This is a genomic window from Streptomyces sp. NPDC034084 (assembly GCF_055575535.1).
In genome coordinates this window covers 118636-233546 of record NZ_JBVISK010000001.1, presented here as the reverse complement: position 1 = coordinate 233546, position 114911 = coordinate 118636, and the positions used below count along the sequence as shown (strand labels likewise).

Here is a 114911-nt window from a genome sequence, read left to right as displayed (position 1 = left end):
GGAGATCTGCGCCGGCTACAGCCAGGGCGGGGTCGACACCTGCCAGGGCGACTCCGGCGGCCCCATGTTCCGCAAGGACAACGCCGGAGCCTGGGTCCAGGTCGGCATCGTGAGCTGGGGCGAGGGCTGCGCGCGCGCCGGCTACCCCGGTGTCTACACGGAGGTCTCGACCTTCGCCGCCGCCATCAAGTCCGCCGCCGCCACGCTGTAGCGGCCCGGTGAACGGGTGCCCCGGAGCGGCCTCGGCTCCGGGGCACCTTCACGTCCGCACCGGCTCCAGCTCCACCGAGGACGGCCCCCCGCCCTCCAGCTCCAGGACCCACACCTCGTTCGGGCCCTCCCGCAGCACCGGGCCCGGCACGAACAGCGCGTCCTGCGGGCCGGCCGACCAGTAGCGGCCCAGGCAGAATCCGTTCACCCACACGAAGCCCCGGGTCGCGCCCGGCAGCCGCAGCCGGGCGTCCCCGGCCCCGGCCACGGCAAGGACCCCCCGGTACAGGCCCGGAGCTTCCGTGACCGGGCCGAAGGGCACCTGGGCGACCGCCTCCGCCCCGAAGGCGTCGAGCCGCAGCCCCCTGGCCCGTACGCCGTGTAGATACTGCCGCTCGTGCCGTACGCCTCCGGTGATTCCCTTCGGCTCCGCGAGCCGCGGCCCGTAGTTGACCCGCCCCAGCGACTCCACCCACAGGTCCACGAGCGCGGGACCCGCCACCGGATCGGGAAGGACGGCGTCCTCCCCGTCCAGCACCCCCGCCGGCCGCCCGTCGACGTACACCACCGCCCGGTCCCGCAGCCCCGTCACCCCCAGCGGGTACGGCTGCCGGGGACCCGGCACCGCCACCCGGTAGCGCACCAGACCCCGGTCCACCCCCAGCTCCTCGAAGGCGGGCGGCACCGGCGTCACCGTCTCCTCGCCGCCGAGCACCTCCAGGACCCCGTCCAGCGGCGCCCAGCCGTCGAACGCCCCCGAGACCGGCGCCCCCAGCCGGGCCGGCGGCTCCGGCACCTCCGGCAGCGGCCCCTCCGCGTACTCCGCCAGCACCGCGCGGAAGGCCCGGTACTTCTCCGTCGGCCGCCCCGCCTCGTCCACCGGCGCGTCGTAGTCGTACGAGGTCACCGTCGCCCGCAGCGGACCGTCGTGCAGCGCACCCTCCCGGTTCGCGCCGGCCCAGCCCCCGAAGTTCGTCCCGCCGTGCGCCATGTACACATTGACCGAGGCCCCGCACTCCAGGATCTCCCGCAGCGCACCCGCCGCGTCCGCCGCGTCCCGTACGGAGTGCTCCGTGCCCCAGTGGTCGAACCAGCCGCACCAGAACTCCATGCACATCAGCGGACCCGACGGCCGGTGCCGGCGCAGCGTCGCGAAACCCTCCCGGGCCCCCGAGCCGAAGTTCGCCGTCGCGAGCACCCCCGGCACCGAGCCGCCCGTCAGCATGTGGTCCTCGGGCCCGTCCGAGGTGAACAGCGGCACGCTCACCCCGCACCCCCGCAGCAGCTCGGCCAGCCACTCCAGATACGCCAGGTCGCTCCCGTAACTCCCGTACTCGTTCTCCACCTGCACCAGGAGCACCGGACCGCCCCGGTCGACCTGCCGCTCCACCACCTGCGGCAGAAGCCGCCGGAACCAGGCCTCCACCGGCGCCAGGAACCCCGGGTCGAGGCTCCGCACCCGCCGCCCCAGGGGACCGGTCAACCAGTGCGGAAGCCCGCCGTTCTCCCACTCGGCGCAGATGTACGGACCCGGGCGCACGATCGCCCGCAACCCGGCCCGCTCCACCGCGTCCAGGAACCGCCCGAGCGCCTCCACGTCCGCGTACCGGCCGGGCTCCGGCTCGTGCAGGTTCCACGGGACGTACGTCTCGACACAGTTGAGCCCCATCGCCCGCAGCATCCCGAGCCGGTGCTCCCAGTGCCCCTCGTGCACCCGGAAGTAGTGCAGCGCCCCCGACAGGAGGCGCACCGGCCGCCCGTCGAGCAGAAAGTCCTCGTCACCCACAGCGAACGTGCTCATGGCCTCACCCTCGCCCTCTGGCGGCGGGGCGGTCCATGGACAAAGATCGTCGCAGTTTGGACGTAACGGAGGGGCCGGCGATGTACCACACCTGGATGCGCTACTTCACGCCCGGCCCCGTCCACCACCGCCTCGGCCTCGTCTGCCTCGGCGTCGGACTCCAGCACGGCACCCTGCCCACCGTCGGCCCGCGCACCCTCGACCACCACGTCGCCGTCGTCGTCTCCGCCGGCGGCGGCTGGTACCGCGGCGCCGACGGCCGCCGCGCCACCGTCACCGCCCCCGCGCTGCTGTGGCTCACCCCCGGCGTCCCCCACCACTACGCCGCCGACCCCGGCACCGGCTGGGACGAGGCCTTCGTCGACTTCTCCGGGCCCGCCACCGCCACCTACACCGAGCTCGGCTACATCGAGCCCGACCGGCCCGTAGTCCCCCTCTCCGACGCCGCCCCCGCCCGCGCCGCCATCAGCCGGATCGCCCGCGCCGCCCGCCCCGGCAACCCCCTCCTGGAGGTCGAGACCGGAGCCGCCGTCCACGAGCTGCTCGTCGCCCTCCGCCGGGCCCGCGCCGACACCAACGCCGAGGGCGACCCCGTCCTCGCCGCCCTCGCCCGCGACGCCTTCCAGCCGCTCTCCGTCGCCGAACACGCCGCCCGGCACGGCATGACCCCCGCCGAGTTGCGCACCGCCGTCCGCCGCGCCGCCGGGTGCAGCCCCAAGGACTACCTGCTCACCGTCCGCCTCGGCCGCGCCAAGGAGCTCCTCGCCGCCACCGAGCTGCCCGTCGCCGCCGTCGCCCGCCGCGTCGGCTACGACGACCCGGCCTACTTCTCCCGGCTCTTCACCCGCCGGGTCGGCACCGCGCCCATCCGCTTCCGCGAGCAGCAGGGGCGGTCCGTGCACGGCGGCTGGAGCAACCGCGTTCCGGATCCCGAACACCCGCCGACGATCCTCCCCAGATCCGTCTAAGCTCGCAGATCATGAGCGACACCAGCGACATCGACCCGACCGTCACCGCCGAGCTGACCCGGCTGCGCGAAAGCATCGACAACATCGACGCCGCGGTCGTGCACATGCTCGCCGAGCGCTTCAAGTGCACCCAGCAGGTCGGCGTCCTCAAGGCCGAGCACCAGCTCCCGCCCGCCGACCCCGCCCGCGAGGCCCGCCAGATCGCCCGGCTGCGTGAACTCGCCGAGAGCGCGAAACTGGACCCGGCCTTCGCGGAGAAGCTCCTCAACTTCATCATCGCCGAGGTCATCCGGCACCACGAGACGATCGCGGACGGAGCACGCTGATGGGCCGCGTCACGGTCTTCACCCTCGGAGGGACCATCTCCGCGCGAGGCGGTGACGCCGCCCGTATGACCGGCCAGGAGGTCCTCGCCGGGCTCGGCGCCCCCGAGGACGTCGTCCTGCGGGACTTCCGCCGCGTCCCCAGCTCCACCCTCTCCTTCGAGGACCTCGCGGCCCTCGCCGACGAGGTGCGGGCGGCCGTCGCCGGCGGATCCGGCGTGGTCGTCGTCCAGGGCACCGACACCCTGGAGGAGACCGCCTTCCTCCTCGACCTGCTCTGCACCACCGAGCAGCCGATCGCCGTCACCGGCGCCATGCGCCGCCCCGACCTGCCCGGCGCCGACGGCCCCGCCAACCTCGCCGCCGCGCTCGCCGTCGCCACCGACCCCGCCTGCCGGAACCTCGGCGTCCTCGTCGTCCTCGCCGACGAGATCCACGCCGCCCGCCACACCCGCAAGACCCACACCACCTCGGTCGCCACCTTCGCCTCACCCGGCGCGGGACCGATCGGCACCGTCGTCGAGGGCGAACCGAGGATCCTGCTCCGCCCCGCCGTCCCCGCCGCGCTCTGCCCGCTCAAGCTCGACCCCTCCGTACGCGTCGCCCTCGTGACCCTCTCCCTCGGCGACCGCGGCGAACTCCTCGACGCCGTCGACGACCGCTTCCAGGGCCTCGTGGTCGCCGCCTTCGGCGGCGGGCACGCCCCCGCCCCGCTCGTCGAACCCCTCGCCGCACTCGCCCGCCGCATCCCGGTCGTCCTCGCCTCCCGCACCGGCGGCGGCGCGACCCTCACGGACACCTACCGCAGCCCCGGCTCCGAGCACGACCTGCTGCACCACGGACTGATCCCCGCCGGCCCGCTCGACCCCGCGAAAGCCCGGATCCTGCTCCACACCCTGATCTCCAGCGGCGCCGCGGGACCCGCCGGCTACGACCGGCCCCGCATCACCGCCGCCTTCGCCCACCTGAACGGCTCCGGCCTGGCCTGAGGTCCCTCCACCGACAGGTCCGTACACCCCCTGCCCCGGAACGGAGCGATCGGGCAGCATAGGGCCCATGTCCGTACTGACGCGCGACGAAGCGCAGACCCGTGCCCAGCTCCTCGACGTCCACCACTACCGCGTGGACCTCGACCTCACCACCGGCGACGAGACCTTCGAGTCACAGAGCCTCATCCGCTTCACGGCCCGCGCCGCGGGGGACACCTTCGTCGAGCTCAAGCCCGAGACGCTCCACTCCGCCGTCCTCGACGACAAGCCGCTCGACGTCACCACCCTCGACGGCAACCGGCTCCCGCTCCGCCTCACCGAGGGCGAGCACACCCTGCGCGTCGCCACCACCATGCGGTACTCCCGCACCGGCGAGGGCATGCACCGCTTCACGGACCCCACGGACGGCGAGTCGTACGTCTACACCCAGCTGTTCATGGAGGACGTCCAGCGCGTCTTCGCCGCCTTCGACCAGCCCGACCTGAAGGCCGTCTTCGAACTGGGCGTCAAGGCCCCCGAGGGCTGGACCGTCCTCTCCAACGGCATCACCGAGCAGCAGCCCGACGGCCGCTGGCAGGCCGCCCCCACCCCCCTGCTCTCCACCTACTTCGTCTGCGTCGCCGCCGGCCCCTGGCACACCATCCGCACCGAGCACGCCGGCCTGCCCTTCGGCATCCACTGCCGGCGCTCCCTCGCCGCCCACCTCGACGCCGACGCCGACGAGATCCTCGCCGTCACCAAGGCCTGCTACGACCGCTACCACGAGAAGTTCGACGAGCCCTACCCCTTCGACTCGTACGACCAGGCCTTCGTCCCCGAGTTCAACGCCGGCGCCATGGAGAACCCCGGGCTCGTCACCTTCCGCGACGAGTTCGTCTTCCGCTCCGCCGTCACCGTCACCGAGCGACAGACCCGCGCCATGGTCATCGCCCACGAGATGGCCCACATGTGGTTCGGCGACCTCGTCACCCTGCGCTGGTGGGACGACATCTGGCTGAACGAGTCCTTCGCCGAGTACATGGGCTTCCAGACCGTCAACGAGGCGTGCTCCGACCTCTTCCCCGACACCTGGATCGACTTCGGCGTCACCCGCAAGGCCTGGGGGTACGAGGCGGACCAGCGCCCCTCCACCCACCCCGTCGCCCCCGACCCGGAAGCCGTCCCCGACACCGCCTCCGCCCTCCTCAACTTCGACGGCATCTCCTACGCCAAGGGCGCCTCCGCCCTGCGCCAGCTCGTCGCCTGGCTCGGCGAGAAGGACTTCCTCGCCGGCATCAACATCCACTTCAAGCGCCACAAGTTCGGCAACGCCACCCTCGCCGACTTCATCGACAACCTCGCCGCCGCCACCGACCGCGACGTCCACGCCTGGGCCGAACAGTGGCTCCGCACCACCGGCGTCGACACCCTGACGCCCCGCCTCGAAGGCGAGGGCACCCGGTGGCGGCTCCACGTCGACCGCGACGGCAGCCGCCCCCACCGCATCCAGGCAGGCATCTACGACCGGCACCCCGACGGCGAACTCACCCTCCGCGAGCGCCGCGACCTCGACGTCCCGCAGAAGACGCCCGCCGAACTGAGCGGCCCGCACCCCGCCCTCGTCGTCCTCAACGAAGGCGACCTCACCTACGCCAAGCTCCGCTTCGACGAGGTCTCCGAGGAATCCCTCCTGCGCGGCCTCTCCCGCATCCCCGACCCGCTCACCCGCGCCGTCATCTGGAACGCCCTGCGCGACATGGTCCGCGACGGAGACCTCACCCCCGCCGACTACCTGGAGATCGCCCGCGCGCACCTGACCGAGGAGACCGAACTCGCCCTGGTCCAGGGAGTCCTCGGCTTCGCCCGCACCCAGGTCGCCGACCGGTACATCACCGAGGAGGAGCGCCCGGCCGCCCTCGCCGTCCTCGGCGAGATCGCCCGCGCCCTGCTGCGCCGCACCGAGGACGGAGAGGCACCCGGACTGCGCCTCACCGCCGTCCGCGCCTGCATCGACAGCGCCACCACGCCCGACAAGATCGCCTCCTGGCTCGAGGAGGGCACCGTCCACGGCGGTCCGGAGCTCGACCCCGAGCTGCGCTGGCGGATCCTCGCCCGCCTCGCCGTCCTCGGCGCCACCGACGAGACCGTGATCGCCGCCGAGCTGGAACGGGACCCGAGCGCCACCGGCCAGGAGGGCGCGGCCCGCTGCCGGGCCGCCCTCCCGACCCTCGACGCGAAGGCCGAGGCGTGGTCGGCCCTCTTCGACTCCGACGACCTCTCCAACTACCTCTTCACCGCCACCGCCCAGGGCTTCTGGCAACCCGAACAGGCCGATCTGGTACGGGAGTACGTGCCGCGCTTCTACGAGGCGGCCGTCGCGCTCGGCGACCGCCGGGGCCCCGCGATGGCCGAGGCCGCCGGCCGCTACGCCTTCCCGGTGTACGCGATCGACGCGGAGTCGCTCGCCCTGGGCGAGTCCCACCTCACGGACGACGAGATGATCCCGGCCCTGCACCGCAAACTCGTCGACCAACTGGACGACCTCCGCAGGGCCCTGGCGGTCCGGAGCGCCTGACGGCTACCGGCGCCGCCCCCCGCGACCCTGCCCGTCTCTCACGACTCGGGGTCGCGGGGGCGGGGCAGGCGGACGGCGATGGCGAGGGTGTCGTCCTGGTGGAGGACGCCGGTGAGCATGTCGCGGGCGATGGCGGCGGGAATCTGATCCGTGGGCCGCCCTCGGTGACGGCGAGCGGACTGGACCAGGCGCTTCTCACCCTCGTAGCTGTCCCTGCGGCTCTCCGTCAGGCCGTCGGTGTAGAGGACGAGCAGGTCTTCGGGACGAAGCGTCGCCCCGACGACGCCTTCGCTGCCGGGCAGGGGGTAGCCGATGCCGCGGCCGCGGGCTTCGAGGTAGCCGGCGGTGCCGTCGGCGCGCACGAGGAGCGCCGGTGGGTGGCTTCCGTTCGCGAGGACGACCTCGCCGGTCGAGGGGTTCACCCGCGTCAGGAGAAGCGTCGCCATGACGCTGTGGTCCAGGGGCGCGAGGATGTGGTCGGTGCGCGCGACGATGCTGCCGACGGGGTGCCCTTCGAGAGCGAGGGTGCGCACCGCGTGCGTGACGGTCAGCGCGGTGCGGGTGCTGGCGACCCCGTGGCCGAGGGCGTCGACGATGGTGATGTGGATGGTTCCGTCGGGGAGCGCGAACCAGTCGTAGAGGTCTCCTCCGGTGGGGTCGTCGTCACCGGCGGGGGCGTAGTGCACGGCCATCTCGAGGCCGTCGACGTGGAGGGGGCGGGGCCGCAGGGCGTCCTCCAGGGCGCGCAGGGTGCGGCCGTGGGCTCGGCGCAGTTCCTCGTCCCGCTCTTCGAGCTGTACGTAGAGGGCCAGGACGCCGCTGTTGGTCTCGGCCAGCTCGTGCTTGAGTTTGCGGTGCTCCGCGGCGAGGCTGTCGGTCGTGGCGAGCGCGGCGCGCAGTTCCTCCTCGGCGAGGACGAGGTCGCCGGGCACGGGGAGCGGGCCACGCGGGGACGCGGGGACGCGAGGGGTGGGCACGCGCCAGAGCATGCGGTTGTCGGTGGTGATCTCGGGCGGCAGCGGAAGCCGGGTCGCCGCCACCGAGGCGACCGGATCCAGTCGGGGCAGGCGAAGGGCGACGGTCAGCCGGCCGCTGCCGCCGACGTCCGCCGGCTCGTGGGCGGCGGTCAGGGTGACGAGCCGTCCGGCGCTCAGCGAGGGGGCGGCCGCTTCGCTCAGGGCGAGCACCAGGCGGGCCCTGTCGACCGCGGGCAACCGGTGCGCGAGCGCGACGCTTCGTACGGTGCGCCGCAGAGCGGCCAGGGTGTGGAAGGTGCCGCTGGTCATGTGACTCCCGGGGAGGCGCCGAAGACCAGGACCGTGGCGTCGTCCCGGCTTCGGCGCCGGGTGTGGGCCAGTGAGGCCGCGAGCAGGGTGGGGGGCAGGCTCAGGTGGGCGGGGGAGGGCGCGTGCGTCCACCGGTGGTCGATGCCGTCGGTGTACAGGGCCACGGTGGCGTCGGGGGAGAGCTCGAAGGACCGGCTCCTGGGCGGGGGATGGTGGTAGCCGACGATGCCGGCCTGGCCGGTGAGCTGCTGGTGGACTCCCCGGGGCGAGAGGACCGCGGCGCGGATGTTGCCGACGCAGCAGTACTCGGCGAGTCCGGATCCGGTCCTGAGGGCCGCGGCGGCGGCGCCTCTGGTGTGCCTCAGCGCCTTGTGGAGGGCGCTGACGATGTCGGGGAGCGGCGCGTCGGGGCAGGAGTGGAAGGTGCGCAGGGCGCGCTGGGTGGCCGCTGCCGCGTCCGGCCCGTGCCCCAGTCCGTCGACCACCAGCGCGGTCCACGCGTCACCGTGGCGGGCGATCGTGTAGCCGTCGCCGCAGAGGGACTGGCCGTCGGCGGGCAGGCACAGGGCGCCGATGCCGAGGGCCGGTTCCGTGCTCCCGGGAAGTCTGAGGCGGGCGTGCGCGAGGGTGCCGTGCCGGGGGTCCGATCGGATGCCGAAGTCGCTGGCGATGCGGCGTACCGCTCCCAGACCGGCTCCCAGCGTCTTGGTGGTGCTGTAGCCGTCGGTGAGGCTGAGGCCGATGTCGCCGATGCCGGGGCCGTGGTCCACCGCGATGACGTCCAGGCCGGTTCCCAGCGGGGCCGGCTGCAGGAAGACCGCCCCGTTGTGCGCGTGCTTGCTGATGTTGCTGGCGAGTTCGCTGGCGAGGACGGCCGCCTGATCGGGTTGCGCCCCGGGCATCCGGAGGTGCCGGGCGAGGGCGCGGGCCTGGTCGGAAGCCGTCTGGACGGCGCTGTGGTGGTCGATGCGGACGTGGAGCGTCCCTGGACGGCTGCTGTCGTTCACGGCCGGGTGTTCCAGCGCAGCGCGGTCACGGTCGTGCCCTGGCCCGGGACGGTGTGGACGTGGAACTCGTCCATGAGGCGGCGGGCCCCGCCCAGCCCGTGGCCCAGGCCGGCGCCCGTGGTGAAACCGTCGAGGAACGCGGTCTCGAGGTCCGCGATGCCGGGCCCCTGGTCCGCGACGGAGAACTTCAGCCCCTGCCGCCCCGCCTGGTGGACCGTCTCGATGGTGAGAGTGCCGCCGCCGCCGTGGACGTACGCGTTGCGCGCGATCTCACTGGCGGCCGTCACGATACGTGTCTGGTCCACCAGCCCGAAGCCGGCGCGCACGGTGGCCTCGCGTACGGCGTGGCGGGCGGCGAGCAGGTCCTCCTCGGCGCGGATCTCGCGCGTCACTCTCCCGCCGTCGCCGTCGCGGGCGGTGGACGCGCGGGGGGAGACGAGGCGTGCCGGAGGGGACTCACCGTAGAGCGACATCGAGTGCCCCCTTTGGGGGATACGGGGCTTGTCGCCATCCGAGTGCGATCATGCCTTGCTCCGCGTTCAGGGTGGTTTCCACACCGGAAAGACGCAGACCGAGTTCTACCAGCGTGATGGCCACGGCCGGGCGCATGCCGGCCACCACGACGCGCGCGCCCAGGAGCCGGGCCGTCGTGGCCAGTTCCATCAGGGTGCGCGCCACGAACGAGTCGACGAGCTGGAGGCGTGAGACGTCGATGAGGACGCCTCGCGCGCGGTCGGCGACGATGCGTTCGGTGAGTTCTTCGGTGAAGGCGACGGCGCTCTTGTCGTCGAGCTCGTCGAGCAGGCCGGTGACCAGGACGTCGCCCAGTCGAAGGATCGGCACACCTCCGTTGGGGGCGCCGGTCACAGGGCGGCCGCGTAGGGGGGCCGGGGCGTCGGCCGGTTGATCATGGGGATGGCCGCGGCGAGGGCGTCGGCGAGCGTCGCGCGGGTCAGGATGGCGGAGAGGTCGATGCCGAGCTGGGCGATGATCTGCGCGATCGGTGGCCGGATGCCGCTGATCACGCAGTCCGCGCCCATGAGCCGGACGGCGTTGACCGTCTGCATCAGATGGTGCGCGACAGCGGTGTCCACGGTCGGCACACCGGTGATGTCGATGATCGCCACCTGCGCCTCGTCCCGCTGGATCGCTTCCAGCAGGTTCTCCATGACGACCTGGGTCCGCGCCGTGTCGAGCGTTCCGATCAGGGGGACGGCCAGCACCCGGTCCCAGAGGCGGACCACCGGAGTGGAGGTCTCCAGGAGCTGTCTGCTCTGACGCCGGATGATCTCCTCGCGGCCCTCCACATACGTCGAGAAGGACAAGGCCCCCGCCGCGTCGAGAAGCCTGTTGATCAACAGCGCGGCCTGGAACAGGACGGTGCCCTCGCGGGTCTCCTGCTGCACCGCTTCGAGCAGCGCCTCTTTCAGGGACAGGACGGCCAGCGCGGTGGACGTCGGGTCCGCTCCGCCCCGCGCACGACGCAGGGAGAGGTCGGTGACCGCCTGCCGCAGCCCGGGATGCGCGCTGACGACGCGCTCCGCCGGCTGGTCGCTCTCGAGCGCGGAACGCAGCGCCTCGACGAGCAGGTCGGCCTCCTCACGCAGCTCGCCCTCGGTGATGCCGGTTCCCAGGACCGCTCGTTCCAACTGCAGTTGAACCCATCGGTCGGCCACGTCCTCGCTCCGCGCACGCAGAGCCTCACCTACTCGGAGCCGGGCCTCATGCTCTGGGGTGGTCATCGCTATCCGCCTCCGCAATTGTTGTTGCGTGACAAATGTTAGCGGAGTGGCGGTGCGAGGGGAAAGGCTGCCAGGTGCCGGGGGGTGTGGCGGCACTGCGCGGACCGAGACGCCCCCTTCCCCTTAACGGATGTCAAGGAGCCCGGGTCACCCCCCGCCTCGCGGCCGGCTGGGGACCCGGGGCGTGCCCGCCGCGAGGGTGTGGGCGGCGCGCGGCGACCGTCCGACCCCGAGCGGGAGCCGAACGGCACGGAGGTCCAGTAACCTTGCCGCACGGCAATACTTGCCATCGGACAAGTGCTGCCCAATGGACGGTCCACACTCTCCGCAGGACACACCCGCAGACAGGCCCGGACGGCTGGAAGGCAGGAATACCGTGATCCGGTCGACGCGCCCGGCCGAACAGCCGATCAGGCCGATTCCACAGCTTCGCCCCGCGGCTCCTCGCTCGGCGGACTGGCGTCCCCGACGACCCGGCTGAAACCGGCCATCCCCTTCGTGAGAGCGGCCCGCTCCTCAACCGTCATACCGGTGATGACCTCGAGAAGCACCTGCTCACGACGCGCCCGAAGGTCCCGCAGGTAGCTTTCGCCCCGGCTCGACAAGCGCAGCTCGAGCTCGCGGCGACTGGCGGAACTGAGGGACCGGTTGATGAACCCCAGGGCGTGCAGGCGGTCACACATCCGGCTCACCGACGACGGCGTCGAGCTGAGCGCCTCTCCCAACGTGCGCAGATTGATCCCGTGATGCCGGTCCAACGCGTACAGCACCCGAAGCTGCGACGGCGACACCGGGGCCGTCGGCGTCATGTCCCGGCCCTGGCTCCAGAGCACTTCCAACAGCTCGATGACCTCGCGCGTCGCCTGCGCGGCAGCATCCCGATCGTGGCCCGGCGAAGGTTGGGAATGCATGCCCCCAACTGTGACACTTCGCAATGGTCCTGTCAGTCGCTGAGGCATGAGAGACCATCCGCTCCTTTTCCCGCAAATTCCGAACAGGTGGTAATCGAACGGTGGACAGATTCACGGCGGTGGAACGCGCCCTCCGCAGAGCCGCGCCTCACGCCCTCCTCGAAGCGGTGCGGGACGCCCTCACCACCCACTACGCCGCCGAATCCGTCGACCTGCTCATGGCCGACTACGCGATGACCATACTGCAACCCGTCAGCGGCCTCCCCTACACCGCCGAACCGATCCCCGTCCACACCAGCGCGCCCGGCAGAGCCTTCGGCGCCCAGGAACCCCACGTCCAGGCCGACAGCGGCACCGACCGCGTCACCGCGCACCTCCCCGTCAGCGTCCGAGGCGACCGCATCGGCATCCTCAGCGTCCGGCTCCCCGCGGACTCCTACGACCCGGACACCGCCCGCGAACTGCAGGACGTCGCGGAAGTACTGGCCTACGCGATCGTCGTCGCCGAACGGGACACCGACCTCTACCTCCAAGCCCGCCGCGCGGACCGCCTCACCCTCGCCGCCGAGATGCAGTGGCAACTCCTGCCCGGCCGTTCCTGCTCCCGCCCCGAATACGAACTCGGCGCCCAGCTCGAACCGGCTTACGCCATCTACGGCGACAACTTCGACTGGTCGACCTCCGCCGACCACCTCACCCTCACCGTGACCAACGGCATGGGCGAAGGCATCGAGGCCGCCCTGCTCACCAACCTCGCCATCAACGCCCTCCGCAACGCCCGCCGCGCCGGCCTGTCACTCACGGACCAGGTATGCCTGGCCGACCAGGCGGTCTACGGCCACTATCACGGCGCGGTCCACCTCTCCGTACTCCACCTGCGGTTCGACCTGGACACCGGGGAAACGGAGATCATCGACGCCGGCTCTCCCCGGATGTGGCGTCTCAGGCAGGGCAAGGCAGAACCCATCGCACTCGAAGCGCAGCTTCCCCTGGGCATGTTCGAGGACACCATCTACACCGCGCAGCGCTTCCGGGTGGAACCCGGAGACCGACTGCTCTTCGTGAGCGACGGCGTCTACAACGTGGCCTCCCCCGCGGGAGAGCGCTACAGCGAGCGCGCCCTGATCCGCGCCATGGCCAACACCCGTCTCCTCCCGCCGTCACAGGTCCCCCGCGCCGTACTGCAGGAACTCTCCGGCCATCGCGGCCCCATCGACGCCGACGACGACGCCATGGTGGTGTGCCTCGACTGGCACGGCCGCCCCTGACGGCCGTCCGGACGATCCCCGCCCCGGCGAGCGCCGGCGGGGCCGCCCGAGACGGCACGGCAGGCGGCCCACGTCCCCCGTTCGGGTCACAACCCCCGACTCCCCGGACAGCCCCCACCACCACCCGCCACCCTGTCGTCCATGCGTGCCGCACCCCCACCCCTCGCCGGAGGCACCCCCGGCCCCGACGCCCTCCGCCCCCTCCTCGACACCACCCTCGACGCCCTGCGCACCGGTACGCGGGAACGAGGCGGACCCCTCCCGGCCGGGGGCCCGAAGGCCGTGGCCCGCAGGCTGCGGAACACCCTCGGCACCACCCTCCCGCACCAGGGCACCGGCCCCCACGAAGCCCTCGCGACGATCGTCCACGCCCTCGCCGCCGGCGCCGCCGACCCCGCCCACCCCCTCTGCGCCGCCCACCTCCACACCCCGCCCCTCGCACTCGCCGCCGCCGCCGACCTGGCCGCCTCCGCGCTGAACCCGTCCATGGACTCCTGGGACCAGGCACCCGCGGCCTCCGCCCTGGAAGCCCAGGTCACGGCCGCCCTCGCCGCCGAGGTCTTCCCCCACGCGACCGCCCCCGACGCGCTCGTCACCACCGGCGGCACCGAGTCCAACCAGCTCGCCCTCCTCCTCGCCCGCGAACGGCACGGCACCCTCCGGACCGTCGTCGGGGCCAACGCCCACCACTCCTTCCGCCGCGCCGCCTGGCTCCTCGGCCTGCCCCAGCCCCTCACCGTCCCCACCCCCAGCGGCACCCTGGACCCCGCCGCCCTCGCCGCGGTCCTGGCGCGCACCGAAGGACCCGTCCTCGTCGCCGCCACCGCGGGCACCACCGACGAGGGCCTCATCGACCCGCTCCCCGCCCTCGCCGACGTCTGCGCCACCCACGGCGCCGAGCTCCACGTCGACGCCGCGTACGGCGGTCCCCTCCTCTTCAGCCCCACCCACCGCCGACTCCTCGACGGCCTCGACCGGGCCCGTACCGTCACCGTCGACCTGCACAAACTCGGCTGGCAGCCGGCCGCCGCCGGACTCCTCGCCGTACGCGACACCGCCGACCTCACCGCCCTCGGCCACACCGCCGACTACCTCAACGCCGACGACGACACCGAAGCCGGCCTCCCCGACCTCCTCGGCCGCTCCCTGCGCACCACCCGCCGCCCCGACGTCCTCAAGACCGCCGTCACCCTCCGCGCGCTCGGCCGCACCGGCCTCGGCGCACTCGTCGACGGCTGCATGGACCTCGCCCAGGAGTTCGCCGACCTGGTGGAGAAGGACCCCGGCCTCGAACTGCGCGCCAGGCCCACCCTCACCACCGTCCTCTTCCGGCCGGCCGCCACCACCGACCACACCGTCGCGGCGATCCGCCGCACCCTCCTCGTCGACGGCAGCGCCGTCCTCGGCCGAGCCTCGGCCGACGGCCGCCTCTGGCTCAAGGCCACCCTCCTCAACCCCCACGCCACCCCCGGCGACCTGGCCCGGATCCTCACCCTCGTGGAAGGCGACACGCACCGATGACCGGCAGCACCCAGCAGGACCCCGACCGACCCCACGACCTGGTGGGCGTCGGCATCGGCCCCTTCAACCTCTCGCTCGCCGCCCTCGCCGACGGTCTCCCCGGCGGACTCGCCGCCACCTTCTACGAACAGCAGCCGGCCTTCCACTGGCACCCCGGCCTCCTCCTCGACGGCGCCACCCTCCAGGTCCCCTTCCTGGCAGACCTGGTGACCCTCGCCGACCCCGCCAGCCCCTGGACCTTCCTCAACTACCTGAAGAACCGCGAGCGCCTCTTCCCCTTCTACTTCGCCGAAAAGTTCCACATCCAGCGCGCCGAGTACGACGCCTACTGCCGCTGGGTCAGCGAGCGCCTCCCCGGCCTCCACTTCGGCCACCAGGTCGACTCCGTCCGCTGGAACCCCGAACGGCAGCTGTTCGAGGTCGACTTCACCCAGGTCGACCCCGAGGGAGAGGCCGAAGCCCTCGGCCGCGCCTACACCCGGAACGTCGTCCTCGGCGTCGGCACCGAACCGTACGTCCCCGAACCGCTCCGGCCACTCACCGACGCCCCCGGCGTCCCCGTGATCCACTCCGCCGACTATCTGACCCACCGCGAGACACTCCTGCACGCCGGACACGTCACCGTCATCGGCTCCGGCCAGTCCGGCGCCGAGATCTTCCTCGACCTGCTCCGCGCCCGCCCCGCCGGAGCCGAGAAGATCCACTGGCTGGCCCGCACCGAGGCCTTCGCCCCCATGGAGTACTCCAAACTCGGCCTGGAGCACTTCACCCCCGACTACACCCGCTACTTCCACGCCCTGCCCGAGCCCGTACGCGGCGAACTCCTGCCCCGCCAGTGGCAACTGCACAAAGGCATCGACACCGACACCATCGCCGCCATCCACGACGAGCTCTACCGCCGCACCCTGCACGGCGGCTGGCCCGACGCCGTCCTCACCCCCGGCGTCCGGGTCCGCACCGCCGGCCGCCTCGCCACCACCCAGGTCGAACTGCACCTCGAACACATCCAGCAGTCCACCCGCTCCCGGCTCACCACCGACGCCGTCATCCTGGCGACCGGCTACCGGGAACGCCCGGTGGACCGGATGCTCGCCGGACTCGACCCGTACCTGCGCCACGACTCCACCGGCCGGCCCCGCATCGACGAGCGGTACCGCCTGGTCCTCGACCCCTCCGTCACCGGCTCGGTGTACGTCCAGAACGCCGAGCGCCACACCCACGGCGTCGGCGCCCCCGACCTGGGCCTCGCGGCCTGGCGCAGCGCCACCATCCTCAACTCCGTCACCGGCAAGGAGCCGTACCCCCTCCCGCGCCGCACCGCCTTCACCAGCTTCGGCCTGGAGACGCGAGAGGCGCCGGCCATCCCGTCCCAGGACCGGAAGCTGACGCCTCTCGTGCAGCAGTAGAAGCTAGAAGACGGGCACACCGTCCCGGGTCAGCTTCCAGTCCACCGACGCGAACAGGCCCGGGTCGACCGTCCCCTTCGCCTTCACCCACTGGATGATGGTGTTGCGGATCTCGTCCGAGTTCGCCCACAACTGCTGAGCGCCCGCGACGTGCGGGAACGCGCCGCCACCGCTCGCCCGGTAGTTGTTCACCGCGAGAACGAACTTCGCCGCCGGGTCGAGCGGCCTGCCCTCGAAGGCGAGGTTCACGATCCGCGATCCGACCGGCTTCGCGATGTCGATCTCGTACGTCAGACCCGACACGGCGTCGTAGTTGTAGTCCGGCGTGCCGTCCGCGTTCGTCAGCTTCGCCGTGTCGACGGGCGCGCCCGCCGGAGTCCGCACGTAGTACTTCGCCGAGTACTCCAGGTAGTCCTTCAGCTGGGCACCCGTCAGCAGACGCGCCTCCAGGGTGTTCTCGAAGGGGTAGAGACCGGCCGCGTCCTTGATGCTGATCTCACCGGCCGGGATCCGGGCCGTCCGCGAGAAGCAGGAGGCCTGCGAGATCACCGGCAACCCGGCGTACGCGCCACCCGCCAGGGCCGCCTTCACCGTCTCGGCCTGAACGACGTTGATCAGGTCGATGATCGGCTCGTCCTTCCACGGCGCGTCCGCCGTGGTCATGGCCGCCGTGGACGTGCCGATGACCTGGTTGACGTACGCGACGACCTTCTTGTGCTCGTCCGCGAGCAGCCCGGTGATCTCCGGGTCCTCGGCGACCGTGTTGGAGTTGAGGACCTGCGCGCCGACCTTCTCGACGACCCAGCGGCCCTTCTCCCACACCAGGTCGAAGTCGAACAGGGTCAGGCGCTGGCCCCACTTCAGCGGCTCGGACAGGACGACGTCCTTGCCCGTCTCCTTGTTCGTGACCCTGTACTCGGGGATCTCGGTGTGCGCGTGGCCCACGAGAATCGCGTCGATGCCCGGGACCTGCTCGGCGACGAGCGCGGCCGCGTTCTCGATGTACGGAAGCTGGTCACCGTACGACGAGGTGCCCGAGGAGCCGGAGTGCGCCGAGACGACCACGACGTCCGCGCCCATCGAGCGCAGCTTCGGCACCCACTTCGCGGCCTGCTCCTCAAGACCGGGGAAGACCATCTTGCCCGTGACGTTCGCCTTGTCCCAGATGGCGATGCCCGGGTTCGTCAGGCCGAGCACCGCGACCTTGACGTCCTTGCCGTGCGGGGTGCGCAGGCAGTGCATGCTGTACGGGGCGAACGCCGGGCGCAACGTCCTGGCGTCGAGCGCGTTGGCGCCGAGCAGCGGGAAGTCGCACTGCTCCTCGAACTTCCGCAGCACCGGGATGCCGTAGTTGAACTCGTGGTTGCCGAGCGCGGCGGCGTCGTAGCCGATGGCGTTCATGGCCTGGGCCATCGGGTGGACCGGCCCGTGCTGGGCGGTGATCGGGTCGACCTTGGCGTAGTAGTACGACAGCTGGGTGCCCTGGATGGTGTCGCCGGCGTCGATGAGCAGGGTGTTGCGACGGCCCTTCGCCGCGCGGACCTCGTCGACCAGGGTGGAGATCTTGGCGAGGCCGACGTCGTTGTGCGCCTTGTCGTCGAACTCCTTGTCCGTGAAGTAGTCCCAGTTGAAGACGTTCCCGTGCAGGTCGGTGGTGCCCATCACGGTGAAGGAGTACCGCTTCTGCGGACGCGGCCGGCCGGGGCCGCCGTCGGCCTCGGCGGGAACGGCGACGGCTCCGGCGACGGCCACTCCGGCCCCGGCGGCGGCCGAGCGCTCCAGGAACGTCCTGCGGTTCAGCGGCATGTGTTTCTCCCCTTTGGTTCTGTGACGCCCGCGCCGACCATGGCGCACAACGCGCGTAGATTCTGGCTCAGACGCCACCCCGGCAACAGACCTATCGGGTTACGGAGTGGGAAAGTGTTCGGTGGACGGCCGTTGTCGAGCACGGAGGAGCCACGACGTGACACAGGAACACGCGACCCCGGACGCGCCCCAGGTGACGGTGCGGGGCGAGGGACGCCTGGAGGTCGAGCCGGAACTCGCCCGGATCTGGCTCACCGTCTCCGCACGGGGCACCGACCGCGCCGAGACACTCACGGACCTCACCCGGCGCAACGCGCGCGTCCTCGGCCTGGTGAAGGAACTCGGAGACGCGGTCGAAAAGCTGGAGACGGGCGGCTTCTCCATCTCCCCCGAGCTCGGCAGACGAGGGCGGGGAGAGCGGGTCCACGCCTACCGCGGCCGGGTGCGGGTCACGGCCGAACTGGCCGACTTCACCGCGCTCGGAGAGCTGGTGACCCGGCTCGCCGACCTGGACATGACGAGCGTCGACGGCCCGTGGTGGGACCTGCGGCCGACCTCCCCGGCATACGCCGAGGCACGCCGGCTCGCCGTCGAGGAAGCGGTGCAGCGGGCCCGCGCCTACGCGGAGGCGCTCGGCACCTCGCTCGCCTCACTCCTCGAACTGTCGGACGCGGGACTCGTCCAGCCCCCCATGCCCAGACGGTCCGCCTTCGGCGGGGAGCCCGTCGGCTACGCGGCCGAGGCGGCCGGCGAAGCGCCGCCCCTCGACCTCGAACCCCAGCGGCAGACGGTCACGGCCGAAGTCGTCGCGCGGTTCACCATGCGACCCCCCGCGCTCTGAGACGAGCACCCCACGGGCGCGGAAATCGCTCATCGGAGCACCCCCGCGCACAGATTCAAGACTTGTCAACAACCTTTCACGGAAAGGTTGTTGGCTCGTCATGCCACGCCAACTACCTACTGATGGGTAAGCCCTAGGCTCGACCCATGCGCCGAGCGAAAATCGTTTGCACCCTTGGGCCCGCCACCGAAACATACGACCAGATCAAGGCATTGATCGAAGCCGGCATGGACGTGGCCCGCCTCAACCTCAGCCACGGCAGTTACGCCGACCACGAGAAGCGCTACCAGCACGTCCGCGAGGCCGCCGACGAGACCGGCCACAACGTCGGCGTCCTCGCCGACCTTCAAGGCCCGAAGATCCGCCTCGGCCGCTTCCACGAAGGACCCGTACTCCTTGAACGCGGCGACGACTTCACCATCACCGTCGAAACGGTGGAAGGCGACCGCCACCACTGCGGAACCACCTACCCCGGCCTCGCCGACGACGTCACCGCAGGCGAACGCATCCTCGTCGACGACGGCCGCGTCACCCTCGAAGTCACCTCCGTCGACGGCCCCCGCGTCCACACCCGCGTGATCGAAGGCGGCATGGTCTCCGACCACAAGGGCCTCAACCTCCCCGGCGTCGCCGTCTCCGTCCCCGCCCTCTCCGAGAAGGACATCGAAGACCTGCGCTGGGCACTGCGCATCGGCGCCGACGTCATCGCCCTCTCCTTCGTCCGCAGCGCCCGGGACATCGACGACGTACACCGGATCATGGACGAGGAAGGCCGCCGACTCCCCGTCATCGCCAAGATCGAGAAACCGCAGGCCGTCGAGAACATCGACGAGATCGTCGCCGCCTTCGACGGCATCATGGTCGCCCGCGGCGACCTGGGCGTCGAGATGCCCCTGGAACAGGTACCGATCGTCCAGAAACGCGCCGTGAAACTTGCCAAGCGCAACGCCAAACCGGTCATCGTCGCCACCCAGATGCTCGACTCGATGATCGACAACTCCCGCCCCACACGCGCCGAGGCCAGCGACGTGGCCAACGCCGTCATCGACGGCACCGACGCCGTCATGCTCTCCGGCGAGACCAGCGTCGGCCGCCACCCGATCGAGACGGTCCGCACCATGAGCCGGATCGTCGAGGCCGCCGAGGAAGACGTCCTCGCCAAGGGCCTCCCCCCACTGACCGACCGCAACAAGCCCCGCACCCAGGGCGGCGCCGTGGCCCGCGCGGCCGCCGAGATGGGCGACTTCCTCGGCGCCAAGTTCCTCGTGGCCTTCACCCAGTCCGGCGACACGGTCAAGCGCCTCTCCCGCTACCGCTCCCCGATCCCCCTCCTGGCCTTCACCCCCGACCCGGCCACCCGCTCCCAGCTCAACCTCACCTGGGGCGTCGAAACCTTCCTCGGCCCGCACGTCGACTCCACGGACGCGATGGTGGCCCAGGTCGACGAGGAACTGCTGCGCATCGGCCGTTGTCGGCCGGGCGACGTCGTGGTCATCACGGCCGGCTCCCCACCGGGCGTCGCGGGCTCGACGAACCTGGTCCGGGTCCACCACATCGGTGAGTCCCTGACGTAGTCAGTGCTTGGGCCCGACGTGAAGGTCCATGAGCGCGACGGAGGCTTTGCGGGCGACGGAGATGTTCTGCGCGGTGCGCGCCTGGTTAGCGGCCTTCCATTCGACGCCCACTCGGTCGAGGGCGTCGGTGAAGAGACCGATGATGTCGGCGGACGAGTTGGTGAAGAAGTAGCGGGGGTATTCGTAGCGCTTCCGCTCCCCGCCGATCATCTTCTCGGTCCAATTGGTGATCCGGCTGCCGTCTGAGTGGATGAGCCCCCGAATGAACTCCCAGGCGTGAGCCGTGACGATCGCCTGCTGCCAGGCCATGAGGACGATGGAGCGCTCGTGCTTCCTGCCCGGCCCGTGTTGGGGGAAGAGACATCCGAGGTGCATGGAGGTGATCTTGACGTCCACGCACCCGCGCTTCTGTACCTTCGACGCACGATTGCCGGGCAGGACGGCCTGCATGGCCCCCGCGCACGCGTCGATGAGCCCAGTATCTTGGCGACGGCCGAGTTTCTCGCGCCGCTTCGCAGCAGGTTTAGTGCCTGCTGACGCGTTCCCATGTCGTACACGCAGTCGAGCGTGACTGATTCGCCTCAGTGGCTATCTGCGAATCGGCAGGGTTCACGCGTGTGCGTGACGATCATTCCTTGATCGGTGACCTTCGAATCGAAGGAAAAGTGCCCCGGGTCGGACTCGAACCGACACTGTGTGGGTTTTGAATCCACTGCCTGCTGCCAATTGGGCTACCGGGGCCCGCAGAATCAAAGGTTTCCCCCGACCCTCTGCGCGTCCACCATACCGCAGCTAGGTAGGCTCTTGGGGAGCTGCATCCGCCTGGAAGAGGCCTTGAACGAGGAGCCCCCGTGACCGCCCCCGAGTCGCCCCAGCCCGCCGACGACGCCGCCGACACGTCGCACGTCCCGCCGCTGACGACCCGTGTCGTCATCGCCGAGGACGAGGCGCTCATCCGCCTCGACCTCAAAGAGATGCTGGAGGAAGAGGGCTACACGGTCGTCGGCGAGGCCGGGGACGGTGCCACCGCCGTCGAGCTCGCCCGTGAGCACCGGCCCGACCTCGTCATCCTGGACGTGAAGATGCCCGTCCTGGACGGCATCTCGGCCGCCGAGAAGATCGCCGGCGAGTCCATCGCCCCGGTCCTGATGCTCACCGCCTTCTCGCAGCGCGAGCTGGTCGAGCGGGCCCGGGACGCCGGCGCCATGGCGTACCTCGTGAAGCCGTTCAGCAAGAGCGACGTCGTGCCGGCCATCGAGATGGCCGTCTCCCGCTTCGCCGAGCTCCGCGCCCTGGAGAAGGAGGTCGCCGACCTCTCCCAGCGCCTGGAGACCCGCAAGCTCGTCGACCGCGCCAAGTCGATCCTGCAGACCCAGTACGGCCTGACGGAGCCCGCCGCCTTCCGCTGGATCCAGAAGACCTCGATGGACCGCCGCATGTCGATGCAGCAGGTCGCCGAGGCCGTCATCGAGGACGCCGAGGAGAAGAAGGCGGCCAAGGGGCAGTAGCCCGCGCCGTCCTCCGTACAGGAGAAGGCCCGCCCCACGACCTTGTGGGGCGGGCCTTCCGTTCGTGGTGCTCAGTCCTCGCCGAGGTACGCCTTGCGGACGGACTCGTCGTGGAGCAGGTTCTCTCCCGTGCCCGAGAGCACGATCTTGCCGATCTCCATGACGTGACCGTGGTCCGCCAGGGCGAGCGCGGCCTGGGCGTTCTGCTCGACGAGCAGGATCGTCGTGCCCTGGGCCTTCAGCTCGGCGATGGTCGCCATGATCTTCTGCATCATGATCGGCGAGAGACCCATCGAGGGTTCGTCGAGCATGAGCAGCTTCGGCTGGGACATCAGCGCCCTGCCCATCGCGAGCATCTGCTGCTCGCCGCCGGAGAGCGTGCCCGCGGCCTGCTTGCGACGCTCGCCCAGGATCGGGAAGAGGTCGTAGGCGCGCTGGACGTCCTTGGCGATGCCGGCGGTGTCCTTCCGGAGGAAGGCGCCGAGGAGGAGGTTCTCCTCGATCGTCATCCGGGGGAAGATGTGCCGGCCTTCGGGGGAGTGGGCGAGGCCCAGCGAGACGATCTTGTGGGCGGGGATCTTGCGGAGGGACTTGCCCTCGAACTTGATCTGGCCGCCGACCGGCTTGAGGAGCCCGGAGAGGGTTCGCAGGGTGGTGGTCTTTCCGGCGCCGTTGGTGCCGATGAGGGTGACGACCTCACCGGCGTCGACGGAGAAGGAGATGCCCTTGACGGCCTCGATCTTTCCGTAGGCGACGCGCAGGTCCTCGACTTCGAGCAGTGCGGTCATGCGTCGTTCTCCTTGCCCGAAGCAGGGTCGTGCGGGGTGTCCTCCGAGGGCTCCTCGTCGGTCTCTTCGGCGGTCTCGCCGTCGGCCGGTGCCTCGTCGGCCGGTGCCTCGTCGGCCGGTGCCTCGTCCGAGGTGGCCTCTTCGGCTTCCTCGGTCGCGGTCGCGGCCGCGGCCGGAGCCTTGGCCGTGTCCGCCTCGACGGGCTCGCCCAGGTAGGCGGCGATGACCCGCTCGTCGCCCTGGACGGTCGCGCTGTCGCCCTCGATCAGCTTCTGGCCCTGGACGAGCACGGCGACCCGGTCGCAGAGGTTGAAGATGAACCGCATGTCGTGCTCGATGACGAGCACGGCGATGCCCATGTCCCGGATCTTGAAGATGAGTTCCTCCGCCGCCCGCGTCTCCTGCGGGTTCATGCCGGCGGTGGGCTCGTCGAGCAGGATCAGGCCGGGGTCGCTCGCGAGTGCGCGGGCGATCTCCAGCTTGCGCTGCTCTCCGTACGGGAGGTTCTTGGCGAGGTGCTGGGCCTTGTCCTTGAGGCCGATGAACTCCAGGAGTTCCATGGCCTTCTCCGCCGCCTCGGCCTCGGTCTTCTTGAAGCCGGGCAGGCGGAGCAGTGCGGACCAGAGGCCCTGCTTCATCCGGGTGTGGCGTCCGACGAGGACGTTCTCCAGGACGGTCATGTTGTGGAAGAGGCGGATGTTCTGGAAGGTCCGGGCGATGCCCGCGTCGGTGACCTTGAAGGACGTGGGCGGCAGGACCGTGCCCTTGTACCGGACTTCGCCCTCGGTGGGGACGTAGAGGCCGGTGAGGCAGTTGAAGAAGGTGGTCTTGCCGGCGCCGTTGGGGCCGATGAGGCCGACGATCTCGCCGCTGTTCACGGTGAGGTTCACGTCGCGCACGGCGGTGAGACCGCCGAACCGCATGGTGACCCCGCGCGCGTCGAGCACGGTCTCGCGGGCGGCCGGCTCGGTGGTGGCCTCGGCCTTGTTGGTGGTGGTCGTCATGGTTCAGGCACCTGCCTTGGCGAGCGGGGCGGGCGTCTCGTCCTTCTCGTGGAACTCCAGCTGGTTGCGCCGGTTGGCGATGATGCCCTCCGGGCGGAAGCGCATGAGCAGGATCAGCGCGACGCCGAAGGCGAAGAGCTGGTACTCGCCCATGAACTGGAGTTTGTTCGGGATGAGGAAGAGCAGGGACGCGCCGACCAGGGGGCCGCTCATGGTGCCCATGCCGCCGAGGACGACGGCCGCGAGCAGGAAGGCGGAGTTGGGCGGGATGGGACCGGCGAAGAGGTACTGCTCCGGGGTCACCGTGTAGGTGACGTGGGCCTGCACGGTGCCGGCGAGGCCGGCGAGGGAGGCGCCGAGCGCGAAGGCGATGAGCTTGACCCGGAAGCCGTTGATGCCCATGGCGAGCGCGGCGGTCTCGTCCTCGCGGATGGCGACCCAGGCGCGGCCGATGCGGGAGTTGCCGCTGCGCCGGAAGACGAGCACGACGACGGCCATGATCAGCAGCATCAGGAAGAAGTAGTTCGCGAAGCGGCCGATGGTGAAGCCGGCGATCGCGTGCTCGGCGCCGAAGTCGAACCCGAACATGTCGAGGTTCGGGATGGACGCGATGCCGTTGGAGCCGTTGGTGATGTCGGGACCGGAGGTGCCGTCGGTGTTCATCACGGTGATGCGGAAGATCTCACCGAAGCCGAGCGTGACGATGGCGAGGTAGTCGCCGCGCAGGCGCAGGGTCGGGGCACCGATGAGGACACCGAAGACCAGGGAGGCTCCGGCACCGACCAGGATGGCGGCCCAGAAGGGGAAGTGCACGCCGAAGGGGGAGGTGGGGGCGCCGGAGACGAGGGCGGCCGCGTAGGCGCCGACGCCGAGGAAGGCGACGTATCCGAGGTCGAGGAGACCCGCGAGGCCGACGACGATGTTCAGACCCAGGGCGACTGTGGCGAAGATCAGGATGTAGACGCCGAGTGTCGCGTACTGGTCGTCGGTCTGGGTGAAGGGGAAGAGCGCCGCCGCGGTGAACGCGCCCGCGATGGACAGGTTCTGGTGCTTGCCGGTGAGTTGCGTGGCCTGCGCCATGAGCCCTGACTTGTTGACCGCGGCGAAGCCGAGGCCGGCCGTGATCAGGAAGCCGAGGAACAGCTCGTCGTACTCCGTGCCGACGCCGTAGGTGAAGACGCCGAGCGCCACGGCGAGGACTCCCGCGATGATCAGGATCTCGAGGGAGGAGTGCATCGAGGGCAGCCGGCGCGGGGTGCCGGTGGTGGCGAAGGCGGCCTTGAAGTCGGTCCAGCCGTTGCCGGCGCGGTGCTTGAACTGGTCCCAGCCGGTGTCCTCGGGGTCCACGGGCAGCTTGTTCGGCCGCTCGTAGGGGAGGGCGAGGGCGCCGATGAGGGCGAGCAGGGTGGAGACCGCGACGACCGCGCCGCCGGGCTCCAGGTTGACCGGGCCGCCGAGCTCCACGCTGATGGCGCCGACGGTGAACCAGGCGGTACCGAAGGTGGCGAGCGCGGCGAGCTTGAGGGCGGCGTCACCGCCGGCCGGGGTCAGCCAGCGGGTGCCCTTGACTCCGTACGACGAGAGGGCGAAGAGGATGGTGAGCAGGCCCAGGACCAGGACCTGAAGCTGGAGGCCGCCCGGGTAGCCGGTGACCGTGAGGTCGCCCGGGAATCGGGGCGTCCAGGTCCAGGCGAGGAAGCAGCTGGCGGCGGTGAGGACGCTGCCGCCCAGGGTGAGGGCGCGGGCGATCCCGGCCGGTACGAAGCCGATGAGACCGGTCGTGGCGGCCTCGGGTGCCGCCGGCGCCGTCGTGTTCTCGGAGATGGTGGTCATGGTGCTCACGCCCTGTCCGCGACGCGCTCGCCGAGGAGGCCTTGTGGCCGGGCGAGGAGTACGACGATGAGGAGTACGAAGGCCCAGACGTCGGCCCAGGACTGGCCGCCGAGCTGATCCATACCGGGGATGTGGCTGATGTACGCCGTCGCCATCGTCTCGGCGATGCCGAGGACGACTCCGCCGATCATGGCTCCGTAGATGTTGCCGATGCCGCCGAGGACGGCGGCCGTGAAGGCCTTGAGTCCGAGGAGGAAGCCCATCTTGTAGTCGACGACGCCGTACTTGAGGCCGTAGGCGACGGCGCCGACCGCGGCGAACGCGGCGCCGAGGGCGAACGCGATCATGATGATCCGGTCGGTGTTGACGCCCATGAGCTTGGCGGTGTCCGGGTCCTGCGCCGTGGCCTGCATGCCGCGGCCGACGCGGGTCCGCATGACGAAGAAGGCGAGGAAGGCCATGCAGATCGGGGCGGCGATCAGGAGGAAGACGTCGCCGGTCTGGATGGTCACCGGGCCGAGCTCGATCGGGCCGCCGGGGATCTGCGGGAAGGTCCGGGCGGACTTCGCCTCCGGGTACCACACCCAGACCGCGTACTGCAGGGCGAGCGAGAGACCGATGGCCGTGATGAGGGGGGCGAGGCGGGGGCCGCCGCGGAGCGGGCGGTAGGCGAACCGTTCCGCCCCCACGGCTATCGTGGTCGCGACGATCACGGCACCGATGATCATGACGGGCAGCGCGACCCACATGCTGGTGCCGCCGGGCAGGATGAGCCAGACCGTGAGCGCCCCGAAGCCGCCGGTCATGAAGATCTCGCCATGGGCGAAGTTGATGAGCTGGACGATGCCGTAGACCATCGTGTAGCCGACGGCGACGAGCCCGTACATGGATCCCAGTAGCAGGCCGTTGACCAGCTGCTGCGGCAGTTCGTTCACCGCATTGTCCTCCGAGACTTTCGACGGATGTGACACCGCGCGGGGCGCCTTGTGCGGCCCCCCGCGCGGTGAAAGTGGTGCTGAGTGGTTCGGAACGGGGTGCTGAGGATCAGCCGCCGAAGGTGCCGGACTTGACCGGCTTGAAGGCGCCGCCCGTGACCTTGTAGACGGTCAGCTGCTTGTTGGTGGTGTCACCGAACTCGTCGAAGGAGACCTTGCCGGTCACACCCTCGAAGGAGACGCCCTGCATGGCCTCGACGACCTTGGCGCGCTCCGGGAGCTTCCCGCCGTTGCCCTCGGTGGCCTTCTTGACGGCCTCGATGATCGCCCAGGTCGAGTCGTAGGCGTAGCCGCCGTAGGCCTCGTAGGCCTCCTTGTAGCCCTTGGCCTTGTAGTTGGCCAGGAAGTCCTTGGCGGAAGCGAGGGTCTCGATCGGCGAACCGACGGAGGTGGCGATGTCGCCCTCGGCCGCCGGGGCGCCCGCGAGCTTCACGTACTCGGGGCTGAAGATCGCGTCACCGCCGACGACGGTGACCTTCGCGCCGGCCTCCTTGATCTGCTTGGCCAGCGGGCCGGCGGCCGGGTACTCGCCACCGTAGTAGACGACGTCGGCGCCGGAGCTCTTCACCTTGGTCGCGACCGCGGAGAAGTCCTTGGTGTCGGGGTTGATGTGCTCGGTGCCGAGGACCTTGCCGCCGAGCTTCTCGAACTCGCCCTTGAAGGTGCCCGCGAGGCCGGCGCCGTAGGTCTTCTTGTCGTCGATGATGAAGGCCTTGGTCTTCTTGGCCTCCTTGAAGACGTACTGCGCGGCGAACGGGCCCTGGATGGCGTCCGTGGTCGCGGTGCGGAAGTACGCCTTGTAGCCGCGCTTCTTGTCACCGGAGGCCCAGTTGGCGCCCTGGCTCAGGGACGGGTTGGTGTTGGCCGGGGAGACCTGCACCAGCTTGGCGTCGTCGAAGACCTTCTGCATCGACTCGGAGACCGAGGAGTTCAGCGGGCCGACGACGCCGAGGACGGCCTTGTCGGCGACGAACTTGGTGGCGTTCTGCTGACCGGCGGAGGGCTGCGCCTGGTCGTCCAGGGTCTCCAGCTTGAAGGTCACGCCCTTGACGTAGGCCTTCTCGTTGGCCGTCTTGACCGCGAGGTCGGCCGAGTTCTTGATGCCGAGGCCGAGGGCGGACAGCTCACCCGTGAGCGGGGCGTCGAGACCGATGGTCACGGTGACGTTGCCGTTGTCGCCGTTCTCGGCGCCGCCCTTGTCGTCACGCGATCCACAGGCGGTGAGCGTGAGCGCTCCCGCGGTGACCGCGGTGGTGAGTATGAGCAACGAACGGTTTCGCACGAAGGGTCCTTTCCCTGGCGCGGCCCCCTCGGAATGAGGCGGTGCCGTGAAGCAGCGGAGCGAGGGGTGCCGTTTTGGAACGCCGGGCCGTACTGGGTTGGTACAGGGCCGTGCAGTAGGACGCGCCCGGCGGCGCGGTGACTGGCGGTGACTCTAAGCGCAGGTGGGGAGGGTCGGGGAGCGGCGAGGGAAGGATGTGACTGTCTTGTTATGCCGACGGGGAAAGAGTGTGCGCATCGAGGGGGGAAACCGGGGCAAAGGGGTCTGTAATGAGGTGTTCACATGGTGAGAACGTGCAGTTCCGCTAAGGGGCTTGAGTGAATCTTGGTCCTGTCGAAGCGCTCGGTCGGCTCTCCGGATATCGGACAGTGGCAGAAAGCTGAGCGGACGGAATGGCTCCGTCCCGGGGAGCCATTCCGTCGCGTGCGTCAGTCACTCAGTGTGACGGCAGGGGTCACGGGAGTGGGACGGCGGGCGTTACGGGAGTGGGACGTACGGCTTCAGGAAGTCACGCGCGCCGGGGGTGTCGAGCCGGTACGTCACGTTGGTCGCGTAGCACGGGGTGTCGCCCGTGATCGTGGTGGCCACCAGGGTCCGCTTCCCTTGCAGCGTCGCGAAGTTGGGGCCGCCCGAGTCGCCGTAGCACGCGCCGCCGTTCCCCTGGGGCGCGGTCATGGCGAGCCGGATCCAGGCGCTGTTGAGCGCGTCGAAGGAGACCGGCGCCTTCATGCGGACGCCGCCGCCCGGGTGGGTGTGGCCGCCCGGACCGCGCCGCGCCTCCTCGGTTCCGTAACCGGCGACCAGGAAGGGGACGTCGTTCAGCCCCTGCGGGCCGAGGGCGTCGAGGGCGCCCGCGCGGGGGAGGGCGGCCGGGGTGAAGGACCAGCGGGCCTTCACGGCGGCGGCGGGCAGCTCGATCACCGAGATGTCATGGGTGTCGGAGGCCGGGCCGGGGTAGGCGGGGTGGCTGTGGGCGGCGCCCTCGACGGCCACGCTCCGGGCGATCGCCGCCGGGTCGCCCGGATGCTCGGCGGCCGCCCGGTCCAGGCCGGCCTGGACGTCCTGGTCGAGCGAGACGTAGAAGCGGACGTTCGCCGGCCAGTCCGTCGTGCAGTGGGCGGCGGTGAGGAAGGTGTCCGCGTCGATCATGGTGCCGGAGCAGACCCAGTCGACGCGGTCGGCGGTCGCCGGGTTGTCGTCGTCGTCCCAGGTGGCGACGAGCGCGCCGACCTCGGTGCGCTCGGGCGCGGGTGTCGCGTTGTACGAGTTGATCGCCGTGGCCGGGATCGCGGTGGCGAGAACGGCGGCGCAGGCGGCGGCGGTGACGGCGGTCAACGCGGAGGTGGTGCGAACGGCTGTCACGAAGAACCCCTCGGTGGGTGAGTGGATCGGGTGTTCTCCTGTGGGGGAGGTTCGCCAGTGAAGCGGCTGGGGCCGTGTGGGGCAAGAGGGTCCGGGTGAAAGGGAGTTGAGGCCGACGTGGGGGTGGCGGGAGTGGCCTCGCACGGGGACGGCGCGGTGCGGGACGCTCATCCGTCCCGCACCGCGCCGTCCGTGCCGTCCCGGGACGGCGTCGCCGCCGCCCGCGCCGTCCTCGGTGTCCTGCCGTGCCTTCCGGCTCAGGCGCCGTCCGCCCGGCCCGCCGTCGGCAGGTTGTCCGCGTCCTTCGGGTCGATCTCGCGGAGCAGGCAGGTCAGCCGCGCCGAGCACACCCGCTTGCCCTGCTCGTCACTGATCACGATCTCGTACGTGGCGGTGGTCCGTCCGCGGTGCACCGGCGTCGCCACACCGGTCACCAGACCGCTGCGCGCCCCGCGGTGGTGGGTGCAGTTGAGGTCGACGCCGACCGCGATCTTCGAGACGCCGCCGTGGAGCATCGAGCCGACGGACCCGAGCGTCTCGGCCAGCACCGCCGACGCGCCGCCGTGCAGCAGCCCGTACGGCTGGGTGTTGCCCTCGACCGGCATGGTGCCGACGACCCGCTCGGCCGAGGCCTCCAGGATCTGCACGCCCATCCGGTTCCCGAGGTGCCCGGCGGAGAAGAGCGCCGGGAGGTCGACGCCCAGCGCCGCGTACTCCTCGATGACCTCCTGCGGGAACTTCACGTGCTGCTGCTCACCCATGGGCCCGGCTCCGTTCGTCTTCGTACGGCTGCTTGTCACGTCCGAACGCCTGAGCAAACGCTTAGGCGGACTGCGATTGTTCCAGACGCACGATCACGGACTTGCTGGCGGGGGTGTTGCTGATGTCGGCCGTCGACTCCAGCGGAACCAGCACGTTCGTCTCGGGGTAGTACGCCGCCGCGCACCCGCGGGACGTCGGGTAGTGCACGACCCGGAAGCCGGGCGCCCGGCGCTCCGTGCCGTCCGTCCACTCGCTCACCAGATCCGTGTACGCCCCGTCCGCGAGGCCGAGCACCGCCGCGTCCTCGGGGTGCACCAGCACCACCCGGCGGCCGCCCTTGATCCCCCGGTAGCGGTCGTCCAGGCCGTAGATCGTGGTGTTGTACTGGTCGTGCGAGCGCAGCGTCTGCAGCAGCAGCCGGCCCTCCGGCACCCTGGGGTACTCGACGGGCGCGGCCGTGAAGTTGGCCTTGCCGGTCTTCGTGGGGAAGCGGCGCTCGTCACGCGGGGCGTGCGGCAGCGCGAAGCCGCCCGGGTTCGCCGCGAGGCGGGCGTTGAAGTCCTGGAAACCGGGCACCACGCGCGCGATGCGGTCCCGGATCCGGGCGTAGTCCGCCTCGAACTCCTCCCAGGGCGTCGCGGAGCCCTCGCCGAGGACGGCGCGGGCCATCCGCGCCACGATGGCCGGCTCGGACAGCAGGTGCGGGCTCGCCGGCGGCAGGTTCCCCCGGGAGGCGTGCACCAGGCTCATCGAGTCCTCGACCGTCACGAACTGCCGGCCGCTCTTCTGTATGTCCCTGTCGGTGCGGCCGAGCGTCGGCAGGATCAGCGCGCGCGTGCCCGTCACCGCGTGCGAGCGGTTCAGCTTCGTCGAGACGTGCACGGTCAGGCGCGCGTTCCGCATCGCCGCCTCCGTCACCTCCGTGTCGGGCGTCGCCCCCACGAAGTTGCCGCCCATCGCGAAGAACACCTTCGCCTCGCCGTCGCGCAACGCCTGGATCGAGCGCACCACGTCGAAGCCGTGGTGGCGGGGCGAGACGATCCCGAACTCCTTGTCCAGGGCGTCGAGGAAGGCGGGCGCGGGCCGCTCGAAGATGCCCATCGTCCGGTCGCCCTGCACGTTCGAATGGCCGCGCACCGGGCACACCCCGGCGCCCGGCCGGCCGATGTTCCCGCGGAGCAGCAGGAGGTTGACCACCTCGCGGATGGTCGGCACGGAGTGCTTGTGCTGGGTGAGGCCCATCGCCCAGCAGACGATCGTCCGCTCCGATGCGAGCACCATCTCCAGGGCCCGCTCGATCTCGGCCCGGCCGAGCCCGGTCGCGGCGAGCGTCTCGTCCCAGTCGGCCTCCTTGGCCGCCGCGGCGAACTCCTCGTACCCGTGGGTGTGTTCGCGTACGAAGTCCTCGTCGACCGCCCCGGGCGTCTCCAGGACCAGCTTGTTGAGCAGCCGGAAGAGGGCCTGGTCGCCGCCGATCCGGATCTGCAGGAAGAGGTCCGTGAGCGCCGTGCCCCTGAGCATGCCCTGCGGGGTCTGCGGGTTCTTGAAGCGCTCCAGGCCCGCCTCCGGCAGCGGGTTCACCGAGATGATCCACGCGCCCGACGCCTTCGCCTTCTCCAGCGCGGAGAGCATCCGCGGATGGTTCGTCCCGGGGTTCTGCCCGGCCACGATGATCAGGTCCGCCCGGTGCAGGTCCTCCAGGGACACGCTGCCCTTGCCGATGCCGATCGTCTCCGTCAGTGCCGAGCCCGAGGACTCGTGGCACATGTTGGAGCAGTCCGGCAGGTTGTTCGTGCCGAACTCGCGCGCGAAGAGCTGGAGCAGGAACGCCGCCTCGTTGCTCGTCCGCCCCGAGGTGTAGAAGAGCGCCTCGTCCGGGGAGGCCAGGGCCCGCAGCTCCTCCGCGATGATCGCGAAGGCCCGCTCCCAGGTCACCGGCTCGTACCGGTCGCCGCCCTCCGGGAGGAGCATCGGCTGCGTGATCCGGCCCTGCTGGCCCAGCCAGTAGCCGCTGCGGGTGGCCAGGTCGGCCACCGGGTGCGCGGCGAAGAACTCGGGGGTCACCCGGCGCAGCGTCGCCTCCTCGGCGACCGCCTTCGCGCCGTTCTCGCAGAACTCCGCCACGTGCCGCTTGTCGCCCTCCGGCCAGGCGCAGCCGGGACAGTCGAAGCCGTCCTTCTGATTGACCTTGAGCAGGGTCCGCGCGGTGCGGCTCAGCCCCATCTGCTCCTGCGCGATCCGCAGCGTGTGCCCGATGGCGGGCAGGCCGGCGGCGGCGTGCTGCGGCGGCGTGACCTGCGGTGCGTCCTGGACCGGGTCACCGGCCGGGGGCTTGCTGACCATCGCGCTCTCCCTTGAGCGGTAATCCTGTGGCGTACGTCTCCGATCCTGTCACGGGGCACCGACAGCCCGGGACCCCGACCGCTGTGGACGGGATTGTCAGTGGGCCGTGGCAGGATCGTCGTGTGGCCGAGACAGCATCGAAGAACACCGCAGACACCCGCCCCCGCCTGCTCCTCATGGACGGGCACTCGCTCGCGTACCGGGCGTTCTTCGCGCTGCCCGCGGAGAACTTCACCACCGCGACCGGGCAGCCGACGAACGCGATCTACGGGTTCGCCTCGATGCTGGCGAACACGCTCCGCGACGAGGCCCCCACCCACTTCGCGGTCGCGTTCGACGTGTCCCGCAAGACCTGGCGGTCCGAGGAGTTCCCCGAGTACAAGGCGAACCGCTCGAAGACCCCCGACGAGTTCAAGGGGCAGGTCGAGCTGATCGGCGAGCTCCTCGACGCGATGCACGCGCCGCGCTTCGCCGTCGACGGCTTCGAGGCCGACGACGTCATCGCCACCCTCGCCACCCAGGCCGAGGCCGAGGGCTTCGAGGTCCTCATCGTCACCGGCGACCGTGACTCCTTCCAGCTGGTCACCGACCACACCACCGTGCTCTACCCGACCAAGGGCGTCTCCGAGCTCACCCGTTTCACCCCGGAGAAGGTCCAGGAGAAGTACGGCCTGAGCCCCTCGCAGTACCCCGACTTCGCCGCCCTGCGCGGCGACCCGTCCGACAACCTGCCGGGCATCCCCGGCGTCGGCGAGAAGACCGCCGCCAAGTGGATCAACCAGTTCGGCTCCTTCGCCGAGCTCGTCGAGCGCGCGGAGGAGGTCAAGGGCAAGGCCGGCCAGAACTTCCGCGACCACCTGGAGTCGGTCAGGCTCAACCGCCGCCTCACCGAGATGGTCCGGGACGTCGAGCTGCCGAAGACCGTCGCGGACCTCGCCCGCGAGCCGTACGACCGCACGGCCGTCGCCCTCGTCCTCGACACCCTGGAGATCCGCAACCCCTCGCTGCGCGAGCGGCTCCTCGCCGTCGACCCCGGCGCCGCCGAGGAGGCCGCGCCCGCGCCCGCCGCCGGCGTCGAGCTCGACACCAGCGTCCTCGGCGCCGGCGAGCTCGCGCCCTGGCTCGCCGAGCACGGCACCGAGCCCCTCGGCATCGCCACCGTCGACAGCTGGGCGCTGGGCACGGGGAACGTGAGCGAGATCGCCCTCGCCGCCGCCGGAGGGGCCGCCGCCTGGTTCGACCCCAGCGAACTCGACGCGGCCGACGAGCAGGCCTGGGCCGCGTGGATCTCCGACCCCGACCGCCCGAAGATCATGCACAACGCCAAGGGCGCCCTGCGGGTCTTCCCCGAGCACGGCTGGAGCATCGCGGGCGTCACCATGGACACCGCCCTCGCCGCCTACCTGGTCAAGCCCGGCCGGCGCTCCTTCGCCCTCGACGCCCTCACCGTCGAGTACCTGGGCCGCGAGCTCGCCCCCGCGGCCGCCGCAGACGGCCAGCTCGCCTTCGGCGCCGACGACAGCGCCGAGGCCGAGGCCCTCATGAGCCAGGCACGGGCCGTCCTCGACCTCGGCGCGGCCTTCGACGAGCGGCTCGCCGAGGTCGGCGCCCGCGAACTCCTCCACGAGGTCGAGCTCCCCACCTCCGCCCTCCTCGCCCGCCTGGAGCGGCACGGCATCGCCGCCGACCGCGACCACCTGGAGGCGATGGAGCAGCAGTTCGCCGGCGCGGTCCAGCAGGCCGTGAAGGAGGCCCACGCCTCCGTCGGCCACGAGTTCAACCTCGGCTCGCCCAAGCAGCTCCAGGAGGTCTTCTTCGGCGAGCTGAACCTGCCGAAGACGAAGAAGACCAAGACCGGTTACACGACGGACGCCGACGCGCTCGCCTGGCTCGCCGCCCAGACCGAGCACGAACTGCCCGTGATCATGCTCCGCCACCGCGAGCAGGCGCGCCTGCGCTCCACGGTCGAGGGCCTGATCAAGACCGTCGCGGCGGACGGCCGCATCCACACCACGTTCAGCCAGACGGTCGCGGCCACCGGGCGTCTGTCCTCCACCGACCCGAACCTGCAGAACGTGCCGGTGCGGACGGACGAGGGCCGGGCCATCCGGCACGGCTTCGTCGTCGGCGAGGGCTTCGAGGCCCTCATGACCGCCGACTACAGCCAGATCGAGCTGCGCGTCATGGCCCACCTCTCCGAGGACGAGGGCCTCATCGAGGCCTTCACCTCCGGCGAGGACCTGCACACCACCGTCGCCTCCCAGGTCTTCGGCGTCGAGCGGTCCGCCGTCGACGCCGAGATGCGCCGCAAGATCAAGGCCATGTCGTACGGCCTGGCCTACGGCCTGTCGGCGTTCGGTCTCTCGCAGCAGCTGAACATCGACCCGGGCGAGGCGCGGGGCCTGATGGACACCTACTTCGAGCGCTTCGGCGGGGTCCGGGACTACCTGCGCCGTGTCGTCGACGAGGCCCGCGCCACCGGGTACACCGAGACGATGCTGGGCCGCCGCCGCTACCTCCCCGACCTCAACAGCGACAACCGGCAGCGCCGCGAGTCCGCCGAGCGGATGGCGCTCAACGCCCCCATCCAGGGTACGGCCGCCGACATCGTCAAGGTCGCCATGCTGAACGTCGACCGGGCGCTGACCGAGGCCGGCCTCTCCTCCAGGATGCTGCTCCAGGTCCACGACGAAATCGTGCTCGAAATCGCCCCCGGCGAGCGGGAGCGGGTCGAGGCCCTCGTCCGCGAGCAGATGTCGGGCGCCGTCGCCCTCCGCGCCCCCCTGGACGTCTCGGTGGGCGTCGGTCAGAACTGGGACTCGGCCGCGCACTGACGGCCCCCGTCGTGGGCGCACGTCCCGCCCTGGCGGAACGTGCGCCCGTACGGGGGTGGGCGCCGGCCCCCGGCGGGTGCGGGCGCGTGTGCGCCAGGTGGACCACTCGGGGGGCGCCCCGGGCGCGCGGCTCCCGAAACTGGGGGACATGATCACGCGCCGCCGCTCCCGCCTCCGAGCCTTGGCCCTCATCGGCGCCCTCCTCGGTGTGACGGGCCCCGCCTGGGCCCGGCCCGCCGAGGCGCACCGGGCACCCGCGCTCTGCACCTCGTCCCGCGAGCCGACCCTCGCCGCCCGGCTGTCCCAGGACATCGCGAGGGCGCTCAAGGGCCGCGAGGGCACGGTCTCCGTCGCGGTCCACGACCCCGCGCGCGGACTGCGCTGCCGGCTGGCCGACACCCTCGCGTACGACTCCGCGAGCATCGCGAAGGTCCTGATCCTGCAGGCGGTCCTCGGGCGCGCGGAGGAGCTCGGGCGCGCACCGACCCGGCTGGAGGCGCGGCGGCTGAAGGAGATGATCACCCGCTCCGACAACACCGCCGCCACCGAGCTGTGGGCGGGTCTGTCCCGCGCCCGGCTGAACAGGGTGCTGCGGGAGGCCGGGGCCCGGGACACCGTCCTCGGCCACGACAAGTACTGGGGCCTCACCCGCACCACCGCCCGCGACCAACTCGCCCTCCTCGCCGCGGTCTCACGCCGCACCGAGGCCCTGTCCCTGATGGGTCAGGTCGTTCGCCAGCAGGCCTGGGGCGTCTCGGCGGGCGCACCGCGCACGGTCAAGGTCCACCTCAAGAACGGCTGGCTGCCCCGCAAGACCCACGCCTGGCGCGTCCACAGCGTGGGCATCGTGCGCCCGGCGACGGCCCCGCCGGGCACGACCGCACCCGGCACGGCAACCCCGGGCGCGGGCACCGGCAAGGGCACGGGCAATGGCACACCCAAGGGCAAGGGTAGGGTCACCGGCACGGCGAGCCCCGCCGTCGACTACAGGATCGCGCTCCTGAGCCACGACAACCCCACCATGCGGTACGGCGTCCGCACCCTGGAGAGCGTCGCCGTCGTCGTGCACCGCAGGCTCTCCGGCGGTGCCGCGGCCCGCGGCTGCACCCCGCCGGAGAAGATCACCGAGATCCCTGACGGGAGCGCTCCGGCCGAGGATCCGAATCCGGAAGGCTCTGGAGGAGGGCCGTGGCCGGGGCCGTCCGACGCTGCCACGACGCGTGGAGCCGCGCCCCCGTCCCGTACAGCACGAGCCCGACGGCGAGACCCGCGCCGGCACCGAAGCAGGCCGTCGGGATGACGTCGAGGGGCGTCTCGATCCTGTCCCAGCCCCAGTACGCGGCCCAGCGCAGCACCCGGTGGGCGACACCCGCGAGGACGCAGCCGCCGATGAGCCCCGCGGCGAGGAGCCGGCCGCGCCTGCCCGGCACCGGGACCCGGGACGGCAGTTCCACTCCCGGGACGGAGGAACGCAGCGCCCGCACCGAGTACCAGCCGAGGAGGCCGAGGGCCAGCGCCGAACCCCCGTACTGCGCGTAGAGATAGACCGGGAACCCGGCGACGAGCTCGCCGAGGAAGGGGATCGCGCGGGTGCCCCAGCGGTCGAGGTGGGTGAAGGAGTCCCACACCACATGCGTCGTGGCGCCGAGGATCGCCGAGAGGCAGAACCACCCGGCGAGCGCGGCAGGCCGGCGCTCCCGCCAGGGATGGCCCCGGACGAGCCCGTACACCCGGCCGCGCCACCGGGCGGGCAGCAGGGCGACGAGCGGCTCGCGCACGGTCAGCCACAGGGCCACGAGCGCGCCGGTGATGAGCACGTCGGCCGTGACGATCCCGATGGGGGAGTGGGTGACGTCCCCGAGGACCATCGCCCCGGGGAAAGCGGTCGCGGCGAAGTAGGTCATGTCGGGCGAGAAGGACCCGGCGACGAGCGCGGACGCGACGAGCGGTCCGCGCGCGGTCCCGTCCCGGCGCAGCGCGGGGAGCACGGCGGCGGCATGGCTCAGCGTGAACGGCAACGGGAGTTCCCCCAGGGTTCCGGTGACGACGGCGGCCGGTCCGCGCGGTCGTGCGGACCGCGCGGTCGAGCGGTGTGCGTGGTCGGCCGGAGTGCAAGAGGGCCGGCACGCTCCGGTCGGTTCCCGGACTCCTCCGGTCGGCAGGCGGCCATGAGGTGACGAAACCGTGAAACACGGTCAGGGGCCGGTGTTCGGCGGTCCGGAGTTGGCATAGGGTCGCCTGGGGTCTCACGCGGGGAGCGTGGGACCGCGTCGATGGGGAGGGGACGACGGACATGGCAGCGCACATCGGCCACCGGCTGCGCAAGGGGGCCACCAGTGGTGTGGTGATGGCCGCGGCGGTCGCCGCGCTCGCCGCCTCGCAGGCGCCGGAGATGACCCCGCCGGCAGCGGACAACGCCGGCGGAGACCACGCCATCGGAGCCGGTGACACGGCGCCGCCGTCGGCAGACGACTCCGCGACGGGCGATGACCCGTACTACACGGATCTGCCGCCCCTGACGACGCCGAACAAGCCCGGCGCGAGCACCGATCTGCCGGTCATAGCAGGCCCGGCCGAGGCCGGCATACCCGCGTCCGTCTACTCCGCCTACAAGCGGGCCGAGCTGTCGATACGTTCGACCGACCCCGGCTGCAACCTGCCGTGGCAGCTCCTCGCCGGCATCGGCAAGGTCGAGTCCGGCCAGGCGCGCGGCGGCAAGGTCGACGCCAACGGCACGGCGTCGCCGCCGATCCTCGGCCCCGCCCTCAACGGCGTCGGCTTCGCCAAGATCACCGACACCGACGGCGGCGCCTACGACGGCGACAAGATCCACGACCGGGCCGTCGGCCCGATGCAGTTCATCCCGTCCACCTGGGCCACCTGGGGCCAGGACGCCAACAGCGACGGGAAGAAGGACCCGAACAACGTCTACGACGCGGCGCAGGCCGCCGGTCTCTACCTCTGTGCCGACGACCGCAACCTCGGCCTCAAGGCCGACCTCGACCAGGCGATCCTCAGCTACAACCACTCGCGGGAGTACCTGAACACGGTCCTGTCCTGGGTCGCCTTCTACGAGCGCGGCACCCACCAGGTCCCGGACGGCGCGGGCGTGCTGCCGGTCGACCGCAGCGACCACGGCACCGGGGGCGACCGCCCCCACCCCACGACACCGCTGCCGACCGTCCCCACGACCCCCTCGCCGACGCCGACCCCGGGCACCAAGACGCCGAAGCCGTCGGAGACCCGCCCCGGCACGGTCAAGCCGCCGACCGTTCCCAGCAAGCCCCCGGCCCCGCCGGTGAAGCCGCCCACCGTGCCGCCGGCCGTCAGGGTCGCCCGGCTCGCGATCGTGGCCAACCAGAAGCTGACCGCGACCACCGGCAGCGCCTTCACGGGAGCGCCCCGTGTCGCGGCGCTCGACGCCACCGGCAAGCCGGTCGCCGGCGTGAGCATCCGCTTCGAGATCACCGGAACCACCGGAACCCGCTTCGCCGGCGGCGGGACCACCGCCACCGTCACCACCGGTTCTACCGGCCTCGCCGCCTCGCCCGCCCTCCGGGCCGGCGAGAAGACGGGATCCTTCACCGTGCGGGCCACCGTCGAGCGCCGGACCCTGGACGCGGCCGACTTCGCCGGGACGGTCACGGAGCGCCAGGCGGACACCCTCACCCGGGTCGCAGGCGACCCCCTTTCGGCCACGACCGGCGCCTCCTTCACCCAGCAGCTCCAGGTGAAGGCCACCGACAAGGGCGCCCTCGCCCCCGGCGTCACCGTCACCGCGGTGATCGTCACCTCGAAGACGGACCCCAAGGAGAGCACCGAGGGCCCGTCCTTCAAGCGCGCGGACGGCACGACGGTCCGCACCGTCACCCTCGAGACCGGTACGAACGGACTGCTCACCTTCGAGTCCGGCGCCCTCCTCGCGGGCGGCAAGGCGGGCACCTTCTACCTCCGGCTGACCGCCCCCGGCGGCGGCACCGCCTTCATCGACCTCACGGTCACCGCGCCCACGCCGACGGACCCGGACCCGACTCCCGACCCGACGCCCTCCGGCAGCGGCTCGACCGAGACCACCCCCTCGCCCAGCGCCTCCCCCTCGGCCTGACGGCCCGCGCCTCCGCGCCGCGTTCCGCCCGGCCGCGTTCCTCCGCGCCGTCTCCCCGTCCGCACCGGGCGGGGAGACGGCGCTTCGCGTTCCCCGGGTGCGACGTGTTCTCATCTCGCGGCCGCGTTGCTACGGTGCCCCCGCCCTGACGACCTATCAGATCGCATCCCGGGAGGCCGACCATGCGCGCCCTCGTCGCCGTCGCCATCGGACTCGCCCCAGTCCTCCTCTTCGTCCTGCTCCTCTCCGTGGTCGATCTGCCGCCCGACGGCCCCACCTCCCCCAAGCCCCTTCTGACCGCCGACCCCGGTCCCGAGAAGTAGGGGGACGACCGTGCGCCGCCGAGCGGGCCTCGTCCTGCTCGCCCTCGCCGTGTTCTGCGCCGCGATGGCCCCGACCCTGCGCTGGTACGCCTTTCCCCGGCTGGCGAAGATCCCGGCGAACCAATACCAGGACACCGTCCTGGAGGCGCGGCCCGCGACCCTCCTCAACTACTCCACCCTCCGGGCCGAACAGGTCGACAAGATCACGATCATCCAGACCCTCAAGGGCAACGTGGAGGAGTCGCGGCGCATCGAACGCGACGCCGGGCGCGACGTCGTCGTATGGGACGCCCTCGCCTACGTGACGGGGCCCGACGGCAAGATGGTCTCCAAGGTCCCGGAGCGGTACGTCTTCGACGCCCACACCCAGGAACCCGTCCACGCCACCGGCGAATCGGTCGACGGCGACCCGGTCCGGCGCGAGGGCATCGAGTTCAAGTTCCCCTTCTTGACCGAGAAGCGCGACTACCAGTACTTCGACGCCCAGACCCGCACCGCCGCCCCCATCCACTACAAGGGCACCCGCACCTTCCGCGGCATGGAGGTCTACTACTTCGAGCAGACCATCCCCTGGACCAAGGTCCCCATGCCCAAGACCATGCCGGTCAAGGGCATCACCCCGCAGCTCCTCGCCGACTCCGGCCTCACCCGCTGGTACACGACCAAGCGCATGTTCTGGATCGAGCCGGTCACCGGAGCCCCCGTCAACGGCGAGGAGATCCACAAGGAGGAACTCCGCAACGCCAAGGCGCTCATGGGGCAGGACACCCTCACCGTCTTCGCGGGGCACGTGAAGATGCGCGAGGACTATCTCGAAAGCGTCGGCGACATGGTCTCCTCCAACCGCCTCATGGTGCTCATGCTCGTCTCCTACATTCCGTGGACCCTCACCGCCCTGGCCCTGGCCCTCCTCGCCCTCGCCCTCTGGCTGGAGGCCCGCTCGCGCCGCCCCGAACCCGAGCCGCCCACCGCCCCGGTCCCGCTCAGCGCTCCCCTCTGAGCCGCGCGCTGGTGTGCCGGGTCGGCACCGCCACGGACGGATCCTCCGGCCACGGGTGCTTCGGGTAGCGCCCCCGCAGCTCCGCCCGCACCGCGCGGTAACCCTCCCGCCAGAACGACGCCAGGTCGGCCGTGACAGCCGCCGGCCGGCCGGCGGGGGAGAGCAGGTGGACGAGCACCGGCACCCCCGCCACCCGGGGAGTCTCGGCCAGACCGAACATCTCCTGGAGCTTCACCGCGAGCACCGGCCGCTCACCCCCGTACTCGACCCGTATCCGCGAACCGCTCGGCACCTCGATCCGCTCCGGCGCCAGCTCGTCCAGCCGGACCGCCTCGCCCGACGCCCACGGCAGCAGCCGCCGCAGCGCCTCCCCGGCGTCGATCCGCCCCAGATCGGCCCGGCGCGAGGCCCGGGACAGCTCCGGCTCCAGCCACTCCCCGGCCCGTTCGACCAGCGCCCCGTCCGACACGTCCGGCCAGGGCTCCCCCAGCTCCCGGTGGAGAAAGGCGAGGCGGTCACGCAACTCCCCGGCCTCCCGACGCCACCGCAGCAACCCGAGGCCCTCGCGCCGCAGCCCGTCGAGCAGCGCCTCCCGCACGAGAGCGGGCTCGGCCCGGGCGCCCAGGGGCCGGACCGTCAACTCCACCGCGCCCAGCCGGTCCACCGACCGCGCCACCACGTCCCCGTCCTCCCAGCGGACCTCCTCGCCGGTGCTCCGCAGATGCCCGGCCGCCCGGCACGCCATGGCCTCGTCCACCACGGCCGCGAGCCGCACCCGCGCCGTGGCGTCCCGCGCGGTGCGGTCCGCCACCGCCACGGCGAGCCACGGACTGGACCGCAGCCGGGAGCCCTCAGCCAGCCGCGCCCCGCTCCCCGACACCATCAGACAGCCGCCCTGCTCCCGGGCCCTGGCCACCCGCTCCGGGAACGCCAGCGCCGTCACCAGACCGGCCACGGCGTCGTCACCGACCGCCGCCCCGGTAGCGCCCCCGCCCCCGCTCCCGCGCTGCCTCGCCACGGAGACGCCGCCATCGCCCATCGCCTCGCCGGCCGACCGCTCCAGGCGGCGCGCCTCCGTCCTCCACCGCGCGCCGTACCCGTCGGAGCCCTGACGGGCCGCGCGCCAGGCCGCCACCAGGTCGTCCCCGTAGTCGCGCGGCGGTTCCTCGCTGAGCAGCGCCACCACCTCCGCCGCCCGCCGGACCCCGACCTCGGGCGCACCGTCCAGCAGCGCGCGCCCGAGCCGGGGGTGCAACCCGAGCCGGGACATCCGTACCCCCCGCTCCGTGGCCCGGCCGTCCCCGTCCACGGCCCCGATCGATCCGAGCACCGCGCGGGCCGCCGCCATCGCCCCGGCCGGCGGCGCGTCCAGCAGCGCGAGCCCCTCCGCAGACGGGTCACCCCAGCAGGCGGCCCGCAGGGCGAAGTCCGCCAGGTCGGCGATCCTGATCTCGGGCGACGGGAACCGCGCCCGGCTGCCGTCCTCCGCCTCGGCCCAGCAGCGGTAGACCACGCCGGGCCCCTCACGACCGGAGCGGCCCGCCCGTTGGGTCGCCGCCGCGGTCGACACCGGCACCGTCGCCAGGGAACCGAGACCCCGGGCGTGGTCCATGCGGGGCTCCCGCGCGAGCCCCGAGTCCACGACGATCCGCACCCCCGGAACCGTCAGGCTCGACTCCGCCACCGACGTCGAGAGCACCACCCGCCTCCGGCCACCCGGCCCCGCACCCCGCAGCACCGCGTCCTGCACCGAGGCGGGAGCCCGCCCGTGCAACTGGAGCACCTCCGCGTCGACCCCGTCGAGCAGTCCCGCCGTCCGCGCGATCTCCCCCGTACCCGGCAGGAAACAGAGGACGTCGCCCGCGTGCCGCTCCAGAGCCAGCCGGACCGTCGAGGCCACATGACGCAGCAGGGCCGGATCCACCCAGGTGCCGTGCGCCGCCCTGATCCCGGCCGGCGGCGCGGTGAACCGCACCGCATACCCGTGGCCCTCGCCCTTGCTCCGCACCACCGGCGCGGGTCCCCCGCCGTCGAGAACCGTGAGCAGCCGCGCCCATGCCTCGGCGTCGCCCGTCGCCGAGGCCGCGATCAGCTTCAGCTCCGGGCGCAGCGTCGCCCGCACGTCCACCAGGAACGCCATGGCCGTGTCGGCGTCCAGATGCCGCTCGTGACACTCGTCGAGCAGCACCACGTCCACGCCCGCCAGCTCCGGATCACGCTGGAGACGCTGGAGCAGGATGCCCGTGGTCACCACCTCGACCCGGGTCGAGGGACCACCGCGCCGCTCGCCGCGCACCGAGAAGCCGACCGCGCCGCCGACCTCCTCGCCGAGCAGCCAGGCCATCCGCCGGGCCGCCGCCCGCACGGCCATCCGCCGCGGCTCGGCCACCAGGACCCGCCGCCGCGGTCCGTCCCCTATGAGGCCCGCGAGCGCGAGCGGCACCAAGGTCGTCTTGCCCGTGCCGGGAGGCGCGGACAACACGGCCGTACCGCGCCGGTCGAGCGCGCTCAGCAGCTCGGGGACGGCATGACGGACGGGAAGACGGTCGAGTGCGTCGTTTCGGATCACGCCCTCAGTCTCGTACGCGAGGCAAAAAAGACGGGCCCCGTTGTCCACAGGGCCCACCTATTAGTACGACGACTACTCCGCGCGCTCGCAGACGAAGATCGCCGTGCCGGGGATCAGATTCCCGCGCAGCGGGGACCAGCCGCCCCACTCCTGGCTGTTCCAGGACGGCCACTCCGGCTCGACCAGGTCCACGAGCCGGAAACCGCCGGCCACCACGTCCCGCACCCGGTCCCCCAGGGTCCGGTGGTGCTCCACGTACACGGCCCGCCCCTGCTCGTCCTGCTCGACGTACGGCGTCCGGTCGAAGTAGGAGGCGGCGACCGAGAGGCCCTCCGGCCCCGGCTCGTCCGGGAAGGCCCAGCGGATCGGGTGCGTCACCGAGAACACCCAGCGGCCGCCCGGCCGCAGCACCCGGCGCACCTCGCGGAAGACCCGCACGGGGTCGGCGACGAACGGCACCGCGCCGTACGCCGAGCACGCCAGGTCGAAGGAGCCGTCCCGGAAGGGCAGTGCCCCCGCGTCCGCCTCCACGAGCGGCACCTCCCCGCCGATCCGCAGCGCGTGCTGGAGCTGCCGGTGCGAGAGGTCCAGGGCCACCGGCCGCGCCCCCTGCGCCGCCAGCCACCGCGAGCACTGCGCGGCGCCCGCGCCGATCTCCAGGACGTCGAGGCCCTTCAGCGAGGCGGCCGGCCCGAGGAGCCCGGCCTCGGCCTCGTCGAGCCCTTCGGGACCCCATACGAACCGGTCGTCACCCAGGAAGGAGCCGTGGTCGCTCTGGTACTCGTCGGCGTTCCGGTCCCACCAGCCGCGGCTCGCCCGGCTGCTCTCCGCTTCGCCCGCGTCACGCCGGGTCGCCTCGGCCTCGTCGGCCTCCCCGTCGACCCCGTCTTCGTGTCCGTACTCTTGGTTCATCTCGCCCGCCGATGTAGTTTGCGCTCAGTGCCGCCGTGCGCCGGACCCCGCCGTCCCGGCCAAGGGGCATGAGTCCTGCCGGAATTGAGCAGATCTGCCCCGGGTGCGCGCTTCGCGCATTGACCCTGTCCGGCCGCCCCCGTATGCTAAAGGTTGCGCTGCGGGCCTGCGCGCCTCAGACGGAGCAGGCCGCGCTCGTACCTGTTGTATGTCCCCTCGGTTTTCGAGGTTCCCTGCCGTTCGCGGAAGGGCGCTTCATTGGCTGTCCGGCTTCTTGGTGCGATACGGGCTCACGGCGTAGCAGTACCTACGACTTTCTGTCCGTAACCGGAGCCCTTTCCCACATGACGAGCAGCACCGAGACCACCGCCACCACCCCGCAGGTTGCGGTCAACGACATCGGTAACGAGGAAGCCTTCCTCGCCGCGATCGACGAGACGATCAAGTACTTCAACGACGGCGACATCGTCGACGGCGTCATCGTGAAGGTCGACCGGGACGAGGTCCTGCTCGACATCGGTTACAAGACCGAAGGTGTGATCCCGAGCCGCGAGCTCTCGATCAAGCACGACGTCGACCCGAACGAGGTCGTCAAGGTCGGCGACGAGATCGAGGCCCTGGTTCTCCAGAAGGAGGACAAGGAAGGCCGCCTGATCCTCTCGAAGAAGCGTGCCCAGTACGAGCGCGCCTGGGGCACCATCGAGAAGATCAAGGAAGAGGACGGCATCGTCACCGGTACCGTCATCGAGGTCGTCAAGGGTGGTCTCATCCTCGACATCGGCCTCCGTGGCTTCCTGCCGGCCTCTCTCGTCGAGATGCGTCGTGTCCGCGACCTCCAGCCCTACGTGGGCAAGGAGCTCGAGGCGAAGATCATCGAGCTGGACAAGAACCGCAACAACGTGGTCCTGTCCCGCCGCGCCTGGCTGGAGCAGACCCAGTCCGAGGTTCGCCAGACGTTCCTCACGACCCTCCAGAAGGGTCAGGTCCGCTCCGGCGTCGTGTCCTCGATCGTCAACTTCGGTGCCTTCGTGGACCTGGGTGGCGTCGACGGTCTCGTGCACGTCTCCGAGCTGTCCTGGAAGCACATCGACCACCCGTCCGAGGTTGTCGAGGTCGGCCAGGAGGTCACCGTCGAGGTTCTCGACGTGGACATGGACCGCGAGCGTGTCTCCCTGTCGCTGAAGGCGACGCAGGAGGACCCGTGGCAGCAGTTCGCCCGGACCCACCAGATCGGTCAGGTCGTCCCGGGTAAGGTCACCAAGCTGGTTCCGTTCGGTGCGTTCGTCCGCGTGGACGAGGGCATCGAGGGTCTGGTCCACATCTCCGAGCTGGCCGAGCGCCACGTGGAGATCCCGGAGCAGGTCGTCCAGGTCAACGACGAGATCTTCGTCAAGGTCATCGACATCGACCTCGAGCGTCGTCGCATCAGCCTCTCGCTGAAGCAGGCCAACGAGTCCTTCGGTGCCGACCCGGCCTCGGTCGAGTTCGACCCGACCCTGTACGGCATGGCCGCGTCCTACGACGACCAGGGCAACTACATCTACCCCGAGGGCTTCGACCCCGAGACCAACGACTGGCTCGAGGGCTTCGAGACCCAGCGCGAGGCCTGGGAGACCCAGTACGCCGAGGCGCAGGCTCGCTTCGAGCAGCACCAGGCTCAGGTCATCAAGTCCCGCGAGGCCGACGAGGCCGCCGCTGCCGAGGGCGCTGCCGCCCCGGCCGCCGGTGGCAACGCCGGTGCGGGCATCTCGGGTGGTTCGTACTCCTCGGAGTCGGACGACAACTCCGGCGCCCTGGCGTCGGACGAGGCGCTCGCCGCCCTCCGCGAGAAGCTCGCCGGCGGCCAGAGCTGAACAGGCTCTCCGCTGAGCGCTAGCCGCTAGCGAACCGAGGCCCGTTCCCCTTCGGGGGAGCGGGCCTCGGTCGTTTCCGCCTGAGCACCCGGCTCCTCCGGCGGAAGATCGCGCGACCTGGGAATGGCCGTGCCGCCCCCGACGTTGCCAGAGAGGACACGAGGAGGAGCGGTAATCGTGCTTGATCCGCAGGAGTTGTACGAATGGGACCCGAAGGGCGTGGCCGTCGTCGACCTGGCCCTGGCGCAGGAGTCGGCCGGGCTGGTCATGCTGTACCACTTCGACGGCTACATCGACGCGGGCGAGACCGGTGAGCAGATCGTCGACCGGCTGCTCGACACCCTGCCGCACCAGCTGGTGGCCCGCTTCGACCACGACCGGCTCGTGGACTACCGGGCCCGCCGCCCGCTGCTGACCTTCCGGCGCGACCGCTGGACCGCGTACGAGACCCCGTCGATCGAGGTCCGCCTCGTGCAGGACGCCACGGGCGCGCCCTTCCTCCTCCTCTCCGGCCCGGAGCCGGACGTGGAGTGGGAGCGGTTCGCCGTCGCCGTCCGGCAGATCGTCGAGCGCCTCGGGGTGCGCCTCTCCGTCAACTTCCACGGCATCCCCATGGGCGTGCCGCACACCCGCCCGGTCGGCCTCACCCCGCACGGCAGCCGAACCGACCTCATGCCCGGCCACCGCAGCCCCTTCGACGAGGCGCAGGTGCCCGGCAGCGCCGAGGCCCTCGTCGAGTACCGGCTCACCGAGGCCGGCCACGACACCCTCGGCGTCGCCGCCCACGTCCCGCACTACGTGGCCCGGTCGCCGTACCCCGACGCGGCCCTGACCGCCCTGGAGGCCGTCACCGCCGCCACCGGCCTCGTCCTCCCGGGCGTCGCCCACTCGCTGCGGACCGAGGCCCGCCGCACCCAGACCGAGATCGACCGTCAGATCGGTGAGGGCGACGAGGAGCTGGTCGCGCTCGTGCAGGGCCTTGAGCACCAGTACGACGCGGCCGCCGGCGCCGAGACGCGCGGCAGCCTGGTCGCCGAGCCGGTCGAGCTGCCGTCGGCCGACGAGCTGGGCCGCGAGTTCGAACGCTTCCTCGCGGAGAGGGAGGGCGACGGCTAGCCCCGCCGGGCCAGGCCCTAAGCTGCCGCTCATGCTGAAGGTGGGCCTGACCGGCGGGATCGGCGCCGGCAAGAGCGAAGTGTCGCGGCTGCTCGTCTCGTACGGGGCCGTGCTGATCGACGCGGACCGCATCGCGCGCGAGGTCGTCGAGCCCGGGACTCCGGGGCTCGCGGCCGTCGTGGCGGCCTTCGGGGAGGAGGTCCTCACCGAGGAGGGGACGCTCGACCGGCCCAAGCTCGGCGGCATCGTGTTCGCCGACGCCGACCGCCTGGCCGCGCTCAACGCCATCGTCCACCCGCTGGTCGGGGCCCGGTCGGCGGAGCTGGAGAGCCGCGCGGGCGCCGGTGACGTCGTCGTCCACGACGTACCCCTGCTCACCGAGAACGGGCTCGCGCCACTGTACGACCTGGTCGTGGTCGTGGACGCGTCCCGGGAGACCCAGCTCGACCGGCTGGTACGGCTCCGCGGCATGGCCGCGTCCGAGGCCGAGGCGCGGATGGCGGCCCAGGCGACCCGTGCGCAGCGGCTGGCCGTCGCCGACCTCGTGATCGACAACGACGGACCGCTCTCCGCACTCGAACCCCAGGTGCGGAAGGTCTGGGACGAGCTGGAGCGCAGGGCCACGGCCTAGCAATGGAATGCCGCCGCCGGGTCCGGTGTTCAACCACCGGATCGAGGGGAAGGATGTCCATCGTGGCCGACAGGAACCCGGAAACGCACGTCATCGACTTCCGCGCCGCCGAGCACCTGCTGGCCGCGCGGGACCCTCGCGGGGCCGTGAAGCTGCTGGACTCGGTGATCGCCGCCCACCCCGAGAACACCGCCGCGCGCCTGCTGCGCGCCCGCGCTTTCTTCGCCGCCGCACAGCTCCGTCCGGCGCAACTGGAGTTCGAACTGGTCCTGGAGCGCGAGCCGGACAACGCCTTCGCCCACTTCGCGCTGGCCCGCACCCTCGAGCGCTCCGGGCAGACCGCCCAGGCGATGCGGCACTTCCGCCTCGCCGCCGCGCTCGACCCGAAGCCGGAGTACCTCCAGGCGGCGGGTTTCGACACCCGGGGCTGAGCTCGCGCGGAACGTCAGCGTCCCCTGCCGCCGCGGTCGGGTTCGTACGGCGGGATGCTCCGGCCCGGCTGCCAGTGCGGGCCCTGACGGATATGGCGGAGCACCATGGTCAGGTCGACCGTGACCACCAGGAACAGCACCCCGCAGGCCGCCGCCCAGCCGGGGCGTCCGAGCAGGGAGAACACGGTCGTGCCGAAGGCCGCCCAGAGCAGGCCCCACACGCTCAGCCAGAACCGCAGGCGCAGAGGGCTTCGCGCGGTCGCCGGCTCGTTCCCGGTACGCATCACGGTGGCATCTCCCCTTGGAGCTCCGAGGCCACTTCCAGCATGGACCCGGGGCGAGGGAAACGGAACGCCTAGTTCGGGCTGTCCTGTCCCGTGGACGGCTGTCTAGTGGACGACGCTGTAGCTGCGCCAGGGCAGGGTGTCCGGGGGGATCTTGTCCCCGGTGTTGCTGGGCACGTAGGTGGAGACCTTCCCCCGGCAGTCGCGGGTCGGGTACATCACGATGTCGACCAGGGTGTTGTTCTCGATCTTGGTGACACCCGAGGGCGCGAGACGGTGGCAGCCCTTCACCGAGGGGCTCGTCACGTTCACCACCACCTCGCGCTCCGTCTCGTACGTGAGGGTGCCCACGGCGCTGCGGCCGAGGCCCGAGCAGCCGGCGACGGCGAGAGTGAGCAGCACGGCCCCGGTGGCGGTCGTGAGACGCCGGCGAACGGACATGGCGGATCCTCTTCTGTCGTGTCGTTTCAGGCCACCCTGCCGCCCGCGGGGACGGGTGTCATCCGTTGTTGGGCCGCCCGGGGGAACCGTCCGACGGTCGTTGTCAGACCCCACCCGTAAGGTCGGAGGTCCAGTCGGGAAACGACGGACAGCGGGAGGAGAGCGGAGCCGTGGGACACACCTGGATGACCAGCGCCGCCGTCTTCCTGCCGGCCGCCCTTCCCCGCGACGGCCGGATCGCCTTCTGGGCCCCCGACGGCGGCGCGCTGCCGGACCCGGGGGCGAGCGGCGCGGAGCGGGTCGAGCTGACCGTGGCGCGCCGGCACGGCAGCGGCGCCCGGGGCCGCTCGGTGCCCGCCGTGACGCTGCCCGTCGAGGCCGCCCTGCCGCACCTGGTCGCCGCCCGGCACCACCCGGCCGCGCACCCCGCCACCGCCGCCTGGGGCGCCGCCGCCCTGCACGCACTGCACCTGACCGCGCGCGGGCGGCTCCTCCCGGGGCTGACCGCCGACGACCTGGACGCCTGGCGGGCCGGACCCCTGGACGCCGAGGACATCGCGCATCTGCGGGCCGTCGCCGCCGCCCTGCCGCCCGAGGGGTACGCCGTGCCGGCGCCGGGCCGCGGTCCGCTGCGGCTGCCCGAGCCCGAGGCCCTCGTGCGGGCCTTTCTCGACGCGGTCGCCGACACCCTGCCGCGTACCCCGGCGGCCGCCCACGCGGTCGGGGCGCCGTTCGCGGCGCGTGCCCCGCAGCACCTGCCCCGCGCGCGTGCCTGGGCCGCCGAGGCGGCGGCCGGGATGGACGCGGGGGTACGGGTCTCGCTCCGCCTCGACCTGTCTCCGTACGAACTCTTCGACACCACGGAGACGACGGCGGCCACGGAGAACGCAGCCGCGGGTGAAGGCGCCGGCGGGGAGCGTCACGCCGCCGCCGCGCTCCTCCAGATCCACAGCCTCGCCGACCCCACCCTCGTCATCGACGCCGCGGACCTGTGGGCGGGCGACGGTGAGCACTTCGGGCCCCGCGCCCGGATCGACGCCGTCCTCGCCCTGCGCCGGGCCGCCCGCGTCTGGTCCCCGCTCTCCCGGCTCCTGGAGCGGGAGGTGCCCGACGTCCTCGCCGTCACCGAGGACGAGCTGTACGAACTGCTCGGCCCGGCCGCCGCCCGGCTGGCCGACGCGGGCGTCGCCCTCCACTGGCCGCGCGAGCTCGCCCGATCGCTCAGCGCCTCCGCCGTCGTCCGCCCCGCCCACGCGGCGCCCGGCTCCGCCACCGACGGCACCTCCTTCTTCGACAGCGAGGAGCTCCTGCGGTTCAACTGGCAGCTGGCCCTGGACGGCGATCCGCTCACCGAGGGAGAGATGGACCTCCTGGCCGAGGCGCACCGGCCGATCGTGCGCCTCCGTGACCAGTGGGTGGTCGTCGACCCCGCCCTGGTCCGCAAGGCGCGCAAGCGGGAACTCGGCCTGCTCGAACCTGTCGACGCCCTCGCTGCCGCGCTCACCGGCACCGCCGAGGTGGACGGCGAGTCGGTCCCCGCCGTCCCCGTCGGCGCCCTCGCCGCGCTCCGCGACCGGCTCCTGGCCGGCCCCGAGGCCGTGCAGGCCCCGCCCGGCCTCACCGCCACCCTCCGTGACTACCAGCTCCGCGGACTCGCCTGGCTCGACCTCATGACCTCGCTCGGCCTCGGCGGCTGCCTCGCCGACGACATGGGACTCGGCAAGACGGTCACGCTCATCGCCCTCCATCTGCGTCGCGCCCGCCGCGCCCCCACCCTCGTCGTCTGCCCGGCCTCCCTCCTCGGCAACTGGCAGCGGGAGGTGCGGAGGTTCGCCCCCGACGTCCCCGTCCGGCGCTTCCACGGCACCGACCGGGATCTCGGCGGCACCGAGGGCGGCTTCGTCCTCACCACCTACGGCACCCTGCGCACCAGCGCCGCCCGTCTTGCCGAGCGGGAATGGGGGATGGTCGTCGCCGACGAGGCACAGCACGTCAAGAACCCGTTCTCCGCGACCGCCAAGGCGCTGCGCGAGATCCCCGCACCCGCCAGGGTCGCCCTCACCGGCACCCCCGTGGAGAACAACCTCTCCGAGCTCTGGGCCCTCCTCGACTGGACCACCCCCGGTCTCCTCGGCCCGCTCAAGACCTTCCGCTCCCGCCACGCGCGGGCCGTGGAGAACCACGAGGAGATCGAGCACGAGGAGGCCGTCGAGCGGCTCGCCCGGCTGGTGCGGCCCTTCCTGCTGCGTCGCCGCAAGTCCGACCCCGGCATCGTCCCCGAACTCCCGCCCAAGACGGAGTCCGACCATCCCGTCGCCCTCACCCGGGAACAGGCCTCGCTCTACGAGGCGGTCGTCCGCGAGACCATGGCCCGGATCGAGGGCGCCGAGGGCATGGCCCGCAGGGGCCTCGTCATGAGCCTGCTGACCTCCCTCAAGCAGATCTGCAACCACCCCGCCCAGTACCTGAAGGAACAGGCCCCGCACGGCAGCGGCACCGCACGGCTCGCCGGCCGCTCCGGAAAGCTCACCCTGCTCGACGAGCTCCTCGACACGATCCTCGCGGAGGACGGGTCCGTGCTCGTCTTCACCCAGTACGTGTCGATGGCGCGGCTCCTCGCCGACCACCTGGCCGCGCGCGGCATCCCGGCCCAACTCCTGCACGGCGGCACCCCCGTGGCCGAGCGCGAGCGGATGGTGGACCGCTTCCAGGCCGGCGAGGTCCCCGTCTTCCTCCTCTCCCTGAAGGCCGCGGGCACCGGCCTCAACCTCACCCGGGCCGGCCACGTCGTCCACTACGACCGCTGGTGGAACCCGGCCGTCGAGGAGCAGGCCACCGACCGCGCCTACCGCATCGGACAGACTCAGCCGGTGCAGGTCCACCGGCTCGTCGCCGAGGGCACCGTCGAGGACAGAATCGCCGAGATGCTCCGCGCCAAGCGGGCCCTCGCCGACGCCGTCCTCGGTTCCGGGGAGGCCGCCCTCACCGAACTCACCGACCGGGAACTCGCCGACCTGGTGTCCCTGAGGAGGCCCTCGTGAACCACGCCGGGGGTGCGCGGGGCGCACGGGGTGCCGCACCCCGCCACGACGACCGCCGCCGTAGCTTCCCGCAGGTCGCGCCGCGCTCGGCTCCCGACGGCCGGTTCGCCGCCACCTGGTGGGGGAACGCCTGGGTCGCGGCCCTGGAGGACGCCGCCCTCGACCCGGCCCGTCTCGCGCGCGGCAAGGCGTACGCGGGGCGCGGACACGTCGACGCCATCACGGTCACGCCCGGCCGGGTCGTCGCCTACGTCCACGGCACCCGGCCCCGCCCGTACCGCACCGAGATCAGGATGCGGACCCTCGGCGACGACGGCTGGGAGCGGTTCCTCGACGAGGCGGCCGCGCGCCCCGACCACATCGCCGCCCTCCTCGACAAGGACGTACCGCACGCCCTGGAGGCGGTCACCGGACTGCTGCCCGCGCCCGGCGACCTCGTCCCCGACTGCTCCTGCCCGGACGACGGTTACCCCTGCAAGCACGCCGCCGCCCTCTGCTACCAGGCCGCCCGTCTCCTCGACGAGGACCCGTTCGTCCTCTTCCTGATGCGCGGCCGCGGGGAACAGGAGCTCCTCGCCGCACTCACCCGGCGCAACGCCGCCCGGAGCGCGGTGGAGACGGCCGCAGCCGCCCCGCCGATGCCGACAGTGCCCGCCGGTATCGCGCTCGCCGCGGCCGGCGGGGCCGGGCTCCCGCCGCTGCCGCCCGAGCTGCCGGTCCCGGACCGACCGGGACGCCCTGCCGTCTTCCCGCCGGACCCGGACGCCCCCGATCCGCTCGCCCTCGATCTGCTCGCGACCGAGGCCGCCGCCCGCGCCCACGCCTTCCTCGCCACCGGCCACGACCCGGTCGCCGCGCTCACCCCCTGGCAGGACGCGGTCCGGCTGGCCGCCGCGCACCCCGGTTCCGGACTCACCGCCTCCTCGCGCGCGCTCTACCGCGACCTGGCGGACGCCCTCGACCGCACCCCCACGGACCTCGCCCGCGCCGTCGCCGCCTGGCGCCAGGGCGGCGCGGCGGGCCTCGCCGTCCTGGAAGAGCCGTGGGATCCGCCGGCCGGTCCGTTCGACCGGGCCAGACCCGCGCTGCTCGCCGCCGACTTCCCGGCGTTCCGCCCCTGGCGCAACCGGCTCTCCAGCGAGTCCCTCCAGCTCAGGCTCGGCCGGGACGGCCTCTGGTACGGGTACGAGTCGGACGCCGGCCGCGAGGACTGGTGGCCGCGCGGCGCCCCCGACCCGGATCCGGTCGGCGCCCTCACCGATCTACTGGGCCGTTGAAGGGCGTTGAAGGGCGTGGCGGGCGTTGACGGGGCGCGGACAGGCGTGTGACGGGAGTCCGGGGAGTCGAAAGGAGCTCACGGGGCCCACGGGAACCGCCGGGAGGTGACCCGACACTCGAACGGACCCCCACTCGATGGAGTGAAACCCGTCAACGGCCGGATCCGGCACACACGTTTCCCGCGTTGATTCCGGTACGGGCACTTGCCCGTGTACACCTCCGGAAGGCAGGAAGCCATGAGGCAGATTCGCCGAAGTGGTCTGGCCACACTGTTGGTCACGGGTGGAGCGCTCGCCCTCTCGGCGGGCGCCGCGCATGCCGACGCCGGCGCGCAGGGCGCCGCGGCCGGTTCGTCGGGAGTCGGTTCCGGCAACACGATTCAGGTGCCGGTGCACGTGCCGGTCAACGTCTGCGGGAACACGGTCAACGTCGTCGGGCTGCTCAACCCGGCCGCGGGCAACAGCTGTGCCAACGGCTCCGCCGAGCGGGAGACCGGGGGCTACGGCGACGAGAAGGGCGGCGACCACTCCCACGGCGACCACTCCCACAAGGACAAGCCCGGCACCCCGCGCGGCGGCGAGCAGGCCGGGGGCTCGCACGGCGGCGGTTCCCACGGGGGCGGCAAGTCCCACGGTGGTGGGGCCACCGCCGAGGGCCACGCCGCCGGATCCTCGGGCGTGCTCTCCGGGAACGGCATCCAGCTGCCCATCGACCTTCCCGTGAACGTCAGCGGGAACTCGGTCAACGTCGTCGGCATCGGCAACCCGGCCATCGGCAACACCGCGGTGAACGGCCCGGCCAAGCCCGAGCAGCCGATCGAGACGCCGACCCCGCGCCCGCAGACCCCCGTGCGGAACGTGCCGGTGCCGCAGGCCGAGACCGAGACCCCCGCAGCCCCGGCCCCCGCGCCGCAGGGCGGGACGAAGACGCCCTCGCTGGCCGCCACGGGTTCCGAGGGCGTGGGCTACGCCGCTCCCGCGGGCGCCGCGCTGCTCCTCGGCGGTGCCCTGCTCTACCGCCGTGCGCGCCGGGCCGGCGACCAGGTCTGAGCCCCGGCGGCCTCTCGCGGCCGGCCGACGCGGGCTGACGCCCGAGCCGTCAGCCGTGTTCCCGGCCGCTCGCGGCCCCCTCGCCCTGTCGCCAGGTCCGGAGCACCGCCTCGATGGCGGGCGCGACCCTCGTCCGGGCCTGGTGCCGGGGGACCCCGCGCATGAGCAGGGAGTCGTACGGCGTGTCGACATGCCGTACGGAGGCTCGTACCGCGGCGGTGACCGCGCCGCGGTCGAGCGAGCGGCCCGCCGCCGTGCGCCCCACCCGTCCGCTGCCCTTCGCCGAGGCGTGAACGGCGATCTCCGTGGCCCGGTCCGCCGGGCAGGCCGGGAAGAGCCGCAGGATCTCAGCCCGGAGGACGGCGGTGATCTCGGCGTCGAGGGCCGCGCGCCGCACCGCGTCCCGGGCCCGCCGCGCGGCCCGCGCGTCCGCGTCCGCCAGGCAGGCTCGTTCCGCCTGGGCGAGGGCGGGCTCCTCGACGAGCAGGCCCTGTCGCTCGTACCGGGTACGGCGCCGGTTGTGCCGTACGACCACGGCCCAGAGCGTGCTGGCCTCCCGGGCGCGGCGGGTGAGCGCCGTGTCGCCCCGGGGCAGGAAGACCAGATGGCCGAGATCGGCGCAGTCCAGACAGACCGGCGCGTTGAACTCGACGATCATCCGTCGCAGCGGCCCGCGGTGGCATTCCGAGCAGCGGCGGCGCTTGAGCGGTTCGACGACGACGGGCGCGACGAGGTCCACGGCCGGTCCCCGTTCAGCGGACGCCGGGCGCGGCGGCGGCGATGAACACGGCGAGCGCTTCCTTCGCCTGCTGCGAGCGGCGGGCGCGGTCCGCCTCGTCGACCGCCTCGTGCATGCAGTGGGAGTCCACGAAGGCCGCCTCGGCCAGCCGTCGGACCTCCGGGTCGTCGCAGACCAGCTGGACGCGGAAGAGGGCCTGCCGGGCGGCGGTGCGCTGCCGGTAGGAGGCGTGGCGGGACTCCTCCGCCTCCTCGGATCCGGGCTGCCGGAGCGCCCGGAACCAGCGGTCGTTCTGGCTGTGCCGGTAGTCGACGACCGCGCCCGCGAAGGCGCTGTAGGTCGCGATCCGTTCCTGCCGCAGCTGCTCGGTCCGGGCGAGCGCCGCGGTGCGCTCGGTGGCCCGCCCCTGGAACCAGTGGGTGAAGACGACGCCCAACAGGGTTCCCGCCACGGCTATCAGCGCCGCATCCATGACCGGCCGCCCTCCCGTTCTCCTCGGCCTTCAGATCCGTAGATCATGACAGCAGAGGGGGCCGGGCGTCACTGCCGGTAGCCGCTCAGGAAGCGGCCGATGCGGCTGATCGCGGCGTCGAGGTCGTCGGCGTACGGCAGGGTCAGGATGCGGAAGTGGTCCGGGCGCGGCCAGTTGAAGCCGGTGCCCTGCACGACCTGGATCTTCTCCCGCAGGAGCAGGTCGAGGACGAACTTCTCGTCGTCGTGGATCCTGTGCACGGCGGGGTCGAGGCGCGGGAAGGCGTAGAGGGCGCCCTTCGGCTTCACGCAGGAGACGCCCGGGATCTCGTTGAGCTTCTCCCAGGCCCGGTCGCGCTGTTCGCGCAGCCTGCCTCCCGGGGCGGTGAGCTCGTGGATCGACTGCCGGCCACCGAGCGCGGCCTGGATGGCGTACTGGGCGGGGGCGTTGGGGCAGAGCCGCATGGAGGCCAGCATGGTGAGGCCCTCCAGATAGTTCCTGGCGTGCTGCTTCGGGCCGGTGACGACGAGCCAGCCGGAGCGGAAGCCCGCGACGCGGTAGGTCTTGGAGAGTCCGCCGAAGGTGAGGACGACGAGGTCGGGGGCGAGGGAGGCGGCCGGGTGGTGGACGGCCTCGTCGTAGACGATCTGGTCGTAGATCTCGTCGGCGAAGACCATCAGGCCGTGGCGGCGGGCGAGTTCGAAGATGCCCTCCAGAACCTCCTTCGGGTAGACGGCGCCGGTGGGGTTGTTCGGGTTGATGACGACGATGGCCTTGGTGCGGTCGGTGATCTTCGACGCCATGTCGTCGAGGTCCGGGTACCAGTCGGCGGACTCGTCGCACAGGTAGTGCACCGGCTTGCCGCCCGCGAGGGTGATCACGGCCGTCCACAGCGGGTAGTCCGGGGCGGGTACGAGGACCTCGTCGCCGTCCTCCAGGAGGGCCTGGACGGCCATCGAGATCAGCTCGGACACGCCGTTGCCGAGGAAGACGTCGTCGACGTCCACGTCCGGCAGGCCCATGGACTGGCAGCGCTGGGCGACCGCGCGCCGGGCGGAGAGGATGCCGCGCGAGTCGGTGTAGCCGTGGGCCTTGGGGAGCATCCGGATCATGTCCTGGACGATCTCCTCGGGCGCCTCGAAGCCGAAGAGCGCGGGATTGCCGGTGTTGAGGCGCAGGACGCTGTGGCCCGCCTCCTCCAGCGCGTTGGCCTGCTCGATCACCGGGCCCCGGATCTCGTAGCAGACCTCGCTCAGCTTGCTCGACTGCCGGAACTCCATGTCCGACCTCCCCGTCCCCGGAATCAGTGTTGCTTGGTTTTACCAAGTTCGAGCTTGGAAAGTCCAACAACATGTCTAGACTGCGTCGCATGCCACGTCAGCCACGCCGCCGCAGCTACGACCAGCACTGCGCCGCCGCGCGCGCCCTCGACCTGGTCGGCGACCGCTGGACCCTGCTCGTCGTCCGTGAACTCCTCGCCGGTCCGCGCCGCTACACCGACCTCCACGCCGACCTGCCCGGCGTCAGCACCGACATGCTCGCCGGCCGCCTCAAGGACATGGAGGGCGCCGAGCTCGTCACCCGGCGCCGCCTGCCGCCGCCCGTCTCGGCGTACGTGTACGAGCTCACCCGGCGCGGACGCGAGCTGCTGCCCGTCCTGCGCGCCCTCGCCGCCTGGGGCGTGCCCGACCTCGGGGAGCCGCGGCCCACCGACGCCGTCCGCGCCCACTGGTACGCGATCCCGCTCCTCGGGGCGCTCGCGGAGCTCGGCGCGGGGGTGGTCCAGGTGACCCTCGACGAGGGCGCGTTCCATGTACGGACCGGGGCCGACGGAAGCGTCGCCTACGGGGACGGAGAGGTGGACGCGCCCGACGTCCGGCTGCGCACCGACGCGGCGACCTGCCGGGCCCTCGCCGCGGGTGAGCTGACGCTGAGCGAGGCGGTCGAGTCGGGCCGCGCCGCGCTCGAACGGCCGGTACGGGCGGGCGCGTCAGGCTGAGTTCAGCCCTGTGCGGCCAGTGCCTTCGCCAGGCGGTCGCGGGCCGCCGTCTGCGCCGCGATGCGCGCGTCGATCACGGCGAGCCGCTCGCGGGCGATCTCCAGGGCGCGGGCGGACGGCGGGGCCGCCGAGACGTCCCCGTCCAGGCACGTACGGAAGGCGGACACGTCGTCCAGCGTGAGCCCCGCGTCCAGCAGGTACCGGATGTTCGACACGCGCGCGACGGCGACCTCCTCGTACACCCGGTAGCCGTTGGCCGCGCGGACCGACGTGATCAGCCCCGCCTGCTCGTAGTGCCGCAGCGATCGGGCCGACACCCCGGTCCGGCGGGCCAGTTCACCGATGCGCAAGGACGCCACCTCCCCGCGCAGTCGTATCACGCGACCAGCGCGCCCCCGTCGACGGGCAGAACGGTGCCGGTCAGGAAGGCGGCGTCCGGGGCGGCGAGCGCGGTGATCGCCCAGGCGACCTCCTCGGGCCTGCCGACCCGCCCCAGCGGGGTGTGCGCGAGCTGCCACGCCCGCACCGCCTTCCGCTGCTCGGGGGAGAGGCCCATGTGGTCCGCGATCGGCGTCTCGATCGCACCCGGCGCGACCGCGACGACCCGCACCCCGGCCGGTGCGAGCTCCACGGCCCAGCAGCGCGTCAGGGTCTCCAGGGCGCTCTTGGTCGCCGGATAGACGGAGTTGCCCGGCCAGCCGCGCTGACCGATCGTCGTCGTCACGTTCACGACGACGCCCCGGGTCTCCCGGAGCGCGGGGACGGCCGCCTGGGTGAGCAGGACCGGGGCGACGAGGTTCGTCTCCAGGAGCGGGGTGATCACGGAACGGTCGAGGGTGCCGAGCGGGCCGCCCGCGGCGACCCCGGCGTTGTTCACGAGGACGTCGAGACGGCCGTGGGCCGCCACGGCGGCGCGGACGATCTCCTCGGCCGCGCCCTCGGCCGTGACGTCCGCGGCGAACGGGTGGATGCCCGGGTGCCCCTCGGCGGTCTCCCGCAGCGGCCCCTCCCGGCGGCCGACGGCGACGACCGTCGCTCCCTGTCCGGCGAAGGAGCGCGCGGTGGCCCGGCCGATGCCGCTGCCCGCGCCGGTGACGACGACGATCCTGGTGGGTGTGGTGGTGTCCATGGAGCCGATGGTGAAACCCTGACGCCAGTGACAACGTCAAGCCGGACGGGAGTCCTGACGCCGGCTCATGGGCTCCAGCCCGCTCCTTCGACGGGCTGATGCCGCACGGCGGCGCCGCCGGGTCGCAGTGAAGCCGGGGGTGTCGGCCGGTACACGTCAGGGGAGCGACGGGCAGGATGAACAGGATGCGATACGAGGCGATCACCTGGCCCCGGCTGGCGAAGGCGCTCGCCGGCCACCTCGACGCGTCACCCGCCGGGGCGGGCGACGGCTGGCTCAAGGTCGGCATCGACGGGCCGCCCGCCGCGCCCGGGGACGAGCTCGCCGGACTCCTCGCGGAGGCGTTGCGCACGCGCGGACGAGCGGTCCATGTCGTGGGCACCGGCGGCTTCCTGCGGCCCGCGTCCCTCCGCTTCGAGTACGGGAAGCAGGACCCCGACGCGTACTACAGCGGGTGGACCGACACCGGGGCCCTGTGGCGGGAGGTCTTCGGCCCCCTGGAACCCGGCGGCACCGGGCGCGTCCTGCCCGACCTGTGGGACCCGGTCACGGACCGCGCGACCCGCAGCCCGTACGTCACGCTGCCGCCCCGCGGGGTGCTCGTGCTGCACGGGCCCTTCCTGCTCGGCCACTGGTTCCCCTTCGACCTCACCGTGCACCTGCGGCTCTCGCCCGCCGCCCTCGCCCGGCGCACGGTGGAGCCCTGGACCCTGCCCGCCTTCGCCCGGTACGAGACGGAGGTCGGCCCCGCCGAGGCCGCGGACGTCGTCGTACGCGCCGACGACCCACGCCACCCGGCCTGGACGGGGTTCGGGACGTAGCGCCCGAGGTCAACGCCGTCCGGGGGCCGCGCTCAGGCCTCCGTCGGGTCCGTCGAGGGTCTGCCGCCCACGGTGGCGACCGCTTCCGCGCCCGCCCGGCAGCCCGCCTCCGCGGCCCGCATCGCGTCCGCGCCCCCGAGTCGCGCGGCCAGGAACGCCCCGGTGAACGCGTCGCCCGCGCCCGTCGAGTCCACCGGCCGCACGGCCGGCGCCGTCACCCGCCCCGTGACCGCCCCGCCCTCGGCGACCAGCGCGCCCGCGGCCCCGAGCGTGACCACGACCAGCGGGAACCGCCGACTCAACTCCATCGCCGCCGCGCCCGGTTCGCCGACCCCGGTGAGCGAGCGGGCCTCGTCGGCGTTGGGCAGCAGCGTCTCGGCGCCCTCCGCCGCCGCGAGGAACCGGTCCGCCCCCAGTTCGGCGAGGAACCCAGCGGACGCCGGGTCCACGCTCACCGGGACCCCCGCGTCCCGCGCGTCCCGCAGCGCCCGGCAGGCCGTCTCACGGCTCGGCGCGGCGAAGAACAGGTACCCCGAGAGGTGCAGCCGGCCCACCCCGTCGAGCAGGTCCGCGGACCAGTCGGCGGGGGAGAGGCGCAGTGCGGCGCCGCTGTCCGTCAGGAAGGTGCGCTCCGCCGAACCGTCCACGAGCGCGATCACGGTGGCCGTCGCCGCGTCCGCGTCCCGGACGAGCAGGGGGCGCACGCCCGCCCTCCGCAGCGCCCGCTGGTGCCAGTCGGCCGCGTCCGTCCCCACCCGGCCGAGCAGCCGCACCTCGCCGCGGCAGGAACGCGCGGCCCAGCAGGCCGCGTTGGCCCCCGCGCCGCCCGGCAGCGTCCTGATCTCCGCCGCCGTGTCCGTGGCGGGAGCGAGCGGCGTCCGGTGCCGGGCGACGACGTCCGTGACCACGTCCCCGACGACGAGCAGCGCGTCCCCGGCGGTCACCGGCTGTCCGCGCCGGACGCCGACGCGTACGCCCCCGCGATGCCCGCCGCGAGCCGCACATTGCCGCGTACCGCTGCCAGGTTGGCCTCCAGGGAGGCGCCTTCCGTGTGCACCATCAGGTATTCGAGGAGGAACGGCGTCACCGCCTGCCCGGTGATCCCCTTCTCCTTCGCCGCCGCGAGGCCCCGCGCGAGCACCCGGTCGTGCAGCGCGGGATCCAACTGCTCCGACTCCGGCACCGGGTTGGCCACGACGAGCGCGGCCCGGGGGCCGGCGAGACCGTCCTGCGCCCGTATCACCCGCGCCACCTCCTCCGGGGTGCGCAGGGTCCAGTCGACCGGCTCGCCCGAGGAGGAGAGGTAGAAGCCGGGGAAGTGTTCCGTGCCGTAACCGACGACTGTCACTCCCAGGGTCTCCAGGCGCTGGAGCGTCGCGGGCACGTCGAGGATCGACTTGACCCCGGCGCACACCACGGTGAGCCCGACCCGGGCGAGCAGCCGCAGGTCGGCGGACTCGTCCTGGGTCTCGCTCCACTCCCGGTGCACGCCGCCGAGGCCGCCCGTCGCGAACACCCGTATGCCTGCCGCGTCCGCCAGCCAGGCCGTCGCCGAGACCGTCGTCGCTCCGGTGGCCCCGGCCGCCAGGGCCGGGGCCAGGTCGCGGTGGCCCAGCTTCCGCACCGACGGGTCCTCGGCGATCCGGGTCAGGGCCGCCGGATCGAGGCCGATCCTGGCCGTCCCGTCGACCACCGCGATCGTGGCGGGGACGGCGCCCCCGGCCCGTACCGCGTCCTCCAGCTCCGTCGCCACGGCGAGGTTGCGCGGGCGCGGCAGGCCGTGGGCGATGAGCGTCGATTCCAGCGCGACGACGGGCCGGCCCTCGTGGAGCGCCTCCCGTACCTCTTCGGACACCTGTGTGGACATGTCCCATTCCTTGGCGCGCTCACCGGCCCCGCAAACCTCGCCGGCGACCGCCTGCCCCACCCGGTGCGAGACCTGCGGAATCCGTGACCGGCCGACGGGTGAGGGGGCCGGAACGGCGGCGATGCCCTCGGAGCCCTGCCACGCAGGGCGTTGCGGATTTCGTCGCCACCGCGGACCCTCGGCATCGTGCCTGGTGGGAGTCGAAACGGAGGCTGTACTTCCAGCTGGTCCCGGCCTCGGCAGACCTTCGAGGCACGGCTACAGTCACCGCCCATGACGACTCGCGACCTGCCCTCCTTCGCCGTGCACATCCCCGACGCGGAGCTCGAAGCCGAGCCCCTCGACCCCGGCCAGATCGTCTCCGGCACACCCGAGGTGACCGGCAAGGTGCTGTGGGAGTCGGCCGACGGCAAGCAGCTGCACGGCATCTGGCAGATCACGCCCGGCGTCGTCACCGACACCGAGGCCAACGAGCTCTTCGTGGTGGTCTCCGGGCGTGCGACCGTCGCCGTCGAGGGCGGGGACACCCTGGAGATCGGCCCCGGCGACGCCTGCGTGCTGCGGGAGGGGGACAGGACCACCTGGACCGTGCACGAGACCTTGCGCAAGGCGTACCACATCAGTCTCTGACCGCTTTTGAACCGCCCGAAGCCGGGGTGAACCACGGGGAGGGGGTCTGGTAGGAAACCTTCCTGTCCGCTACTCTCCCGGGCAGCGGCTTGGCGCGGCGCCCCACTTCCCGGGGCGTGACGCGCTCAGCGAGAGCTCTGACCCGGCCGCCGAGCACCACCCCCCGTGTGGCGCCCGAATCGCCACCCGGCCGGTCGCCCGTGTCCGTCCCCCGCGGCACGGGCGCCCCGGCCCGCGTCCCCGCGGCCGGCCCGTGGTGCGCCGCACCGGTGTCCAGCTCTCGCCGACCCCTCAGGCCAGGGAGCCCAGGTATGCGCCTGTTCGCCTCCGCCCCACCTCGCCGCACCACCGACCGACTGCCCCTCGTCCTCGCCGCCGTGCTGCTGCTCGTCGGCGGACTCCTGCTCGCCCTCCCGGACCGGGCCGGAGCCGCCGCCGACACCCTGATCTCCCAGGGCAGGCCGGCCACGTCCTCCTCCGTCGAGGACTCCACCTTCGGCCCGGAGAAGGCCTTCGACGGAAACCCCACCACCCGCTGGGCCAGCGCCGAGGGCGTCGACCCGCAGTGGATCAAGGTCGACCTCGGGCCCTCGGCCACCGTCTCCCGCGTCAAGCTCGTCTGGGAGGCCGCCTACGCCAAGGCCTACCGCGTCGAGATCTCCGCCGACGGCGCCACCTGGACCCGGCTCGCCACCGAGACCGCGGGCAACGGCGGCACCGACGACTGGACCGGGCTCACCGGGACCGGCCGCTACCTGCGCGTCCACGGCACCGCGCGCGGCACCACGTACGGCTACTCCCTCTACACGGTCGAGGTCTACGGCACCACGCCCACCACGCCCCCGCCCACCGGCTCCTTCACCGTCGTCGCGGCCGGCGACATCGCCGCCCAGTGCACCGCCTCCAGCAGCTCCTGCGCCCACCCGAAGACCGCCGCGCTGGCCCAGCGGATCGCGCCGTCCTTCTACCTGACGATGGGTGACAACCAGTACGACGACGCCCGTCTCCCGGACTTCCGGAACTACTACGACAAGACCTGGGGCGCCTTCAAGGCACAGACCCGGCCCGTGCCCGGCAACCACGAGTCCTATGACCCGGCCGGCGCGTTCTCCGGCTACAAGTCGTACTTCGGTGCGATCGCCTACCCCCAGGGCAAGCCCTACTACAGCTACGACCAGGGCAACTGGCACTTCGTCGCCCTCGACTCCAACACCTTCGACGACGCCGCCCAGATCCAGTGGCTCAAGGACGACCTCGCGCGGAACACCAAGGGCTGCCTCGCCGCCTACTTCCACCACCCGCTGTACTCCTCCGGCGGCCACGGCAACGACCCCGTCTCCAAGCCCGTCTGGCAGATCCTCTACGGGGCCAGGGCCGACCTCGTCCTCAACGGACACGACCACCACTACGAGCGCTTCGCCCCGCAGGACCCCAACGGCCGGGCCACCGCCGACGGCATCGTCGAGATCGTCGGCGGCATGGGCGGCGCCGAGCCCTACGACATCGAGACGGTCCAGCCGAACAGCCAGAAGCGGATCAGCGGCACCTACGGCGTCCTGAAACTGGACCTCACCGACACCACCTACACCTGGCAGTACGTCGGCACCGACGACCAGGTCAAGGACTCCGGCCCGACCTACACCTGCCACTGATGTACCTCGCGACCACCGGTCGCCGCGACGCGCCGCCCCGCCCCACCGGGGCCCGGCGGCGCGTCCCCGGCACCGTCCTCGCCCTCGGCGCGGTCAGCCTCGTCACCGACGTCTCCTCGGAGATGGTGACCGCCGTCCTGCCGCTGTACCTCGTCCTCGGACTCGGCCTCTCCCCGCTCCAGTTCGGGCTCCTCGACGGCCTCACCACCGGCGCCACCGCGCTCGTACGACTCCTCGGCGGCGCCGGCGCCGACCGCGGCGGCCGCCACAAACAGATCGGCGGACTCGGCTACGCCCTCTCCGCCTGCTCCCGGCTCGGCCTGCTCCTCGCGGGCGGGGCGACCGGCTGGATCGCCGGCGCCCTCGCCGCCGACCGGCTCGGCAAAGGCGTCCGCACCGCCCCGCGCGACGCGCTCATCACCCTGCACAGCCCGCCCGGGGACCTCGGCCGCGCCTTCGGCACCCACCGCGCCATGGACACCACCGGCGCCCTCCTCGGACCCCTCGCCGCCTTCGCCCTGCTGTGGGCGACCGCCGACGCCTACGAGGCGGTCTTCGCCGTCAGCTTCGCCGTCGGCGCCTTCGGCGTCCTGCTCTGGCTGCTCTTCGTCCCCGGCCGGCCGCGAGACGACCGGGACGCCCGGCCGAAAGCCCCGGCGGCGCCACGCGCGCGTGGCCGGCTCCTCACGGCCCCGCGCTCACCCGCGTACCGCCGGATCGTGCTCTGCGCATCCCTCCTCGGGGCCGCCACCGTCGGCGACTCCTTCCTCTACCTGCTGCTCCAGCGGCGCCTCGACCTCGACGCCACCTGGTTCCCGTTCCTGCCGCTCGGCGCGGCCGGCGTCTATCTCCTGCTCGCCGTCCCGGTCGGTCGTCTCGCCGACCGCCGCGGGCGTCGCGGGCCGTTCCTGTACGGGCACGGAGCCCTGCTCCTCGCCTACGGGCTGCTCCTCGCCCCCGTCCCCGGCGCGGCGGCCCTCGTGGGCGTCCTCGTGCTGCTCGGGGTCTTCTACGCCGCCACCGACGGCGTCCTGATGGCCCTCGCCGGACCGTTCCTCACCGAGGGACGGCAGGCCGGCGGCCTCGCCGTCGTCCAGACCGCGCAGGCCCTCGCCCGGCTCGGGGCCGCCGTCGCCTTCGGAGGCGTGTGGACGGCGAGCGGACCGGAGACGGCCCTCGTGGCGGCGCTCCTGGCCCTCGCGGCGGCCCTGCTCCTCGCCGCCCGCCTCCTGCCGGCCGGGCCGAACCCGGAAGGGAGCACGACATGAAATCCGCGGGAGGGAGCCCCACATGACCGTCCCCGAAGGGAGCACGACATGACCATCACCGCCTCCACGCGCGCGCGTGCCGGGATCCTCGTCCTCGCCCTCCTGCTGCTGGGCGGCGGAGCCACCGCCTACACCCTGAGGGCCGCCTCCGGGCGGACCGCCGCCACCGGCACCGCCGACCCGGGCTTCACCCTCGACGGAGGCGCCGCCCTGTACGTCCGGGACACCGCCAGCGGGCGCGTCGCGCGCGTGGACCCGGCCGGCCGCCGGGTGGTGGGCGGCCCCTCCTGCGACCGCTTCCACGCGGCCGGGTCCACCGCCCTCTGCCTCCGGCGGCGGCCGGGCGTGCCCGCCCGCTCGTACGCCCTCGTGCTCGACGGGCGGCTCCGCGAGGTCCGCCGCATCGCCCTGCCGGGCATCCCGAGCCGCGCCAGGGTCTCCGCCTCGGGACACATGCTGTCCTGGACGATGTTCGCCACCGGCGACTCGTACGCGCGCTCGGCCTTCTCCACCCGCACCTCGATCCTCGACCTGCGCACCGGCTACCTGGTGAAGAACATCGAGGAGATCCCGCTCACCCTCGACGGCCACCGGCACCACGCCCCCGACGTCAACTACTGGGGCGTCAGCTTCGCCGCCGACGACAACCGTTTCTACGCCACCGTCTCGACGGGCGGCCGCACCCGGCTCGTCGAGGGCGACATGCGGAACTGGTCCGCCCGGGCCCTGCGGGAGAACGTCGAATGCCCCTCGCTCTCCCCGGACGGCACCCGGATCGCCTTCAAGAAGCGGGTTTCCGACGGCCCGCGCGAGCCGTGGCGGCTGTACGTGTACGACCTGCGGACCGGACGCGAGCACCCCGTCGCCGAGCGGCGCGGCATCGACGACCAGGCGCTGTGGACGGACCCGACGACCCTCGCGTACGGATACGGGGGAGCGGTCTGGTCGGTGCCCGCCGACGGCACGGGCGCGCCGCGGCGGCTGGCCGGCGGGGCCTCCTCCCCGGCGGTGCCGCGCTGACGGCCCTCCCGGGGTCAGGCCTTCCGGAGGGCGCCCCGCAGCGCGAGCGCCGCCATCGGCAGCAGCAGGCACGCGGCGATCGCGTTCAGCGGTCCGTAGCCCGCCTGCGAGACGATCAGGCCCGCCGCGAGGCCGCCGACGCCGGCCGCGGTGTTCATGACGAAGTCGGAGAGCCCCTGGACGGCGGCGCGGGCGGCCTGCGGCACCGAGTCCGTGAGCAGCGCCGAACCGGACACCAGCCCCGCAGACCAGCCCAGGCCGAGGACGAACAGGCCCAGGGCGGTCCGGCCGTGGGACGGACCCGCCGTGCCCGCGACGAACGCGGCCGTGCCGATCAGCCCGACCGCGAGCCCGATCACCGACAGCCGGCCCAGCCGGTCGGACAGCCAGCCCATCACCGGCGAGAAGGCGTACATCCCCGTGATGTGCCCGCTGATCACCAGCCCGATCAGCTGGATGCCCGCGCCGTGATGGGTGAGCGCAACCGGCGTCATCGACATGATCGACACCATCGCGGTGTGCGAACCGGCGATGGTGACCAGGGCGAGCCGGGCCCGCTGGGACTTCCGCACCGCGTCCATCCCGGCCCGCAGGGAGCGGCCCTCCGCCGCCTCGCCCGGCCCGGCGGCCGACAGCGCGCGGGCGGTGAGCAGCGGGTCCGGGCGCAGCAGCACGGCCACCACGGAGGCCGCGAGCACGAAGGCACCGGCCGCCCAGACGAACGGGCCCGCGGCGGCCGGGATCCCCAGGCCGGAGACGCTCCGGCCGGCCGGCGCGGCCACGTTCGGCCCGAGGACCGCGCCGATCGTCGTCGCCCACACCACCGTGGAGATGGCCCGGGCCCTGCGGTCCGGCTCGGCGAGGTCGGCGGCGGCGAAGCGGGCCGCCAGATTCGCCGAGGACCCGGCACCGAACCCGACGAGGCCGGCGAGGAGCAGGGGGAAGCTCCCGACGACCGCGCCGAGCACCACCACCCCGGCGCCGAGCGCCCCGAGCAGATACGCGAGGACGAGCCCCGTCCGGCGCCCCCGCGAGCCCATCAGCGTGGCCAGCGGCATCGCGAGCAGCGCGGAACCGGCCACCGACGCCGTCGACGCGAGACCGGACAGCGCCTCGGTGCCGCTGACGTCCCGCGCCAGGACGGCGGCGAGGGCGAAGCCGATGGCGATGCCGAGACCACCCAGGATCTGCGTGGCGATCAGCGCGGCCTGCACGCGCCGGCGGAGCGCCGGCAGCTCGGCCGGGGCGACGGGGGCCGATATCTCGCCGGGCGCGGTGGCGTCAGGGGCACTGGGCGTCTGGGTCACTTACGTGAGTGTGCCAGCCGTCCCACCTGATGGGAACAACGCTCCGGAGACCGGTGGTCAGAAGAGCGGCGCCGGGAGCACGCCCTCCAGGGCCAGCAGCTGCCGCTTCGTCTCCAGACCGCCACCGAAGCCGCCCAGTCCGCCGTCGCTCTCCACCACCCGGTGGCACGGCACCACCACCGGCAGCGGATTGGCGCCCATCGCCGCCCCCACCGCCTGCGCCGCGCCCGGCTGTCCCACGCGCCTCGCCAGCTCCCCGTACCCGACGACCGTGCCGTACGGAACGCCCGTCGCCAGCTCGCGCAGCACCTGCCGGTTGAAGCCGGTCGTCAGGCTCCAGTCCAGCGGCAGGCCGAGGTCGTCCGGCTCGCCCGCGAAGTACCGGTCGAGCCGGCGTATCGCCTCCGCGAGCCGCCCCGAGGCGCACTCCACCGGCTCCGCGCCGAGCTGACCTGCGAGCCGGTCGAGCATCCGCTCCCGCCGTGCCGCGCCGGCGTGGAACTCCACCCGTACGAGCCCCCGCCCGGTCGCGGCGAGGAAGAGCGGCCCGATGGCGCTCTCCACGACCGTCCACTCCACCGTGACGGTCCGCTCCCTGCCGGCCGCCCCCGCTTCCGCCCCCGTGTCGATGTCCATGCCGCCCACGGTACGACCCGCCACTGACATCACGGCCCGGTCTCGCTCCGGTCTCACGAACGGGAATTTCCCGGGCACATGGTCGCCAGGTCCCCCACGCGCCATAATCTCGCCCCGGTAGTACTACCCAGCGGTACCGACTGTTTTCGGACGACGTTGCACCAGGGGTGGAGGACTCACGCTCATGCAGGGCACGGTCGACGGATTCAGCTACGGGCTCGTCACACCGGTGGCCGCCTTTCTCATGGCCTGCCTCGGCGGCGCCCTGGGCCTGCGGTGCACCACCAGATCGCTCCGCCACCGCGACACCTTCAAGGCGGGCTGGCTCGCCCTCGGCGCCACCTCGATCGGCACCGGCATCTGGACGATGCACTTCATCGCCATGATGGGCTTCTCCGTCCAGCAGGCGCCCATCGACTACGACCGGCCCCTCACCTACGCCAGCCTGGGCGTCGCCGTCGTCATGGTCGGCATCGGCATCTTCATCGTCGGCTACCGCGGGGCGACCGCCCTCACCCTGGTCACCGGCGGCACCATCACCGGCCTCGGCGTCGCCACCATGCATTACCTCGGCATGGCAGGCATGCGCTTCCAGGGCCGGATCGAGTACGACACGCCCACCGTCGCGCTCTCCGTGGTCATCGCCGTCGTGGCCGCCACCGCGGCCCTCTGGGCTGCCGTCTCCGTCCACGGATTCCTGGCCAGTGTCGGCGCGAGCCTGGTGATGGGCGTCGCCGTGAGTGGTATGCACTACACCGCCATGGCCGCCGTCAGCGTCCACCTGCACGGCACGGCGGCCCGCACCGGAACCGGCGCCACCGCCACCTCCCTCCTCCTGCCCATGCTGATCGGCCCGGCCGTCTTCCTGATCCTGGCCGCCGTCGTCGTCATGTTCGACCCGCTGCTCGTGATGGGCGACCCGGACTGGCAGCGGCCCGCCGCCCGGGCCCCGCACCGCCCCGGTCTGCCGGTCCCGCGCCATGTCCCGTCCTACGGCGAGCCCGCCAACTGGTCGGCCCGCCCGCCGGGCCGGGCCACCGGACGGGCCGCCGGGCGGACCGCCGGCCGGGCCGCCCGCAGGAGCGTCCCGCGGGGCGGACACCGCTCCCAGGACTGGTGACGGGGCCCCCGGCGACCGGGCGGTGAGCCCATCACCGCCCGAGTGTCAGTGCCGGGTCGTACGGTGGTTGCATGCGGCCCGTTTCCAAGATCGAACGTTCGATGGCGCCTTTCGAGGTCGTCAGCGAGTACAAGCCCAGCGGCGACCAGCCGACCGCCATCGCCGACCTCGAGCGGCGTGTCCGCGCGGGCGAAAAGGACGTCGTGCTCCTCGGTGCCACCGGCACCGGCAAGTCGGCGACCACCGCGTGGATGATCGAGAGGCTCCAGCGCCCCACCCTGGTGATGGCGCCGAACAAGACGCTGGCCGCCCAGCTGGCCAACGAGTTCCGAGAGCTCCTGCCGAACAACGCCGTCGAGTACTTCGTCTCGTACTACGACTACTACCAGCCCGAGGCGTACGTCCCGCAGTCGGACACCTACATCGAGAAGGACTCCTCCATCAACGAGGAGGTGGAGCGCCTCCGGCACTCCGCGACGAACTCCCTGCTCACCCGCAGGGACGTCGTCGTGGTCGCCTCCGTCTCCTGCATCTACGGCCTCGGCACGCCCCAGGAGTACGTGGACCGGATGGTCCCGCTCAAGGTCGGCGAGGAGATCGACCGCGACCAGCTGCTGCGCCGCTTCGTCGACATCCAGTACACGCGGAACGACCTGGCGTTCACCCGCGGCACCTTCCGGGTCCGCGGCGACACCATCGAGATCTTCCCGGTCTACGAGGAGCTGGCCGTCCGCATCGAGATGTTCGGCGACGAGATCGAGGCCCTCTCCACCCTCCACCCGCTCACCGGCGAGGTCATCAGCGAGGACCGCGAGCTGTACGTCTTCCCCGCCAGCCACTACGTCGCGGGACCCGAGCGCATGGAGCGGGCGATCAACGACATCGAGCGCGAGCTGGAGGGCCGCCTCGCCGAGCTCGACAAGCAGGGCAAGCACCTGGAGTCCCAGCGGCTGCGCATGCGCACCACGTACGACATCGAGATGATGCGGCAGATCGGCTCCTGCTCCGGCATCGAGAACTACTCGATGCACTTCGACGGCCGTGAGCCCGGCTCCGCGCCCAACACCCTCCTCGACTACTTCCCCGAGGACTTCCTGCTCGTCATCGACGAGTCGCACGTCACAGTGCCGCAGATCGGCGCCATGTACGAGGGCGACGCCTCCCGCAAGCGGACCCTGGTCGACCACGGCTTCCGGCTCCCCTCCGCCCTCGACAACCGCCCATTGAAGTGGGAGGAGTTCCAGGAGCGGATCGGCCAGACCGTCTACCTCTCCGCGACCCCCGGGACGTACGAGCTCTCGCGCGGCGACGGCTTCGTCGAGCAGATCATCCGCCCCACCGGCCTCGTCGACCCCGAGGTCGTCGTCAAGCCCACCGAGGGCCAGATCGACGACCTGGTCCACGAGATCCGGCTGCGCACCGAGCGCGACGAGCGCGTCCTCGTCACCACCCTCACCAAGAAGATGGCCGAGGACCTCACCGAGTACTTCCTGGAGCTCGGCATCCAGGTGCGCTATCTGCACAGCGACGTCGACACGCTGCGCCGCATCGAGCTGCTGCGCGAGCTGCGCTCCGGCGAGTACGACGTCCTCGTCGGCATCAACCTCCTCCGCGAGGGCCTCGACCTGCCCGAGGTGTCCCTGGTCGCCATCCTCGACGCCGACAAGCAGGGCTTCCTGCGCTCCGGGACCTCCCTCATCCAGACGATCGGCCGCGCCGCGCGCAACGTGTCGGGCCAGGTCCACATGTACGCGGACCGGATGACCCCGGCGATGGAGCAGGCCATCGACGAGACCAACCGGCGCCGCGAGAAGCAGATCGCGTACAACACGGAGCGCGGCATCGACCCGCAGCCGCTCCGCAAGAAGATCAACGACATCGTCGCGACCATCGCGCGCGAGGAGATCGACACCGAGGAACTGCTCGGCACCGGCTACCGGCAGGGGAAGGAGGGCAAGGCCGCGAAGGCCCCCGTGCCCTCGCTCGCCGCGCACGGCGTCAAGGGCAAGGGAAAGAGCAAGGCCGGTTCCACGGTGGAGCTCGGCGACCGTCCCGCCACGGAACTCGCCGCGATCATCGAGGAGATGACCGACCGGATGCGTGCCGCGGCGGCCGAGCTGCAGTTCGAGGTGGCGGCCCGGCTCCGCGACGAAGTGGGGGAGCTGAAGAAGGAGTTGCGCCAGATGAAGGAGGCGGGACTCGCCTGACGGGCGAGGGCGGACGCACGGTCCGGTGTGTTGCAAGACCGACACAAAACCGGACCGCGTCTCGGCGGCATCGGTGGCGCTGCGTAGGGTGCTGGACAACCGCACGCACCGGACAGCGGGCGCGGGGAACGCTAACGAGAGGGGCAAGCGCGTGTCGGTCAACATGACCAAGGGTCAGGCCATCAGCCTGGAGAAGAAGGGCGGGGGCAGCCTCACGCAGGTGCGGATGGGCCTCGGTTGGCAGGCGGCGCCGCGCCGCGGTCTCTTCGGCTCGCGCACCCGGGAGATCGACCTGGACGCCTCCGCCGTCCTCTTCGCCGAGAAGCAGCCGGTCGACGTGGTCTTCTTCCGTCACCTGGTCAGCGACGACGGCTCGGTCAAGCACACCGGCGACAACCTCGTGGGCGGCGCGGGCCAGGGCGGCGACGACGAGGCGATCCTCGTGGACCTGGAGCGGGTGCCGGTCCACATCGACCAGATCGTCTTCACGGTGAACTCCTTCACCGGCCAGACGTTCCAGGAGGTGCAGAACGCCTTCTGCCGGATCGTCGACGAGACGAACGGGCAGGAGCTCGCGCGCTACACCCTCGACGGCGGCGGCAGCTACACCGCGCAGATCATGGCGAAGGTGCACCGGGCCGGCTCCGGCTGGCAGATGACCGCCCTGGGCAACCCGGCCAACGGGCGCACCTTCCAGGACCTGATGCCGGCGATCCTGCCGCACCTGTAGAGGCCTCCTGCCGCGCCCGCGAGGGCCCGGCACGGCACACCCGCAGCTCCCGGAGGCACCAGGCCACCGGGAGCTGTCCGCATGATCCGCACCCGGAAGCACCGAGGGGACAGACACGATGACGGCCGAGCTGGTCCGTGGGCAGAACCACCCCCTGCCCGAGACCCGACTGGAGATCCGGGTGTCGGCCGGTCATCCCGTCCTCGCCGGCGCCACCCTCGGCGACGAGCAGGGCAGGGTGGCGGGCGCGGAGTGGATCGCCCACCCCGGCTCGCCCTGCCTCCCCGGTGTCGACGTGCCCGGGCGGGCCGCCGCCGATCACCGCCTCGCCGTCGACCTGGAGGCGGTCCCCGGCGCCGTCCACCGCGTCTCGGTCCTCCTCGCGCTGACCGGCGGAGCCGCGCGCTTCGGGGCCCTCGCCGCTCCGTTCGTCGCCGTCGGCGGTCCCGGCGGCACCGAGATCGCCACGTACACCATCACCGGCCTCGACGCGGAGTCCGCCGTCGTCGCCCTGGAGCTGTACCGCCGCCAGGGCGCCTGGAAGGTCCGTGCCATGGGCCAGGGGTACGAGGGCGGACTGGCCGCCCTGCTCGGCGACCAGGGCCTGGAGCGCCCGGCGGAGCTCGCCGCCGCGATCCTGGCGACGGTGTCCCCGGAGGTCGCCCCCGCGCCCGCCCCGCGGGTTCCCGAACCGGAGCGCGTACGCCACACGGCGCCGCCGACCGTGACGGACCCGGACCCGGACCCGGACCCGGCCCTGGCACCGGCGCCGGCGCCGGTGCCGGGTGCCGGGGACCCGGCCCTGGCACCGGCGACACCGCTGCCGACCGCCCCGGACCCGAGCCCGGTACCGGCCTCGCCGCCGCCCCCGCGCGTGACGGGTGACGGCGCCGGCGGCGGGCCCCTCGACTACTCCCACCCCCGGCGCCAGTCGGCCCCCGCACCCGCACCCGGGCCCCGGCAGGGCCCGCCCGCGCCGGTCGCCGGGGACGCTTCGGGCTGGTCCATGGACGAGCGGCTCTACAACCAGGTGTGGGGCATGTTCGAGGACCTGGCCCGTACCGCCGCCGCCTACCGCAGCGCATGCGGCTTCGCGGAGTCCCGGCTCGACCGGGAGCTCGACGAGGCCCTCACCGACTACCGGGCCAGGGCCGGGGGCGCGAACGACGCGGCGCGGGCCGCCGCCCGCGCCCGCCACGACGAACTCGTGGAGCGCGCCCGGGAGGTCCTGGACCGGGACCTCGCCCAGCTCGCCGCCGAGTCCGAGGTCGTCGAGCCGGCGCTGCCCGCCGCCTACGCCCGCTGGGACAACCCCGTCTGGCACGCGTACCGCGTCCCGGCCGAGGAGCCGATGGCCGTCCGTCTCGGCGACCTCCACCTCCCCGAGTGCACCGACCTGCGGATCCCCCTGCTCGTGCGGTTGCCGCTGGAGCGCGGCCTCTGGGTCGACTCCGGCCGCGGCGGCTCCGAGGCGGCCGCGCTCCTCGACGAGGCCGAGCTGCGGCGGCTCGCCCTGGACTGCGCGGTGGCGCACGCGGCGCGGCTCCTCGCGGCGCACCCGGCCGGCGGGTTCACCGTCCATGTCGTCGACCCGGCGGGTGCGGGCGCGGCCGCCCTCGCCCCGCTCGTGGAGACGGGAGCGGCCGCACCGCCCGCCCGGGGCGCGGCCGGGGTGTCGGCGGTCCTGGAGCAGCTCACCGAGCGGGTCGACCTGCTCCAGATGGCGCTGCGGGGCGGCGCGGCGGACGCGTTGCCGCCCGGCCTGGACACGGCGCGGCAGCTGCTGATCGTGCATGACTTCCCGCACGGCTTCGACGACCGGGCGGTCACCCGGCTGCGGTACCTCGCCGACGAGGGCCCGTCGGTCGGGGTCCATCTGCTGATGGTCGCGGCCCGGGAGGACGCGGCGGCGTACGGGCCGCTGCTCGACCCCCTGTGGCGCTCGCTGCTGCGCCTCACCCCCGTGCCCGACGACCACCTGGCCGATCCATGGGTCGGTCACGCCTGGTCGTACGAGCCGCCGTTCCTTCCGGCGGGCAGCGCGATCCTCCGTCAGGTCCTCACGCGGGTGGCGTCCGCTCGCCATGGAAAGCAGCTCTGACCTGGAGTCTTGGCAGCTCTTTACCCTCCTCTTTACCTTTTCTTGGGTTTCCGGGTAGAGTTCTTGGTGCGGAGGGGAGTACTCCCCAAGCGCGGCGTACCCGTCAATACGGACGGATCATCGATCCGATCCCGGGGCGTCGGCCCGGCGGCCCGTCCGCCGCCCGGGTGGAAGAGACCTCCGGCAGCGACGACGCTGATCAGTAGCCGTACGACGCCGGAGGCGCAGTGGACGTTTCAATGACCCTGTGGGTACTGACCATTCTCGGTCTGTGTGCCCTGATCGGAGCCGACTTCTTCATCGGGCGCAAGCCCCATGACGTGTCGGTCAAGGAAGCCGGAATCTGGACGGTCGTCTGGATCGTGCTCGCCGCGCTCTTCGGCCTCGGCCTGATGGTGTACGGCAACGGCCAGGCGGCCGGCGAGTTCTTCGCGGGCTACATCACCGAGAAGTCGCTCAGCGTCGACAACCTCTTCGTCTTCGTGCTGATCATGGCGAAGTTCTCGGTCCCCTCCCACCTCCAGCAGCGGGTGCTGCTCGTGGGCGTGCTGATCGCCCTGGTCCTCCGCGCGATCTTCATCGCCGCGGGCGCCGCGATCATCGCGAGCTTCTCCTGGGTCTTCTACATCTTCGGCGCGTTCCTGATCTACACCGCCTGGAAGCTCATCCAGGAGGCGCGCTCCGACGACGAGGAGGACGACTTCGAGGAGAACCGTCTCCTCAAGACCGTTGAGAAGAAGTTCGGCGTCGCCGACCGGTACCACGGCACCAAGCTCTTCATCCGCACCAACGGCAAGCGGGTGCTGACCCCGCTGATGGTCGTCATGCTGGCCATCGGCACGACCGACATCCTCTTCGCCCTCGACTCCATCCCGGCGATCTTCGGTCTCACCCAGGACCCGTACATCGTCTTCACCGCCAACGCCTTCGCCCTCATGGGTCTGCGGCAGCTGTACTTCCTGATCGGCGGCCTGCTCAAGAAGCTGGTCCACCTCAGCTACGGCCTGTCGGTGATCCTCGGCTTCATCGGTGTGAAGCTCGTGCTGCACGCCCTGCACGAGTCCGGGGTGCACGTCCCGGAGATCACCATCCCGTTCTCGTTGGCGTTCATCGGCGGTGTCCTGGTCATCACGACCATCACCAGCCTGATCGCCTCCAAGAAGCAGGCCGAGCGTGACGCGGCCGAGGTGACCGGCGCGGACGAGAAGGACAGCGTCGAGGCCTGACGCCCCCCCCCGCACACGGCGACGGCCGACCGGATCTCTCCCGGTCGGCCGTCGCCGCGTCCGCCGCCGGAACCGTTCAGGCGGCGGCGGGCTCGGCCGCCGGCCGGCCCGCGCGGGACGGGAGCGTCTCCGGGAGCAGGGCGAAGCAGCCGAGGCTCAGGAGGGCGACCAGGGTGAGGTAGGCCGCGACACCCCAGGGCGGGCCCGAGCCGCCTTCGGAGAGCGTCGTGGCCACGAGCGGGGTCAGCGCGCCGCCCAGGACGCCGGCCAGGTTGTAGCCGACGGCGGCGCCGGTGCAGCGGACTCGGGGCTCGTACAGCTCCGGCAGGTACGCGGCGACCACCGCGAACATGGTGACGAAGGCCAGCAGCGAGCCCAGGAAGCCGAGGAACATCAGCAGCGGCCGCGCGGTGTGCAGCAGGGCCACCATCGGGAACATCCAGAGCGCGGAGGCCGCGCATCCCGCCAGACAGAGCGGCCGGCGGCCCCAGCGGTCGGCGAGGAGGGCCACGAGCGGGGTGACGGCGCCCTTGACCGCCACCGCCGCCATGACACAGCTCAGCATCACCGTCCTGCTCACCCCGAGCCGCTCGGTGCCGTAGGCCAGCGCCCAGGTGGAGACCGTGTAGAAGACGGCGTACCCCACCGCGAGCGCCCCGGCCGTCAGCAGCACGAGCCGCCAGTGGTCGCGGAGAACCTCCGCCAGGGGTGCGCCCGCGCGCCGCCCGGACGCCGACAGCTCCTCGAACTGCGGAGTCTCCGCCAGCGAGGAGCGCAGCAGCAGACCGCCGGCCGCGAGCAGCCCCGCCGCCCAGAACGGCACCCGCCAGCCCCAGGAGCGGAACTCCGCGTCGCTCAGCCCGGCGGTGAGCGCCAGCATCACCCCGTTCGCCAGGAGGAATCCGATCGCCGGGCCGATCTGCGGGAAGCTCGCCCAGAGCGCGCGCCGGCGCTCTGGGGCGTGTTCGGCGGTGAGCAGGACCGCCCCTCCCCACTCGCCGCCCAGGCCGAGACCCTGCAGGAAGCGGAGGGTGAGCAGCAGCGCCGGGGCGGCGATGCCGAGTGTCCCGTACGAGGGGACGCAGCCGACCGCGACCGTGGCGCAGCCGGTCAGGAGCAGCGAGGCGAAGAGCACCGGCCGCCGGCCGTACCGGTCGCCGATGTGCCCGAAGAGCACCGAGCCGATCGGGCGGGCGAGGAAACCGGCGGCGAAGGTGCCGAAGGCGGCCAGGGTCCCGGCCAGGGGCGAGAAGGTCGGGAAGAAGAGCGGCCCGAGGACGAGGGCGGCGGCGGTCCCGTAGACGAAGAAGTCGAAGAACTCGATGGCGGTGCCGACGAGCGAGGCGGTGGCGAGCCGGCCCATCGAGGGCGGCCGGACCGGCGACGGAGGGTGACTGTGGCGCATGTCGCGCCAACTACCCCGCCGCCGCCACGGTTACGGGGGCGTGCGGAGGCGCGCAGCTCGGAGGGTGCGCGCCGGGCGTCACCAGCCGCGCTCGCGCCACTCGGGAAGATGCGGGCGCTCGTCACCGAGCGTGGTGTCCCTGCCGTGCCCGGGGTAGATCCAGGACTCGTCGGGCAGGGCCGCGAAGAGCTTGGTCTCCACGTCGTGGATCAGGCTCGCGAAGGCCTCCGGGTCCTTCCAGGTGTTGCCGACCCCGCCGGGGAAGAGGCAGTCGCCGGTGAAGACGTGGGGGTGGCCGTGCGGGTCGTCGTAGACCAGGGCGATCGAGCCGGGGGTGTGCCCGACCAGCCGGCGCGCGGTCAGCTCGACCCGGCCGACCCGGATGGTGTCGCCGTCCTCGACGGGGACGTCCGTCGGGACCGGGATGCCCTCCGCGTCGTACGCGCCCGCGTAGGTCCTGGCGCCGGTCGCGGCGACGACCTCCTCCAGCGCCTGCCAGTGGTCGCCGTGCCGGTGGGTGGTGACGACGGCGGCGATGCCGTCGTCACCGATCAGCGTGAGCAGCGTCCCGGCGTCGTTGGCCGCGTCGATCAGCAGCTGCTCGCCGGTCGCCCGGCAGCGCAGCAGGTACGCGTTGTTGTCCATCGGGCCGACCGCGACCTTCGAGATCATCAGGTCCGTCAGCTCGTGCACGTCCGCCGGACCGCCGACCTTCACCACTCCGCTGTACGTCATGGCCTCAGACTAGCTCCGGGGAGTGACAGCGGCGGCTACAGCGGAGGAAGCGCGGGCAGAGAGCCGCCCTCGACCTTCAGGGCGGAGCCGTCGCGGCGGCCGGCGAGCCAGCCGAGGAGCTCCGGCGCGGGGCCGGAGACGGCCACGGGGCCTCCCTCGGCGCCACCGCCGGTCGTCCAGATCCCGCCCTCCCGCAGCCCGCCGTCCGGCGTCCAGCTGCGGCCCTCGTCGGCACGGAGGGCGGTCGAGGGCACGTCCTCGTGGCCGGCGAACCGGTCCGCCAGGAAGTCGATCTCCCGCAGGACGAACTCCTCGGGCAGGTCCTCCAGCTCATAGCCGACGCCCAGGTCGACGTGGTGCAGGGCCACCTCCACCCAGCGGCGGAAGGGGATCCGGGAGGCGCTGTCGGTGACCCCGTTGCGGAGCTCCACCGTGCGGCTCCAGTCGGCGGGCTCCGCGCCGACGGCCTGGAAGCGCTCGGCGGACTCGCGCAGGTCGGCGAGGTGGGCCTCGAGCGGACGGCCGGCGCCGCGCTCGATGTCGGCGTCCCGGGTCGCGGCGTCGGCGTACATGGGACGGCCCTGGAGGACGTTCACCAGAGCGTCGGCGTTACGGGCGAGGTGGGCGAGGACATGGCCGCGGGTCCAGCCCGGAAGCCGTGACGGCTCGGCCGCCGCGGCGTTGTCCCATGAGGCGACGTCGGCGATCAGCCGGTCGGTCGCCTCGCGTACGGAGGCAAGGTCGAGTTCGTGGTCGATCATGGCGCCGACCCTAGGGGGTTCCGTACCGGTCCGGCCAGATCGACGGGGGCTCGGCACCCCGGCTCCGCCACTCGTTCGGGTGAAGCGGTCTCCACGCGGCCGGAAATCGAATGTACGTGCTATAGGCTCGATGGAAGCATCCGGCATCCTTGGTTGTTGGGTGTGTCAGGCACATCCGCTCTCTCAAGAAAGGTGCGGACCGGCGTGGCCGACCGTCTCATCGTTCGTGGCGCTCGCGAGCACAACCTCAAGAACGTCTCGCTCGACCTCCCGCGTGACTCCCTCATCGTCTTCACCGGGCTCTCGGGGTCGGGCAAGTCCTCCCTCGCGTTCGACACGATCTTCGCCGAGGGGCAGCGCCGGTACGTCGAGTCGCTCTCCTCGTACGCCCGGCAGTTCCTCGGCCAGATGGACAAGCCGGACGTCGACTTCATCGAAGGTCTCTCGCCCGCGGTCTCCATCGACCAGAAGTCGACCTCGCGCAACCCGCGCTCGACGGTCGGCACCATCACGGAGGTCTACGACTACCTCCGCCTGCTCTTCGCCCGCATCGGCAAACCGCACTGTCCCGAGTGCCGCCGGCCCATCTCCCGGCAGTCGCCGCAGGCCATCGTCGACAAGGTCCTGGAGCTCCCCGAGGGCAGCCGATTCCAGGTGCTCTCCCCGCTCGTGCGCGAGCGGAAGGGCGAGTTCGTCGACCTCTTCGCCGACCTCCAGACCAAGGGCTACAGCCGCGCGCGCGTCGACGGCGTGACCGTGCAGCTCACCGAGCCGCCGACGCTGAAGAAGCAGGAGAAGCACACGATCGAGGTGGTCGTCGACCGCCTCACCGTGAAGGACAGCGCCAAGCGCCGGCTCACCGACTCCGTCGAGACCGCGCTCGGACTCTCCGGCGGCATGGTCGTGCTCGACTTCGTCGACCTCCCGGAGGGCGACCCCGAGCGCGAGAAGATGTACTCGGAGCACCTCTACTGCCCGTACGACGACCTGTCCTTCGAGGAGCTGGAGCCGCGCTCCTTCTCCTTCAACTCGCCCTTCGGCGCGTGCCCCGACTGCACCGGCATCGGCACCCGCATGGAGGTCGACCCGGAGCTGATCGTCCCCGACGAGGAGAAGTCCCTCGACGAGGGCGCCATCCACCCCTGGTCGCACGGCCACACCAAGGAGTACTTCGGCCGGCTCATCGGCGGCCTCTCCCAGGCCCTCGGCTTCCGCACGGACATCCCGTACGCCGGGCTGCCGCAGCGCGCCAAGAAGGCGCTCATGCACGGCCACAAGACCCAGGTCGAGGTCCGCTACCGCAACCGCTACGGGCGCGAGCGGGCGTACACCACCCCGGCCTTCGAAGGCGCCGTCTCCTTCGTCAAGCGGCGCCACAGCGAGGCCGAGAGCGACTCCAGCCGCGAGCGCTTCGAGGGCTACATGCGCGAGGTGCCCTGCCCCACCTGCGAGGGCACGCGCCTCAAGCCGATCGTCCTCGCGGTCACGGTCATGGACCGGTCCATCGCCGAGGTCTCCGCGATGTCCATCAGCGACTGCGCCGAGTTCCTCGCCCGGCTCACGCTCAACGCCCGCGACAAGAAGATCGCCGAGCGGGTCCTCAAGGAGGTCAACGAGCGGCTGCGCTTCCTCGTCGACGTCGGCCTCGACTACCTCTCGCTCAACCGGGCGGCGGGCACCCTCTCCGGCGGCGAGGCCCAGCGCATCCGGCTCGCCACCCAGATCGGCTCCGGCCTGGTCGGCGTGCTGTACGTGCTCGACGAGCCGTCCATCGGCCTCCACCAGCGCGACAACCACCGGCTCATCGAGACCCTGGTCCGGCTCCGGGACATGGGCAACACGCTCATCGTCGTCGAGCACGACGAGGACACCATCAAGGTCGCCGACTGGGTCGTCGACATCGGCCCCGGCGCCGGCGAGCACGGCGGCAAGGTCGTCCACTCCGGCTCCCTGAAGGAGCTCCTCGCCAACGAGGAGTCGATGACCGGGCAGTACCTGTCCGGCCGCCGGGCGATCGCCACCCCGGACATCCGCCGTCCGGTGGACCCCGGACGCCGCCTCACCGTGCACGGGGCCCGCGAGAACAACCTGCGGGACATCGACGTCTCCTTCCCGCTGGGCGTCCTCACCGCCGTCACCGGAGTCTCCGGCTCCGGCAAGTCGACCCTGGTCAACGACATCCTCTACACCCACCTGGCGCGTGAGCTGAACGGTGCCAAGTCGGTGCCCGGACGGCACACGCGCGTGGACGGCGACGACCTCGTCGACAAGGTCGTGCACGTCGACCAGTCCCCGATCGGCCGCACCCCGCGGTCGAACCCGGCGACGTACACCGGCGTCTTCGACCACGTCCGCAGGCTCTTCGCCGAGACGATGGAGGCCAAGGTCCGGGGTTACCTGCCCGGCCGCTTCTCCTTCAACGTCAAGGGCGGCCGCTGCGAGAACTGCTCCGGTGACGGCACGATCAAGATCGAGATGAACTTCCTCCCGGACGTCTACGTCCCGTGCGAGGTTTGCCACGGCGACCGGTACAACCGGGAGACCCTGGAGGTCCACTACAAGGGCAAGTCCATCGCCGAGGTCCTGAACATGCCGATCGAGGAGGCCCTCGACTTCTTCGAGGCCGTCCCGACCATCGCCCGGCACCTGCGCACGCTCAACGAGGTCGGCCTCGGCTACGTCCGCCTCGGCCAGTCCGCGCCGACGCTCTCCGGCGGCGAGGCGCAGCGCGTGAAGCTCGCCTCCGAGCTCCAGAAGCGCTCGACGGGCCGCACGGTCTACGTGCTCGACGAGCCGACCACCGGTCTGCACTTCGAGGACATCTCGAAGCTGATCAAGGTGCTGTCCAACCTGGTCGACAAGGGCAACTCGGTGATCGTCATCGAGCACAACCTCGATGTCATCAAGACCGCGGACTGGGTCATCGACATGGGTCCGGAGGGCGGCAGCGGCGGCGGTCTGGTGGTCGCCGAGGGCACGCCGGAGGAGGTCGCCTCGGTTCCCGAGAGCCACACCGGCAAGTTCCTGCGCGAGATCCTCGGCGCCGACCGGATCAGCGACGCGGTCGGGACGATCCCGGCGGCCCGCGGAGCGAAGAAGGCGGCGGCGAAGAAGGCCCCCGCCAAGAAGACGGCCGCCAAGAGTGCGACCGGCACGAAGAAGGCCGCGGCCACGAAGGCGAGCGCCACCAAGGCCACCGCCAAGAAGGCGACGGCCCGCGCCCGCAAGGCGTGACGGCCACGGCGTGAAGCCACGGCGTGACACCGAGGCGGGGCCCCACCCGGGCCCCGCCTCCCACGTCAGGCCCGCCGGTCGGCCCTCCGGGGCCCGCCGGTATCGTCGGTTCGGTCCCCCCTGGGGTGTCTTGTCCCCGATCTCACCGTGGAGCGCTCATGTCCGGCCAGTCCAGCCGCCGCACCGTACTCAAAGGCGCGGCCCTCGCCGGAGCCGCGGGGCTGGGAGTCGCCGCCTGCTCCACCGAGTCCAAGCTCGGCCACGCCCAGGCCCCGACCCCGACCGCGCCGGTCCCGCTCGGCGCCCCGGACGAGGTGCCGGTCGGCGGTTCCAAGCTCTACCGGGAGCAGCGGCTCGTAGTGAGCTGCCCGGCCGAGGGCCGGTACAAGGCCTTCAGCGCCCAGTGCACCCACGCCGGCTGCGTCCTCGACAAGGTCGAGGCGAACGAGGGGAACTGCCCCTGCCACGGCAGCCGCTTCGACGTCACGACCGGCAAGGCCCTCCACGGCCCCGCCACCGTCCCGCTCCCCGAGGTCCCGATCCGGGTCGAGAACGGCAAGCTGGTCGCCGGTCCCGAGGGCCCCACGGCCTGAGCGGCCCGGAGCCCGGCGGTCACGCCCAGTCCCAGTCGATCCCCAGGATCCCCGGCCGTACCCCCTGCTCCACGACGTGCACCGTGCGGTGCCGGCCACTCAGCGTCAGCTCCGCACGGCCGCCGCGCGGCGCCCCCGCCGAGGACTGCGCGAACCTCCGGCACCGCACCGGAAGCGCCGCCTCGTCGAAGCGGACCTGGAGCGCGTACTGCCCGCCCGCGAAGCTGAACCCGCGCACGTACTCCCCGCTCGGACCCGCCGTACCGTCCTCGAAACCGTACGAGAACAGGTACGTGTCCCCGGCCCGCAGCCGCACGTCGAAGAGCAGCTCCGCGACCAGCACGCCCGTGTCGGCATGCCACCGCACCCGCCCCGTCCGGCAGTTCTCCACCGCCCGCACCACCACCCGGGACGGATCGCAGCCGGGGTCGCCGTGGTGGATGGCGAGGTAGCGGTCCACGCCGTCCCGATGCGCCCGCACCACATGCTGCGACTCGCGCCCCACCAGCTCCCGCCCCGCCCCGATCCGTACCCGCTCGTGGTGCCCCACCGTGTGCAGCCCGCCGTCCGTCGGGGACTCCAGGCCCGCGATCAGCTCCTCGATCGAGCCCGAGGCCTCCAGCAGTGAGCGGTACGAGCGGGCCGCCGGGCGCTCCACCTCGGAACGGGCCGCCGAGTCCTCCGTCAGGAGTCGCAGCAGCGAGTTCCCGGGCAGCTGAAGCACCTCCTCCAGGGCCCGGACGGCCTTCAGGGACTCCGGCCGCTGCGGACGGCGGGCGCCCTGCTGCCAGTAGCTCAAGCTCGTCACCCCGACCTTGACGCCCCGGTGCGCCAGATGGTGCTGGACCCGCTGGAGCGGCAGCCCGCGCACGGCGAGGGCGGTGCGCAGCGCCAGATGGAAGGGGCCGGTGTGCAGCAGCTGCGCCAGATCGGCCTCGGTGTGGCTCACGAGGACTCCTCGGTGAACGTTCACGACGGGGGCGGGGACCGTCGCACCGCGAGGGGTGGGCGGGCAGGTGGGCCCGGGGTGTCCGTTCACACCCGGGTCACACCGTTCACAGTCCGATGTCACCCCGCATTGAAGCGTGTTGACCCGGCCACGACAACGGCCGATGCTCCTGACCAGCGTCCGGACGCGCTCCTCCACCCCCCTCATCCCCAGCTCCTGGGAGGAACGCGATGCGCAGAAGAAAGCTGAACCTCGCGGCACTCGCCGCAGCCGCCCTCTTCCTCGTCCCCACCACCCCGGCCGCCGCCGCGCCCGCCGCCGTCGCGCCTGCCGTGCCCTCCGCCGCCTCCGCCGCCCCGGCCGGTGAGGACCTCTCCGTCCTCGGCTCCAAGCGGCTGAACATCACGATGCAGGCCCAGCAGAAGACCAACTGGTGCTGGGCGGCGAGCGGCAACACCATCGCCACCTGGTACGGCCGGAACTACAGCCAGAACCAGTTCTGCAACGCCGCCTTCAACCGCCAGCAGGGCTACGACTGCCCCAACTGGCAGGCCACGCTCGGCAACGTCCAGACCGGACTGAGCTGGGCGGGCATCAGCCCCGGCTCGTACGTCGACGGCTGGCTGCGCTACTCCACCGTCCAGACCGAGATCAACGCCGACCGGCCGGTCGAGACACGGATCCAGTGGTCGAGCGGCGGCGGCCACATGCATGTGATCTACGGCTACGACGACGCGAACAGCTGGGTCTACTGGGGCGACCCCTGGCCCTCCAGCGACCGCTACAACTGGGCCTCGCACGCCTGGTACGTGAACAACGGCTCCTTCTCCTGGACCCACTCCCTCTACCGGATCGGGGCGTGACGACGATGAACGCACGAGCCACGGGAGCCGGCCTCCTCGCCACCGCCGCCCTCGTCCTCCTCGGGGCGCTCCCGGCGGCCGCCGCCGAGAGCCTCCCGCCCGCGCCGACCCCCGAAAAGGCCGCCTCCGCGCCGCAGACCCTGGACACCCTGTCCCGGTTCTTCGCCCGCGACGGCGCCCTCTCCCGCACGGCGGCCGCGCCCCGCGTCGAGGGCGCCTCCGTCCCCGTGCGGCTCCTGTCCCCGGACTTCGTCGCCGGGAAGCCCGGCGCGCCGGTCGCCCGCGTCGAGTTCCGCGCCAGCCGGGCCGTCGCCTCGGACGGCCAGAAGGCCTCACTGTGGACGGTGAAGCAGCCGGGCGGCTGGCAGGTGGTGAACATCGCCACCGGCGACGACGAGATCCGGTACGCGGAGATGGGCGGCGGCGGGCTGGTCTTCCGCGAGCCGCAGATCGACGCGTGGTACGTCCAGCGGGGCGCGAAGGTGCTGCCGCTGGACGAGGACGCGGTACGGGCCGTCGGCCGCGACGGGACGAGCCTCGCGGCGTACCGGCAGCGCGTCACCGCCGCGTACGGCGACAAGCTGCCCGGCTCGTCGTACGCGCGGCGGGGAGCGGCAGGGGGTTACGGGGCGGCGCCGGCGGCCCATGAGGAACCGGGTGTCGTGGCGGCGGGTGCGGGTGCGGTGGTCGTGCTGGCGGCCGCCGTGACGATCCGCCGGCGTCGGCGCACACCTCGACGGGCCTGAGCGCCGGCCCCGCCCCGCCGTACGGGCCCGCGGCCGTGCCGGGGCGGGGGCTCCGCCCGTGTGGGCGATCGTCCCGCAGGGCGGTGCCCACAGCGGCGCGGGGCGGCCGCCTGGCGCGGTCGGAGTGTCCGTGGGCGCCAGTAGGGTGGTGAGCATGGCAGACCCCTCCAGCTACCGCCCCAAGCCGGGTCAGATCCCCGACTCGCCGGGGGTCTACAAGTTCCGCGACGAGCACCGTCGGGTGATCTACGTGGGGAAGGCGAAGTCCCTGCGCCAGCGGCTGGCGAACTACTTCCAGCCGCTCACGAGCCTGCACCCGCGCACGGCCACCATGGTGACCACGGCCGCCTCCGTGGAGTGGACCGTGGTGTCCACCGAGGTCGAGGCGCTGCAGCTGGAGTACTCCTGGATCAAGGAGTTCGACCCCCGGTTCAACGTCAAGTACCGGGACGACAAGAGCTATCCGTACCTCGCGGTGACGATGAACGAGGAGTTCCCGCGCGTCCAGGTCATGCGCGGCCACAAGAAGAAGGGCGTGCGCTACTTCGGGCCGTACGCGCACGCGTGGGCGATCCGCGAGACCGTCGACCTGATGCTGCGGGTGTTCCCCGTGCGGACGTGCTCGGCGGGGGTGTTCCGTAACGCCGCCTCCGCCGGGCGGCCCTGCCTCCTCGGCTACATCGGCAAGTGCTCGGCGCCCTGCGTCGGCCGGGTCTCGCCCGAGGAGCACCGCGAACTGGCCGAGGACTTCGGCGACTTCATGGCCGGCCGCACCGGCACGTACATCCGCAGGCTCGAGAAGCAGATGATGATCGCGGCCGAGGACATGGAGTACGAGAAGGCCGCCCGGCTCCGCGACGACATAGGGGCCCTGCGCCGGGCCATGGAGAAGAACGCGGTCGTCCTCGCCGACGCCACCGACGCCGACCTGATCGCCCTCGCCGAGGACGAGCTGGAGGCCGCCGTCCAGATCTTCCACGTGCGCGGCGGACGCGTCCGGGGCCAGCGCGGCTGGGTCACGGACAAGGTCGAGGCCGTCGACACGGCGGGGCTCGTCGAGCACGCCCTCCAGCAGCTGTACGGCGAGGAGAGCGGCGACGCGGTCCCCAAGGAGGTCCTGGTCCCCGCGCTGCCCGAGGACACCGAGGCCGTCTCCGCCTGGCTCTCCGGCCGCCGCGGCTCCCTCGTCTCGCTGCGCGTCCCGCAGCGCGGCGACAAGAAGGACCTGATGGAGACGGTCGCGCGCAACGCCCAGCAGGCGCTCGTGCTGCACAAGACCAAGCGCGCCAGCGACCTGACCACCCGCTCCCGGGCCCTGGAGGAGATCGCCGAGGCCCTGGACCTGGACTCGGCGCCGCTGCGGATCGAGTGCTTCGACATCTCGCACCTCCAGGGCGAGGACGTCGTCGCCTCGATGGTCGTCTTCGAGGACGGCCTGCCCCGCAAGAGCGAGTACCGCCGCTTCCAGATCAAGGGCTTCGAGGGCCAGGACGACGTCCGGTCCATGCACGAGGTGATCAGCCGCCGCTTCAAGCGCTACCTCGCCGAGAAGGACCGTACGGGGGAGTGGGGCCCGGCCGGCGACGGCGACGTGCCGGCCGGCGGCGAGGTCCCGGCGGAGACCGCCGAGGACGACGGACGGCCCAAGCGTTTCGCGTACCCGCCGCAGCTCGTCGTCGTCGACGGCGGGCAGCCGCAGGTCGCCGCCGCCCGCCGCGCCCTCGACGAGCTCGGCATCGACGACGTCGCGGTCTGCGGGCTCGCCAAGCGCCTGGAGGAGGTCTGGCTGCCCGGCGACGACGACCCGGTGGTGCTGCCCCGCTCCAGCGAGGGCCTCTACCTGCTCCAGCGGGTGCGTGACACGGCTCACGACTTCGCCATCCGCTACCAGCGGTCCAAGCGGACCAAACGCCTCCGGACCAGCCCGCTCGACGCCGTCCCCGGCCTCGGGGAGTCCCGCAAACAGGCCTTGATCAAGCATTTCGGCTCGGTGAAGCGGCTCAGGCAGGCGACAATCGAGCAGATCTGTGAGGTCCCCGGCTTCGGCCGGAAGACCGCGGAGGCGGTCGCCGTGGCCCTGGCCCAGGCGGCCCCCGCCGCGCCCGCCGTGAACACGGCCACAGGAGAGATCATGGAAGACGACGGGGGCACCACCGCATGAGCGAGCGCCACACGCACGACGAGCACGACCGAGAAGACGGAGCAGGAGACGTGAGTACGGGCACGAAGGAGACCCCCGGCGACAACGGCGCCGAGGCGGCCATTCCCGAACTGGTGATCATCTCCGGCATGTCCGGAGCGGGCCGGTCCACCGCGGCGAAGTGTCTGGAGGACCTCGGCTGGTTCGTCGTGGACAACCTGCCGCCCGCGCTGATTCCCACGATGGTGGAGCTCGGCGCCCGCTCCCAGGGCAACGTCGCCCGGATCGCCGTCGTCGTGGACGTCCGCGGCCGGCAGTTCTTCGACAACCTCAGGGAGTCCCTCGCCGACCTGGACGCCAAGCAGGTCACCCGCCGGATCGTCTTCCTGGAGTCCTCCGACGAGGCCCTGGTCCGGCGCTTCGAGTCGGTCCGCAGGCCCCACCCGCTCCAGGGCGACGGCCGCATCACCGACGGCATCGCCGCCGAGCGCGACCTGCTGCGCGAGCTGCGCGGCGACGCCGACCTGGTGATCGACACCTCCAGCCTCAACGTCCACGAGCTGCGCGCCAAGATGGACGCCCAGTTCGCCGGCGACGAGGAGCCCGAGCTCCGGGCCACCGTGATGTCCTTCGGCTTCAAGTACGGCCTGCCGGTCGACGCCGACCTCGTCGTCGACATGCGCTTCCTGCCGAACCCGCACTGGGTCCCCGAGCTGCGGCCCTTCACCGGCCTCAACGAGGAGGTGTCGAACTACGTCTACAACCAGCCAGGCGCCAAGGAGTTCCTCGACCGCTACACCGAGCTGCTCCAGCTGATCGCCGCGGGCTACCGCCGCGAGGGCAAGCGGTACGTGACCATCGCCGTGGGCTGCACGGGCGGCAAGCACCGCTCCGTGGCCACCGCCGAGCGCCTCGCCGCCCGCCTCGCCTCCGAAGGGGTCGAGACCGTCGTCGTCCACCGGGACATGGGGCGCGAGTGAAGCCGTACCGTCGGCGTGCCTCCACCCTCACGGTGCGGCGTACGCTCCGCAGGCGCGGCGCCCAGCCCAAGGTGGTCGCGCTCGGTGGCGGCATGGGCCTGTCGGCCTCCCTCGCCGCGCTCCGCCGGATCACCGGCGACCTCACCGCCGTCGTCACCGTCGCCGACGACGGCGGCTCCAGCGGCCGGCTCCGGGAGGAGCTCGGCGTGCTGCCCCCGGGCGATCTCCGCAAGGCGCTCGCCGCGCTCTGCGGCGACGACGACTGGGGCCAGACCTGGGCCCGGGTGATCCAGCACCGCTTCCAGTCCAAGGGCGAGATGCACGGCCACGCCGTCGGCAACCTGCTGATCGTCGCCCTCTGGGAGCAGCTCGGCGACCCCGTCCAGGCCCTCGACCTGGTCGGCCGGCTGCTCGGCGCCCAGGGCCGGGTGCTCCCCATGTCGGCCGTGCCCCTGGAGCTCCAGGCCCTGGTCCGGGGCCACGACCCGGAGCGGCCGGACGACGTGGACACCGTGCGCGGCCAGGCGACCGTGGCGCTCACCCCGGGCGAGGTGCAGTCCGTGCACCTCGTGCCGCCCGACCCGCCGGCCGTGCCCGAGGCGGTCGCGGCGGTCCTGGACGCGGACTGGGTGGTGCTCGGTCCCGGCTCCTGGTTCTCCTCGGTGATCCCGCACCTGCTCGTCCCCGAGCTCCTCGACGCCCTGGTCGAGACGAAGGCCCGGAAGGTGCTCTCGCTGAACCTCGCGCCGCAGCCCGGAGAAACCGAGGGCTTCTCACCGCAGCGTCATTTGGAGGTTTTGGGACGACACGCCCCTAAACTCGCCCTGGACGTGGTGCTGGCCGACGAGGCCGCCGTGCCCGATCGTGAGTCTCTCGCCGATGCCGCCAAGCGGCTCGGTGCCGCGGTCGAGCTGGCGCCGGTGGCCGGGCCCGACGGCTCCGCGAAGCATGACCCGGAGCTGTTGGCCGCCGCGTACGACCGTATTTTTCGGATGCATGGAAGGATCGGCCCATGGCGATGACGGCAGCGGTGAAGGACGAGATCTCCCGGCTTCCCGTCACCCGGACCTGCTGCAGGAAGGCAGAGGTCTCGTCGATCCTGCGGTTCGCGGGCGGGCTGCACCTGGTGAGCGGCCGCATCGTGATCGAGGCGGAGCTGGACACCGCGATGGCGGCCCGCCGCCTCAAGCGGGACATCCTGGAGATCTTCGGGCACAGCTCGGAGCTGATCGTGATGGCCCCCGGCGGTCTGCGGCGCGGCTCGCGGTTCGTGGTGCGGGTGGTGGCGGGCGGTGACCAGCTGGCCCGGCAGACAGGTCTCGTGGACGGCCGCGGCCGCCCCATCCGGGGCCTTCCCCCGCAGGTGGTCTCCGGCGCGACCTGTGACGCCGAGGCGGCCTGGCGCGGCGCGTTCCTCGCGCACGGCTCGCTGACCGAGCCCGGTCGCTCGTCCTCCCTGGAGGTGACCTGCCCGGGTCCGGAGGCCGCCCTCGCCCTGGTCGGCGCGGCCCGCCGGCTCTCCATCGCGGCGAAGGCCCGCGAGGTGCGGGGCGTGGACCGGGTCGTCGTCCGTGACGGTGACGCGATCGGCGCCCTGCTGACGCGCCTCGGCGCGCACGAGTCGGTGCTCGCCTGGGAGGAGCGGCGGATGCGGCGCGAGGTCCGCGCCACCGCCAACCGCCTGGCCAACTTCGACGACGCCAACCTGCGCCGCTCGGCCCGCGCGGCCGTCGCCGCCGGGGCCCGCGTGCAGCGCGCCCTGGAGATCCTCGGCGAGGAGGTGCCCGAGCACCTCGCCGCGGCCGGCCGGCTCCGCATGGAGCACAAGCAGGCATCCCTGGAGGAGCTGGGCGCGCTCGCCGACCCGCCGCTCACCAAGGACGCGGTGGCCGGCCGGATCCGCCGGCTCCTCGCGATGGCCGACAAGCGGGCGCAGGACCTGGGCATCCCCGGGACCGAGTCCAACCTGACGGAGGAGCTCGACGACAGCCTCGTCGGCTGACCGGACCCGCCGCCGTACGAAGCTCGTACGGAGACCTCGTACGGAGAGGTTGTACGGACCCCCCGATACGGACCCCCGTACGGACCCCCCGCGCGGACCGCTCGTACCGACCGCTCGTACCGGAATCGTGAACTCCGAGCTGCCGGTGCCTTTCTGAGGCACCGGCAGCTTTTCCGTACCCCCCGCGAGGCACCCTTGACAGGTCCATGAGCGCCCAAGAGCCTGGCGTCTGTTCGCCTTCGTGACAGACAACAACAAGGGGGGCTCATGAGACGCAGAGCGAGATCGGTCCTCGCCGCGGCTTCACTGCTGATCGCCGGAGTGGCGGCGGCGCCCGTCGCCGGAGCGCAGCCGAACGACCGGGACGGCGGCGACGCCCTCTCCGTCTGGCGCGCCGAGGTCACCAAGGAACAGGTCCCGCTGCTCCTCGACGCCGGCGCCGACGCCCACGAACTCACCGAGCAGGTCCCGGCCAAGGGCTCCGCGACGGTCGAGCTCTTCCTCACCGGCCGGCAGGCCGGGCAGCTGCGCGGCCAGGGCGTCGAGATCACCGAGCACGGCCTCACCGCCCAGGCCCGGAAGAGGGTCGCCGCGGCGGGGGACGGCGTCTTCCGCCCGTACGGCGGCACGAACGGCCTCAAGCAGGAGATCCTGGACACCGCGCGGGCCAACCCCGGCCTCACCAAGGTCGTCTCCATCGGCAAGACCCTCAAGGGTCAGGACATCCTGGCCCTCAAGCTGACCAAGGGCGCCCGGCGCGTCAAGGACGGCTCGAAGCCCGCCACGCTGTACATGTCCAACCAGCACGCGCGCGAGTGGATCACCCCCGAGATGACCCGGCGGCTGATGCACCACTACCTCGACGGCTACGGCAAGGACGAGCGGATCACCCGGATCGTCGACTCCACCGAGCTGTGGTTCGTGCTCTCCGCCAACCCGGACGGCTACGACTACACGCACGCCGACCCCGCCCACCGCCAGTGGCGCAAGAACCTCCGCGACAACGACGGCGACGGGAAGCTCGGCCCCGGCGACGGCGTCGACCTCAACCGCAACTTCGCCTACAAGTGGGGCTACGACAACGAGGGCTCGTCCCCCGACCCCGCCGACGAGACCTTCCGCGGCAGGGGCCCCATGTCGGAGCCGGAGACGAGGGCCCTCGACGCCTTCCAGAAGCGCATCGGCTTCGCGTACGGCGTCAACTACCACTCGGCCGCCCAGCTCCTGCTGTACGGCGTCGGCTGGCAGGTCGCCACCGACACCCCCGACGACGTGGCCCTCAAGGCCCTCGCCGGCACCCCGCAGAAGTCCGCCGTGCCCGGCTACCGGCCGCAGGTCTCCTCCGAGCTGTACATCACCAACGGCGAGGCGGACGGACACGCCGCCAACGTCAACGGGATGCAGATGTTCACCCCGGAGATGTCGACCTGCGCCACCGCCTCCCGCGTCGACCCGAACGACGCGTGGAACCCGGCCGACTGCGCCTCCGTCTTCACCTTCCCGGACGACGAGAAGCTGATCCAGGCCGAGTTCGCCAAGAACATCCCCTTCGCGCTCGCCGTCGCCGAGACCGCCGCCCACCCGGACCGGCCCGTCTCCCCGGTCGGCATCGACGCCCCCGACCTCACGCCGAAGACCTTCACCACCTCCTACGCCCGCGGCAGGGAGCAGGAGGTCGCCGTCACCGCACGCAAGTCGCTGCGCGGCAAGACCCTGAAGTACCGGATCAACGGCGGCCGCACCCACAGCGAGGAGCTCGACGCCTGGAAGGGCGGCGAGACCTTCGGCGGCGACGACAACCTCTACTACGACGAGTACCGCGCCGAGGTCCGGAGAGCCCGCCCCGGCGACTCCGTCGAGGTCTGGTTCACCGCCCGCACCCGTGAGGGCCGGACCACCTCCTCCGCCCCCTTCACGTACAAGGTGGCCGAGCGCCCCCGCGGCGACGTCCTCGTCCTCGCCGACGAGGGCGGGACCACCGCCGCCCGGCACACCGCCGCCTATGTCCGGGCGCTCGCCGGCAACGGCCGCCGGGCCGCCGTCTGGGACGTCGCCACCCAGGGCGCCCCGGACGCCCTCGGCGTGCTCTCCCACTTCCGTACGGTCGTCTGGTACACCGGAGCCGAGCGCCCCTCCGGCGCCGCCCAGCTGGCCGTCCGCGCCTACCTCAACGAGGGCGGCAAGCTGATCAACGCCGGCGAGAAGTCCGGCGGCCTCACCGAGGTGGGCCTCGCCGAGACCAACGACTTCGCCCAGTACTACCTCGGCGCCTACCACCGCGCGGGCCTCAAGAACCCGCCCGCCTTCGCCGGTACCGGCGCCTTCGCGGGCACCGGAGCGACGCTCGGCGCCGCCGCCGGCAACCCGCTGGACAACGCCGGCGCGTACACCGTCACCTCGGACACGCTGCAGCCGAAGGAGTTCCCGCAGTTCGCGAGCAGCGCCTCCGCCGGTGACTACCCGGGCATCCGCACCCCCTTCGAGCCCGCCGAGGGAGCGTCCTTCGCGGCCGTCAAGCACGCCGACGACACCTGGGCCCGGCTCGCCAGGACCGTCGACCTCACCGGCGTCGCCGCCGCATCGAAGCCGCGCCTGGACTTCCAGGTCAGTTACGACACCGAGCCCGGCTACGACAACCTCGTCGTCGAGGCCCACACCGTCGGCCAGGACGACTGGACCACCCTGCCCGACGCCAACGGCGGCACCTCCGCCGAGCCGCCCGCCGACTGCGGCGAGGGCTACTACCTCCGCGGCCACCCCTTCCTCGCCCACTACCTCACCGTCGGCGAGGACGGCTGCGCGCCCACCGGCACCACCGGCTCCTGGAACGCCTTCACCGGCCCCTCCAACGGCTGGCGCCAGGCCTCCGTCGACCTGAGCGCCTGGGCCGGCAAGAAGGTCGAGCTCGCGATCTCGTACGTCTCCGACCCCGGTACGGGAGGGACGGGCGCCTTCGTCGACGACACCCGGCTCGTCACCGGGACCACCACCGAGGCCGAGGGCTTCGAGACCTCCCTCGGCGCCTGGTCCGCGCCGGGCGCCCCGGCCGGCAGCCCCGGCAACGCCTCGGACTGGACGCGCTCCGCGGCGCTCTTCCACTCGCAGGCGGCGGTCACCACCCGCGACACCGTCCTCCTCGGCTTCGGCCTGGAGCACGTGCCCGGCGCGACGGAACGGGCACGGCTCCTCGGCCGCGCCCTCGGGGCGCTCCGCCGCTGACGGAGAGTAGTCGGGACAAAGGTCCCACGACGGCCCGTACCCGTCGGTAGGTGCGGGCCGTCGGCCGTTCTCCCTCACTTTCCGGGCTCGTCCGGCTGCGCGCGATGTCACTCGCGGCCGACGGGGGAGGTAGGGTCGTAAGCGGTCGGGGACATCCCAAAAAACAAAAATCTCGCCGGCGTCGAGAACACCGGCGTTCCTAACGAGGAGATCGGTTCGTGACGATCCGCGTAGGCATCAACGGCTTTGGCCGCATCGGCCGGAACTACTTCCGCGCGCTCCTTGAGCAGGGTGCTGATATCGAGATCGTGGCTGTCAACGACCTGGGCGACACCGCGACCACGGCCCACCTGCTGAAGTACGACACCATCCTGGGCCGCCTCAAGGCCGAGGTGACCCACACCGCCGACACCATCACCGTCGACGGTCACACCATCAAGGTGCTGTCCGAGCGCGACCCGGCCGACATCCCCTGGGGCGACCTGGGCGTCGACATCGTCATCGAGTCGACCGGCATCTTCACCAAGAAGGCCGACGCCGCGAAGCACCTCGCCGGCGGCGCCAAGAAGGTCCTCATCTCGGCTCCGGCCAGCGACGAGGACATCACCATCGTGATGGGCGTCAACCAGGACAAGTACGACCCGGCGCAGCACGACATCATCTCGAACGCGTCCTGCACCACCAACTGTGTCGCGCCGATGGCGAAGGTCCTCGACGAGAACTTCGGCATCGTCAAGGGCCTGATGACCACGGTCCACGCGTACACCAACGACCAGCGCATCCTGGACTTCCCGCACAAGGACCTGCGCCGCGCCCGCGCCGCCGCGGAGAACATCATCCCGACCACGACGGGTGCCGCGAAGGCCACCGCCCTGGTCCTCCCGCAGCTCAAGGGCAAGCTCGACGGCCTCGCCATGCGCGTCCCGGTCCCGACCGGCTCCGCCACCGACCTGGTCGTCACCCTCGACCGCGAGGTCACCAAGGACGAGGTCAACGCCGCGTTCAAGAAGGCCGCCGAGGACGGCGACCTCAAGGGCGTGCTCGTCTACACCGAGGACCCGATCGTCTCCTCGGACATCGTCGGCGACCCGGCGTCCTGCACCTTCGACGCCTCCCTGACGATGGTCCAGGAAGGCAGCACGGTCAAGATCCTCGGCTGGTACGACAACGAGTGGGGCTACTCCAACCGTCTCGTCGACCTCACCGTCTTCGTCGGCGGCCGGCTCTAAGCTTCAGGGCGGGCTTTCGATGTGAGCAGGGCTCGGGCAGCGCAACGCCGCGCTGTGCGAGCCCTGTTTGTGTGCTCCACCGCGTACCAAGGAGTCTGTTAACAGATGAAGACGATCGACGAGCTTCTCCACGAGGGCGTCGAAGGCAAGCGCGTGTTCGTCCGCGCCGACCTCAACGTGCCGCTCGACGGCACCACCATCACCGACGACGGCCGCATCCGCGCCGTCGTCCCCACGGTCAAGGCGCTCGCCGACGCCGGCGCCCGCGTCGTGGTCGCCTCGCACCTGGGCCGCCCCAAGGGCGCGCCCGACCCGGCCTTCTCGCTCGCCCCGGCCGCCGCGCGCCTCGGCGAACTCCTCGGCGCCGAGGTGGCCTTCGCGACCGACACGGTCGGCGAATCGGCCACCGCCACGGTCGCCGGTCTCGCCGACGGCCGGGTGGCCGTCCTCGAGAACCTCCGCTTCAACGCCGGGGAGACCTCGAAGGACGACGCCGAGCGCGGCGCCTTCGCGGACCAGCTGGCCGCCCTCGCCGACCTGTACGTCGGCGACGGCTTCGGCGCCGTGCACCGCAAGCACGCCTCGGTCTTCGACCTCCCGGCGCGCCTCCCGCACGCCGCGGGCCACCTCATCGCCACCGAGGTCGGCGTCCTGAGGAAGCTCACGGACGACGTCCAGCGGCCGTACGTGGTCGCCCTCGGCGGCGCCAAGGTCTCCGACAAGCTCGGCGTCATCGACCACCTCCTGGAGAAGGCCGACCGCATCCTCATCGGCGGCGGCATGGCGTACACCTTCCTCAAGGCCCAGGGCCACGAGGTCGGCATCTCGCTGCTCCAGGAGGACCAGATCCCGGCGGTCAAGGACTACCTCAAGCGCGCCAAGGAGCGCGGCGTGGAGTTCGTGCTCCCCGTCGACGTCCTGGTCTCGTCCGAGTTCCCGGACCTGAAGACCAAGGCTCCGGCGAACCCGACCACGGTCGCCGCGGACGCCATCCCGGCGGACGAGGAGGGCCTGGACATCGGACCGGAGACCCGTAAGCTCTACGCCTCGAAGCTCGCCGACGCGGCCACCGTCTTCTGGAACGGTCCGATGGGCGTCTTCGAGCACCCCGACTACGCCGAGGGCACCAAGGCCGTCGCCCAGGCGCTCGTCGACTCCCCTGCGTTCACGGTGGTCGGCGGTGGCGACTCCGCCGCGGCCGTCCGCACCCTGGGCTTCGACGAGAAGGCATTCGGCCACATTTCGACCGGCGGCGGCGCCTCCCTCGAGTACCTCGAGGGCAAGACGCTTCCCGGCCTCGCCGCACTGGAAGGTTAAGCACCTTATGACCACGCGCACCCCGCTGATGGCGGGCAACTGGAAGATGAACCTCAACCACCTCGAGGCCATCGCCCACGTCCAGAAGCTCGCCTTCGCCCTGACCGACAAGGACCACGACGCCTGCGAGGTCGCCGTCCTGGTCCCCTTCACCGACCTGCGGTCCGTCCAGACCCTGGTCGACGGCGACAAGCTCAAGATCAAGTATGGCGCCCAGGACATCTCGGCGCACGACTCCGGCGCCTACACCGGCGAGATCTCGGGCCTCATGCTGTCCAAGCTGAAGTGCGCCTACGTCGCCGTCGGCCACTCCGAGCGCCGCCAGTACCACGCCGAGGACGACGAGGTCTGCAACGCCAAGGTGAAGGCCGCCTTCAAGCACGGCGTGACCCCGATCCTCTGCGTCGGCGAGGGTCTGGACGTCCGCAAGGCCGGACAGCAGGTCGAGTACACCCTCGCCCAGCTCGACGGCGGCCTGAAGGACGTCCCGGCCGAGCAGGCCGAGACGATCGTGATCGCGTACGAGCCGGTGTGGGCCATCGGCACCGGCGAGGTCGCCACCCCCGAGGACGCCCAGGAGGTCTGCGGGGCGATCCGCGGCCGCCTCGCCGAGCTGTACTCGCAGGAGCTGGCCGACAAGGTCCGCATCCAGTACGGCGGCTCGGTCAAGGCCGGCAACGTCGCCGCGATCATGGCGCAGCCGGACGTCGACGGCGCCCTGGTGGGCGGCGCGGCGCTGGACGCCGACGAGTTCGTCAAGATCGTGCGCTTCCGCGACCAGTGAGTATGCGGTAGCGGAGTTACGTCGTACCCTTGCGGGGGTCGGGCAGGTGCCCGGCCCCCGTCCGTATAAGTCCGAGGAAGTTGGTCCAGCCGTGGTTATGGGGTTCTCGATCGCCCTGATCGTCTTCAGCGCGCTGCTGATGCTGCTCGTGCTGATGCACAAGGGGAAGGGCGGCGGCCTCTCCGACATGTTCGGTGGCGGCATGCAGTCCTCCGTCGGCGGCTCCTCGGTCGCCGAGCGGAACCTCGACCGGATCACGGTCGTGGTCGGTCTGCTCTGGTTCGCCTGCATTGTGGTACTTGGTCTGCTGATGAAGTTGGACGGGTAACTCCAATCACTGGACGCGCGTTGGGCCTTACGTAGACTGGGGCATCTTCGGGCACCATCACGCAGGGAGTTACGACCGTGGCAAGTGGCAACGCGATTCGGGGAAGCCGGGTCGGAGCGGGGCCGATGGGCGAGGCCGAGCGGGGCGAGTCGGCGCCGCGCCTCCGCATCTCCTTCTGGTGCTCGAACGGGCACGAGACGCAGCCGAGCTTCGCCAGCGACGCGGCGGTCCCGGAGACCTGGGACTGCCCGCGCTGCGGCTTCCCGGCAGGTCAGGACCGGGACAACCCGCCGGACCCGCCGCGCACGGAGCCGTACAAGACCCATCTCGCCTATGTGCGTGAGCGGCGCAGCGACGCGGACGGCGAGGCGATCCTCGCCGAGGCGCTCGCCAAACTGCGCGGCGAGATCTGAAGCGTGGTGTGACGGTGTGACGAACGGGCCTTGCCCGCGAACTCGGTTCGCGGGCAAGGCCCGTTCGTCGTTCCCCTTTCATGTTCCCGCTCGCCGCCGCGTCGTCGTGCCCCTGATCAATTAGGTTGGGGAGTGCAGCGGGGCAGACAAGTAGTACGAGAAGGAATGGGCGATGTCCGAGATGACCAGGAATGAAGGCAGTGCGCGAAGCGCTCCGCAGAAGGGTGGTGGTGGGCGACGGGCGGGCCGTACCAGGCTCAACCGGCTGCCCGAGTGGGCGGCCCTCGGCAAGCACCGTGAGCAGCTGGGCGAGATCCATCTGCGTGACCTGTTCGCCGCCGATCCGGAGCGGGGTACCGGCTACACCCTGCGCGTCGGCGACCTCTACCTGGACTACTCCAAGCACCTCGTCACCGACGAGACGCTGACCCTGCTGCGCGAGCTCGCCGCGGCCACCGGCGTTGCCGAGCTCCGCGACGCCATGTTCCGCGGGGAGAAGATCAACACCACCGAGGACCGGGCGGTCCTCCACACCGCGCTGCGCGCCCCCCGAGGGGCCGTGATCGAGGTCGACGGGGAGAACGTCGTCCCCGGCGTTCACGCCGTCCTCGACACGATGGGCGCCTTCGCCGACAAGGTCCGCGCGGGTGAGTGGACCGGCCACACCGGCAAGCCCGTCAAGAACATCGTGAACATCGGCATCGGCGGCTCCGACCTCGGACCCGCCATGGCCTACGACGTCCTGCGCTCCTACACCCAGCGGGACCTGACGTTCCGTTTCGTCTCGAACGTCGACGGTGCCGACCTCCACGAGGCCGTCCGCGACCTCGACCCCGCCGAGACGCTCTTCATCGTCGCCTCGAAGACCTTCACCACCATCGAGACGATCACCAACGCCACCTCCGCGCGGAACTGGCTCCTCACCGGGCTGCGGGCCGGCCAGGACGCCGTGGCCAAGCACTTCGTGGCCCTCTCGACCAACGCGGAGAAGGTCGAGGAGTTCGGCATCGACACCGCGAACATGTTCGAGTTCTGGGACTGGGTCGGCGGCCGCTACTCCTACGACTCCGCCATCGGCCTCTCCCTGATGATCGCCATCGGCCCGGAGCGCTTCCGCGAGATGCTCGACGGCTTCCACCTCGTCGACGAGCACTTCCGCACCGCCCCGCCCGAGGAGAACGCGCCGCTGCTGCTCGGCCTCCTCGGCGTCTGGTACGGCAACTTCTTCGACGCCCAGTCGCACGCCGTCCTGCCGTACTCCCACTACCTGTCCAAGTTCACCGCCTACCTCCAGCAGCTCGACATGGAGTCCAACGGCAAGTCGGTGGACCGCGAGGGCGACCGGGTCGACTGGCAGACCGGACCCGTCGTCTGGGGCACCCCCGGGACCAACGGGCAGCACGCCTACTACCAGTTGATCCACCAGGGCACCAAGGTCATCCCCGCCGACTTCATCGGCTTCGCCCGGCCCGTCGACGACCTGCTGCCCGGCCTCGTCGCCCAGCACGACCTGCTCATGGCGAACTTCTTCGCCCAGACCCAGGCGCTCGCCTTCGGCAAGACGCCCGAGGAGGTACGGGCCGAGGGCGTCCCCGAGGAGCTCGTCCCGCACAAGACCTTCCGGGGCGACCACCCGACCACCACGATCCTCGCCGAGGCGCTCACCCCGTCCGTCCTGGGCCAGCTGATCGCGCTCTACGAGCACAAGGTCTTCGTCCAGGGCGCGATCTGGAACATCGACTCCTTCGACCAGTGGGGCGTCGAACTCGGCAAGGTCCTCGCCAAGAGGATCGAGCCGGTCCTGACGGAGGGCGAGGGCGCCGAGCAGCTCGACAGCTCCACCGCCGCGCTCGTCGCGGCCTACCGCTCGCTGCGCGGACGCTGACCGGATGACGGGGGAGGACGCGGTACGGCTGCGGCCGCCCAGGAACGCCGTCGACGCGCGGGCCGTGGCCTGGTGGCGCAGCCGCCTCCTGGCGGCCACCGCCGTACCGGTGGTGGTGCTCGCCGCCCTCGGGGCGTTCCTGGGGCCCGCCAGGACCTGGCTGCTGCTCGCCGCCGGGGCCGTGGCGGCCCTGGGCCTCGCCTGCACCGCGTTCTTCCCCGCCTGGTGGTTCCGGGTGCACCGCTGGGAGGTCACCGACGAGGCCGTCTACGTGCGCACCGGTGCCCTCTGGCAGGAGTGGCGGATCGCCCCGATGTCCCGGATCCAGACGGTCGACACCGTACGGGGACCGCTGGAGCAGACGTTCCGGCTCGCCACCGTCACCGTCACCACCGCCTCCTCCAAGGGGGCGATCCGCATCGAGGGCCTCGACCACGAGCTCGCCGCCGAGCTCGCCGAACGGCTCACCGCACTCACCCGGGCCACCCCCGGGGACGCCACGTGAGTGAGGAGTGGCGGCGGCTCGACCCGCGCACCCTGCTGGTCGGTGCCGCCGTCCTCTGCGGGGTGGCCGCCGGCGGGGCCCTCCCGGCCGTGGCCGGGCTCGCCGGAGGCAGGCCCCTGTGGCAGGCCGTCGCCTGGGTCCTCGCCGGTGCCTCGCTGCTCGTCCTCGCCGGCACCGCCGCGGACTGGGTCCGGCTGCGCCGCACCCGCTACCGCGTCGGACCCGAGACGGTCGACCTCCACACCGGGCTCCTGCTGCTCAAGCGCCGCTCCCTGGCCCGCGAGCGGATCCGCAGCGTCGACCTCACCGCCCACCCCCTCCAGCGCGTCCTCGGCCTCGTCAAGGTCCGCATCGGCACCGGGGAGAGCACCGGCGGCGGCGAGTCCACCCTCGAACTCGAGCTGGTCACCCGGGGCGAGGGCGAGCGGCTCCGCCGTGAGCTCCTCACCCGCGCCGGCGCCCCCGAGGAGCCGGGCCAGGACGGCGCCCTGGCCACTCTCGACCCGCGCTGGATCCGCTACGCCCCCGTCTCCTTCCTCGCCCCCGCCCTCGGCGGCGCCGCGGCCGGAGCCGTCCTCCAGGTCAGCGAGTGGTTCGGCGCCCAGGCGCGGGTCATCGACTGGATAGCGGACCGCTTCCAGGACACCTCCCCGACCTGGGTCGTCGTCGACCTGGTGCTGCTCGCCACCGCCGCCGGAGCCGTCGGCGCCCTCGGACTCTGGGTCGAGATGTGGTGGAACTACCGCCTGGAGCGCGAGCCCGGCGGCACCCTCCGCGTCCGTCGTGGCCTGTTCACCACCCGTTCGGTCACGCTGGAGGAGCGCCGGCTGCGCGGGATCGAGCTCGTCGAGCCGCTCGGTGTGCGGCTGGTCGGGGCCGCCCGCGTCGACGCCGTCGCCACCGGCCTCGCCCAGGACGCCGATGACCAGCACGCCGACCTGAAGAACCTGCTGCCCGCCGTCCCCCGGGAGCGCGCCGAGCGGGTCGCCGCCCTGGTCCTGCGCGAGCCCGTGCCGCCGACCGGGGCGCCCCTCGCCGCCCACCCCCGCGCCGCCCGCGGCCGGCGGCTGCGCCGGGCCCTGGCGGGCGTCCTCGGACCCGTCGCGGTCCTCGTCGTCCTCGGCCCGCTCCTCACCCCTGTCCTGCTGTACGTGGCGGCCGGCTGCGCCCTCGTCCTCGGACCGCTCGCCGTGCTGCTCGCCCTCGACGCGTACCGCGCCCTCGGACACGGCGTCAGCGGCGGTCACCTGGTGACACGTTCGGGGTCCTTCCGGCGGACGACGGTCGCGCTCCAGCGCTCCGGCGTCATCGGCTGGACCGTCAAGCAGTCGTACCTCCAGCGCCGCGCCGGCCTTCTGACCCTCACCGCCACCACGGCCGCCGGAGCGGGCGCCTACGACGTGTACGACACGGGCGAGAGCCAGGGGCTCGCCTTCGCCGCCGAGGCCGTACCGGGGCTCCTCACGCCGTTCCTGGAGACGCCGGAGGCCCGGCCCACCGAGAGGTGAACCGGGCCTCCGTACCGTGCGATCAGGCCGAGGCCGACGGGTACAGGCTCCGCGGCAGCTCCGACGCGGCGGCCGCGTCGAGCAGCCACAGCGTCCGCGAGCGGCCGTAGGCACCGGCCGCCGGGGCCTGCACCTCGCCCGCGCCCGACAGGGCGATCGCCGCGGCCTTCGCCTTGTCCTCGCCGGCCGCGAGCAGCCAGACCTCCTTGGCCGCCCGGATCGCCGGGAGCGTCAGCGTGACGCGCACCGGCGGCGGCTTCGGCGCGCCGCGCACCCCGACCACCGTCCGCTCGGTCTCGCGGACCGCCGGCAGCTCCGGGAAGAGCGAGGCCACATGGGTGTCCGGGCCGACGCCCAGCATCAGGACGTCGAAGGCCGGCACCCCGCCGCCCGCGGCGGCGGCCAGCTCCGCCGCGTACGCGGCAGCGGCGGCGTCGACGTCGTCGCCGTACGGCCCGTCCGAGGCCGGCATGGCGTGCACCCGCGCCGGGTCGAGCGGCACCCGGTCGAGGAGCGCCTCCCGGGCCTGGGTGACGTTCCGCTCGGGGTCTCCCTCGGGCAGGTACCGCTCGTCGCCCCACCACAGGTCGAGGCGCGACCAGTCGATCGCGTCCCGAGCGGGCGCCGAACCGAGCGCCGCGAGCAGGCCGTTGCCGTTGCGGCCGCCGGTCAGCACCACCGAGGCGGAGCCCCGGGAGGCCTGGGCGTCCACGATCTTGGTGATCAGCCGGGCCGCGGCGGCCTCGGCCATCAGCTCCTTGTCACGGTGGACGACCAGCTGAGGGGTGCTCACTTGGCCGCCTTCTTGGCCGGGGACTTCTTCGCGGCCGGCTTGGCGGCGGGGGGCGCGGGGGCCGTCTCCGCGTCCGCCTCCGTCCCGGCAGCGGCTTCCGTCTCCACGGCCGCGTCTATGACGGCCTCGGGGGTGGGGGTCGCCGCCTGCTCGTCGAGCCGCTCCACGCCGAACCTGAGCGCCGTCGCGTAGGTGTCGTCCGGGTCGAGCCGGCGCAGCTCCTCCGCGATCAGCTCGGCCGTGTCACGGCGCTTGAGCGCCACCGCACGGTTCGGCTGTCCCTGGATGGAGAGCGTCGCGAGCGAGCCGTCGGGCCGGTCGAGCACGATCGGGCCGGCGTTGGTCTCCATCCGTACGGAGGTGAGACCGGGCCCCGCCGACGCCGAGCGTCGCACGGGCACCTTCAGCCGGTCCGCCAGCCACATCGCCAGCAGCTCGACGCTCGGGTTGAACTCCTCGCCCTCGACCTCGGCCGAGGTGACCTCGCACACGACCTGGTCGAGCGCGGCGGCCAGCATCGAACGCCACGGGGTGATCCGGGTCCACGAGAGGTCCGTGTCGCCGGGGGTGTACGCGTCCGCGCGCGCGGTCAGCTCCTGGATGGGCTGCTCGGCGGCGTACGTGTCGGTCACCCGCCGCTGGGCGAGCGCGCCCAGCGGGTCGTTCGCCGGGTCGGACGGCGCGTTCACCGGCCACCAGACGACGACGGGGGCGTCGGGGAGGAGCAGCGGCAGGACCACCGACTGGGCGTGGTCGACGACGTCGCCGTACAGCCGGAGGACCACCGTCTCGCCGGTGCTGGCGTCGGCGCCGAGGCGGACCTCGGCGTCGAGCCGCGCCTTGGCGCGGTCCCGCGGGGAGCGCGAGACCCGCTTGATGACGACGAGGGTCCGCGAGGGGTGCTCGCGGGACGCCTCGTTGGCCGCCTTCAGCGCGTCGTAGGCGTTCTCCTCGTCGGTGACGATCACGAGGGTGAGCACCATGCCGACGGCCGGCGTGCCGATCGCCCGCCGCCCGAGCACCAGCGCCTTGTTGATCTTGGAGGACGTGGTGTCCGTCAGGTCGGTCTTCATGGCCGGCGCCAGCTCCTGCCGTCTCGTGCGAGCATCTCGTCCGCCTCGACCGGACCCCAGGTCCCGGACTGGTACTGCGCGGGCTTGCCGTGCGTGTCCCAGAACTGCTCGATCGGGTCGAGGATCTTCCAGGACAGCTCGACCTCCTCGACCCGCGGGAAGAGGTTGGAGTCGCCGAGCAGGACGTCGAGGATGAGCCGCTCGTACGCCTCGGGGCTGGACTCCGTGAAGGACTCGCCGTACGCGAAGTCCATCGACACGTCCCGGATCTCCATCTGGGTGCCGGGCACCTTGGAGCCGAACCGCATGGTGATGCCCTCGTCGGGCTGGACGCGGATGACGATCGCGTTCTGCCCGAGCTCCTCGGTCGCCGTGTGGTCGAACGGGGAGTGCGGGGCACGCTGGAAGACGACCGCGATCTCGGTGACGCGGCGGCCCAGACGCTTGCCCGTACGGAGGTAGAAGGGGACGCCCGCCCAGCGGCGGTTGTCGATCTCCAGCTTGATGGCCGCGTAGGTGTCGGTCTTCGACTGGGGGTCGATGCCGTCTTCCTGGAGGTAGCCGACGGCCTTCGCGCCGCCCTGCCAGCCGGCCGCGTACTGGGCGCGCACGGTGCTCGCACCCAGGTCCTTCGGCAGCCTCACAGCGCCGAGGACCTTGGTCTTCTCGGCCGCGAGCGCGTCCGGGTCGAACGCGGCGGGCTCCTCCATCGCGGTCAGCGCGAGCAGCTGGAGCAGGTGGTTCTGGATGACGTCACGGGCGGCGCCGATGCCGTCGTAGTAGCCGGCGCGGCCGCCGATGCCGATGTCCTCGGCCATGGTGATCTGCACGTGGTCGACGTACGACCGGTTCCAGATCGGCTCGAAGAGGGTGTTGGCGAAGCGGAGCGCCAGGATGTTCTGGACGGTCTCCTTGCCGAGGTAGTGGTCGATGCGGAAGACCGCCTCGGGCGGGAAGACCTCGTGGACGACCTCGTTGAGCTCCTTGGCGGAGACCAGGTCGTGGCCGAAGGGCTTCTCGATGACCGCGCGGCGCCAGGAGCCGTCCTTCTGGTCGGCCAGGCCGTGCTTCTTGAGCTGCCGGACGACGAGCGGGAAGAACTTCGGCGGCACGGACAGGTAGAAGGCGAAGTTGCCGCCCGTCCCCTGTGCCTTGTCGAGCTCCTCGATCGTCGACTTGAGCTGCTCGAAGGCCGTGTCGTCGTCGAAGTCGCCCTGGACGAACCGCATGCCCTGGATCAGCTGCTGCCACACCTCTTCGCGGAAGGGGGTGCGCGCGTGCTGCTTGACGGCTTCGTAGACCTCCTGCGCGAAGTCCTCGTCCGCCCACTCGCGGCGGGCGAAGCCGATGAGCGAGAAGCCCGGCGGCAGCAGGCCGCGGTTGGCCAGGTCGTAGACGGCGGGCATCAGCTTCTTACGGGACAAATCGCCCGTGACGCCGAAGATCACCAGACCCGACGGCCCCGCGATGCGCGGGAGCCGTCGGTCTGCGGCGTCACGGAGCGGGTTGGCTCCGTGGACTGCGCTCAAAGTGCTTACGCCTCCGAAGGTGCGAGGCGCTGAAGCTCCGCCTCGGTGGACTTGAGCAGGTCGTTCCAGGACGCCTCGAACTTCTCGACGCCCTCGTCCTCCAGGAGCTGGACGACGTCGTCGTAGCTGATGCCCAGCTTCTCGACGGCCGCCAGCTCGGTCCGCGCCTGGTCGTAGGTGCCGCGGATGGTGTCGCCGGAGACCTCGCCGTGGTCGGCGGTGGCCTCCAGGGTGGCCTCCGGCATGGTGTTCACCGTGCCGGGGGCGACCAGGTCCACGACGTACAGCGTGTCCTTGTACGCGGGGTCCTTGACGCCGGTCGAGGCCCACAGCGGGCGCTGCTTGTTGGCCTGCGCCTTGTCGAGGGCGGCCCAGCGCTCGCCGCTGAACACCTCCTCGTACGCCTCGTAGGCCAGACGGGCGTTGGCCAGGGCGGCCTTGCCCTTGAGCGCCTTGGCCTCGTCGGTGCCGATGCCGTCCAGACGCTTGTCGATCTCCGTGTCCACGCGGGAGACGAAGAAGGAGGCCACCGAGTGGATCTTGGAGAGGTCGAGGCCGCGCTCGCGGGCCTTCTCCAGACCCGCCAGGTAGGCGTCCATGACCGCGCGGTAGCGCTCCAGCGAGAAGATCAGCGTGACGTTGACGCTGATGCCAAGGCCGATGACCTCGGTGATCGCCGGCAGACCCGCCTTGGTGGCCGGGATCTTGATCAGGGTGTTGGGGCGGTCCACCAGCCACGCCAGCTGCTTGGCCTCGGCGATGGTGGCGGCCGTCTCGTGGGCGAGACGGGGGTCGACCTCGATGGAGACCCGGCCGTCCTGGCCGTCGGTCGCGTCGAAGACCGGCCGCAGGATGTCGGCGGCGTCACGGACGTCCGCCGTCGTGATCATGCGGATGGCCTCGTCGACGGTCACCTTGCGGGCGGCGAGGTCGGCCAGCTGCTGGTCGTACCCGTGGCCCTGCGAGATGGCCTTCTGGAAGATGGACGGGTTGGTGGTGACACCGACCACGTGGCTCTGGTCGATCAGCTCGGCCAGGTTGCCGGACGTGATCCGCTGGCGCGAGAGGTCGTCCAGCCAGATCGCGACGCCTTCGTCGGAGAGGCGCTTGAGAGCGTCTGTCATGAGAGTTGCATCTCCAATTAAGTCGTACGTATGGGCGTCAGCGCGCGGCGGCGGCCAGGGATTCCCGCGCGGCGGCGACGATCGCCTCCGGGGTGAACCCGAACTCGCGGAACAGGACCTTCGCGTCCGCCGAGGCACCGAAGTGCTCCAGCGAGACGATCCGGCCGGCGTCACCGACGTACTTGTGCCAGGTGAGACCGATCCCGGCCTCGACCGCGACCCGGGCCCTGACCGACGGCGGCAGGACGGAGTCCCGGTACGCCTGGTCCTGCTCCTCGAACCACTCCACGGACGGCATCGAGACCACCCGGGTCGGGACGCCGGCGGCCTGGAGCTGCTCGCGGGCCTCGACGGCCAGGTGTACCTCGGAGCCCGTGCCGATCAGCACGACCTCGGGCGCCGCGTTCTGCCCGGAGGGCCCTTCGGCCTCGAAGAGCACGTAGCCGCCCTTGACGGTGTCCTCGTTCGGCGCGTACGTCGGCACACCCTGGCGGGTGAGCGCGAGGCCGTGCGGGGCGCCCTTGCCGAAGACCTTCGTGTGGCGCTGCATGATCTCGCGCCAGGCGAGGGCCGTCTCGTTGGCGTCGGCCGGACGGACCACGTTCAGACCCGGGATCGCGCGCAGCGAGGCCAGGTGCTCCACCGGCTGGTGCGTCGGGCCGTCCTCGCCCAGCCCGATCGAGTCGTGGGTCCAGACGTACGTCACCGGCAGGTGCATCAGCGCGGACAGTCGTACGGCGTTGCGCATGTAGTCGGAGAACACCAGGAAGGTGCCGCCGTAGATGCGCGTGTTGCCGTGCAGCGCGATGCCGTTCATCTCCGCGGCCATGGAGTGCTCACGGATGCCGAAGTGGATCGTGCGGCCGTACTTGTCGGCCTCCGGCAGCGGGTTGCCCTCGGGCAGGAACGACGAGTCCTTGTCGATCGTCGTGTTGTTCGAGCCGGCGAGGTCGGCCGAGCCGCCCCACAGCTCCGGGATGACCGCGCCGAGCGCCTTGAGGACCTGGCCCGAGGCGGCACGGGTGGCGACACCCTTGCCCGGCTCGAAGACCGGGAGCTTCTCGGCCCAGCCGGCGGGCAGCTCGTTGGCCTGGACGCGGTCGAACTCGGCCGCCCGCTCCGGGTTGGCCGTACGCCACTCGGAGAGCTGCTTCTCCCACGCGGCGCGGGCCTCGCGGCCGCGGTCGCCGAGCGCGCGGGTGTGCGCGATGACCTCGTCGGAGACCTCGAAGGTCTGCTCCGGGTCGAAGCCGAGGACACGCTTGGTGGCCGCGATCTCCTCGTCGCCGAGCGCCGAGCCGTGCGCGGCCTCGGTGTTCTGCGCGTTCGGCGCGGGCCAGGCGATGATCGAGCGCATCGCGATGAACGACGGACGCTCGGTCTCGGCCTCGGCGGCCTTGATCGCCGCGTACAGCGCGGCCGGGTCCAGGTCGCCGTTGGCCTGCGGCTCGACGCGCTGGACGTGCCAGCCGTACGCCTCGTACCGCTTCATCGTGTCCTCGGACACGGCCGTCTCGGTGTCGCCCTCGATCGAGATGTGGTTGTCGTCCCACAGCAGGATCAGGTTGCCGAGCTTCTGGTGGCCGGCCAGCGAGGACGCCTCCGCGGAGATGCCCTCCTGCAGGCAGCCGTCACCGGCGATCACGTAGATCCGGTGGTCGAACGGGGAGGCGCCGGTGGCGGCCTCCGGGTCGAAGAGACCGCGCTCGAAGCGGGCGGCCATCGCCATGCCCACGGCGTTGGCGACACCCTGGCCCAGCGGGCCCGTGGTCGTCTCGACGGCGGCCGTGTGACCGTACTCCGGGTGCCCCGGGGTCTTCGAGCCCCAGGTGCGGAAGGCCTTCAGGTCGTCCAGCTCGAGACCGAAGCCACCCAGGTACAGCTGGGTGTAGAGGGTCAGGGACGAGTGGCCGGCGGAGAGGACGAACCGGTCGCGTCCGACCCACTCGGGGTCCGCCGGGTCGTGCCGCATCACCTTCTGGAAGAGGGTGTACGCGGCGGGCGCCAGGCTCATCGCCGTACCGGGATGGCCGTTGCCGACCTTCTGTACGGCGTCCGCGGCCAGGATGCGGGCGGTGTCGACAGCCCGCTGGTCCAACTCGGTCCACTCGAGGTCTGTGGTGGTCGGCTTAGTGCTCACCCTGGGTCAGGGCTCCTCTCCACATGTCTGTAGCCGGTGACTGAGGGTGTACCGGCGTTGTCGAGCCTACCCCCGTGGAACGGCCCTCTTTTCGTGTCCATGCCCCTCAAATGAGCGGAGAAATGAAAGGACACAGCAAGAGTGCCGGTGGTCGTGGGAGTTCGCCTCCCGGGCCGCGCCCGGAGCCGCCCCGAACCGTGTCCACCCCTTGGGACGTACCCCATCAACACGACCCCACCCCCGCGAAGATCGGCGTCTGGGCAACGTCTACAGTGGCGTGGTACGCGCAAGCTCCACCCTGTCCTCACGCGGGGAGCTTGCTGGGAAATTCTCTGTCAGGGGTGTGCGTGACGGCCGTCGAGTCCCGACCCGCAGGGGTCGTCTTGACTCCCAGCCCGGGGGGCCATCGGCCGTTCGGGGCTCGCGTCAAGGCATTCGTGGCGCTGACCAAGCCGCGGATCATCGAACTGCTGCTCATCACGACCGTTCCGGTGATGTTCCTCGCCGAACAGGGAGTGCCGAACCTCTGGCTGGTGCTCGCCACCTGCTTCGGCGGCTACCTCTCCGCGGGCGGCGCGAACGCGCTGAACATGTACATCGACCGGGACATCGACGCCCTGATGGACCGCACCTCCCAGCGCCCGCTGGTCACCGGCGTACTCACCCCGCGCGAGGGCCTCGTCTTCGGACTCACCCTCGCCGTGGTCTCCACGCTCTGGTTCGGCCTGCTCGTCAACTGGCTCTCCGCCGCGCTCTCGCTCGGCGCGCTCCTGTTCTACGTCGTGGTCTACACGATGATCCTCAAGCGGCGCACCGCCCAGAACATCGTCTGGGGCGGCATCGCCGGCTGCCTGCCGGTCCTCATCGGCTGGTCGGCCGTGACGAACTCGATGTCGTGGGCCGCGGTCATCCTCTTCCTCGTCATCTTCTTCTGGACGCCGCCGCACTACTGGCCGCTGTCGATGAAGGTCAAGGACGACTACGCGCGCGCGGGCGTGCCCATGCTGCCGGTCCTCGCCTCCAACAAGGTCGTCGCCAAGCAGATCGTGCTCTACAGCTGGGTCATGGTCGCCGTCTCCCTGCTGCTCACCCCGCTCGGCTACACCGGCTGGTTCTACACGGCCGTGGCGCTGGTCACCGGCGGCTGGTGGCTCTGGGAGGCGCACGGGCTCCTGAACCGCGCCAAGGCGGAGGTGACCGGCGCCAAGCTCAAGGAGATGCGCCTCTTCCACTGGTCCATCACCTACGTCTCGCTGCTCTTCGTGGCGGTCGCGGTGGACCCGTTCCTCCGCTAGGCCTCCGGCGCGGCGCGCTCATCTGATACGGAACGGCGGACGGCCGGGTCACGTGGGACAGCCCACACGGCCCGGCCGTCGCCACTCGATCTACCCCTCGGTAGCATCCGTGTCATGGCAGAAACGAAGCAGGAAGAGCGCAAGGCGGCCAAGCTCGCCAAGGAGATCCAGGCCTTCTCCAAGGCGCACGGCGGCTCCGAGGGGCACCTCGCGCACATCGGCCAGGCGGGCACCCGGATCGTCCTCGTCGGCACCGACGGCGGCTGGGGCGACCTCGTCGCGCCGACGTACGAGATCGCGCGGCAGGCCGCCGAGAAGGCCGGCCTGACCCTCCACGAGGAGTTCGACGGCGAGTTCGCCGCCAAGGTCGCCACCGGCCCGTACGAGTGGACCCGGATGGCCGGCATCCAGATCGGCGGCCCCTCCAACAGCTGAGGCGGCAACCTCGCGCGGGGCTCACCCGTTAGGACGTGTGGAGACACGTCCACACAGGGAGCCCCCCGAGATGATCGACACGCCGGACCTGGTGGACCAGTACTGCCACGGGGTGCTCCGTACGGAACTCGGCCTCGGCACCTTCGAGGCCCGGCTCGGCGCCCACCTCGCAGCCCACCTCGGCGGGGCGGCCGCCCTGCCCGCCGCGGGCACCACCTTCTTCGACACCCAGACCGGCTTCGCCGTGCGCCGCTGGTGCCCGCCGCTCCTCGGCCTCGAACCGCACTGCCCGCCCGCCCGCTACCTCGCCCGCCGCCGGGAACTCGGCGCCGCCGAGGCCGGACGCCGGCTGCTGCGCGCCTCCGGGATCTCCACCTACCTGGTCGACACCGGGCTCCCCGGCGACCTCACGCGCCCCGCCGAGCTCGGCGCGGCGGCCGCCGCCGAGGCCCACGAGATCGTCCGCCTCGAACCCCTCGCCGAACAGGTCGCCGACACCTCCGGCACCGTCGAGTCCTTCCTCGCCAACCTCGCAGAGGCCGTCCACGGGGCCGCCGCCGGCGCCGTGGCCCTCGCCTCCGCGGCCTTCGCCCCCGTGGCGGGAGTACGCCAAGGGCTCACGGCCGCGCCCGAGCCGCCCGGTCCGGGAGAGGTACGCCGGGCAGCCGGGCGCTGGCTGGCCGCGCGCCCGGCCGGCGGCCCGCTCACCGACCCCGTCCTGCTGCGCCATCTGCTCTGGATCGCGGTCACCGCCGGGCGCCCCCTCCAGCTGCACACCGGGGACCGGGACCCGGCCGTCCTGGCCGGCTTCGCCGCCGCCACCGCGGGCCTCGGCACCGACCTCGTCGTGCTGCACGCCTATCCGCACCACCGGGCGGCGGCCCGACTCACCGGTTTTCACCCGCACGTGTACGCCGACCTCGGCCCCGTCCTCGCCCACACCGGGGCCCGGGCGTCGGCCGTCCTCGCCGAGGTCCTGGAACGGGCGCCGTTCGGCAAGCTGCTGTTCTCCAGCGGAGCCCAGGGGCTGCCCGAACTCCACGTGGTGGCGGCCGGCGCGTTCCGCTCGGCGCTCACCCGGGTGCTGGGGGAGTGGGTCATGGAGGGCGCCTGGTCCCGTACGGACGCGCAGCGGGTGGCGACGATGCTCGCGGCCGGCAACGCGAAACGGGTCTACCGGCTCGCGGGGAGCCGGTAGACCCGTCGGGGCCGGGGGCCGTCAGGCCGTGGCCGCGAGTTCCGGGTCGGCCTGGGCGGGGATCGGGGGCGTGGCGAGGGGGCGCTCGCGCAGGCTCAGGGCGAGGCGCAGGACGGCGATCCACATCAGCGAGGAGCCGAGCATGTGGACGGCGACCAGGAGCTCGGGGACACCCGTGAAGTACTGCAGATAGCCCACGCCGCCCTGAAGCGCCAGCACGATCAGCAGGTCGCGGGCGCGGGCCCGGGTGTCGAGGGGGGCGTCCACCACGCGCAGGACCAGCCACATGGCGAGCGCGAGGGCGCAGACGACCCAGGCGGCGATCGCGTGGACGTGGGCGGCGTTCGTCCAGTCCCACGGCATGCGCGGGACGTCGCTGCTGTCGCCGGCGTGCTTGCCGGCGCCGGTCACCGTCGTACCGAGCACGATCAGCAGGCCCGAGAAGAGCGTGATCGCCCAGGACAGCTTCCGGACCGGGCGGGGGACCCGCGGCCGGGGGGCGGTGTCGCCCTCGCCGGTGCGGTGCCAGGTGATGACGGCGACCGTCAGCAGGGAGTTCGCGGCGAGGAAGTGGCCGGCCACGGTCCACGGGTTGAGGCCCATCCACACCGTGACGCCGCCGATGACGGCGTTGCTCATCACGATCCAGAACTGGGCCCAGGCGAGCCGGGTGAGCCCGCGCCGCCACGGCTTGGTGGACCGGGCGGCGATGATCGCCCAGCCGACGGCGGCCGACAGGACGTACGTCAGCATCCGGTTGCCGAACTCGATCGCGCCGCGGTAACCCTGCTCGGGCGTCACGATGAGGCTGTCGTCCGTGCACTTCGGCCAGGTGTCGCAGCCGAGACCGGAACCGGTCAGCCGGACCGCGCCGCCCGTGACGATGATGAGCACGCTCATCACGACGGCGGAGAGCGCTGCGCGCCGGAGCGTCCGGGGAGACGGGGTCCAGCGCCGGGCGATGGAGGCGAGGGGGGTCAGCACGGGCCCTATCGTAGGACGCCGCTTGTGCGCGCTTTCACGAGGGGGGCGTATGCGGCGGAACGGAACCTTGGGGTCACTCCCAGCGGAAGAACTTCGCCGCCGCCCCCAGTCCCAGGACCGCCCAGACGGCCAGGACGAGCGCGTCCCCCCACGGCAGCGGCGCCCCGTTCTGGAGGATGTCGCGCAGGCCGTCCGAGAGCGCGGAGATCGGGAGCAGCGCGAGCACGTCGCCCGCGGCGCCGAACCTCTCCAGCGGGACGATGACCCCGCCGCCCACCAGGAGCAGCAGGAAGACCAGGTTCGCGGCGGCCAGGGTGGCCTCGGCCTTCAGGGTGCCGGCCATCAGCAGGCCGAGTCCGGAGAAGGCGGCCGTGCCGAGGACCAGGAGCAGCACGACGGACAGCGGGCTGCCGTGCGGGGACCAGCCGAGCGCCAGGGCGATCGCGGTCAGGAGCGCGACCTGGAGGACCTCGGTCACGAGGACGGCGAGCGTCTTGGCGGTCATGAGCGCCCAGCGGGGGAGCGGTGAGGCACCCAGGCGCTTGAGCACCCCGTACCGCCGCTCGAAACCGGTCGCGATGGCCTGGCCGGTGAAGGCGGTGGACATCACGGCGAGCGCGAGGACGCCGGGGGCGAGGAAGTCGACGGCCTTGCCGGTGCCCGTGTCGAGGATGTCGACGGTGGAGAACAGCACCAGGAGCAGCGACGGGATGATCACCGTCAGGAGCAGCTGCTCGCCGTTGCGCAGCAGCATCCTGGTCTCCAGGGCGGTCTGCGCCGCGATCATCCGCCCGACGGGAGCGGCCCCCGGCTTCGGTGCGTACGTCCCCCCGGACCCCCGGCCGAGGCGCGTGGTGCCCGACTTCATGACCTCAGCTCCTTGCCGGTCAGCTCCAGGCTGTGCTTGCCCGGGGGGCGACCCCCGGAGCCCCGGCCGATGCGCGCGGTGCCCGACTTCATGACCTCAGCTCCTTGCCGGTGAGCTCCAGAAAGACGTCTTCGAGGGTGTGGCGTTCGACGGAGATGCCCCCGGGCATGACGCCGTGCTGGGCGCACCAGGTGGTGACCGTGGCGAGCAGCTGCGGGTCGACGGTGCCGGTGATCCGGTACGTGCCGGGGAGCGGTTCCTCCGCGGCCGAGCCGTCCGGCAGCGCCTTGAGCAGCGAGCCCAAGTCGAGGCCGGGGCGGCCGGTGAAGCGCAGGGTGTTCTCGGCGCCGCCGCGGCACAGCTCCTCGGGGCTGCCCTGGGCGGCGACCCGGCCGGCGTCGACGATGGCGACGTCGTCCGCGAGCTCCTCCGCCTCCTGCATGAAGTGGGTGGTGAGGACCACGGTCACGCCGTCGGCGCGCAGCTCGCGGACCAGCTCCCAGGTGGCCCGGCGGGCCTGCGGGTCGAGTCCGGCGGTGGGCTCGTCGAGAAAGACGAGCTCGGGGCGGCCGACGACGGCCATGGCGAGTGCGAGGCGCTGCTGCTGGCCGCCGGAGAGGCGCCGGTAGGTGGTGCGTCCGCAGGAGCCGAGGCCGAGCCGCTCGATGAGGGCGTCCACGTCCAGCGGGTGGGCGTGCAGCTTCGCCATGTGGCGGAGCATCTCGTCGGCGCGGGCGCCGGAGTAGACGCCGCCGGACTGGAGCATCACGCCGATCCTGGGGCGCAGGGCGGCGGCGTCGGCGACCGGGTCGAGGCCGAGGACGCGGACGCTGCCGCCGTCGGGCCTGCGGTATCCCTCGCAGGTCTCGACGGTGGTGGTCTTGCCGGCTCCGTTGGGGCCGAGGACGGCGGTGACGGTGCCCCCGCGGACGTCGAGGTCGAGGCCGTCGACGGCGGTCTTGTCTCCGTACCGCTTGACCAGGCCGCGGACCTGGACGACGGGCTCGTTCTCCATGCCGGGAAGTCTAAGGACCCGCCCGGCGCGTCCCGGCCGCGCCCCCGGATTCCGGCCCCCGCCCCGCCCCGGCCCCGGCCGTCCGGCCGGTGGGGGTGAGGCGAGCGGCACGGGGAAGGAGCAGCGTATGCCCGTGTACATCGGCACGTCCGGATGGCAGTACCGGGACTGGCGCGGCGCGTTCTACCCCGCGGGGCTGCCGCAGCGGCTCTGGCTGGAGGAGTACGCGCGCTCGTTCGCGGCCGTGGAGAACAACAACGCCTTCTATCGGCTGCCCGAGCGCCAGACCTTCGCGGCCTGGCGGGAGCGGACGCCCGACGGTTTCGTGATGGCGGTGAAGGCCAGCCGCTTCCTCACGCACATCAAGCGCCTGAAGGACCCCGAGGAACCCGTGGAGCGGCTGATGGGGCGGGCCGAGGCGCTGGGGAGCCGGCTGGGGCCCGTCCTGCTCCAGCTGCCGCCGACGCTGCGCGCCGACGCCGGACTGCTGGACGCGGTGCTCGGGTGTTTCCCCGCCGGGGTGCGGGTGGCGGTCGAGCCGCGGCACGACTCCTGGTGGACGGAGGAGATCGCCGCGGTCCTGAGGGACCGGGGGGCCGCCCTGTGCTGGGCGGACCGGGGCTCGCGGCCGGTGACGCCGCTGTGGCGGACGGCGGACTGGGGATACGTCCGCTTCCACGAGGGCCGGGCGCGGCCCTGGCCCCGCTACGGCCGTCAGTCGCTCGCGACCTGGGCGGACCGGATCGTGGCGGCCTGGCCGGAGGGGGCGGACGTGTTCGCGTTCTTCAACAACGACCCCGGCGGCGCGGCCGTCCGCGACGCGGATTTCTTCGCGCGTCTGGTGGGCTCGCGGGGCCGGACGGTGGTGCGGCCGCAGGGCCGGGGCGGGCCCATCGGCCCTGGTCAGACGCCTCGTGATTCATCCTATGAATGATTGTTTCCGCAGGTCAGGTAAGCCTTACCTGAGTGACGTACCGCACCGTCGTCGCTCCGGACCCCGCTTGTCACTCCCCGATTAATTACGCAACAATGGCGTTGTGAAAAACGTTGGCGCGGCTCCCGTGGAGGAACTCGCGACCCGAGAGCGTTCCACGCGCAACCGGGTCGCGCGGTCGATCCTGGACCACGGTCCCTCGACCGTCGCGGATCTGGCCGGACGACTCCGTCTCACCCAGGCCGCCGTCCGCCGCCACCTGGACTCGCTGGTCGCCGAGAACGTCGTCGAAGCCCGTGAGCAGCGCGTCTACGGGACCCGTTCCCGCGGCCGCCCCGCGAAGGTCTTCGCCCTCACCGACTGCGGCCGGGACGCCTTCGACCAGTCGTACGACTCCCTCGCCGTCGAGGCGCTCCGCTGGATCGAGCGCAACGCCGGAGGGGAGGCGGCCGTCGCCGCCTTCGCCCGCGACCGGATCGAGGCCCAGGCCGGGGCGTACCGCGAGGCCGTCGGGTCGGCCGAGCCCGCCCAGCGGACGGAGGCGCTGGCCAAGGCCCTCACGGCGGACGGGTACGCTGCCACTGCGCGGAACGCGCCGGTCGGCGAGCAGCTCTGCCAGCACCACTGCCCGGTCGCCCACGTCGCCGAGCAGTACCCCCAGCTGTGCGAGGCGGAGACGGAGTTCTTCTCCCGCCTCTTGGGAACGCACGTCCAGCGTCTGGCCACCATCGCGCATGGTGACGGCGTCTGCACCACGTTCATCCCGCACAGCGCCCCACAGACCAACGAATCAGCATCCGCAAGTACGGCCGGGAGGAACCCCGCATGACCACCGAGATCAGCCACCCCGAGCTCGAGGGCCTGGGTCGGTACGAGTACGGCTGGGCCGACTCCGACGCGGCCGGTGCCACCGCCAAGCGCGGTCTGAACGAGGACGTCGTCCGCGACATCTCCTCGAAGAAGAACGAGCCCGAGTGGATGCTGAAGCTGCGCCTCAAGGGTCTGCGCCTCTTCGGCAAGAAGCCCATGCCGACCTGGGGCTCCGACCTCTC

At 72.2% G+C, this 114911-nt stretch carries 99 protein-coding genes, 1 tRNA gene and 1 pseudogene (2 of these 101 only partly in view); 57 read left to right on the top strand and 44 right to left on the bottom strand.

Annotated features, from left to right (window positions below; all coding sequences use genetic code 11):
- Window positions 1–211, top strand: the final stretch of a protein-coding gene (locus ACZ51I_RS01070; protein ID WP_468871664.1) for a S1 family peptidase. Its footprint begins 557 nt before the window's first position; 211 of the gene's 768 nt are visible here — the last part of the coding sequence; its start codon lies off the left edge, out of view; its stop codon occupies window positions 209–211.
- Window positions 212–259: 48 nt separating this feature from the next.
- Here ACZ51I_RS01070 and ACZ51I_RS01065 read toward each other — a convergent pair whose 3' ends face one another.
- The gene (locus ACZ51I_RS01065; RefSeq protein WP_468870676.1) at window positions 260–2011 is read right to left on the bottom strand and encodes a glycoside hydrolase family 35 protein; all 1752 of its coding nucleotides are present in this window, start codon (window positions 2009–2011) and stop codon (window positions 260–262) included.
- A gap of 80 nt (window positions 2012–2091) precedes the next feature.
- On the opposite strand from ACZ51I_RS01065, the gene ACZ51I_RS01060 reads away from it, so the two are divergent.
- The 4 genes from ACZ51I_RS01060 to pepN all read left to right on the top strand — a co-directional run bounded on the left by ACZ51I_RS01060 (window position 2092) and on the right by pepN (window position 6845).
- Window positions 2092–2979 (top strand): helix-turn-helix transcriptional regulator, encoded by an 888-nt coding sequence (locus tag ACZ51I_RS01060; RefSeq protein ID WP_468870675.1) that lies wholly within the window; start codon window positions 2092–2094, stop codon window positions 2977–2979.
- Between the two features lie 11 nt (window positions 2980–2990).
- Entirely contained in the window at window positions 2991–3305 is a 315-nt protein-coding gene (locus tag ACZ51I_RS01055; RefSeq protein ID WP_468870674.1) for a chorismate mutase, read from the top strand.
- A complete protein-coding gene (locus tag ACZ51I_RS01050; RefSeq protein WP_468870673.1) occupies window positions 3305–4291 on the top strand; it encodes an asparaginase in 987 nt (328 codons plus the stop codon). The genes ACZ51I_RS01055 and ACZ51I_RS01050 overlap by 1 nt, the downstream gene beginning before the upstream one ends.
- A gap of 67 nt (window positions 4292–4358) precedes the next feature.
- Window positions 4359–6845, top strand: coding sequence for an aminopeptidase N (pepN, locus tag ACZ51I_RS01045; RefSeq protein WP_468870671.1), 2487 nt, complete (start codon window positions 4359–4361; stop codon window positions 6843–6845).
- Window positions 6846–6883: 38 nt separating this feature from the next.
- Here pepN and ACZ51I_RS01040 read toward each other — a convergent pair whose 3' ends face one another.
- The 6 genes from ACZ51I_RS01040 to ACZ51I_RS01015 all read right to left on the bottom strand — a co-directional run bounded on the left by ACZ51I_RS01040 (window position 6884) and on the right by ACZ51I_RS01015 (window position 11791).
- The gene (locus ACZ51I_RS01040; RefSeq protein ID WP_468870670.1) at window positions 6884–8131 is read right to left on the bottom strand and encodes a PP2C family protein-serine/threonine phosphatase; all 1248 of its coding nucleotides are present in this window, start codon (window positions 8129–8131) and stop codon (window positions 6884–6886) included.
- Window positions 8128–9138 (bottom strand): SpoIIE family protein phosphatase, encoded by a 1011-nt coding sequence (locus ACZ51I_RS01035; protein WP_468870669.1) that lies wholly within the window; start codon window positions 9136–9138, stop codon window positions 8128–8130. The genes ACZ51I_RS01040 and ACZ51I_RS01035 overlap by 4 nt, the downstream gene beginning before the upstream one ends.
- Entirely contained in the window at window positions 9135–9611 is a 477-nt protein-coding gene (locus tag ACZ51I_RS01030) for an anti-sigma regulatory factor (protein ID WP_468870668.1), read from the bottom strand. The genes ACZ51I_RS01035 and ACZ51I_RS01030 overlap by 4 nt, the downstream gene beginning before the upstream one ends.
- Entirely contained in the window at window positions 9595–9981 is a 387-nt protein-coding gene (locus ACZ51I_RS01025) for an STAS domain-containing protein (RefSeq protein WP_468870667.1), read from the bottom strand. Before ACZ51I_RS01025 ends, ACZ51I_RS01030 begins: the two co-directional genes overlap by 17 nt.
- 20 nt (window positions 9982–10001) lie before the next feature.
- A complete protein-coding gene (locus ACZ51I_RS01020) occupies window positions 10002–10880 on the bottom strand; it encodes an STAS domain-containing protein (RefSeq protein ID WP_468870666.1) in 879 nt (292 codons plus the stop codon).
- Window positions 10881–11290: 410 nt separating this feature from the next.
- Window positions 11291–11791: a MarR family winged helix-turn-helix transcriptional regulator gene (locus ACZ51I_RS01015; RefSeq protein ID WP_468870665.1), complete on the bottom strand. Its 501-nt coding sequence runs from the start codon at window positions 11789–11791 to the stop codon at window positions 11291–11293.
- Between the two features lie 101 nt (window positions 11792–11892).
- Between ACZ51I_RS01015 and ACZ51I_RS01010 the strand changes: the two genes are divergently transcribed.
- The 3 genes from ACZ51I_RS01010 to ACZ51I_RS01000 all read left to right on the top strand — a co-directional run bounded on the left by ACZ51I_RS01010 (window position 11893) and on the right by ACZ51I_RS01000 (window position 15986).
- Window positions 11893–13059, top strand: coding sequence for a PP2C family protein-serine/threonine phosphatase (locus ACZ51I_RS01010; RefSeq protein ID WP_468870664.1), 1167 nt, complete (start codon window positions 11893–11895; stop codon window positions 13057–13059).
- Between the two features lie 141 nt (window positions 13060–13200).
- Window positions 13201–14580, top strand: coding sequence for a pyridoxal phosphate-dependent decarboxylase family protein (locus ACZ51I_RS01005; protein ID WP_468870663.1), 1380 nt, complete (start codon window positions 13201–13203; stop codon window positions 14578–14580).
- Window positions 14577–15986, top strand: coding sequence for a lysine N(6)-hydroxylase/L-ornithine N(5)-oxygenase family protein (locus ACZ51I_RS01000; RefSeq protein ID WP_468870661.1), 1410 nt, complete (start codon window positions 14577–14579; stop codon window positions 15984–15986). The genes ACZ51I_RS01005 and ACZ51I_RS01000 overlap by 4 nt, the downstream gene beginning before the upstream one ends.
- Before the next feature lie 3 nt (window positions 15987–15989).
- On the opposite strand, the gene ACZ51I_RS00995 is transcribed toward ACZ51I_RS01000, so the two are convergent.
- A complete protein-coding gene (locus ACZ51I_RS00995; RefSeq protein WP_468870660.1) occupies window positions 15990–17792 on the bottom strand; it encodes a bifunctional metallophosphatase/5'-nucleotidase in 1803 nt (600 codons plus the stop codon).
- A 157-nt stretch (window positions 17793–17949) separates the two neighbouring features.
- Here ACZ51I_RS00995 and ACZ51I_RS00990 point away from each other — a divergent pair, with 157 nt between their 5' ends.
- Both ACZ51I_RS00990 and pyk read left to right on the top strand, forming a co-directional pair.
- Window positions 17950–18633 (top strand): SIMPL domain-containing protein, encoded by a 684-nt coding sequence (locus tag ACZ51I_RS00990; protein WP_468870658.1) that lies wholly within the window; start codon window positions 17950–17952, stop codon window positions 18631–18633.
- Window positions 18634–18779: 146 nt separating this feature from the next.
- Complete coding sequence (gene pyk, locus ACZ51I_RS00985) at window positions 18780–20207, top strand: pyruvate kinase (RefSeq protein WP_468870657.1); 1428 nt, start codon at window positions 18780–18782, stop codon at window positions 20205–20207.
- Here pyk and ACZ51I_RS00980 read toward each other — a convergent pair whose 3' ends face one another.
- Window positions 20208–20603, bottom strand: coding sequence for a hypothetical protein (locus tag ACZ51I_RS00980; protein WP_468870655.1), 396 nt, complete (start codon window positions 20601–20603; stop codon window positions 20208–20210).
- Between the two features lie 270 nt (window positions 20604–20873).
- Window positions 20874–20948 (bottom strand) — tRNA-Leu (locus ACZ51I_RS00975).
- 110 nt (window positions 20949–21058) lie between these two features.
- On the opposite strand from ACZ51I_RS00975, the gene ACZ51I_RS00970 reads away from it, so the two are divergent.
- Window positions 21059–21715 (top strand): ANTAR domain-containing response regulator, encoded by a 657-nt coding sequence (locus ACZ51I_RS00970; RefSeq protein WP_468870654.1) that lies wholly within the window; start codon window positions 21059–21061, stop codon window positions 21713–21715.
- Between the two features lie 71 nt (window positions 21716–21786).
- On the opposite strand, the gene ACZ51I_RS00965 is transcribed toward ACZ51I_RS00970, so the two are convergent.
- The 8 genes from ACZ51I_RS00965 to ACZ51I_RS00930 all read right to left on the bottom strand — a co-directional run bounded on the left by ACZ51I_RS00965 (window position 21787) and on the right by ACZ51I_RS00930 (window position 32084).
- Window positions 21787–22503, bottom strand: coding sequence for an ABC transporter ATP-binding protein (locus ACZ51I_RS00965; RefSeq protein WP_468870653.1), 717 nt, complete (start codon window positions 22501–22503; stop codon window positions 21787–21789).
- Entirely contained in the window at window positions 22500–23507 is a 1008-nt protein-coding gene (locus tag ACZ51I_RS00960) for an ABC transporter ATP-binding protein (RefSeq protein ID WP_468870652.1), read from the bottom strand. Before ACZ51I_RS00960 ends, ACZ51I_RS00965 begins: the two co-directional genes overlap by 4 nt.
- Window positions 23508–23510: 3 nt before the next feature.
- Complete coding sequence (locus tag ACZ51I_RS00955; protein ID WP_468870650.1) at window positions 23511–25340, bottom strand: branched-chain amino acid ABC transporter permease; 1830 nt, start codon at window positions 25338–25340, stop codon at window positions 23511–23513.
- A gap of 5 nt (window positions 25341–25345) precedes the next feature.
- A complete protein-coding gene (locus tag ACZ51I_RS00950) occupies window positions 25346–26275 on the bottom strand; it encodes a branched-chain amino acid ABC transporter permease (protein WP_468870648.1) in 930 nt (309 codons plus the stop codon).
- A gap of 109 nt (window positions 26276–26384) precedes the next feature.
- A complete protein-coding gene (locus ACZ51I_RS00945) occupies window positions 26385–27617 on the bottom strand; it encodes a branched-chain amino acid ABC transporter substrate-binding protein (RefSeq protein WP_468870646.1) in 1233 nt (410 codons plus the stop codon).
- A 477-nt stretch (window positions 27618–28094) separates the two neighbouring features.
- On the bottom strand, window positions 28095–28979 hold the full coding sequence (locus tag ACZ51I_RS00940) for a trypsin-like serine protease (protein ID WP_468870645.1): 885 nt from the start codon (window positions 28977–28979) through the stop codon (window positions 28095–28097).
- Between the two features lie 257 nt (window positions 28980–29236).
- Window positions 29237–29740: a PaaI family thioesterase gene (locus ACZ51I_RS00935; protein WP_468870643.1), complete on the bottom strand. Its 504-nt coding sequence runs from the start codon at window positions 29738–29740 to the stop codon at window positions 29237–29239.
- Between the two features lie 61 nt (window positions 29741–29801).
- Window positions 29802–32084 (bottom strand): FdhF/YdeP family oxidoreductase, encoded by a 2283-nt coding sequence (locus ACZ51I_RS00930; RefSeq protein ID WP_468870642.1) that lies wholly within the window; start codon window positions 32082–32084, stop codon window positions 29802–29804.
- A 122-nt stretch (window positions 32085–32206) separates the two neighbouring features.
- On the opposite strand from ACZ51I_RS00930, the gene polA reads away from it, so the two are divergent.
- Together polA and ACZ51I_RS00920 are read left to right on the top strand one after the other, a co-directional pair.
- On the top strand, window positions 32207–34918 hold the full coding sequence (gene polA, locus ACZ51I_RS00925) for a DNA polymerase I (protein ID WP_468870641.1): 2712 nt from the start codon (window positions 32207–32209) through the stop codon (window positions 34916–34918).
- Window positions 34919–35066: 148 nt separating this feature from the next.
- Window positions 35067–35765, top strand: a pseudogene (locus tag ACZ51I_RS00920) (serine hydrolase); the annotation flags it as partial.
- A gap of 274 nt (window positions 35766–36039) precedes the next feature.
- Here ACZ51I_RS00920 and ACZ51I_RS00915 read toward each other — a convergent pair.
- On the bottom strand, window positions 36040–36936 hold the full coding sequence (locus ACZ51I_RS00915; RefSeq protein ID WP_468870639.1) for a DUF4184 family protein: 897 nt from the start codon (window positions 36934–36936) through the stop codon (window positions 36040–36042).
- A 275-nt stretch (window positions 36937–37211) separates the two neighbouring features.
- Here ACZ51I_RS00915 and ACZ51I_RS00910 point away from each other — a divergent pair, with 275 nt between their 5' ends.
- From ACZ51I_RS00910 to pgfA, 3 genes are all read left to right on the top strand, one after another.
- Window positions 37212–39023, top strand: a complete 1812-nt coding sequence (locus ACZ51I_RS00910) for a lytic transglycosylase domain-containing protein (protein WP_468870638.1) — start codon at window positions 37212–37214, stop codon at window positions 39021–39023.
- A 182-nt stretch (window positions 39024–39205) separates the two neighbouring features.
- Window positions 39206–39346: an SPW_0924 family protein gene (locus ACZ51I_RS00905; protein ID WP_468870636.1), complete on the top strand. Its 141-nt coding sequence runs from the start codon at window positions 39206–39208 to the stop codon at window positions 39344–39346.
- Window positions 39347–39356: 10 nt separating this feature from the next.
- Window positions 39357–40346, top strand: coding sequence for a cell envelope lipid trafficking protein PgfA (gene pgfA / locus ACZ51I_RS00900; protein WP_468870635.1), 990 nt, complete (start codon window positions 39357–39359; stop codon window positions 40344–40346).
- On the opposite strand, the gene hrpB is transcribed toward pgfA, so the two are convergent.
- Window positions 40330–42915 carry an ATP-dependent helicase HrpB gene (gene hrpB / locus ACZ51I_RS00895; protein WP_468870633.1) on the bottom strand — a complete coding sequence of 862 codons (2586 nt, stop codon included), beginning with the start codon at window positions 42913–42915 and terminating at the stop codon, window positions 40330–40332. The genes pgfA and hrpB overlap by 17 nt on opposite strands.
- Window positions 42916–42987: 72 nt before the next feature.
- Window positions 42988–43827: a class I SAM-dependent methyltransferase gene (locus ACZ51I_RS00890; RefSeq protein WP_468870632.1), complete on the bottom strand. Its 840-nt coding sequence runs from the start codon at window positions 43825–43827 to the stop codon at window positions 42988–42990.
- Window positions 43828–44171: 344 nt separating this feature from the next.
- Here ACZ51I_RS00890 and rpsA point away from each other — a divergent pair, with 344 nt between their 5' ends.
- From rpsA to ACZ51I_RS00870, 4 genes are all read left to right on the top strand, one after another.
- On the top strand, window positions 44172–45680 hold the full coding sequence (gene rpsA, locus ACZ51I_RS00885) for a 30S ribosomal protein S1 (RefSeq protein WP_121830289.1): 1509 nt from the start codon (window positions 44172–44174) through the stop codon (window positions 45678–45680).
- A gap of 177 nt (window positions 45681–45857) precedes the next feature.
- Window positions 45858–46796, top strand: a complete 939-nt coding sequence (locus ACZ51I_RS00880; RefSeq protein ID WP_468870630.1) for a PAC2 family protein — start codon at window positions 45858–45860, stop codon at window positions 46794–46796.
- A 31-nt stretch (window positions 46797–46827) separates the two neighbouring features.
- Entirely contained in the window at window positions 46828–47427 is a 600-nt protein-coding gene (gene coaE, locus ACZ51I_RS00875) for a dephospho-CoA kinase (protein ID WP_468870629.1), read from the top strand.
- A 62-nt stretch (window positions 47428–47489) separates the two neighbouring features.
- A complete protein-coding gene (locus ACZ51I_RS00870; protein ID WP_468870628.1) occupies window positions 47490–47858 on the top strand; it encodes a tetratricopeptide repeat protein in 369 nt (122 codons plus the stop codon).
- 14 nt (window positions 47859–47872) lie between these two features.
- Here the strand turns inward: ACZ51I_RS00870 and ACZ51I_RS00865 are convergent, their stop codons facing one another.
- Window positions 47873–48142, bottom strand: a complete 270-nt coding sequence (locus ACZ51I_RS00865; RefSeq protein ID WP_468870627.1) for a DUF6343 family protein — start codon at window positions 48140–48142, stop codon at window positions 47873–47875.
- A 105-nt stretch (window positions 48143–48247) separates the two neighbouring features.
- Window positions 48248–48583 (bottom strand): hypothetical protein, encoded by a 336-nt coding sequence (locus ACZ51I_RS00860; RefSeq protein WP_468870626.1) that lies wholly within the window; start codon window positions 48581–48583, stop codon window positions 48248–48250.
- A 185-nt stretch (window positions 48584–48768) separates the two neighbouring features.
- Between ACZ51I_RS00860 and ACZ51I_RS00855 the strand changes: the two genes are divergently transcribed.
- The 3 genes from ACZ51I_RS00855 to ACZ51I_RS00845 all read left to right on the top strand — a co-directional run bounded on the left by ACZ51I_RS00855 (window position 48769) and on the right by ACZ51I_RS00845 (window position 53951).
- Window positions 48769–51624 carry a DEAD/DEAH box helicase gene (locus ACZ51I_RS00855; protein WP_468871663.1) on the top strand — a complete coding sequence of 952 codons (2856 nt, stop codon included), beginning with the start codon at window positions 48769–48771 and terminating at the stop codon, window positions 51622–51624.
- Window positions 51621–52901 carry an SWIM zinc finger family protein gene (locus ACZ51I_RS00850; protein WP_468870625.1) on the top strand — a complete coding sequence of 427 codons (1281 nt, stop codon included), beginning with the start codon at window positions 51621–51623 and terminating at the stop codon, window positions 52899–52901. The genes ACZ51I_RS00855 and ACZ51I_RS00850 overlap by 4 nt, the downstream gene beginning before the upstream one ends.
- Before the next feature lie 237 nt (window positions 52902–53138).
- The gene (locus tag ACZ51I_RS00845) at window positions 53139–53951 is read left to right on the top strand and encodes a chaplin (protein WP_468870624.1); all 813 of its coding nucleotides are present in this window, start codon (window positions 53139–53141) and stop codon (window positions 53949–53951) included.
- A 49-nt stretch (window positions 53952–54000) separates the two neighbouring features.
- Here ACZ51I_RS00845 and ACZ51I_RS00840 read toward each other — a convergent pair whose 3' ends face one another.
- From ACZ51I_RS00840 to ACZ51I_RS00830, 3 genes are all read right to left on the bottom strand, one after another.
- Window positions 54001–54690, bottom strand: coding sequence for a DUF2293 domain-containing protein (locus ACZ51I_RS00840; protein ID WP_468870623.1), 690 nt, complete (start codon window positions 54688–54690; stop codon window positions 54001–54003).
- A 13-nt stretch (window positions 54691–54703) separates the two neighbouring features.
- Entirely contained in the window at window positions 54704–55162 is a 459-nt protein-coding gene (locus ACZ51I_RS00835; protein ID WP_468870622.1) for a hypothetical protein, read from the bottom strand.
- 68 nt (window positions 55163–55230) lie between these two features.
- Window positions 55231–56442 (bottom strand): pyridoxal phosphate-dependent aminotransferase, encoded by a 1212-nt coding sequence (locus ACZ51I_RS00830; RefSeq protein ID WP_468870621.1) that lies wholly within the window; start codon window positions 56440–56442, stop codon window positions 55231–55233.
- Between the two features lie 89 nt (window positions 56443–56531).
- Here ACZ51I_RS00830 and ACZ51I_RS00825 point away from each other — a divergent pair, with 89 nt between their 5' ends.
- Window positions 56532–57161 carry a winged helix-turn-helix transcriptional regulator gene (locus tag ACZ51I_RS00825; RefSeq protein WP_468870620.1) on the top strand — a complete coding sequence of 210 codons (630 nt, stop codon included), beginning with the start codon at window positions 56532–56534 and terminating at the stop codon, window positions 57159–57161.
- 2 nt (window positions 57162–57163) lie between these two features.
- On the opposite strand, the gene ACZ51I_RS00820 is transcribed toward ACZ51I_RS00825, so the two are convergent.
- A complete protein-coding gene (locus tag ACZ51I_RS00820) occupies window positions 57164–57511 on the bottom strand; it encodes a MerR family transcriptional regulator (RefSeq protein WP_468870619.1) in 348 nt (115 codons plus the stop codon).
- 26 nt (window positions 57512–57537) lie between these two features.
- A complete protein-coding gene (locus ACZ51I_RS00815) occupies window positions 57538–58290 on the bottom strand; it encodes an SDR family NAD(P)-dependent oxidoreductase (RefSeq protein WP_468870618.1) in 753 nt (250 codons plus the stop codon).
- Window positions 58291–58475: 185 nt separating this feature from the next.
- Here ACZ51I_RS00815 and ACZ51I_RS00810 point away from each other — a divergent pair, with 185 nt between their 5' ends.
- Window positions 58476–59111 (top strand): nucleoside/nucleotide kinase family protein, encoded by a 636-nt coding sequence (locus tag ACZ51I_RS00810; protein ID WP_468871661.1) that lies wholly within the window; start codon window positions 58476–58478, stop codon window positions 59109–59111.
- A 32-nt stretch (window positions 59112–59143) separates the two neighbouring features.
- On the opposite strand, the gene ACZ51I_RS00805 is transcribed toward ACZ51I_RS00810, so the two are convergent.
- Window positions 59144–60055 carry a carbohydrate kinase family protein gene (locus tag ACZ51I_RS00805; protein WP_468870616.1) on the bottom strand — a complete coding sequence of 304 codons (912 nt, stop codon included), beginning with the start codon at window positions 60053–60055 and terminating at the stop codon, window positions 59144–59146.
- Window positions 60052–60978 carry a pseudouridine-5'-phosphate glycosidase gene (locus tag ACZ51I_RS00800; protein WP_468870615.1) on the bottom strand — a complete coding sequence of 309 codons (927 nt, stop codon included), beginning with the start codon at window positions 60976–60978 and terminating at the stop codon, window positions 60052–60054. Before ACZ51I_RS00800 ends, ACZ51I_RS00805 begins: the two co-directional genes overlap by 4 nt.
- Window positions 60979–61251: 273 nt before the next feature.
- On the opposite strand from ACZ51I_RS00800, the gene ACZ51I_RS00795 reads away from it, so the two are divergent.
- The 4 genes from ACZ51I_RS00795 (at window position 61252) to ACZ51I_RS00780 (ending at window position 65548) form a co-directional block, all read left to right on the top strand.
- Window positions 61252–61608 carry a cupin domain-containing protein gene (locus ACZ51I_RS00795; protein WP_468870613.1) on the top strand — a complete coding sequence of 119 codons (357 nt, stop codon included), beginning with the start codon at window positions 61252–61254 and terminating at the stop codon, window positions 61606–61608.
- A gap of 311 nt (window positions 61609–61919) precedes the next feature.
- Window positions 61920–63260, top strand: a complete 1341-nt coding sequence (locus ACZ51I_RS00790; RefSeq protein ID WP_468870612.1) for a discoidin domain-containing protein — start codon at window positions 61920–61922, stop codon at window positions 63258–63260.
- Complete coding sequence (locus ACZ51I_RS00785) at window positions 63260–64528, top strand: MFS transporter (protein WP_468870610.1); 1269 nt, start codon at window positions 63260–63262, stop codon at window positions 64526–64528. The genes ACZ51I_RS00790 and ACZ51I_RS00785 overlap by 1 nt, the downstream gene beginning before the upstream one ends.
- 48 nt (window positions 64529–64576) lie before the next feature.
- Window positions 64577–65548 (top strand): TolB family protein, encoded by a 972-nt coding sequence (locus tag ACZ51I_RS00780; RefSeq protein WP_468870609.1) that lies wholly within the window; start codon window positions 64577–64579, stop codon window positions 65546–65548.
- Window positions 65549–65562: 14 nt separating this feature from the next.
- Here the strand turns inward: ACZ51I_RS00780 and ACZ51I_RS00775 are convergent, their stop codons facing one another.
- Together ACZ51I_RS00775 and ACZ51I_RS00770 are read right to left on the bottom strand one after the other, a co-directional pair.
- Window positions 65563–66855 carry an MFS transporter gene (locus ACZ51I_RS00775; protein ID WP_468870608.1) on the bottom strand — a complete coding sequence of 431 codons (1293 nt, stop codon included), beginning with the start codon at window positions 66853–66855 and terminating at the stop codon, window positions 65563–65565.
- 57 nt (window positions 66856–66912) lie between these two features.
- Entirely contained in the window at window positions 66913–67491 is a 579-nt protein-coding gene (locus ACZ51I_RS00770) for a methylated-DNA--[protein]-cysteine S-methyltransferase (RefSeq protein ID WP_468870607.1), read from the bottom strand.
- Window positions 67492–67675: 184 nt separating this feature from the next.
- Between ACZ51I_RS00770 and ACZ51I_RS00765 the strand changes: the two genes are divergently transcribed.
- The 5 genes from ACZ51I_RS00765 to ACZ51I_RS00745 all read left to right on the top strand — a co-directional run bounded on the left by ACZ51I_RS00765 (window position 67676) and on the right by ACZ51I_RS00745 (window position 74875).
- Window positions 67676–68611, top strand: a complete 936-nt coding sequence (locus ACZ51I_RS00765) for an MHYT domain-containing protein (RefSeq protein ID WP_468870605.1) — start codon at window positions 67676–67678, stop codon at window positions 68609–68611.
- Window positions 68612–68682: 71 nt separating this feature from the next.
- Window positions 68683–70818 (top strand): excinuclease ABC subunit UvrB, encoded by a 2136-nt coding sequence (uvrB, locus tag ACZ51I_RS00760; protein ID WP_468870604.1) that lies wholly within the window; start codon window positions 68683–68685, stop codon window positions 70816–70818.
- 151 nt (window positions 70819–70969) lie between these two features.
- Complete coding sequence (locus tag ACZ51I_RS00755; protein WP_468870603.1) at window positions 70970–71548, top strand: TerD family protein; 579 nt, start codon at window positions 70970–70972, stop codon at window positions 71546–71548.
- Window positions 71549–71666: 118 nt separating this feature from the next.
- A complete protein-coding gene (locus ACZ51I_RS00750; protein WP_468870602.1) occupies window positions 71667–73649 on the top strand; it encodes a TerD family protein in 1983 nt (660 codons plus the stop codon).
- A gap of 227 nt (window positions 73650–73876) precedes the next feature.
- Complete coding sequence (locus ACZ51I_RS00745; RefSeq protein ID WP_468870601.1) at window positions 73877–74875, top strand: TerC family protein; 999 nt, start codon at window positions 73877–73879, stop codon at window positions 74873–74875.
- A gap of 76 nt (window positions 74876–74951) precedes the next feature.
- On the opposite strand, the gene ACZ51I_RS00740 is transcribed toward ACZ51I_RS00745, so the two are convergent.
- The 3 genes from ACZ51I_RS00740 to ACZ51I_RS00730 form a co-directional block, all read right to left on the bottom strand.
- Window positions 74952–76238, bottom strand: a complete 1287-nt coding sequence (locus ACZ51I_RS00740) for an MFS transporter (RefSeq protein ID WP_468871660.1) — start codon at window positions 76236–76238, stop codon at window positions 74952–74954.
- 120 nt (window positions 76239–76358) lie between these two features.
- On the bottom strand, window positions 76359–77015 hold the full coding sequence (locus tag ACZ51I_RS00735) for an MBL fold metallo-hydrolase (protein ID WP_468870600.1): 657 nt from the start codon (window positions 77013–77015) through the stop codon (window positions 76359–76361).
- 35 nt (window positions 77016–77050) lie between these two features.
- Window positions 77051–77776, bottom strand: a complete 726-nt coding sequence (locus ACZ51I_RS00730; RefSeq protein WP_468870599.1) for a maleylpyruvate isomerase family mycothiol-dependent enzyme — start codon at window positions 77774–77776, stop codon at window positions 77051–77053.
- Window positions 77777–77980: 204 nt separating this feature from the next.
- On the opposite strand from ACZ51I_RS00730, the gene uvrA reads away from it, so the two are divergent.
- Together uvrA and ACZ51I_RS00720 are read left to right on the top strand one after the other, a co-directional pair.
- A complete protein-coding gene (gene uvrA / locus ACZ51I_RS00725) occupies window positions 77981–81010 on the top strand; it encodes an excinuclease ABC subunit UvrA (RefSeq protein WP_468870597.1) in 3030 nt (1009 codons plus the stop codon).
- A gap of 158 nt (window positions 81011–81168) precedes the next feature.
- Entirely contained in the window at window positions 81169–81603 is a 435-nt protein-coding gene (locus ACZ51I_RS00720) for a Rieske (2Fe-2S) protein (RefSeq protein WP_468870595.1), read from the top strand.
- A 19-nt stretch (window positions 81604–81622) separates the two neighbouring features.
- Here ACZ51I_RS00720 and ACZ51I_RS00715 read toward each other — a convergent pair whose 3' ends face one another.
- Window positions 81623–82552 (bottom strand): hypothetical protein, encoded by a 930-nt coding sequence (locus tag ACZ51I_RS00715; RefSeq protein WP_468870594.1) that lies wholly within the window; start codon window positions 82550–82552, stop codon window positions 81623–81625.
- A gap of 230 nt (window positions 82553–82782) precedes the next feature.
- Here ACZ51I_RS00715 and ACZ51I_RS00710 point away from each other — a divergent pair, with 230 nt between their 5' ends.
- The 15 genes from ACZ51I_RS00710 to ACZ51I_RS00640 all read left to right on the top strand — a co-directional run bounded on the left by ACZ51I_RS00710 (window position 82783) and on the right by ACZ51I_RS00640 (window position 100471).
- Entirely contained in the window at window positions 82783–83415 is a 633-nt protein-coding gene (locus ACZ51I_RS00710; RefSeq protein WP_468870592.1) for a papain-like cysteine protease family protein, read from the top strand.
- Window positions 83412–84161, top strand: a complete 750-nt coding sequence (locus tag ACZ51I_RS00705) for a hypothetical protein (RefSeq protein ID WP_468870591.1) — start codon at window positions 83412–83414, stop codon at window positions 84159–84161. The genes ACZ51I_RS00710 and ACZ51I_RS00705 overlap by 4 nt, the downstream gene beginning before the upstream one ends.
- A 154-nt stretch (window positions 84162–84315) precedes the next feature.
- Complete coding sequence (uvrC, locus tag ACZ51I_RS00700; RefSeq protein WP_468870590.1) at window positions 84316–86322, top strand: excinuclease ABC subunit UvrC; 2007 nt, start codon at window positions 84316–84318, stop codon at window positions 86320–86322.
- Window positions 86319–87281, top strand: a complete 963-nt coding sequence (gene rapZ / locus ACZ51I_RS00695; RefSeq protein ID WP_468870589.1) for an RNase adapter RapZ — start codon at window positions 86319–86321, stop codon at window positions 87279–87281. Before uvrC ends, rapZ begins: the two co-directional genes overlap by 4 nt.
- Window positions 87278–88303, top strand: a complete 1026-nt coding sequence (locus ACZ51I_RS00690; RefSeq protein WP_468870588.1) for a gluconeogenesis factor YvcK family protein — start codon at window positions 87278–87280, stop codon at window positions 88301–88303. Before rapZ ends, ACZ51I_RS00690 begins: the two co-directional genes overlap by 4 nt.
- On the top strand, window positions 88294–89283 hold the full coding sequence (gene whiA / locus ACZ51I_RS00685; RefSeq protein WP_030205188.1) for a DNA-binding protein WhiA: 990 nt from the start codon (window positions 88294–88296) through the stop codon (window positions 89281–89283). The genes ACZ51I_RS00690 and whiA overlap by 10 nt, the downstream gene beginning before the upstream one ends.
- A gap of 267 nt (window positions 89284–89550) precedes the next feature.
- Window positions 89551–92502 (top strand): M14 family zinc carboxypeptidase, encoded by a 2952-nt coding sequence (locus ACZ51I_RS00680; protein WP_468870586.1) that lies wholly within the window; start codon window positions 89551–89553, stop codon window positions 92500–92502.
- A 218-nt stretch (window positions 92503–92720) separates the two neighbouring features.
- Entirely contained in the window at window positions 92721–93731 is a 1011-nt protein-coding gene (gene gap, locus ACZ51I_RS00675; RefSeq protein ID WP_468870585.1) for a type I glyceraldehyde-3-phosphate dehydrogenase, read from the top strand.
- Window positions 93732–93836: 105 nt separating this feature from the next.
- Window positions 93837–95048, top strand: coding sequence for a phosphoglycerate kinase (locus ACZ51I_RS00670; RefSeq protein WP_468870583.1), 1212 nt, complete (start codon window positions 93837–93839; stop codon window positions 95046–95048).
- Window positions 95049–95055: 7 nt separating this feature from the next.
- A complete protein-coding gene (gene tpiA, locus ACZ51I_RS00665) occupies window positions 95056–95832 on the top strand; it encodes a triose-phosphate isomerase (protein WP_468870582.1) in 777 nt (258 codons plus the stop codon).
- Window positions 95833–95929: 97 nt separating this feature from the next.
- On the top strand, window positions 95930–96160 hold the full coding sequence (gene secG, locus ACZ51I_RS00660) for a preprotein translocase subunit SecG (protein WP_030205174.1): 231 nt from the start codon (window positions 95930–95932) through the stop codon (window positions 96158–96160).
- Window positions 96161–96237: 77 nt separating this feature from the next.
- Window positions 96238–96573, top strand: coding sequence for an RNA polymerase-binding protein RbpA (locus ACZ51I_RS00655; protein WP_309055485.1), 336 nt, complete (start codon window positions 96238–96240; stop codon window positions 96571–96573).
- A 181-nt stretch (window positions 96574–96754) separates the two neighbouring features.
- Window positions 96755–98458 (top strand): glucose-6-phosphate isomerase, encoded by a 1704-nt coding sequence (gene pgi / locus ACZ51I_RS00650; protein WP_468871659.1) that lies wholly within the window; start codon window positions 96755–96757, stop codon window positions 98456–98458.
- Window positions 98459–98462: 4 nt separating this feature from the next.
- Complete coding sequence (locus ACZ51I_RS00645) at window positions 98463–98963, top strand: PH domain-containing protein (protein ID WP_468870581.1); 501 nt, start codon at window positions 98463–98465, stop codon at window positions 98961–98963.
- Complete coding sequence (locus ACZ51I_RS00640) at window positions 98960–100471, top strand: PH domain-containing protein (protein WP_468870579.1); 1512 nt, start codon at window positions 98960–98962, stop codon at window positions 100469–100471. Before ACZ51I_RS00645 ends, ACZ51I_RS00640 begins: the two co-directional genes overlap by 4 nt.
- A gap of 22 nt (window positions 100472–100493) precedes the next feature.
- Here the strand turns inward: ACZ51I_RS00640 and pgl are convergent, their stop codons facing one another.
- The 5 genes from pgl to tkt are packed head-to-tail and all read right to left on the bottom strand — an operon-like array spanning window position 100494 to window position 107130.
- Window positions 100494–101264, bottom strand: coding sequence for a 6-phosphogluconolactonase (gene pgl, locus ACZ51I_RS00635; protein ID WP_468870578.1), 771 nt, complete (start codon window positions 101262–101264; stop codon window positions 100494–100496).
- Window positions 101261–102337: a glucose-6-phosphate dehydrogenase assembly protein OpcA gene (opcA, locus tag ACZ51I_RS00630; protein WP_468870577.1), complete on the bottom strand. Its 1077-nt coding sequence runs from the start codon at window positions 102335–102337 to the stop codon at window positions 101261–101263. The genes pgl and opcA overlap by 4 nt, the downstream gene beginning before the upstream one ends.
- On the bottom strand, window positions 102334–103866 hold the full coding sequence (gene zwf, locus ACZ51I_RS00625; protein WP_468870575.1) for a glucose-6-phosphate dehydrogenase: 1533 nt from the start codon (window positions 103864–103866) through the stop codon (window positions 102334–102336). Before zwf ends, opcA begins: the two co-directional genes overlap by 4 nt.
- 5 nt (window positions 103867–103871) lie before the next feature.
- A complete protein-coding gene (gene tal, locus ACZ51I_RS00620; RefSeq protein WP_468870574.1) occupies window positions 103872–104990 on the bottom strand; it encodes a transaldolase in 1119 nt (372 codons plus the stop codon).
- 37 nt (window positions 104991–105027) lie between these two features.
- On the bottom strand, window positions 105028–107130 hold the full coding sequence (tkt, locus tag ACZ51I_RS00615) for a transketolase (RefSeq protein WP_468870573.1): 2103 nt from the start codon (window positions 107128–107130) through the stop codon (window positions 105028–105030).
- A 347-nt stretch (window positions 107131–107477) separates the two neighbouring features.
- On the opposite strand from tkt, the gene ACZ51I_RS00610 reads away from it, so the two are divergent.
- The 3 genes from ACZ51I_RS00610 to ACZ51I_RS00600 all read left to right on the top strand — a co-directional run bounded on the left by ACZ51I_RS00610 (window position 107478) and on the right by ACZ51I_RS00600 (window position 110058).
- The gene (locus ACZ51I_RS00610; protein ID WP_468870572.1) at window positions 107478–108425 is read left to right on the top strand and encodes a heme o synthase; all 948 of its coding nucleotides are present in this window, start codon (window positions 107478–107480) and stop codon (window positions 108423–108425) included.
- A gap of 114 nt (window positions 108426–108539) precedes the next feature.
- Window positions 108540–108860: a hypothetical protein gene (locus ACZ51I_RS00605; RefSeq protein ID WP_468870571.1), complete on the top strand. Its 321-nt coding sequence runs from the start codon at window positions 108540–108542 to the stop codon at window positions 108858–108860.
- Window positions 108861–108930: 70 nt separating this feature from the next.
- Window positions 108931–110058 carry an amidohydrolase family protein gene (locus ACZ51I_RS00600; protein ID WP_468870569.1) on the top strand — a complete coding sequence of 376 codons (1128 nt, stop codon included), beginning with the start codon at window positions 108931–108933 and terminating at the stop codon, window positions 110056–110058.
- 21 nt (window positions 110059–110079) lie between these two features.
- Here ACZ51I_RS00600 and ACZ51I_RS00595 read toward each other — a convergent pair whose 3' ends face one another.
- From ACZ51I_RS00595 to ACZ51I_RS00585, 3 genes are all read right to left on the bottom strand, one after another.
- Window positions 110080–111051, bottom strand: coding sequence for a COX15/CtaA family protein (locus ACZ51I_RS00595; protein ID WP_468871657.1), 972 nt, complete (start codon window positions 111049–111051; stop codon window positions 110080–110082).
- Window positions 111052–111115: 64 nt separating this feature from the next.
- A complete protein-coding gene (locus tag ACZ51I_RS00590; protein ID WP_468870568.1) occupies window positions 111116–111910 on the bottom strand; it encodes an ABC transporter permease in 795 nt (264 codons plus the stop codon).
- Between the two features lie 88 nt (window positions 111911–111998).
- Window positions 111999–112925 (bottom strand): ABC transporter ATP-binding protein, encoded by a 927-nt coding sequence (locus ACZ51I_RS00585; protein WP_468870566.1) that lies wholly within the window; start codon window positions 112923–112925, stop codon window positions 111999–112001.
- 127 nt (window positions 112926–113052) lie between these two features.
- Between ACZ51I_RS00585 and ACZ51I_RS00580 the strand changes: the two genes are divergently transcribed.
- From ACZ51I_RS00580 to sufB, 3 genes are all read left to right on the top strand, one after another.
- Window positions 113053–113859, top strand: a complete 807-nt coding sequence (locus tag ACZ51I_RS00580) for a DUF72 domain-containing protein (protein ID WP_468870565.1) — start codon at window positions 113053–113055, stop codon at window positions 113857–113859.
- A gap of 103 nt (window positions 113860–113962) precedes the next feature.
- Entirely contained in the window at window positions 113963–114688 is a 726-nt protein-coding gene (locus ACZ51I_RS00575) for a helix-turn-helix transcriptional regulator (protein ID WP_468870563.1), read from the top strand.
- On the top strand, window positions 114685–114911 hold the 5' end (the start) of the coding sequence (gene sufB, locus ACZ51I_RS00570; RefSeq protein ID WP_468870562.1) for a Fe-S cluster assembly protein SufB. It continues 1189 nt past the right edge of the window; the window shows 227 of its 1416 coding nt (coding positions 1–227); the start codon lies at window positions 114685–114687; its stop codon lies off the right edge, out of view. Before ACZ51I_RS00575 ends, sufB begins: the two co-directional genes overlap by 4 nt.

Bases quoted from the DNA above. Each gene is read 5' to 3' on its own strand.
- ACZ51I_RS01065 (WP_468870676.1), bottom strand. From the start codon at position 2,011: ATGAGCACGTTCGCTGTGGGTGACGAGGACTTTCTGCTCGACGGGCGG.
- ACZ51I_RS01060 (WP_468870675.1), top strand. From the start codon at position 2,092: ATGTACCACACCTGGATGCGCTACTTCACGCCCGGCCCCGTCCACCAC.
- ACZ51I_RS01055 (WP_468870674.1), top strand. From the start codon at position 2,991: ATGAGCGACACCAGCGACATCGACCCGACCGTCACCGCCGAGCTGACC.
- ACZ51I_RS01050 (WP_468870673.1), top strand. From the start codon at position 3,305: ATGGGCCGCGTCACGGTCTTCACCCTCGGAGGGACCATCTCCGCGCGA.
- pepN (WP_468870671.1), top strand. From the start codon at position 4,359: ATGTCCGTACTGACGCGCGACGAAGCGCAGACCCGTGCCCAGCTCCTC.
- ACZ51I_RS01040 (WP_468870670.1), bottom strand. From the start codon at position 8,131: ATGACCAGCGGCACCTTCCACACCCTGGCCGCTCTGCGGCGCACCGTA.
- ACZ51I_RS01030 (WP_468870668.1), bottom strand. From the start codon at position 9,611: ATGTCGCTCTACGGTGAGTCCCCTCCGGCACGCCTCGTCTCCCCCCGC.
- ACZ51I_RS01020 (WP_468870666.1), bottom strand. From the start codon at position 10,880: ATGACCACCCCAGAGCATGAGGCCCGGCTCCGAGTAGGTGAGGCTCTG.
- ACZ51I_RS01015 (WP_468870665.1), bottom strand. From the start codon at position 11,791: ATGCATTCCCAACCTTCGCCGGGCCACGATCGGGATGCTGCCGCGCAG.
- ACZ51I_RS01005 (WP_468870663.1), top strand. From the start codon at position 13,201: ATGCGTGCCGCACCCCCACCCCTCGCCGGAGGCACCCCCGGCCCCGAC.
- ACZ51I_RS01000 (WP_468870661.1), top strand. From the start codon at position 14,577: ATGACCGGCAGCACCCAGCAGGACCCCGACCGACCCCACGACCTGGTG.
- ACZ51I_RS00995 (WP_468870660.1), bottom strand. From the start codon at position 17,792: ATGCCGCTGAACCGCAGGACGTTCCTGGAGCGCTCGGCCGCCGCCGGG.
- pyk (WP_468870657.1), top strand. From the start codon at position 18,780: ATGCGCCGAGCGAAAATCGTTTGCACCCTTGGGCCCGCCACCGAAACA.
- ACZ51I_RS00965 (WP_468870653.1), bottom strand. From the start codon at position 22,503: ATGACCGCACTGCTCGAAGTCGAGGACCTGCGCGTCGCCTACGGAAAG.
- ACZ51I_RS00960 (WP_468870652.1), bottom strand. From the start codon at position 23,507: ATGACGACCACCACCAACAAGGCCGAGGCCACCACCGAGCCGGCCGCC.
- ACZ51I_RS00955 (WP_468870650.1), bottom strand. From the start codon at position 25,340: ATGACCACCATCTCCGAGAACACGACGGCGCCGGCGGCACCCGAGGCC.
- ACZ51I_RS00935 (WP_468870643.1), bottom strand. From the start codon at position 29,740: ATGGGTGAGCAGCAGCACGTGAAGTTCCCGCAGGAGGTCATCGAGGAG.
- ACZ51I_RS00930 (WP_468870642.1), bottom strand. From the start codon at position 32,084: ATGGTCAGCAAGCCCCCGGCCGGTGACCCGGTCCAGGACGCACCGCAG.
- ACZ51I_RS00910 (WP_468870638.1), top strand. From the start codon at position 37,212: ATGGCAGCGCACATCGGCCACCGGCTGCGCAAGGGGGCCACCAGTGGT.
- ACZ51I_RS00905 (WP_468870636.1), top strand. From the start codon at position 39,206: ATGCGCGCCCTCGTCGCCGTCGCCATCGGACTCGCCCCAGTCCTCCTC.
- ACZ51I_RS00890 (WP_468870632.1), bottom strand. From the start codon at position 43,827: ATGAACCAAGAGTACGGACACGAAGACGGGGTCGACGGGGAGGCCGAC.
- rpsA (WP_121830289.1), top strand. From the start codon at position 44,172: ATGACGAGCAGCACCGAGACCACCGCCACCACCCCGCAGGTTGCGGTC.
- coaE (WP_468870629.1), top strand. From the start codon at position 46,828: ATGCTGAAGGTGGGCCTGACCGGCGGGATCGGCGCCGGCAAGAGCGAA.
- ACZ51I_RS00865 (WP_468870627.1), bottom strand. From the start codon at position 48,142: ATGCGTACCGGGAACGAGCCGGCGACCGCGCGAAGCCCTCTGCGCCTG.
- ACZ51I_RS00860 (WP_468870626.1), bottom strand. From the start codon at position 48,583: ATGTCCGTTCGCCGGCGTCTCACGACCGCCACCGGGGCCGTGCTGCTC.
- ACZ51I_RS00855 (WP_468871663.1), top strand. From the start codon at position 48,769: ATGACCAGCGCCGCCGTCTTCCTGCCGGCCGCCCTTCCCCGCGACGGC.
- ACZ51I_RS00845 (WP_468870624.1), top strand. From the start codon at position 53,139: ATGAGGCAGATTCGCCGAAGTGGTCTGGCCACACTGTTGGTCACGGGT.
- ACZ51I_RS00835 (WP_468870622.1), bottom strand. From the start codon at position 55,162: ATGGATGCGGCGCTGATAGCCGTGGCGGGAACCCTGTTGGGCGTCGTC.
- ACZ51I_RS00830 (WP_468870621.1), bottom strand. From the start codon at position 56,442: ATGGAGTTCCGGCAGTCGAGCAAGCTGAGCGAGGTCTGCTACGAGATC.
- ACZ51I_RS00825 (WP_468870620.1), top strand. From the start codon at position 56,532: ATGCCACGTCAGCCACGCCGCCGCAGCTACGACCAGCACTGCGCCGCC.
- ACZ51I_RS00815 (WP_468870618.1), bottom strand. From the start codon at position 58,290: ATGGACACCACCACACCCACCAGGATCGTCGTCGTCACCGGCGCGGGC.
- ACZ51I_RS00810 (WP_468871661.1), top strand. From the start codon at position 58,476: ATGCGATACGAGGCGATCACCTGGCCCCGGCTGGCGAAGGCGCTCGCC.
- ACZ51I_RS00800 (WP_468870615.1), bottom strand. From the start codon at position 60,978: ATGTCCACACAGGTGTCCGAAGAGGTACGGGAGGCGCTCCACGAGGGC.
- ACZ51I_RS00795 (WP_468870613.1), top strand. From the start codon at position 61,252: ATGACGACTCGCGACCTGCCCTCCTTCGCCGTGCACATCCCCGACGCG.
- ACZ51I_RS00790 (WP_468870612.1), top strand. From the start codon at position 61,920: ATGCGCCTGTTCGCCTCCGCCCCACCTCGCCGCACCACCGACCGACTG.
- ACZ51I_RS00785 (WP_468870610.1), top strand. From the start codon at position 63,260: ATGTACCTCGCGACCACCGGTCGCCGCGACGCGCCGCCCCGCCCCACC.
- ACZ51I_RS00780 (WP_468870609.1), top strand. From the start codon at position 64,577: ATGACCATCACCGCCTCCACGCGCGCGCGTGCCGGGATCCTCGTCCTC.
- ACZ51I_RS00770 (WP_468870607.1), bottom strand. From the start codon at position 67,491: ATGGACATCGACACGGGGGCGGAAGCGGGGGCGGCCGGCAGGGAGCGG.
- ACZ51I_RS00765 (WP_468870605.1), top strand. From the start codon at position 67,676: ATGCAGGGCACGGTCGACGGATTCAGCTACGGGCTCGTCACACCGGTG.
- uvrB (WP_468870604.1), top strand. From the start codon at position 68,683: ATGCGGCCCGTTTCCAAGATCGAACGTTCGATGGCGCCTTTCGAGGTC.
- ACZ51I_RS00750 (WP_468870602.1), top strand. From the start codon at position 71,667: ATGACGGCCGAGCTGGTCCGTGGGCAGAACCACCCCCTGCCCGAGACC.
- ACZ51I_RS00740 (WP_468871660.1), bottom strand. From the start codon at position 76,238: ATGGGCCGGCTCGCCACCGCCTCGCTCGTCGGCACCGCCATCGAGTTC.
- ACZ51I_RS00735 (WP_468870600.1), bottom strand. From the start codon at position 77,015: ATGACGTACAGCGGAGTGGTGAAGGTCGGCGGTCCGGCGGACGTGCAC.
- ACZ51I_RS00730 (WP_468870599.1), bottom strand. From the start codon at position 77,776: ATGATCGACCACGAACTCGACCTTGCCTCCGTACGCGAGGCGACCGAC.
- ACZ51I_RS00720 (WP_468870595.1), top strand. From the start codon at position 81,169: ATGTCCGGCCAGTCCAGCCGCCGCACCGTACTCAAAGGCGCGGCCCTC.
- ACZ51I_RS00710 (WP_468870592.1), top strand. From the start codon at position 82,783: ATGCGCAGAAGAAAGCTGAACCTCGCGGCACTCGCCGCAGCCGCCCTC.
- uvrC (WP_468870590.1), top strand. From the start codon at position 84,316: ATGGCAGACCCCTCCAGCTACCGCCCCAAGCCGGGTCAGATCCCCGAC.
- rapZ (WP_468870589.1), top strand. From the start codon at position 86,319: ATGAGCGAGCGCCACACGCACGACGAGCACGACCGAGAAGACGGAGCA.
- whiA (WP_030205188.1), top strand. From the start codon at position 88,294: ATGGCGATGACGGCAGCGGTGAAGGACGAGATCTCCCGGCTTCCCGTC.
- ACZ51I_RS00680 (WP_468870586.1), top strand. From the start codon at position 89,551: ATGAGACGCAGAGCGAGATCGGTCCTCGCCGCGGCTTCACTGCTGATC.
- ACZ51I_RS00670 (WP_468870583.1), top strand. From the start codon at position 93,837: ATGAAGACGATCGACGAGCTTCTCCACGAGGGCGTCGAAGGCAAGCGC.
- tpiA (WP_468870582.1), top strand. From the start codon at position 95,056: ATGACCACGCGCACCCCGCTGATGGCGGGCAACTGGAAGATGAACCTC.
- secG (WP_030205174.1), top strand. From the start codon at position 95,930: ATGGGGTTCTCGATCGCCCTGATCGTCTTCAGCGCGCTGCTGATGCTG.
- pgi (WP_468871659.1), top strand. From the start codon at position 96,755: ATGACCAGGAATGAAGGCAGTGCGCGAAGCGCTCCGCAGAAGGGTGGT.
- ACZ51I_RS00645 (WP_468870581.1), top strand. From the start codon at position 98,463: ATGACGGGGGAGGACGCGGTACGGCTGCGGCCGCCCAGGAACGCCGTC.
- opcA (WP_468870577.1), bottom strand. From the start codon at position 102,337: ATGAAGACCGACCTGACGGACACCACGTCCTCCAAGATCAACAAGGCG.
- tal (WP_468870574.1), bottom strand. From the start codon at position 104,990: ATGACAGACGCTCTCAAGCGCCTCTCCGACGAAGGCGTCGCGATCTGG.
- ACZ51I_RS00605 (WP_468870571.1), top strand. From the start codon at position 108,540: ATGGCAGAAACGAAGCAGGAAGAGCGCAAGGCGGCCAAGCTCGCCAAG.
- ACZ51I_RS00600 (WP_468870569.1), top strand. From the start codon at position 108,931: ATGATCGACACGCCGGACCTGGTGGACCAGTACTGCCACGGGGTGCTC.
- ACZ51I_RS00590 (WP_468870568.1), bottom strand. From the start codon at position 111,910: ATGAAGTCGGGCACCACGCGCCTCGGCCGGGGGTCCGGGGGGACGTAC.
- ACZ51I_RS00585 (WP_468870566.1), bottom strand. From the start codon at position 112,925: ATGGAGAACGAGCCCGTCGTCCAGGTCCGCGGCCTGGTCAAGCGGTAC.
- ACZ51I_RS00580 (WP_468870565.1), top strand. From the start codon at position 113,053: ATGCCCGTGTACATCGGCACGTCCGGATGGCAGTACCGGGACTGGCGC.